The organism is Methylobacterium sp. NPDC097929 (genome assembly GCF_049543375.1).
Lineage (GTDB): Bacteria > Pseudomonadota > Alphaproteobacteria > Rhizobiales > Beijerinckiaceae > Methylobacterium.
On the sequence record NZ_JBMVEP010000002.1, the window covers coordinates 1 to 112527 of the forward strand.

Consider the following 112527-nt stretch of genomic DNA (forward strand, 5'->3'; position numbering starts at 1 on the left):
CCCGCATCCGACATCGCGATCACCCACGTCTATCGCCGTGGCATGCAAAGCCGCGAACACCCGCTGCGTTCCCTCAACCTGCCAAAGTAGTGCTAGGCGCGCTGCTGCAGGTGCGCTCGACCCCGGGCGGTGTGGTGCAGCTCGGGCACGGCCCGCACGGCGAGCGGGTCGCGCTCACGCACGACGCCTGCGGTCGGGTGATCGAGCGGCGGGTCGAGCGCAAGGGCTTCCGGCCCAGGACCTGGCGCTACGGCTGGGACGTGCAGGACCGCCTCGTGCGGTGCGTGACGCCGGAGGGTTCGGTCTGGCACTACCGCTACGACGCGTTCGGTCGGCGCCTGAGCAAGGTGCGGGAGTTCTCGCAGGCCGAGCGGGCTTGGGTGCGGGCAAAGCATCCGGGGCTGCTGCCGGCCTCGCAGCGGGACGGGACGGTTCTGTGGACGTGGCCGCAGGCGCCGGGGGGGCATGCGGCGCACGATCCGCGTGCTCCGGTGGTGGGGGTGCACTTCCTGTGGGACGGGGACGTGGTGGCGGAGGAGGCGCCGCTTCGCCTGGACGGGACGGTGGAATGGGAAGCGGCGACGCGCTGGCACTACGAGCCGGAGAGCTTCGTGCCGGTGGCCAAGCAGGAGCCGGACGGTCGGCTCGCCTGGATCGTGACGGACCATCTGGGCACGCCGCGGGAGATGTTCGACGAGGCGGGCGGCCTGCGCTGGGCGGTGTCGCTGACGACCTGGGGCGTGGTGCGGCGGGTGATCGTGCCGCCGGAGCCGGCCAACGACGAGGGGCGGCCAGCGCTATATCCACGGCCTCGCACGAGCGGTAACCTCGCGCTCAGATCGGAACCGGATGCGGCGGCTTACGACTGACTGATCCGGTTTCAGGGACAGTGGTCTGATGGAGAGACGGAACTATATTACAATCGGCGTCGGCATTATGAGTCATTTTCGGGACAGTAATTGTCCCCTGACCCTATTGGATTGGAGGGGGGGAACGGCCACAAGGTTATGTGCAAAATCCAACGGTGTGGACCGACCCGCTTGGCTGGGCCCAGCGGCAAATCAAGTTGTTCGTGAAATCAATGCAAATCCGAACCTCGCTAAAGATTTTATGACAGAAGGAAGCTATAGGCATCTTGTGGTCCGCAGTCGTTTGGCTCAAGCAAGTTATGGCAAGGCGATCGAGAGGCGAGCTGCTCAAATATTAAGAGACGATCAAGGTCTAGAGGCTGTTATGGACCTGTCGGCTGTGAGGCTCAGATGATAGGCGATGACCCTGTCCCGGAAAGCCTACCCGTCCGATGTATCCGACGACGAATGGGCGTTGGTCGCCCTGTATCTGACGCTGGTGCGCGAGGATGCCGGTCAGCGCTCGCACCCGTTGCGGGAGGTGTTCAACGGGTTGCGCTACGTGGTGAAGACCGGCGCCCCGTGGCGCTGGATGCCCCACGACCTGCCGCCGTGGGCAGCCGTCTACCAGCAGGCGCAACGCTGGCTGTCGGCGGGTTGCTTCGAGCAACTAGCCGAGGATCTTCGCGCCGTGCTGCGTCTGGCGGCCGGGCGCAAGGCCGAGCCGTCGGCTGCCATCCTCGACAGCCGGACGCTGCGGGCGACGCCCGAGAGCGGCGCGCGGGCCGGCTACGACGGAGCCAAGCGAAAGCAGGGCTCGAAGCTGCACATGGTGGTCGACACGCTCGGCCATCTTCTGGCCCTGCACGTCACGCCGGCCAACGCCGATGACCGTGCCCAGGTCGAGCGTCTGGCCAAGGCCGTGCAGGCAGCCACTGACGACAGCGTCGAAGTCGCCTTCGTCGATCAGGGCTACACCGGCGAGAAGCCAGCCACGGCCGCGCGCCGGCACGGCATCGAACTGGAGGTGGTGAAGCTGCCTGAGGTCAAGCGCGGCTTCGTGCTGCTGCCCCGGCGCTGGGTCGTCGAGCGCTCCTTCGCCTGGGCCACCCGCTTCCGCCGGCTCATTAAAGACTACGAGCGCTACGCCAGCACGCTGGCAGACCTGCACATCGTCGCCTTCGTCTGCCTCATGCTCAAAAAGGCCACTCTACTCGCGGCCGGTTCATAACAGCCTTAAGGCGCCCGGCGGCGAATCCCCCCTCTCCGCCAAGTCTCGCCGACACCCCGAAAGACCGAGTTTGACCGATCGGCCATTACCGCCGAGCGTGTCACCGCGCCGTTGTGAACGGCGTCGGGAAACTCGCGAAAAGCATCGTTCGTGGCGTGCTGTGTCTGGCCGGCGCAGGGTAGGGCAGGGCAGGGCAGGGCAGACATCTACTCTCCGATACAGTGCAAATCAAAATCAAAGCGGATCATCACGCGGCTTGAGCCTTTCGCTACAACGCACCTTGTCTGCACTGAAAAATCGATTATTGCCCGCCTATTTTTTAAATAAATAATCATCTTATATTAATGCCGATGCATAGCAAAGCCAAAAAATAACATAAGCTGTTGCGTGAGTACAACGTATAATCAACATCTCAGAATCAGTATTGAAAGGAGCAAGAAAACAGTTTTCCCTCCGATTTCTGTCCGAAGAAGTTTTCAGACAGTTTCGCTTGGGGGAGCACATGACTTACGCGCAATTTCCGGCCGGATTCAGCTACCAGCTGCAAAACTCGGGACAGTTTGCGAATGGATCCGACGTTCGCGTTGGCGACACGCAATCTTTCGCGGTTCAGATTACCGGCACCCAGCTCGCCAACTCCCTCAATGTTTCTCCCACCTCCACGGTGTTTGTGAGCTCACCCGATCCTGCGGCCGATGCCAGACCGGGCGCGGTCATTCTTGCCAGCGGCTTCGGCCCACCGTTGACCGGCGTGCAAACCGGCTACCAGACCGGCGACGCGATCACGATCGCGCTCGATCCGAACCAGTCTCTGAGCGGAACTCTCGTGATTTCAACGAGTGCCGTAACGCCGGGACAACAGTTTTCGCTGCCGAACAACTCACCACAAACCTTCTCCAATCTGCAGCAGGCGCCCTGCTTCGTGACGGGCACCCTGATCCGCACGACCCGCGGCGACGTGGCGGTCGAGGATCTGCAGGTCGGTGACCGCGCCGTCACGGCATCCGGCGCCCTGCGGCCTATCACCTGGATCGGGCATCGCGAGATATCTGCCGGCGATGCCTCCCTGCCTTTCAGCCAGCAGCCGGTCCGTGTTCGCGCCGGTGCCTTCGGCCACGACCTGCCGGCCCGCGACCTCTTCCTCTCACCGGGTCACCCGGTGCTGGTCGGAGCCGATGCCGACAACGAGGGCGGCGCGCTGGTGCCCGTGATGTGCCTCATCAACGGCACCACGATCACCCGCGAGCCGGTCGCCAGCGTCACCTACTGGCACATCGAACTCGACGCCCACGATATCTTGCTCGCCGAAGGCCTTCCGGCGGAGAGTTACATCGACGGCGGCGACCGGACCTTCTTCTCGGATGCCTCCGACCACGCCCTGCACAACCCGGACTTCGTCGCGCCGGGCTGGGACGGCCGCTGCCGCCCGGTGGCGGTGGACGGTCCGCTCGTCGAGGCCGAGCGCCTGCGGCTGGATGCCGTGTTCGCTGGTTCGCTGAGCGCACAGTGCGGATGGGATTCGGCCGCCTGGACCGCGTCCTGAAAGCGAGGAACGCGAGACATCGAAGCGCCCCGCTCGAATGCCGGGGCCCAAAAACTCCGGAGGGACCACTCCCAGGCTTCAGGCGTTTCTGAAGGAGCATAACTGGGGGAAGCGGAACGATGCTCGATCCCGACATCTATGCCAGCCTGTTGCGGCAGGCCGGGACGGTGGCGGACCCCCTACGGGCGGTGATCGCCGGTCTTGGACGGATCGAGATCGCCCCGCCGATCAATGCCAGCGTGGCCGAGCGCCTGTTCGTCGAGGTCGTCAACCAGCAGCTCTCGACCAAAGCGGCCCTCGCGATCTGGACCCGGATTGAGGCCGCGGCCGCGTCCCAGGGCGTCGCGACGCCTGAGCTGTTCGTGCCGGGTTTCGAGACGCTGCTGCGGGGCTGCGGCGTCTCGGGGAACAAGGTGCGGGCCCTTTGCGCGATTCGCGAGGCGGAGCGCGCCGGCCTGCTCGGCGCGGAACTGGCCGAGTTGCCGCAGGCGGAGCGCGCCGAGCGGCTCTGCCGGATTCGCGGCGTCGGACCGTGGACGGCCGACATGGTCGGCATTTTTCACTTCCTCGATCCGGATATCTGGCCGGCGGGCGACGTCGCCGCGGTCGGCGTGCTGCGCCGGCTCACCGGCATCGCGGACACCGCCGCGGTCGCCGCAGGCTTCGCGCCTCACCGCTCGATCCTCGCACGCTACATGTGGCGCAGCCGGGACGCCGTCGCCGCGGCCGCATGAGGCCGTCAGCGGCCCGCCTCGAAGAAGGGGCGGAAATTCTCGAGCCAGCCACGCAGCCAGACCTCCGCGGCCTGCTTGGCGCCGTCGGCATCCTGAGCGTGGCCCCAGATGTCCTCGGCGAGCGGGCTCCACCAGGTCCAGAGCCGGTTCGAACCATCGTACTCGATGGTCGCGACCGCCACGGCACCGACTTGGCCGGTGTAGCGCGCCAGGGGCACCTCTGAGATCCCGCCCTGGGTCCAGATGATCGTATCCGTCGACATGCCATCCCAACGCGTATGCCGTCGCCCGCGTTCGCGCACACGCTCGATTCGATGCCCCGAGGAGCGAAATCGCCGCGTTCCTGCACAGCGGCACGTGCGGTCCGGACTTGACGAGATCGAACGCATCCGTCATGCGCGCGTTGTCCGTCCATCGCCGCCGTGCGTCCGATGTCCGGCTCCACAGGATCTTTCTACCCCCATGCCCGACGACAGTAGTCGATCGACCACGCCGCCTTCGGCCTCCCGCGTGCTCTGCGCCTGATCGTCTGATCCGGCTCACCCGCGACCGGCCTTCGGCGGCTGGTCCGACAAGAGGTGAGCCATGACTGACTCCAACGTCATTTCCCGGCGTGCCCGCGCCCGTGCGGCGAAGTCCGGCCGCAACGGCAGCGTGGTGCTCGTCGTCGCCCTGATGATGGCACTGGTCTTCGTCCCCGTGCTGGCCCTCCACGCGGCGGCGCTTGCCGGTGCCGTGACCGGCGACGAGGTACGGCCCGACGAGGTCGCCACCGTGAGCCACAAGAAGGTGCCGGGTTAAAGCGCCATCCCGGAGCGATGGCGAATGCTTTCGCGGCTGGACTGCGACCGACGAAGAAAAGGGGGCGCCGCCGGACGCTCCCTTTTCGTTTCTCCCCTGGGTGGCTCAGGCCGCCCGCACGGTGGCGAGGAAGCGCGCGACCTCGGCCCGCAATTGCTCGGATTGCCGCGACAGCTCGGATGCGGACGCCAGCACCTGCGTTGCGGCGGCACCGGTCTCCTCGGAGGCTTGCGCGACCCCGGCGATGTTGCCGGTGACCTCGCCCGCGCCCAGGGCCGCCTGCGCCACGTTGCGCACGATCTCCTGGGTGGCCGCGCCCTGCTCCTCCACCGCGGCGGCGATCGTCGTCGTCACCGCGTTGATGTCGCGGATGCGCCCCGTGATGCCGCCGATGGCCGTCACCGTTTGATCGGTGGCGTCCTGGATCTGGGCGATCTGCCCGGAGATCTCTCCCGTGGCCCGCGCGGTCTGCGCCGCGAGTTCCTTCACCTCGCTCGCCACGACGGCAAAGCCGCGGCCGGCCTCGCCGGCCCGTGCAGCCTCGATGGTCGCGTTCAGGGCGAGCAGGTTGGTCTGGCTCGCGATGTTGGCGATGAGGTTCACCACGTCGCCGATCCGGGCGGCGGCCTGGGCCAGCTCATGGACGAGGACGGCGCTGCGATCCGCCTCGCCGACCGCGACCTGAGCCATGTTCGCCGAGGTGCCGACCTGACGGCCGATTTCGTGGACCGAGGCGCCGAGTTCCTCCGCGGCGGCAGCGACGGTGTTGACGTTGGAGGCGGCCTCCTCCGCCGCCGCGGCGACGGTGGTGGACTGGCTCGCGGTCTGCGTGGCGGTCACCGTCATGGTCTGCGCGGTGGCCTGCAGCTCGGTTGCGGACGAAGAGACCATCCCGACGACGCCGCCGACCGCGCGCTCGAAGCCGTCGGCGAGTTCCAGCATGGTGCGGCGGCGCTCGACGGCAGCGGCTTCGTCGGCCACCCGATTGAGTTCCGCCTGCTCGGCCGTCTTGCGGGCCACCAGCACCTTGATGCCCTCCACCGCGCGGGCGACGGCGCCGATCTCGTCGCCGCGGCGCGCCTCGGCGATGTCCGTCTCGGTCTCGCCCTGCGCCATCCGCTCGAGGACCCGCACGAGCCGGCCCATGGGACGCGCGACCCCGGCGACGGCGATCAGCCCGAGCAGGCCGAAGGCGACGAGCAGGCCGGCCGCGGCGATACCGGTGAGCGCCATGGCAGCGGACTTGCCGACCTCGCTGGCCTGCTGCTTGGCCTGATCGAGTTCGCGCATGTTGGACGCGATCCGCGCCTGGATCGCCTCGATGGCCTTGATCCGGACCGGCCTGACCTCGTCGTAGGAGACCTTGACCGCCTGCTCCTTCAGCCCCTTCATTCCCAGGGCGATCGAGCGCTCCAGCGTCGTGACGAAGAGCGAGATCGACGCTTTGACTCCCTCCAGCTCCGTCCGGCGCGCGTCCGCCTCCGCCAGGGCGATCAGCCTGTCGATGCCGGCCAAGGCCCGCCCGCGCGCATCCTCGAAACGCCCGTGCTGGGTCGAGAGGATCGATGCGTCGCTTTCCAGAATGATGTTCTTCTCGCTGATGACGGCCTCGTCGATCGCGAGCGCGGTCTGCAGGGCGGTGATGACGCGGGCGGCCCGCACGTCCACGACCTGCTGCGTCGTCCGCTCCAGCTGATCGAGCTTGTCGCGGGCCAAGACGATGATGCCGGCCGAGACCCCTGCAATCAGCACCGCCGGGATGGCGAGTTTACCGAGGAGCTTGAGATGAGTGCACCAGCGCATCTACCGCGTCACGGGGACTGTATCGAAGCATCCGCGAGCCGCCCCGGCCACATCGGATCACGATCTTGTGAGTTCATGACCGTTAACAAGACCCAACCCTGAGCAACGATTTTGATCCAGATCAAAATATATCATTTGACATTATTATCGATAGGACAGACTTCTTGAAAATCCAGACAAATTTCATCGTCCGTGACACTGACTTATTTCAATATTACCGCAATCAAAGTTCGGCTGCGCGCGGGGGGACGGGCACTGCCCACCCGAAGCGGGTCTGCCGTGAGGCCGCTCCGCTTTCACTCGTGGCGCCCTTGGCGTAAGGCCGCGTACATCCTTTCGCCCCCCCCTCTCAGACCATCATCCAGGCATCGCGGACGCATGATTCGCCTCGACAAGATCGGCAAGCAGAACGGCCGGCAGATCGTCTTCATCGAGGCGTCCGCCGCTCTGCAGAAGGGCGAGAAGGCCGGCCTCGTCGGGCCGAACGGCGCCGGCAAGACCACCTTGTTCCGCATGATGACCGGCCAGGAGCAGCCGGACGAGGGGCAGGTCTCGGCTGAGCGCGGCATCACCATCGGCTATTTCAGCCAGGATGTCGGCGAGATGCGCGGGCGCTCCGTCGTGGCGGAAGTCATGGACGGTGCCGGTCCGGTCAGCGCCGTGGCCGCGGAATTGAAGGAACTCGAAGGCGCGCTCGCCGACCCCGAGCGGGCCGACGAGATGGAGGCGCTGGTCGAGCGCTACGGCGAGGTGCAGGCCCGCTTCGAGGAGCTCGACGGCTACGCGCTCGAGGGCCGGGCCTACGAGGTGCTGGCCGGGCTCGGCTTCTCCCAGGAGATGATGGAGAACGATGTCGGCCGGCTCTCCGGCGGCTGGAAGATGCGTGTCGCACTCGCGCGCATCCTGCTCATGCGCCCCGACGTGATGCTGCTGGACGAGCCGAGCAACCACCTCGACCTGGAGAGCCTGATCTGGCTCGAATCCTTCCTCAAGGGCTATGACGGCGCGCTGCTGATGACCTCGCACGACCGCGAGTTCATGAACCGCATCGTCTCCAAGGTCATCGAGATCGACGGCGGCACGCTCACCACCTATTCGGGCGATTACGGCTTCTACGAGCAGCAGCGGGCGCTCAACGAGCAGCAGCAGCAGGCGCAGTTCGAGCGCCAGCAGGCGATGCTCGCCAAGGAGATCAAGTTCATCGAGCGCTTCAAGGCGCGCGCCAGCCACGCCGCGCAGGTGCAGAGCCGGGTGAAGAAGCTCGACAAGATCGAGCGGGTCGAGCCGCCCCGCCGCCGCCAGACCGTCGCCTTCGAGTTCCAGCCCGCGCCGCGCTCGGGCGACGACGTCGCGATGCTCAAGGGCGTCCACAAGAGCTACGGCAGCCGCATCATCTACGAGGGGTTCGACTTCTCGATCCGCCGCAAGGAGCGCTGGTGCGTCATGGGCGTGAACGGCGCCGGCAAGTCGACGCTCCTGAAGCTCGTCACCGGCACCGCGCAGCCCGATTCCGGCTCGGTGACCGTCGGGGGCAGCGTCAAGCTCGGCTACTTCGCCCAGCACGCGATGGACCTGCTCGACGGCGACCTGACGATCTTCGAGGATCTGGAGAGCACCTTCCCGCAGGCGGGGCAGGGCTCGCTGCGGGCGCTGGCCGGCTGCTTCGGCTTCTCCGGCGACGACGTGGAGAAGCCCTGCCGCGTGCTGTCGGGCGGCGAGAAGGCACGCCTCGTCATGGCCAAGATGCTCTACGACCCGCCGAACTTCCTCGTGCTCGACGAGCCCACCAACCACCTCGACATCGCCACCAAGGAGATGCTGATCGCCGCGCTCGCCTCCTACGAGGGCACGATGCTGTTCGTCTCCCACGACCGGCACTTCCTCGCGGCCTTGTCGAACCGGCTGCTCGAACTGACCGGGGACGGCGTGCGCCTCTACGGCGGCGGCTACTCGGAATACGTGGCGAGCACCGGCCAGGAAGCGCCGGGCCTGCGGGCTTGAGCGGAACTCAAGGGTCGAGAGCGAGATCGTCGTAGCGGGCGACGAGGTCTGCGGGCGCCACGGTCCGCCACGCCGTCAGCAGGGCGAGGCGCAAAACCGCCTCGTCCGCCGCGTCGAGTTCGAGGCTGGTCCAGCCCCGCTTGCCCCAGGCGCCCGGCACCGGCTCGAAGGCATCCGGTTCGTCCTCCAGGAAGCGCGCCTGATCGTCGGGCGTCAGCTTGACGACGACGCGCGCCTCGTCGGTCCAGAGCGTGGCGTAGATCCGCCCGCCGACCCGGAAGTCGGGGTGGCCCTGATGGGCCCCCTCGACCGTCTCCGGCAGCAGGAGCGCGAGGGCGCGCACGTCCTCGGGTCGGCACGTCACGGCTTTCGGTCTCAGGCCCGGCTCGTCGGCGGCTGCCACGCGCTGCCGGGATGCTCGCGCACGTCCCCGGTGCGGGTGCCGGTATCGGCGTCGCTGACCCATTCGCCGGGCTCGGCGATCTCGACCACCTCGTCTTCCGGGTAGGCCGCCTCGACGAACAGGCGCGCCTCGCCCTCGGCCGCCGCCCGCACGGTCACGAGCGGACGCGCGCCGGCTGGCCCGCGCACATGGGCGATGAAGAGCTTCGTCATGTCCTGTTCCTCCGTCACGATCGCAGCCGGGACAACGCGCTCGGAGGAAAGGGGATCACCGGCACCGGTGACCGGGGTTGCGGACCGGATCGTCAGAAGCGGTAGCCGAGACCAGCCCCGATCATCAACATGTCGAGCCGCACCGTCGCGCCGACCGGTCCGACGCGGGAGACCTGCGTCGGCAGGAAGACCTGCTTGACGTCCATGTTGGCGTACCAGCGGCCGCCGAGATGGTAGTCGAACCCGGCCTGGATCATCGGCCCGAGCTGCGGGTCGGCCTTCATGGCGGTGACGAAGGGCTTGGCCGGTTCGTAGGCCAGCGGGTGGGTGTAGCCGACCCCCGCACCGAGATACGGGTTGAAGGCGTGGTGCGGCAGGAAGTGGAACTGGATCGCCCCCGTCGCGGACGCGCTCCAGGTCGTGCCGATCGGCAGGTTGCCGACGATCGAGCCGCGGATCGAGGTGCGAGTCGGGACGACCCCGCCCTGCACGGCGAGCGCGAAGTGATCGCTGAGAAAGTAGGTGACGTCGAGATCCGGCAGTGCTCGCGCCGGCGTCGAGACCCGACCGCCGACCAGCTCGATCCGGGAGAACTGATTGACGGGGATCGAACCGATGACGCGGGCCCGCACGAGGAGGCTCCCCGCCGTCAGCCCCCCCTCGGGCGCCGGCGTCGCGGGCAGATCCGCCGCCCGGCCGGGCGAGGATAGCGCCAGGGCCGCGAGCGCAAGCCCGGTCCGGCGGCCGCGTGACATCGCGCCGGCGCGCGAACGATCGCAGACATGATTTCTTTGCGTCGATCTTCTGGGCACGGCTCGGTCACGCTTCTCGGATGGCAATTGCAGTCGCGATCGGTTGGGACGGCTCGATGGGCGAGACCGGGATCCGGGTCGCCCCGGCGGCGGCCGGCGGTGGGGCCGGCGGCGGTTCCAGGCGCACCTGATTCCGGCCGCCGTTCTTGGCCGCGTAGAGCGCCGCGTCGGCGCGGGCCACGGCGGCATCGATCTGCACCTCGCTGGCCGTCCCGACCGACGCGCCGACGCTCGCCGTCACCGCGATGGAGGTGCCCCCGAGCAGGATCGGCTGCCCGGCGACCGCCGCGCGCAGGCGTTCGGCGACGAGGACCGCCTGCGCGTCGTCGGTTCGATCCAACACCACGAGAAACTCCTCGCCGCCCCAGCGGGCGATGAGATCGTCCTTGCGCATCACGCTGCGCAGCCGCTCGGCGACGCCGACGAGGACGGCATCGCCTCCCTCGTGGCCGTGGGTGTCGTTGATCGACTTGAAGCGATCGATGTCGGCCAGAAGCACCGCGCAGCCCGCGGTTCCGGCCCTGCCCGCCGCGCGTCGGCTCATCGCCGCGCGGAGGCCGCGACGGTTCGCCAGACCGGTGAGCGGGTCGGTCTCGGCCAAGAGGCTGAGCCGCAGATGCGCGCGCTCGCCCACCATGGCGAGGTAGCCGACCTGGATGAAGACACCGCACCATTGGTCGAACAGCAGGGAGTAGACCCCGCTTTCCGGCGAAGCGAGGTGCTCGCTCGCGAAGTGGATGACGGCGATCGACAGGATGAAGGCCGAGAAGTAACCGAGAAATCCCAGGAGGACGATGTATTGCGTCCACAAGCGCGACTGCGCCGGCGTCTTCAGGATTTCGAGGATGCACAGGCCCGTGCTCACGGCGATCAGAACGAACACCGTGGTGAGACTCCACGGCGTCGCGATGCCGGCCTGCAACGAGAGCCCGTAGAGGATGCCCGGGCCGAGGGCCAGGGCGATGGCCGGCGGAACCGAGGCTGGCCGTTCGTAGAACAGCCGCAAACCGATCCACGACGCCGAGAGGCTGGCTCCGTAAAGGGCGTAGACGACGGCCCCCTTGAGCGGATGGAGCGGGATCGTCGAGGGATCGCCCAGCATGATGAAGGAGGCGATCAGCGAGCAACCGAGCGCGCTGGCCCAAATGCCGAAATAGAGCTCGCTCGGATGCCGTGAGAGCGTCACCAGAAAGACGACGATGAAGGCAAGGCGGCTACTGATGCTCGCCACCTGCAGCGTGCTGAAATCCAACATGAATGGTCAGGCCCCCCGGTCGAGGCGTGCGGAATGAGCGTGTGGCATCGTCAATACGGACGACCGAGGCCGGAGAAGATCAGCGCCAGCCGCCCCGGTCGCGCAGCCGTCGCAGCCGGATCAAGCCTTTCTGGTGTGAGTCCAGCACGGGGTTCGGCCGAGAGTTCCTTTGGTCGCGCGTGTCTTCCAAGTCTGCGGCCGGGCCGAAGAGACCGATCCGAACGGGTTCGGACGACCGCCATTCATTTTTGCAAGGGAGGTGAAAGCCGGAGATTGATTGGCTTAGTATTTATCTCTTCGAACGACGATTGAACAACGATCGTCCCTCACCGTCACGATGGACGCTATTCCAGGCGATCTAACAAAAAGTTATCATTTGAAATAAACCTGAACCGGTCGCATCCCGATTCCGTGTCCGGCAGGCTCGCCCGCGAGGAAGCCCCATGCCGCACAGCCAGCGCACGTGGCCGGCCGTCGATCGGCCGACGTTGAGATGAAAAAATGGAAACGATGCGTTTTGCTCGTTTCCATTCCAAAACAGATCGAGCCGACGCATCCTGTTGCCCGTCGACCCGAGTCTCCGGGTCGCGCTAAACCGACGAGCGCAGAACCGACCATCGCGGTCGGTCCCGCTCAAGCGAGGGAGCAGAAGCATGAGCTGGCACGGTGCCGACGACCCGATTGCGGGCGATACGTTCAGCTGCGATGCGATCAAGACCCTGATCGTGCCCCGCTCGCGGGATCTCGGCTCCTTTGCCGTGCGCCGGGCCCTTCCCTCGGCCGAGTGCCGGATGGTCGGGCCGTTCATCTTCTTCGATCAGATGGGTCCGTCCGAATTCCTGCTCGGGCAGGGCATGGACGTGCGACCCCACCCGCATATCGGGCTGGCGACGGTGACCTACCTCTTCGACGGCGAGATCATGCACCAGGACAGCCTCGGCACAGAGCTGCCGATCCGCCCGGGCGAACTCAACTGGATGACGGCGGGCCGCGGCATCACCCATTCCGAACGCACCGGCACCGACCTGCGCCAGACCGGCTCCCGGCTGTTCGGCATCCAGAGTTGGGTCGCGCTGAATGCGCGGGACGAGGAGAACGCGCCGGCCTTCGAGCATTACGATGCCGCGGCCCTGCCGGTGCTGACGGGGGAGGGCAAGACCGTCCGTCTGATCGCGGGCGAGGCCTTCGGAGCCCGCTCGCCCGTGCGCACCTCGAGCCCGATGGTCTACGCGGACGTGGCGCTGGAGGCGGGCGCCGTCCTGCCTCTCGATCCGACCTACGACGAGCGGGCGATCTACACCGTCTCCGGCGCGATCGAGATCGCGGGCGACGGCTTCGGCCCCGGCCAGTTGCTGGTCTTCCGGCCCGGCGACCGGATCAGCGTGCGCGCGACGGAAGGCGCGCGCTTCATGGTGCTGGGGGGCGAGCCGATGGATGGACCGCGCCACCTCTGGTGGAACTTCGTCTCGTCGCGGCCGGAGCGGATCGAGCAGGCCAAGGAGGATTGGCGCCAGGGCCGGTTCGACACCGTGCCGAACGACGCGGAGTTCATTCCGCTGCCCGAAGCCCCGCCGCCTGTGCGCTACCCCTGAGCCCCAGCGCGGGGCGCCCCCGCCGCCCGCAAAGCCCTCTCGCCGCCCACGGGCGGCGCTCTTCCGAAAGATCGAGGCTTGAAGACGCCATGGCTGCCGAAGCATCCGGAGCGGCGAGCGAGCTCGTCCAGGTCGTATCGTTGCTCGCCGCGGGCGTGATCGCGGTTCCGCTGTTCAAGCGGCTCGGACTCGGCTCGGTGCTCGGTTACCTCCTGGCGGGTCTGGTGATCGGTCCCTTCGGCCTCGGCCTGTTCACCGACGCGCACGCGATCCTGCACGTCGCCGAACTCGGCGTCGTGATGTTCCTCTTCATCATCGGGCTGGAGATGGAGCCGTCCCGGCTCTGGGGGATGCGCCGCGAGATCTTCGGCCTCGGCCTCGCGCAGGTCGGCGCCTGCATCGCCGCGCTCACCCTGGTCGGCGTCGGCCTCGGCTTCTCGGTGACCGTGGCCTTCGTGGCCGGCACCGGCTTCGTGCTGACCTCGACGGCGATCGTGATGCAGCTGCTGGAGGAGCGCGGCTCGCTCTCCCGGCCGAAGGGCCAGAGGATCGTCGCGATCCTGCTTCTGGAGGATCTCGCGATCGTGCCGCTGCTGGCGGTGGTCACGCTGCTCGCGCCGGGCGGGGCGGGGGCCAGCGGCATGGAGCGCGTCTACGCCATCGGCATCGCGCTCGGCTCCGTCGCGGCACTGGTGGCGGCCGGGCGCTGGCTCCTCAACCCGCTGTTCCGCCTGCTCGCCGCCGCGAAGGCCCGCGAGGTGATGACGGCCGCCGCCCTGCTGGTCGTGCTCGGCTCCGCGCTCGCGATGCAGCTCGGCGGCCTCTCCATGGCGATGGGCGCCTTCCTGGCCGGCGTGCTGCTCTCTGAATCGAGCTTCCGGCATCAGCTCGAAGCGGATGTCGAGCCCTTCCGCGGCATCCTGCTCGGCCTGTTCTTCCTCGGCGTCGGCATGTCGCTCGACCTCGCGGTCATCGCCGCGAATTGGGGCCTGATCCTCCTCTCCGTGGCCGCCTACATGGTGGTGAAGAGTGTCGTGATCTACGGGATCGCCCGGATCCTGCGGGCCACCCATGCGGAGTCCCTGGAGCGCGCCGCGCTGATGGCGCAGGGCGGCGAATTCGCCTTCGTGCTCTACGCCGCCGCGGCAAGCGTCGGCATCATCGACGGCACCACCAATGCCGTCCTGACGGCGACGGTGATCCTGTCCATGGCGGTGACGCCGCTCGCCGTGATCCTGTTCGACCGGCTCGGCCCGAAGGCAACGGTCTCGATGGACGGCGTCGAGCTGGCCGAGAACCTTGCCGGCAGCGCCCTGATCGTCGGCTTCGGCCGGTTCGGGCAGATCGTCAGCCAGCCGCTGATCTCGCGCGGCTGCTCCGTCTCCATCATCGACACCAACGCCGAGAACATCCGTCTCGCCGAATCCTTCGGCTTCAAGGTCTATTACGGGGATGGCACCCGGCTCGACATCCTGCGCTCGGCCGGCGCCGAGACCGCCCGCGCGATCCTGATCTGCGTCGACGAGCCGGAGACGGCCAAGCGCATCGCCGAGATCGCCCGCGCGGAATTCCCGCTCGTCCCCGTCCTCGCTCGCGCCCGCGACCGCGAACACGCCGTCGAGCTGATCCATGCTGGCGTCGCCTACCAGATCCGCGAGACCGTCGAGTCGGCCTTCGCCTTCGGCGAACAGGCGCTCCTCACGATCGGGGACGATCCGGAGGCCGCCAGCGACGTCATGGCCGAAGTGCGCCGCCGCGACGCCGAGCGCCTCGAACTGGAGACCGCGGGCGGCATCTATGCCGGGCGCGACCTGATCCGGGGCAATCTCTCGCTTCCGGCCCGCGAGGTCGGCTGAGGGCGAGCCGTTCGCCGGGTCGGGCGGGCCGTTGCCGCGCTCGACGGACCGAGGCGTTGGCGGGCGCGCCTCAGCCCCGCTCCGTCCTCGCGAGGCGGAGCCGAAGCGACCCAGAGCGCGACGTGTCCGGATGGTACCGAGCCCTGGATTGCCTTCGCTGAGCCTCGCAAGGACGAGGGAAGAGACCGAAGCGATCAACCGGAAATCGTATCAGGCCGCGGCCTCGGCTCTGCGGCGCACCGTCTTGCGCCTCGCATGATCCGTCGATCGCGCGCCGAAACTTCGATCGGTGAAGCGGCAGGATGGCGACGGTAACCTTTCAGTAAACAAGCATCCTTAACAAAGTCCGAGCGTGCCCGGCGAAGCTTTCCCGAGCCGAGGCGACCGCCTTCCGAGGCGGCCCGCTTTCGGATGTCGGCGAGATGGACCTGCTCGGGCCGCCGGTGCGACCGGCGGAAAGCGGCCCGTGCCGCCGCGCCGTCGAACCGCTCAACATTCGAGGTCTCACGGCCTCATCACCGGGAAGCCTGACCATGTCGGACACGGTCGAAACGGGCAAGGATGCGGCCTCGAAGGCCGCCGAGATGTTGAGGCAGGTCGTCGGTGGCGCCGCGCCGTCCAAGCCTGCCGCCGCGCCTGCCTCGTCTGCGACCCTTCCGGCGAAGGCCGCGAGCCGGAGGATTCCCTTCGGCGCGACGACGCGGCTGGTCGGTACGAGCGCTGCGGCCCTCGCCTTCGGTCTCGCCCTCGGCCTGATGGCGGCACCGGGGCAACGGTCGGATGGCACGGCGGACGCGCTTCGCGCCGGTCTGGAAGCCGGGCGGACCGAGACCGCGCGTCTGGCCCAAGAGATCGACCGCCTGACCCGCACGGTGGCGGGCCTGCGCGAGGCCGGCGAGGCCGCCCGCAGCGAGGTCAAAACGCTCCATGTCGGCCTGTCGGATCGGATCGCCCGCACGGAGCAGACCGTTGAGCGTCGCCTGACGACGGTCACCGAGACCGTGAGCCGGGCCGAGCGCGACCACGGCGAGCGCATCGCCGCCCTGATCGGACAAGTGGAGAAGAAGGTACAGACGGTGGCCGCCGCGGCTCCGACGAAGGTGGAGCCCAAGCCGGAAGTCCGTGCGCCCGAGCCGACCCAGACCGGAAGCCTGCCGGACAAGCCGAAGACGGAAACGCTCGAAGGCTGGGCGCTGCGGGATGTCTATGACGGCGTGGCGATCCTCGAGGACCGTCGCCGCCGCCTCGTCGAGGTCGGGCGCGGGGACGCGGTTCCGGGCGTCGGGCGGGTCGAGGCGATCGAGCGTCGGGGCCGTCAGTGGGTCGTCGTGACGCGACAGGGCGTCATCACGCCCCAGGCTTGGTGAGACGGAGCAGGGTCTTGTCAGGCGCGGCTCAATTGACCGAGGTGATCTCGGTGGGCTTGAGCGAGCGAGGCTTGTTGGGAAATGCCGGCGCAGCCGCTTCCGGCAGCATCGTCGCCCGCTCGATCCGCAAACGGCCGCGCTCGCGCGCCGCGTCACGGGCGGAGGGGGTTGCGTGGAGGATCACGGCGAGCAGCGCGTCGCCGTCGTCCTGCACCGGAAGATTCTTCCCATCGAAGACTGGCATGACCCGCTCCGGCCCGTTCGCAGGGACTTGCGGTTTCTGAGCGAAAGCTCGACCGTTCCAAGAAAATCGGCATAGCGGGGATAAGTTCCGCCGTCCACACGATTTTAACCGCCCATTTATCTTTGCATTGCGGCAGCTTTCGCCGCGGTGCGAAGACGCACTTCAATGCGTTAATAGTTACCTTCATGAAAAAGAGGTAGATCCAGCCTCCTTGTGGGCAGTCCGCGAAACTCCGTCTCAACTTGGTAGAGATGGCCGGCCATCGGGTCGATCGTAGGGTTGCGACCGCGCAGACAGGTCGTGATGTAGAGGGTCGAGAGGTCGGGACCGCCGAAGGCGCATTTGGTCACGAGGGCGGTCGGCATCGGCAGGATGTGTTCGGGCTCTCCGTCGGGCGTGAACCGGGTGACGCGCCCGGCCCCGTAATGGCAGATCCAAAGATGGCCCTCGGCGTCGAGGGTGAGGCCGTCGGGCTTGCCCCACCCCTCCTCGAACCGGATGAGGGGCTGCGGCTCACCGATCCGGTCGCCATCGAGATCGTGGACCCGCACGATGCTCTGCGCCGTATCGATCGTGTAGAGACGCGCGCCATCCGGACTGAGGACCGGACCGTTGGTGACCGCCGCGCGCCCCCCGAAGCGCTCGAGCCGCGTCCCGTCCCAGCGGAAGAAGCTTCCGGTCGCCTCCTCTTCCGCATCGTCCATGCTGCCGAAGTAAAGCCGGCCGTCCGGCCCGGCATTGCCGCTGTTGAGGCGGTCGCCGGCCCGGTGGTCGTCCGGACGGACGAGGGGCGTGCGCACACCGTCCGACAGCAGGAGCAGCGCGACGCCGGTCTGGAAGCCCGCGACCACCCGGTCGGGATCGGGCGTCGGCACGGCGAAGCCGATCTTCTCGTCGAGCGGCAGGCGGACGGTTTCGTTGCGGTCAGGCCAGTGGCGCCAGACCGCCGGATTCTCGATGTCGACCCAGAGCAGCGAGCCGTCGCGCTCGTCCCACACGACCTCTTCGCCGAGAGCGCAGCCGCAGGCGACGGTGACGCGCGGCGTGTGCGGATGGACGGTCGGGGTCATCGGGTCTCCGGATCGGTGGGAGGGCTAGAGCCGTATCCGACCTGATTGCATCAGGCCGGCGGCTCTAACTCTTTGTGTTTCGGCGCATTCTCACGACGAACCGGTTTCCACTTCGTCGGAATGCGCTCTAACGCCGTGGTCTTCAACCGCGTGACCCGAGGCGTGGGTCCCGCTCGCGGGCGCGTCGGACCGGTGGGCGCGGCGCGCTCTATCGCGTGGCTTCGGCGACGAATTCGGCGTTGATGGCGAAGGCCGCCATCGCGCCCTCGGCGGCGGCGACCACGGCGAACTGCACCCGCCGCGAGGCATCGCCCGCCACGTAGAGACCCGGTACGTTGGTCTTCTCGTACTCGCGCGTCGGCACGACGCTGCGCGTCTCGTCGAGTTCGCAGCCGAGCTGCCCGATGAGCGGGGAGGGGGCGCAGGCGAACGGCATCAGGAACAGAGCCGTGCAGGGCGTGTCGGTGCCGTCGCGAAAGCGCAGCCGGGTCGGGCGGGCGCCGTCCCCATCGAGCCGGTCGACCTTCGCCTCGATCACGCGCACGCCGTTGCGGACGAGGCGGTCGCGGTCCTTGTCCGAGAGACCCTCGTCCTCGCCATCCGTGCAGAGGACGACGTCGCGGCTCCAGCCGGTCAGTTCGAGGGCCAATCCGCAGCCGCCATGCCCGCGTCCGTAGACGACGAGCGAACGGTCGCAGACCTCGAAGCCGTCGCAATAGGGGCAGGAATGCACGCCCGTGCCCCAGTAGGTGTCGAAGCCCTCGATCCGGGGGATTTCCTGGGACAGCCCGGTGGCGAGGATCAGGCGGCGCGCGCGCTCCTCGCGCCCGTCGTCGAGCCGCACCGCGAAGCCGTCATCGAGCCGGCGCGCCTGCGTGACCGCGATCTCGCGGCACTCCACGGTCTCGTAGCGGGCGAGGTCGGCATGGCCCTGGGCGCGCAGATCGAAGGGCGGCGTGCCGTCGCGGGTGAATAGGCCCCAGGTGCGCGGGGTGGCCGCGTTGCGGGGCCGGCCCGCGTCGCAGAGCAGGACGCTGCGTCGGGCGCGGCCGAGGATCAGGGCGGCGTTGAGCCCGGCCGGGCCGCCGCCCACGATGATGACGTCGTGCATATCAAAGTCCCGACCGCATTGCCGGGACAAGCACGATGAGGCGGAAAGGGTTTCCGCGAAAAGGGCCGAGGCGCCTCAGGCTGCGCTTTTGACCGGGATGCCCTTCTCGGAGAGGAACTGTTGCAGCTCACCCGACTGGAACATCTCGCGGGCAATATCGCAACCGCCGACGAACTCGCCCTTCACGTAGATCTGCGGGATGGTCGGCCAGTTGGAGAAGGCCTTGATGCCATCACGCACCGCCATGTCGTCGAGCACGTTCACGCCCTTGAACGGCACGCCGAGGTAGTTGAGGATCTGGACGACCTGACCCGAGAAACCGCACATCGGAAATTGCGGCGTTCCCTTCATGAAGACGACCACGTCCTGCGAGTCGATCTGGTTCTTGATGGTGGTGTTGACGTCGGTCATCGTGAGGGTCCTCGGCTTTCGTTCGTGGATGTTGGAAAAGTCAGGGATGTCCGGCGGATTTCAAGGCCGCCGCCTTGGCGATCCGCAGGACGGCCGCGTCGGCATCGAAAGAAACCGCCAGCAGTTCGTCGGGCGTCAGGGGACAATCGGGGGGTAGATTCGGCAGCAGCGTATCATCGTAGAGTTTGAGGTCGCTTCCTGCGAGCTCGAGGCCGAGCCGCCAGACCCTCTGCCCATCGATCCGTTGGCGCATGGAGCGTACGTAACGGGCCTGCGCAGCGACTTGGAAGGCTGCGATCTCGCGCCGCCACTGCAGGTTCGGGGGCGCGTCGGGTGCGGAGGCGCGCTTGAGGAGATGTGCCAGCAGCTGGATCAGGAGCCTCTCGACCGCGTGGATCTGCGACCGGCCCACGCTCTCGATCTCCTCGGCGACGTTCTCCCAATCGACCGCGTTCGACAGGTCGCTCCGGGCCGCGAGCGCGCGCAGCGCCGCCGGCTCCTCGGCCCAGGTCACGATGTCGTCGTCGTAGAGGCTCGGCCGGTCCATCGGCGACCTGCTTGGCGCGGGTTGAAGACGACTAATCCTGCGGGACGCCCGTGGTCAGCGCAAGGGCGTGGAGCACGCCCCCCATCCGCCCCTGGAGCGCGCCGTAGACCATCTGGTGCTGGGCGACGCGCGTCTTCCCCTTGAAGGCGGAGGAAATCACGGTGGCGGCGTAGTGGTCGCCGTCGCCGGCCAGATCCTTGATCTCGACCGTGGCGTCGGGCAGCGCCTCGCGGATCATCGACTCGATCTCGCGTGCATCCATCGGCATGGGAAAACTCCGCTCGTCCTTGAAGGGTCAGGCCGCCGGAGCGGCGGGCTGGCTCGCCATGTAGGCCGGGAACCACGCCTCGTGGGCCGCCTTGAGCTCGGCCACGGCAATGGTCTCCTCGCCGGGCAGCACGAGGCTGTCGCCGCCGACGATGCCGACGGTGGCGGCGTCGATCCCTTGCGCCGAGGCGCTGTAGAGGAGGTCGGAGGCGGCCTCCGCCGGGATCGCGATGAGGTAGCGGCCCTGGTCCTCGCCGAACAGGTAGGCGTGGGCCGGCAGGTCGCCCACCACCGCGGGCAGGGCCGCGCCGAGGCCGCCGGCCATGGCCATCTCGGCGAGCGCCACGGCGAGTCCGCCGTCGGAGAGGTCGTGCACCGTGTCGGCGATGCCGGCCACGATCAGGCTGCGCACGAAATCGCCGTTGCGCCGCTCGGTGGCGAGATCGACCGGCGGCGGCGCGCCCTCCTCGCGGCCGGCGATCTCGGCCAGATAGAGCGACTGGCCGAGCCAGCCCTCGCTGCGCCCGATCAGCACCAGCACGTCACCCTCGCGCTTGAGCGAGAGGGTCGCGTGGCGCTCGACATCGTCGAGCACGCCGACGCCGCCGATGGTCGGGGTCGGCAGGATGCCGATGCCGTTGGTCTCGTTGTAGAGCGAGACGTTGCCGGAGACGACGGGGAAGTCGAGGGCGAGGCAGGCCTCGCCGATGCCCTTCAGGCAGCCCACGAGTTGGCCCATCACCTCGGGCTTCTCGGGATTGCCGAAATTGAGGTTGTCGGTGATGGCGAGTGGCCGTCCGCCGACGGCGGTGATGTTGCGCCACGCCTCGGCTACCGCCTGCCGCCCGCCCTCGACCGGATCGGCCTCGCAGTAGCGCGGGGTCACGTCGGTGGAGATGGCAAGGCCCTTCGGTCCATCCTCGATCCGCACGATGGCGGCATCGCCGCCGGGCTTTTGCACGGTGTTGCCGAGAATGAAGTGGTCGTACTGCTCGTAGACCCAGCGCTTGGAGGCGAGTTCGGGCGAGCCGATCAGGCGCTTGAGCGCCTCCGCGTTGGGTACGCCCGCCTCGACGCTCGCGGCGGCGATCACGGGCTGATGCGTGTTGGCGATGTGCGGCCGGTCGTAGAGCGGCGCCTCGTCGCCGAGTTCCTTGATCGGCAGGTCGGCGACGGTCTCGCCATTGTGCTTGATGACGAAGCGAAGCGTGTCGGTGGTGTGGCCGATGACGGCGAAGTCGAGGCCCCACTTCACGAAGATGGCCTGCGCCTCGGCCTCCATGCCGGGCTTGAGCACCATGAGCATGCGCTCCTGGCTCTCCGAGAGCATCATCTCGTAGGGGGTCATGCCCTCTTCGCGGGTCGGCACCTTTTCCAGATGCAGCTCCACGCCGAGATCGCCCTTGGCGCCCATCTCCACCGCCGAACAGGTCAGCCCGGCCGCGCCCATGTCCTGGATCGCGATGACGGCGCCGGACGCCATTAGCTCCAGGCAGGCCTCCAGCAGCAGCTTCTCGGCGAAGGGATCGCCGACCTGCACGGTCGGGCGCTTGGACTCGCTGGCCTCGTCGAACTCGGCGGACGCCATGGTGGCGCCGTGGATGCCGTCGCGGCCGGTCTTCGAGCCGAGATAGACGATCGGATTCCCGACGCCCGTGGCCGCTGCGTAGAAGATCGCGTCGGCGCGGGCGAGGCCCACCGCCATGGCGTTGACGAGGATGTTGCCGTCGTAGCGCCGATGGAAGCCGACGAGGCCGCCGACGGTGGGCACGCCGAAGGAATTGCCGTAGCCGCCCACGCCCGCGACCACGCCCGAGACGAGGTGGCGGGTGCGGGGATGATCGGGCGAGCCGAAGCGCAGCGCATTCAGGGCGGCGATGGGCCGGGCGCCCATCGTGAAGACATCCCGAAGAATGCCGCCGACGCCGGTCGCCGCGCCCTGATAGGGCTCGATGAAGCTCGGGTGGTTGTGGCTCTCCATCTTGAAGACGCAGGCCAGCCCGTCGCCGATATCGATGACGCCCGCATTCTCGCCCGGCCCCTGGATCACCCACGGCGCCGAGGTCGGCAGGCCGCGCAGGTGCTTGCGCGAGGACTTGTAGGAGCAGTGCTCGTTCCACATCGCCGAGACGATGCCGAGCTCGGTCAGCGTCGGTTCGCGGCCGACCAGAGCGCGGAAGCGCTCGTACTCGTCCGGCGTCAAGCCGTGCTGGCGCACCAGCTCGGGTGTGATCGGAACATCGTTGCGAAACATCCGAAGCCCTGTCCCAAACCTTCGCCGCAACGCCCTCACGCCGGAATCCGGCCCGAGAACCGCGGGTCATGCCGCCCGCCGCGACGCATACAGACTTTGCGCTCCGCTCTAGTGCGGATCAGCACCGGCTGCAAAGGGTCAGCGCGGCACCGCCTCCGACAGCGCCGCGTCCGGATCGGGTTTTCCCTCGCCAATCGTGCCGGCGGCCGGACGCGCGGCCCGGCAGCGTTCCACCGCGGCGTGGACGGGTTCGGGCCCGGCAACGAAGGCCGCGTAATCGAAGGCTCGTGCGTCCCGGCTCGACATCAGGAGCTGGAAGTGCATGCGGAACAGGTTCCACTGGCGCCGCGCGACGAGGGCCGGTTCGATCAGGTCCTCGATCACCACGCGCATCACGGCGAAGCGCCCGGGGGGCGGGGCCGGCAGGCCCGAGGCGCTGACGGGATCGCGCAGGTGGATCGAGAGCCAGTCCCAGGGCGCGCGGATATCGAGCCAGCCGATGGCGGTCTCGCGGCCGATCCGGGCGAGCGCTTCCCGCGCGGCCTTCGCCCGCGGATCGAGGGTGATCCAGGGAATGACGCTGCCCAGGGTCACCAGGGTCACGGGCGTATCCCGGCGCCCGAAGTCCGGATCGGTCTCGAGGATGCGGTCGAGCGCTTCGAGGGCGAGGAAGCTCGACGAGGAATGGCCGATCACCACGATCTCGGAGGCGGTCGCTTCCGCGGCGCGGATGCGCTCGGTCCAGGGGCCGAGGCGCGCGCGCATCGCGGTCTCGCGGCCCGAGGCGTGGTCGTGGGTGAAGGCGGTGTCGTCGACGAGATGGGCGACGTAGAGCGGCTTTCCGCGCGTCACGCGCGTCAGCAGGCTCAGGATGCCGTAGCCGAGGACCGGGACCAGTGCCGCGCCGACCAGGGCGGGGAGGCCAGCGAGCGGCGTCAGCACGACGAGCGCCGTAGCCGCGGCGAGGCTGAGGAGGACGAAGGCGAGGTAGAACTGATGGACGCTGACGATGACCCGGTAGAAGCGCCGCGCCTCGCGCCGGAAGGCCTTGAGGTAGCCCGAGCGCCAGAGCCGCCACCAGAGCGGCGGCAATTCCGCGAGCCGTCGCAGGTTCGAGCGGGGGAAGCGGGCGCGGACGATGTCGTCCCAGCGCAGCAGGCTGTAGCGCACGTGGGTGGTGCGGCCGTCGGCCTCGCTCCGCACGTCCCAGTCGAGGCTGATGCCGTCGGCGGAGCGGACCGGTTCCGAGACCTCGATGGCCATCCCGCGGCGCCCCGACGTGATGCGGCTCTCGCGGCGGAACAGGCCCCAATAGGTTTCCGGCTCACGGGGATCGAAGCCCGGCAGGTAGAAGACCTGCCGCACCTTTCGGCTGTGATCGGGCTCGGAAATGGCGGACCGCCCTGCTCGCTCTCGGGTCGGGCGAGCGTGACGGCGCGCCCGTTCACCCGCTGCCTACACGATGGCGCGGGCCCGCGGCGAGGGCAAACGCGTGACACTCGTCGGCTTCAACCCGCTTCGAGCCATTCCTTGAGCTTGGTCCAGCGCCGGCGCGAGGCGCCTTCGCGGATCGCCATGCCGATCGCCCGACGCTGGCCGACCAGCACCACGAGGCGTCGCCCGCGGGTGACGCCGGTATAGAGCAGGTTGCGCGCGAGCATGGTCCGGTGCTGCGTCACCACCGGGATGACCACGGCCGGGTATTCCGAGCCCTGCGCCTTGTGGATCGTCGTGGCGAAGGCCGGCACCAGCGTGTCGAGTTCGTTGAAGGGGTAGACCACGGCGCGCCCGTCGAAATCGACCACCAGCGCTTCCTCCTCCGCGTCGATGGCGCTCACGGTGCCGAGATCGCCGTTGAACACGTCGCGGTCGTAGTCGTTGCGGGTCTCCATCACCCGATCTCCCGGGGCGAAACGCCAGCCGAAGCGCTCGACCTCGGCGGGCGGGGCCGGGTTCAGCACCCGCTGCAGGGCGTGGTTGAGGTTGCGGCTGCCGAGGGAGCCGCGGATCATCGGCGTCAGCACCTGGATGTCGCGGGCGGGATCGAGGCCGAAGCGACGGGGTATCCGGCGGGTGACGAGTTCGATCAGACATGCGACGCCCTCTTCGGGATCGTCGATCTCGACGAGGTAGAAGTCGCTGGCCTCGCCCTTGGCGGGCGAGAGCGGCATCCGCCCGGTGTTGATGCTGTGGGCGTTGACGACGATCCGGCTCTGCGCCGCCTGCCGAAAGATCTCGGTGAGGCGCGCCACGGGGATGCGGCCCGACGCGATCGCGTCGGCGAGAACCTGTCCGGGTCCGACGGAGGGGAGCTGATCGACATCGCCGACGAGGATCAGGCCGGCGCGCTCCGGCACCGCCTTCAGGAGGGCGTGCATCAGCGGCACGTCGACCATCGAGGTCTCGTCGATGACGAGGAGATCGCAATCGAGCGGGTTGTCCTCGCCGCGTTGGAAGCCATTGGTGCGCGGGTCGATCTCCAAGAGGCGGTGGATGGTGCGCGCCTCCAATCCCGTCTGCTCGGCCATGCGCTTGGCCGCCCGCCCCGTGGGAGCCGCGAGCAGAACCCGCACGCCCTTGGCGGTGAGGATGCGCAGGATCGCGTCGAGCGTGCTCGTTTTGCCGACGCCCGGCCCGCCGGTCAGCACGCAGAGTTTGGCGGACAGGGCCAGCCGCACGGCCTCGGCCTGGGACTCGGACAGGGCCTTGCCGGTCCTCGCCTCGACCCAGGGGCGGGCGAGGGCGAAGTCGATCGCCGGCCAGGGCGGCGCCCCGGCGGCGCGCTCCGACAGCCGCATCGCGATGGCCCGCTCGGACCCGTGCAGCCCCTTGAGGAACAGGCAGGGCTCGCCGCGCAGGCTGTCAGCGACCACCTCTCGGCCCTCACGCAGAACCAGCGCCGCAGCGACCCGGACGAGATCGGAACCGACCTCGAGAAGATCGGCGGCGAGGCTGACCAACCGCTCGACGGGAAGCCCGCAATGGCCCTCGTCCATCGCTGTCTGGAGGGCGTAGGAGATGCCTGCGGCGAGACGCTGCGGCGCGTCGCGGGTAAGCCCGAGGCGCAGCGCGATGGCGTCGGCCGTGCGGAAGCCGATGCCGCGGATGTCGCGGGCGAGCCGGTAGGGGTCCTCGGCCATGACCTTGAGCGCGTCCGCGCCGTAGGTGCGGAAGATCCGGGTCGCGCGAGCCGTGCCGACGCCGTGCGCGTGCAGGAAGATCATGATCTCCCGCACCGCCTTCTGCTCGGCCCAGCCCTTGACGATGCGGGCCGCACGCGTCCGGCCGATGCCTTCCACCTCGGTCAGGCGGGCAGGCTCGGCCTCGATGATCTCGAACACCGCCTCGCCGAAGGCCGCGACGATGCGTTTGGCCATCATCGGGCCGATGCCGCGCATCTGGCCGGAGGCGAGGTAGCGCTCGATACCCTCCACACCGGTCGGCGGCGTGACCTGAAGGGTCTCGGCCCGGAACTGCAGCCCGTGCTCGCGATCCGTGGTCCAGCGGCCGGAGGCCGTCAGCCACTCGCCCGCCGCGATGGCGGGGGCGTGGCCCACCACCGGCACGAGGTCGCGGCGACCGCGGGCATGGACCTTGAGCACGCAGAAGCCGGTCTCGGCGCTGTGGAACGTCACCCGCTCGACCGAGCCGGCCAGCACGTCGAGGCCGGGAGGCCGGACCGGCGCGTTCATGGGCTCATCCCGTCATGGTTTCGAAAGGTCGAGACCTTTCGCGGGACCAGGGCGGAGCCCTGGAGAACGCCGGGCCTCGGCCGAAGGGTTCCCCCTCCGGATCCCGTTACGCGGCCCGGCTGCCGCGGCCGGCCTTCTTGGCTGGGGGCCAGCCCAGGGCCCGCAGGCGGGCCTTGGCGTAGTCGCGGACCTCCTCGCGGGTGCCGTTCGGCATTGCGTTGAGGATGCCCTGCGTGCGCTCGTCGAGCATCAGGTCGGTGACCGCGTTGATCGATTCCGCCTCGTCGATCAAGCGCTTGAGGTCGGCTTCCTGCTCCGTCACCTCGTCGAAGGCCGGCGGCGCATCGAAATCCTCGTCCACGGCGCGGATCGCCATGGACTGGTTCTGGCGGAACTCGTCCGCCTCCTCCTCGGAATAGACGAGGCCATGCAGCTCGATCAACTTGAGGATGACCCGGTCCTTGGCCCGCTTCTCGGCCATGGCGTAGACATAGGCGGCCTGACGGCCGGAGACGCGGTAGTTCACGTTCACCAGCGCCTCGCCGATCGACCACTCGACCCGTTCCTCACCGGCCTTCTCGCCGGGCATGCGGCCGGTGACGAGGAGCACGGCCTCGTCCCGCTCGCTGCGTAGGAGAGTCGGGGTATCGAAGCGGATCTTGGTGTGGGCGGCGATCCGCTCCAGGGTCTTGTGGTAGATCACGGCCGTGCCCTGCACGCGCCAGACGTTGCCCGCGAAGGGCTCGCCGTAGCGCACGAGGATGTCGGCGATCTGCTTGTCGGCGGTTCTCATGGTGCGTCCCTGGTTGGGGCGAGGCCCGTGAGCGATGGGCGCTGCGGCAGCGCTTGTTCCTGTTATGTTCTGCTGTGGATAATATGTGGATAACTTCAGCCTGCACACCGCGCTGAGCTGCGGCAAGCGGTCGCTGGCGTCTCTCCCCGCAGCCGCGAGGAAAGCATCGAATCCGCGGAGCCGGTTTCACCCTCAAGGAACCATTCGCCGGCCGGAAGAGCCCTTCCGTGTCGGGCCGACGGCCCACGCGCTGTTAGGATCAGCTACTCACGCTTCACGCCAAGCTCTACGCGGCGGATTACTGACCCTCGTTCCGCAACGTCTTCGAAACGGCGACGGCGTCCCTAACCCGGGGCGCCGCGCCCGCCGACGGTATCACTCAGAAACTCGCGGATCGCGTCGGTGAAGCGCTCACCGTAGGCCTCGCGCTTGCGCTCGCCGACGCCGTGGACCGTGCGCAGGGCCCAGAGATCGACGGGCTTGGCCCGCGCCATCTCGATGAGCGTCCGGTCGGGGAAGACCATGAAGGCGGCGATGCCCTCGCCCCGGGCGATGGTGGCGCGCAGGCCGCGCAGGTGCTGGAACAGCGCCTCGTCGGCCTCGCTGAGCGCGGTCTCGTCGTCGCGGGCCGCCGTGCGGCGGCTCTTCGGTTCGGCCTTCTTCGGCTCCGGGTCGGGGCGCACCTGCACCGTCTCGCGGCCGAACAGGATCGCCTCGCCCTTCTCGGTCATGACGAGGCCGCCATAGCCGTCGGTGTTCTCGGCCACCGCCCCGGCGGCGAAGAGCTGGCGCAACAGGGCGCGCCAGGCGGCCACCGGCTTGTCGGCGCCGACGCCGAAGGTCTTGAGCGCGGCATGCCCGTTGCGGCGGATCGGCTCGCTCTCCTTGCCGTGCACCACGTCGCAGACATAGGCGGCGCCGAAGCGCTGGCCCGTGCGCACGATCGCCGAGAGCAGCTTCTGCGCCGCGACCGTGCCGTCGATGAGGGAGACGCCGCCGCGGCAAAGATCGCAGCGGCCGCAGGGCGCGCTGGTCTCGCCGAAATAGCTCAGCAGCGACTGGCGGCGGCAGGCCGCGCCCTCGCAGAGCGCGATCATCGCCTCGAGCTTGCGCCGCTCGACCCGGCGGCGCTCTTCCGAGATCTCCTTCTCGTCGATCTGGCGGCGGCGGAGCGCCATGTCGTCGAGGCCGTATAGCGTCAGCGTGTCCGAGGGCAGCCCGTCGCGGCCGGCGCGACCGATCTCCTGGTAGTAGCCCTCGATGTTGGTCGGCATGTCGGCGTGGCAGACGTAGCGCACGTCGGGCTTGTTGATGCCCATGCCGAAGGCGATGGTTGCGGTCATCACCACGCCGTCCTCCTGCAGGAAGGTGTCCTGGTTCCGCGCCCGCGTGCCCTGGTCGAGCCCGGCATGGTAGGGCAGGGCGTTGAAGCCGTCCCCCTTCAGCGTGTCGGCGAGCTGCTCCACGCGCTTCCTCGACGAGCAGTAGATGATGCCGCTCTCCGAGCGCCGGTTGCGCAGGAAGCGCTCCAGCTGGCGCGTCGGGTTGTCCTTGGGCTGGAAGGTCAGCCGGATGTTGGGCCGGTCGAAGGAGTGGACGAAGGTTTTCGGAGAGCGCACGGCGGGAAACAGCCGCTCGGCGATCTCGGCGCGGGTCGCGGCATCCGCCGTCGCCGTCAGCGCCAGCGTCTGCACGTTGCCGAGCGCCTCGCGGGCGCGGGCGATCTCGCGGTATTCCGGCCGGAAATCGTGCCCCCATTGCGAGACGCAATGCGCCTCGTCCACGGCGAGCCGGCGCACGCCCGCCCCGCGCAGGGCTTCCATGCAGCCGTCCATGAGCAGGCGCTCGGGCGAGACGAAGAGCAGGCGCAGCTCGCCCGAGCGGATCTTGCGCCACGTCTCGCGCGAGGCCGTCTCCGCCACCGTCGAGTTGAGGGTCGCGGCCTCAATGCCGAAGGCGTGCATCTGCTGCACCTGATCGTGCATCAAGGCGATGAGCGGCGAGACCACCACGGTCAGCCCGGCATCGACCAGGGCGGGCAGCTGGTAGGTCATCGACTTGCCCGAGCCCGTCGGCATCACCGCGAACACGTCCGCCCCGTCGAGGACGGCGCCGATCACCTCGTCCTGCCCGGGGCGGAAATCGTCGTAGCCGAAGGTTTTTTTCAGCGCGGCACGGGCCTCGTCGAGGCGAGAGGACATGAGAACTCGGATAGGCTCGTAGAAGTTGCAGAAGCGGGTCGCTTGAAGCCAAGCGGGGCAGCGCCTACCCTAGCGCAGTGAAGCGAGGCATGCAGCTATGTCCCTGACGATCGAGAGCGACGAAGTCGATCGGCTTGCCGAACGGCTGGCCGCGGCGGCTCGTGTCGATAAGGTGGAGGCGGTGCGTATGGCACTAACCAACGAACTGCAACGGCGCGAAGCGTCGCTGACGCTGGCGGAGCGTATCAAGCCACTTCAGGATCGCATCGACCGCTATCCGTCGACGGGTCTCGCGGCCGACAAGGCATTCTACGACAGCTTGAACGACGAGTGATGTTCGTCGATGCATCAGCCCTTGTCGCCATCCTGACGAGTGAGCGCGAGTACGCAGCCCTTACCGAGCGGGTCGAAGGCTCCGATCGGGCGATCACATCCGCGCTCGCGATCTTCGAGACGGTTGCGGCCGTGTGCCGAAAGCGGTCCGTCGCCGTCGAGATTGCGGAGCGGGATGTTCTTGAATTTCTGCGAGCAGCATCGATCGAGATCGTGCCGATCGGCTCCGACGAAGGACGTGCGGCGCTGACCGCCTTCGCGCGCTTCGGAAAAGGGCAAGGCCATCCGGCGCAGCTGAACATGGGCGATTGCTTCGCCTATGCCTGCGCCCGGACGCACGCGGTTCCGCTCCTCTTCGTCGGCAACGACTTCCCGCAGACCGACATCGCCGCCGCGCTGGCCTGATCCTCAGGTCCCGGCCGGTACGATCCGGCCCTCGGCCACCTGCACGATGTCCGCACGACCCTCAAGCTCCAAGAACAGGGCCGGGTCCGCACCCGTCATCCAGACCTGGCCCTCCAACGCTTCGAGCGCGTCGAACAGCCCGCCGCGCCGCCGCGGATCGAGATGGGCCGCGACCTCGTCGAGAAGGATGAGGGGCGTCAGCCCGCTCATCGCCCGCACGAGGCGGGCATGGGCGAGGACGAGGCCGATCAGCAGAGCCTTCTGCTCGCCGGTGGAAGCAGTCGCCGCCGGCACGTCCTTGGGGCCGTGGCGCACGACGAGGTCGGTGGTCTGCGGCCCGATCAGGGTGCGCCCCGCCGCACGGTCGCGGTGGCGGCCCTGCGCCAGGGCCCGGCGGAAGCGGTCCTCCGCCTCGAGCGCCGGCCAGACCGCGACGAGATCGTCGAGGTCGCCCTCCAGCTGCAGCGAAGCCCAGGGGAAGGGCGCCGCGTCGTCCCGCCCCTCCGCGATCAGCCGGTCGAGCCGCTCCACCGTCTCGCGCCGGGCCAGAGCCACGGCAACCCCGAGCTCGGCCACCTCGTGCTCCACCGCATCGAGCCAGCGGGCATCGTCCGGGCGCTCGTCGAGAAGCCGGTTGCGCGAGCGCAAGGCCCGCTCCATGGCCGAGACGCGGGCACCGTGCGCGGCATCGACGGCGAGCACGAGCCGGTCGAGGAAGCGGCGGCGGTCGCCGGCCGCGCCGCGGAACAGCCCGTCGAGATCCGGCGTCAGCCAGACGATCCGCAGGAATTCCGCAAAGGCGACGGGGGAGGGGGCGCTCGCCCCATCGATGCGGCAGACCCGCGTGCCGCGCCCGTCATAACCGGGCGGTTCGTACCCGGTCCCTAGCCGGTGCTCGGCCTCGGCCGCCTCCAGCGTCGCCGAGACGGCGAAACCGCCGGGACCATTCACGCGCGCCATCGTCGCCAGATCGGCCCGCCGCAGGCCGCGGCCCGGGCAGAACAGCGAGATCGCCTCCAGAAGGTTGGTCTTGCCCGCGCCGTTCTCGCCGACCAGGGCCACGAAGCGGCGCGTCGTGGCGAGATCGAGGTCGAGGTGGTTGCGAAAGTCGCGCGCGATCAGGCGGGTGAGGCGGGCGCCGCCCGGCAGCGTGTCCATCCGGGCGGTATATCCGATCCGACCGACATCGGAAGCGGCCTCATCCGCCGCGCCGGGGCCGCAGGCTCGGATTCACCGTCGACGCGGCGCTGGCCTTACACGCGCATCGGCATCAGCACGTAGAGCGCGGGCGCTCCGTCCCGGTCCTGGATCAGCGTGGGCGAGCCGGGATCGGCGAGCTTGAACAGGGCGGTGTCGCCCTGAAGCTGGGCGGTGATGTCGAGGAGGTAACGGGCGTTGAAGCCGATATCGAGGGCGGAGGCCTCGTAATCGACATCGAGTTCCTCGGTCGCCGAACCGGCATCCGGGTTGGTGACGGAAAGGGCAAGCCGCCCCTCGCTCACGGCGAGCTTCACGGCCCGGCCGCGCTCCGACGAGATGGTCGAGACGCGGTCCACGGCCCGGGCGAAGGCGTCGCGCTCCACCGTCAGGCGCTTGTCGTTGCCGGTCGGAATCACGCGCTGGTAATCGGGGAAGGTGCCGTCGATGAGCTTCGAGATCAGGGTCACGCCGCCCGCGAAGGTGAGGCGGATCTTGGCCGGCGAGATCTCGACCTGCACGCTCTCGCCGCCGTCATCGACGAGCTTCTGAATCTCGGCCACGGCCTTGCGGGGCACGATGATGCCGGGCATGCCGCGGCTGCCCTCCGGCGCCGTCGTCTCGACCCGGGCGAGCCGGTGCCCATCGGTGGCCACGGCCCGCAGCTTCAGCTCGCCTTCCGCCTCGACGGTGTGGAGATAGATGCCGTTGAGGTAGTAGCGCGTCTCTTCCGTCGAGATGGCGAACTGCGTCTTCTCGATGAGCTGCTTCAGTTCGGCGGCGGGGATCGCGAAGGCGTGCGGCAGTTCGCCCGCGGCCAAGTCGGGGAAATCCCCCTCGGGCAGGGCACCGAGGGCGAAGCGCGAGCGCCCGGAGCGGATCGTCATCTGCCCGGTCTCGCCCGAGGTCTCCAGCGAGACCTGCGCCCCGTCCGGCAACTTGCGCACGATGTCGTAGATGACGTGGGCGGGCACGGTGGTGGCGCCGGCATCGATCACGTCCGCCGGCACCGTCTCGGTGACCTCGATGTCGAGATCGGTCGCCTTGAGCTGGAGTCCGTTCTCGCCCGTGCGCAGCAGGACGTTCGAGAGGATCGGAATCGTGTTGCGCCGCTCCACGACCCGGTGCACGTGGCCGAGCGATCTCAGGAGGGCCGCACGCTCGACTGTGACTCTCATCGAAAAACCCGCCGTCTCTTCAAACACTGGCCCGCCCTCGGCCCGGCCCGAGGCTTCAAGCGGTGAGGGGCTGCACAGCTTGGCGAAGCGCCCCGGCGAAGGCAAGGGTCCTGGGGACGCCGTCCCGCCTCCACACAGCCGCACATCCTCCGATTGCACCCGTGCGAACGGATTGGAGGCATGATGGTCCGACCGGCCCCGGCGTGTCGCCGGGGCCGGAACCCGTCGCGATCCCGGCGCGCCGTTCCGGTCAATCCTGGAGCATGCGCTTCAGCAGCTCGACCTCGTCGCCGAGCACCGCATCCTCGCCGATCTGCTTCTCGATCTTGCGCACCGCGTGCAGCACGGTGGTGTGATCGCGTCCGCCGAAGCGGCGGCCGATCTCGGGAAGGGAGCGCAGGGTCAACACCTTCGACAGATACATCGCGATCTGGCGGGGCTTCACCACGGCGGCGGTGCGGCGCTCGGAGAGGATGTCCGAGCGGGAGACGTTGTAGCGGGAGGCCACCAGCTTCTGGATGTCCTCGATCTTCACCCGCTTGGGCTCGCGGTTCTTCACGAGATCGCGGATGGCGGTCTCGGCGGTCTCCACCGTCACCGGTGCGCCGGTCAGCGTGGCATGCGCCAGCAGCCGGTTCACCGCGCCTTCGAGATCGCGTCCGTTGGCGGTGATCGCCCGGGCGACGTAGGCGGAGACCGCGGGCGAAACCTCGAAGTTCGGGTGGCTCTGGCGCACGGCATCGAGCCGGGCGGAGAGGATCGAGGCGCGCAGGCCCTCGTCGAGGCCGCCGATCTCCACGACGAGTCCGCCGGCCAGCCGCGAGCGCACCCGCTCGTCGAGGGTTTCGAGTTCCGCCGGGGGCCGGTCCGAGGCGACGACCACCTGACGGCCCGAATCGATCAGCGCGTTGAGGGTGTGGCCGAACTCCGTCTGGATCGACTTGCCCTGGATGAACTGCACGTCGTCGAGGATCAGCAGGTCGATCGCGCGCAGGCGCTCCTTGAAGGCCAGCGCGCTCTGCGTCTTCAGCGCGTTGACGAAGCCGTACATGAAGCGGTCGGCGGTGAGGTAGATCACCCGGCGGCCGGCCTCGCGGGCGGCGTGGCCCGCGGCGTGGAGCAGGTGCGTCTTGCCCAGGCCGACGCCGGCATGAACGTAGAGCGGGTTGTAGAGCGAGCCCTCGCCATCGTTGCGGGCAATGCGCTCGGCCGCCGCGTGGGCCAGGGCGTTCGAGCGGCCGACGACGAAGCTCGTGAAGGTGAGCCGGGCATCGAGCGGCGCACCGTTGAGATCGACCGCGGCCGAGTCGCCGCGCACCGCGGCGATCTCGGTCTCGACCATCGGGCCGGGCCCCTGCAGGGCCGCGGCCGTCGCCGTGGCGTGGAGACGGGTGAGCGGGCCGCTGGTCGGATTTGCCTTGGCCGGTGAGCCGGCGGCGGGCCGGACCGGGGCGGAGGGGCCGCGCACGCCGACTTCGATGCGGCTCACGCTCTCGGCCTCGGCGCGGAACGTCGTCAGCACCCGGTCGAGATAGTGCGACTCGATCCAGCTCTTGAGGAATCGCGTCGGCACGGTAAGCCGGGCGACGCCGCTGGTCACGTCCTCCAGTTCCAGGCGGGCGAACCAGCTCGCGAACACGTCTTCGCCGAGCTCCGCCCGCAGTCGCCGCTTCACCCGCGTCCAAGCAGCGGGAAAGTCGTTGCCCCCCCTGCCGTTTCCGCCATCGCCGTCCGCCATGCTGCCGTCGAGGTGCATCACCGTGTCTCCTCGCATCCCGGACCGGCGGACCGGAGGGGATGCGTACGCATACGCCACACGAGTGGAGGTGCCGCCCGACGTGAGGTGCCTCACAGAGCCCCGGCTTGCCCGGAGCCCTCCCGGGGACCGCGACGGTCCGGCGGGAGGCTTGTGAGAGACGCTCGGGACGGTTCCCCCGAAATGGACTCGACGCTGTCAAGGGCAGCGCCGCCGGCCATCGCTAAAGATGGCTGTGTATCAACAATCCTCTATCGTTCTCCTAACAGCGGGACGATCGGGGAAAACATCTTCGTGCGGTGCGCGTCGCGCCTGTGGGAGGAGAGAGTCGAGGCCGGGCCCGCAACTTGGGGAAGACTCGTGCTGTCTCGCCGTTCAACTTGCGGCACCGCGAGAGCCGCAAGGTTTTGTTAAGCTACACGCTGGGCTCAGGCGCGCGCAACGCTGAACACTCGGCGGATGGTTAACGAAGCGTTCGTGGGGGCGGTGCAAGCCGCGATTCGGGATAACCGATCGGGATCTGTGGAGAAGCGCGCGAGGCCGGTGCACAACGTCGGCTCGAGAAGGCGACCGGCCCGGCATCACCCAGGACGCCGACGAGGCAGCGTCGGGGCGAGGGCGGTCCGTGGCCGGGGGTCGAGCGGGAGACGTGGAGCCGGACAGGCCAACCGATCCCGGACGCAAGCGCCTCGCTGGCGCTGTCGACGGACGGGGCCGGCGCATGAAAAAAGCCCGGCCTGCGTGAGGCCGGGCTTGATTCGAACTCTTTGATGAAGGCGCCTCTCGGCTGATGCCGTGTCCGGGTGTCGAGACGCGCCTCGTCGGATCAGGCGGCGATGGCCTTCACGCGGGCAGCGAGGCGGGAGACTTTCCGCGAGGCATTGTTCTTGTGAACGATGCCGTGCTGGGCAGCGCGCATGATCTCCGGCTCGGCAGCGCGGAGCGCCGAGAGAGCCACGCCCTGATCGCCGGAGGCGATGGCCTCCTCGACCTTGCGGACGAAGGTGCGCATCCGCGAACGGCGCGAGCGGTTGATCGCCGTGCGCTTGGCGATCTTACGGGTCATCTTCTTGGCCGACACGGTGTTGGCCATGGGGCATCCTCGTCTGGTCGTGGCGGCAACGAACCCAGCCCGGGACGATCCGGTGTCGGTCAGCGCAGCCTGATGATAAGCAAAGGCGAAACGGCCGGGCGCAGATCTGCGGCCCGACGTGGAGGCCGCTCTATAGCCGCGCCCCCCTGATCCGTCAACAAAACGTCACGGCGGCCCGCCAGCTCGGCCTTCCTGCATTTTGTTCGCCCCTGCGCCGTTGCCAAGCCGAAAGCGATCCGCTAATGCCCCCTCCAGTCCGGCGGCGGCACTGCCCCCCGACCCCGCGCTGCGGTAGCTCAGTGGTAGAGCACCTCATTGGTAATGAGGAGGTCGAGAGTTCAATCCTCTCTCGCAGCACCATTCTTCTTCCGTCTCCATACTGTCGTTCGTAGAGTGCTTTGAGGTTCATCTGAACCTGAGCGCGCTGATGCGTTCGCACCTTGACCCGTCTGCATCGCGACAAGACCTTTTCGCCCGCGGCGCGCGAGTTCGGCAGCTCCAGCGTGCCGAGAAAGGCCGATGGCGCGCGCGGACCGGGTACGTTAACCTATGAGGAACCGGGCGTTCTGCTGGCGTCCGTTTCGCGCTTCCTCGGAGCGCGGAGGACGCGGCGCGTGAGAAGCCTTCGCCGCCGCGCTTGAGACGTGACCAGCCCCGGGCCGCCCAACGACGATGGTTCACACCGGCTACGATCCGGCCCTGGTGGCGCTCTCCCTCGCCATCGCGATCCTCGCCTCCTACACCGCGCTCGATCTCGGCGCGCGGGTGCGGACGGCGCCGGGACGCTTTCGGCCGGCCTGGCTGCTCGGCGCCGCGGTGGCGATGGGCGGCGGCATCTGGTCGATGCACTTCGTCGGCATGCTGGCCTTCGAGATGGGGCTGCCGGCCGCCTACGATCTCGGCGTCACCCTGCTCTCTCTCCTTATTGCGGTGGGCGTCACCGGAGCGGCCCTGGCCTGGGTCGGCCGCCGCCGGGCGGGACGCCGGGACGTGCTCGTCGCGGGCCCGATCATGGGGATCGGCGTCGCGGCGATGCATTATACCGGCATGGCCGCGATGCGGGTGCCCGGCAGCCTCGCCTACAGCCTTCCGGTGGTGGCGCTCTCCGTCGCGATCGCCATCAGCGCGGCCACCGTGGCCCTCTGGCTCACCTTCCGGCCGACCAGCGTGTCGCAGAAGCTCGTCGCGGCGCTCGTCATGGGCGCGGCCGTGGCGGGCATGCACTATACCGGCATGGCCGCGGCCACCTTCACGGCGGAGGCGGCGGGCGCCCACGCCGCCCACATCGCGGCGGCGGGCGCCGACCAGAAGAACATTGCCCTCTCGGTGACCGGCGCGACCTTCGTCATCCTGTTCCTGGCGATGCTCGCCTCCGCGGTCGATCAGCAGCGCATCCAAGGCGATCTGCGCGCGAGCGAGGAGCGCTTCCGGGCCGCCGTTCGGGCGGTGCGTGGCGTGCTGTGGACCAACGATCCCGAGGGCCGCATGACTGGCGAGCAGCCGGGCTGGGCCGCCCTGACCGGGCAGAGCCGGGCGGAGTACGAGGGGTTCGGCTGGGCCGAGGCCGTGCACCCGGACGACCGAGAGGCGAGCGTCGCGGCCTGGAACGCGACGGTCGCGAGCCGGGGCACCTTCCTCCACGAGCACCGGGTGCGCGCGCGGGACGGCCTCTGGCGCCACTTCGCGATCCGCGCGGTTCCCGTGCTCGATGCCCACGGCGCCATCCGCGAATGGGTCGGCGTGCATACCGACATCACCGAGCAGCGCGAGGCCGAGGCCGAGCTGCGCGAATCGAACGAGGAGATCCAGCGCTACGCCTACATCGTCAGCCACGACCTGCGCGCGCCGCTCGTCAACGTGATGGGCTTCACCAGCGAGTTGGAGGCGGTACGGGAGGAGTTGCGCACCGTCCTGCGCGACCATCCGCAGGGCGCGCGCATCGACGGCGACATGGCGGAAGCCCTGGGCTTCATCCAGGCGGCCATCGCGAAGATGGAGCGGCTGATCGCGGCCATCCTGAAGCTGTCGCGCGAGGGGCGCCGCCGCTTCGCGCCCGAGCCTCTCGAGATGACGGGGCTGCTCCGGGGCATCGCCAACGCGCAGCGCCACCAGGCCGCCAGCCGGGGCGCGACGGTGACGGTGGCCGACGACCTGCCTGTGATCGTGACCGACCGACTCGCCGTCGAACAGGTCTTCGGCAACCTGATCGACAACGCCTTGAAGTATCTCGATCCCGACCGGCCCGGGCGCATCGAGGTCACGGCCCGGCCGGCTCCGGGCGATCGCATCCGGTTCGCGGTCTCGGACAACGGGCGCGGGATTGCGGCCCAGGATCACGGCCGCATCTTCGAGCTGTTCCGTCGCTCGGGCGTGCAGGACCGGCCGGGCGAGGGCATCGGCCTGGCCCACGTGAAAGCGCTGACGCGCGCGCTGGGCGGGCGGATCGAGGTGACCTCGCAGATCGGGGTCGGCACCACCTTTGTCGTGACGCTGCCCCGTGAGGCGGCTACAGGCGGCGGGACGGCCGAAGCGCCCCAGCCCGAACCGATGACCCTGGCCGCGGAGTGACCATGCAGCCGCCCATCCAAGCCGTCACCATCGTGATGATCGAGGACGACGAGGGTCATGCCCGCCTCATCGAGCGCAACATCCGCCGCGCCGGGGTGAGCAACGAGATCGTACCGTTCCGCGACGGCACCACGGCGCTGGACTTCCTGCTGGGTCCCGACGGCTCGGGCGAGGCCAGCGCCCGGCGCCACCTCCTGATCCTGCTCGATCTCAACCTGCCGGACATGACCGGCATCGACATCCTGGAGCGGATCAAGGCCAACCCGCACACCAAGCGCTCCCCCGTCGTGGTGCTCACCACCACCGACGACGCCCGCGAGATCCAGCGCTGCTACGATCTCGGGGCGAACGTCTACATCACCAAGCCGGTCAACTACGAGGGCTTCTCCAACGCCATCCGCCAGCTGGGGCTGTTCTTCTCGGTGATCCAGGTTCCCGAGAACTCATGAGCGACGCCCCTCCGGCCCCCTGCCGCATCCTCTACATCGACGACGATCCGGGCCTCGGGCGGCTGGTGCAGCGCGGGCTCCAGGCCCGAGGCCATTCCGTCGAGCTGGCCCCGAACGGGGAGGCGGGACTGGCGCGGGCGCGGGCCGGCGGGATCGACCTGATCGCCCTCGACCATCACATGCCGGACCAGACCGGCCTCGACCTGCTGCCGGCCCTGCGCGCGCTGCCGGAGCCGCCGCCGATCATCTACGTGACGGGCTCGGAGGACAGCCGCGTGGCGGTGGCCGCCCTGAAGGCGGGCGCGGTCGATTACGTCTGGAAGGACGTGCAGGGCCAGTTCCGCGAACTGCTCGGCGAGGCCGTGGACACCGCGCTCCGGCAGGAAGCGTTGCGGCGCGACAAGGAGCGGGCGGAGGCCGCCGTGCGCGAGGCGCGCGACCGGGCCGAATTGCTCTTGCGCGAGGTCAACCACCGGGTCGCCAACTCGCTGACCCTGGTGGCGGCGCTGGCGCGCCTGCAGACCAATGCCGTGACCGATCCGGCGGCCAAGGAGGCTTTGGAGGAAATGCAGGCGCGCATCTCGGCCATCGCCGGCATCCACCGGCGGCTCTACACCTCGCAGGACGTCGAGGCCGTCGAGCTCGACGCCTATCTGAGCGGGCTCGTAGAGGAATTGCAGCTCGCCATGAAGGCGTCGGGCCGCGACCACGCGATCCGCCTCCAGGCCGAGCCGATCCGGCTCGCCACCGACAAGGCCGTCTCGCTCGGCGTCGTCGTGACCGAACTCGTCACCAACGCCTACAAATACGCCTATCCCGGCGGCACCCAGGGCGAGATCCGGGTGCAGGTGATGCGCGAGGGGCCCGATACGCTCTCGCTGGCGGTCGAGGATGACGGCGTCGGCTGGACGGGGGAGGGCGAGGCGAAGGGGACCGGTCTCGGCTCGCGCATCATCCGCGCCATGGCCTCCAATCTGCGCTCGGTCCTGACCTACGCGCCGGGCCGGACCGGCACGCGGGCGGTGCTGTCGTTCCAGACCTGACGGCGGCGACGATCGAAACCCCGTGTTGACGCTGGCCGCGAGGGGGCCGTCTCGGTTCGAATTTCGATGAACCGGACCGCGGACGGCAGGTTAGACCCCGTACAGGTCTGCTTCCTGTTTTCTCCCTGGACTTCGACCCGCCCGGCCTCGGCCGGCGCGGGTTTCTTTTCGTGCCCGCACAGCCGTCAGAAGCGGCGGCAGCGGGGCGGACCGTCGCCCGCGAGCGAGCCCGGCACCACGCGGCCGCCGGCCGCCTCGCAGACGGAGCGGAACGGCTTCTCGGGCCGGTGAAACCCCCAGATCGCGATCATCGGCGCGACCATGATGAACACCGTCATGCCCATGATGAAGGCCGGAAACCATTCCGGCATGCGTCGCGGCGGCTCGGGCCGGATCGGGGGGAGGGGAGCCAAGAAGGCCAGGAGCGGAAGCCAGTCCGGAACGCTCATGGATCGGCCTCTCTTTACGTCGGCGCGGACCCGACCGGGGCCCTCACCGGACAACCTCCGGTGCCCTGCATTGGATCACAGGATGCCGCCCGGAAGTAGGCGGGCGCGGGGTCGCACCATCTACCCCGCTCAGGGCACCGGCACCGCCTCGGTCAGCCGGACGACGGAGAGCAGGTAGGCAACGAGGGCGGCTTGGTCCTCAGGCAGGATACCGGCCTCCGCATCCGCCCAGTAGGCGTGGCCCTCGCCGGTGACGCGGGCGGTCTTCGCCTTGCCGGACGCCCTGTTCGCCGCCACGACCTGGGCCCGCAGGCTCCGGTCCACCAGCGCCCGCAGGCTGTTGGCGGGATCGGGCAGGACGCCGGCATCGAGGGTGCCCGGCACGCCGAGCTGCCGCTCGGCGTCGGGTCCGACCGAGACGCCGGAATCGTGCAGGTAGGGCGCGCTCCAGGCCAGCCCGACGAGATTGGGCACCTTGTAGCCGCCCTTCGTTCCCGCATGCGCCCAGGCGAGCCGAAGCTGCGTCAACGCCTCGCCCTCGACGGGAATCGGGACCGTCTTCGCGTCCGGCGGCAGCGGAAAGGGCGTGTCCGTGGCAAAGATGGCGGGCGGCGCCAGATGGGCCTCCATCCGGACCGTCGCGCGCGCGCGGCTCGGCTCGGTGCCGATTTCCTCGATCGGGACCACCCGGTTGTTGGTGAGCGCAGGTCCCGAGTGGCAACCGGCGCATCCGGCCCGCTCGAACACCGCGCGCCCCCGCGCCCGTTGCGCGGCGTCGGCGGAGACCGCGTCGGGTGCCCGCAGGAGGTTCTGGAAGGCCGACATGGCGTTGTTGGCGTAGTTGGCCGGCTCCCCCGCGACGGAGGCGAGCAGGCTGTTGTCGGTCATGTAGTTGGTGGCGGGAAAGTTCGGCAGCACGGCGTAGCTGTTGAGGCCGGGCGTGCCCGGTGTCGGGTCGGCGGCGGCCAGCACCTGCGTCGGCTGCCTGCCCGAGGCCGGATCGAAGCGCAGCGCCCCGGCGGCCGCCCCCTGCAGGACCGTGCCGAGATAGAGTTCGGGATCGAGGCCGAACAGCACCTTGGCCGCCCGCGTCTGCTGCGTGGTGTCGGAATTGGCGGCGTGGACGTTGTTGTTGAGCGCCGAGAGTCCCTTGAACGGCCCGATGCCGGCGCGCCCGCTCCAGCTGTAGGGCTCGCCATAGGCGGAGAAGCTCGACGGGATCGAGGTCGGGTTGGTCTCGCGGTCGGCCGAGGAATCGAAGCTGCCGGCCGGCCAGCTCGCGACCTGCACCTTCGCGGCGGCCTCGAAGGCCTCGCGGTCCGGCAGGGTCACCCTGCCCCCGTCCTCACCGGTCACGGCGCGGGCGGGATCGCCGGGATGCGTGGCCGGGTCGGCGCTGCCGTGCATGAAGTAGGCCGTCGAATTGATCGCCAGCGCCATCAGCAGCCCGGCATTGAGGTCGGTGTTGGGCGCGCCCTCCACCACCTTGCCGGAGGCCGGGTCGACCGCCGCGTGACAGAGGGCGCAGGTGATGCCCATGCGCAGGTGGCCGCGATCGTAGAAGGCGCGGATGCCGAGGATGAAGGCGGAGCCGCGCGGCACGTCGAGCCCCGTCGGCACCAATTCCCCCTTCTTCCAGGTGCGTTCGCCGACGGTGACATCGCGCGCCATGCGGACCTGAAGGTTCGACGTGCCTTGCCCGGCGAGCAGGGCGATGGCGCGAGCGACCTCGTAGGGCGTGATGCCGCCGTCGAGCATGCCCATCACGTCGGTGAGAAACACCTCGTTGCCGAAGGTCTCGCGGTAGAAGGCGTCGCGTCCGCGCTCGATCAGGGCCGCGTCGATCGCCACGGCGCCGCGGTCAGGCGAGAGCTGTTCGCGGCCCTCCGCCGTCGCCGTCAGCCGCTCGGCTTCGTCCCGCCCGACGCGCCGGCCGAGGATGTCGAAGGCGGTCTCGGGGTGATAGCGCCCGGGATTGAGCAGGTCGCCCTCGCCGGGCATCGGTGCGTGGCTGAAGCGGGCCAGGGCGCCGATAGCGACGCCTCCGGCCACGATCCCGGAAGCGACGAGAAGACGAAGCGGCCAGCCCATGCGCAGTCGTTGACCCTCGAACCCTGCGGCGGTCGTCCGCGGTTCGACAACCGCGTCACGGCGAAGTTGTTCGTGCCAGGACGCATGAACTCAAGCTGTCGCATCGTACAGCCATCGGTACGGAGGCAGACAGAAGCTCGGCGGTCGAAGCAGCGCGACCGGGATAACGATCCGCTGCACTGGTACTAATAATCTATGTAGGCGCAGGCGCAGGGAATTCGCGGGACAAATCGGCAGCCGGGGCATGACCCCGGCCCAAGTCCGTGACCTACCACAGGACCTGATGCCAAAGACTGCCTTCGAAATGTCCGCCCCGCCGCTCGGCGAGGCCCCCATGCTCCCTGCCGGTATCCAGCAGCGTCTCGGAGCCCTTCTCGCCGAAGCCTATGCCCAGATGCCGGGCACCCCGAGTGCCGGGGCCGGCCGGTTCGACGCCCTGCTCGCGCGGTTGGAAACCGTCCTCGTCGCCCAGGAGGGCAAGGACGAAGAGTCGTTCCGCTCCGCCATCATCGAGATGACGCCGCGCCTCTACAACTTCGCGATGTCGCTGACGAAGAACCCCTCGGCCGCCGACGACCTCGTTCAGGACACCTTCCTGCGGGCGTGGCGGAGCCGGTCGCGCTTCACCGTCGGCACCAATCTCGGCGCGTGGCTGTTCACGATCATGCGCAACGCCTTCTACTCGCGCCACCGCAAGGAGGTGCGCGAGGTGGCCGACAGCGACGGCGACTACGCCGAGCGCCTCGCCGCCGCCCCGGAGCAATCCGGCCATGTCGATCTCATGGACGCGCAGACGGCCCTCGCCAAGTTGCCGCTGCCGATGCGGCAGGCGCTGATCCTCGTGGCGATCGAGAACCTCAGCTACGAGGAGGCCGCGACGGTGATGAATTGCCGGATCGGCACGGTGAAGAGCCGCGTCTGGCGCGCCCGCGAACAGCTCGCCCAGATCCTCGGCTACAGCGCCGCCGATGTCGGCTCCGACGGCATGACGCTCTCGGCCGTCGGCGGCACCACCTGGGTGACCTGAAAACGGAATCCGGCCCCGGATCACCCGGGGTCGTGGCCGCTTCATATCGTCTCCGGTTGATTGCTTCGGCCTTTGCCCCACCCCGTCATCGCGAGGCGGAGCCGAAGCGACCCAGAGCGAGACCTGTCCGGGCGACCTGTCCGGACGCTGCGGAACCCTGGATTGCCACGGCTTCGCCTCGCAAAGACGACGGAAGAGATTAAAGCGATCAAACGCAAACCTTATCAGGCGCTCAGCTGCAATTGCAGGTGCGGCAGGCCGGAGCGGCGTGCCAGCCCGAATTCCTTGAGAGACAGAACCTCGACCGGCTCGTCCTTGCGGGCGATCACGACGCTGTTGTCGGGCACCGGCGTCCAGGTCGCATGCTCCTTGTCCAGCGGCTCCGAGACGACGACGACGCCGTCGGCGGACTGGCGGTAATACATGCTGTTGGCCGCGTCGTTGGCCGCGTAGCGGAAGGCGTAGAGGTCGCGCCCGTCGGCCAGAGCCGCCGTGAAGCGGAAGGGATGGCCGTCCTCGATGCCGCCGACCAGCTCCGTCACGGCGGCCAGCGCCCGCGCCGTCGCGGTGATCGGGTCGTGCTTCGTCTCGCAGGCCATCAGGCCCTGACCCAGGATCGCCAGGAACAGCGCCTCCGAATCCGTCGTGCCGTTGCGCGAGGGGTAGAGTTCGTCGGGGATCAGCGCCTCGACCGGCCGGCGCAGGCGCGCCCAGTCGCCGATATAGCCGTTATGCATGAACAGCCACGGGCCGCAGGCGAAGGGGTGGCAGTTCGGCCGCGTGATCGGCGTACCCGTGGCCGCCCGCACATGGGCGAAGAACAGGTGCGAGTGCAGGTGCCGGCAGATGTAGCGCAGGTTCTCGTCGGACCAGGCGGGCTGCACCTCGCGGAAGCGGCCCGGCTCCGGGTGATCGCCGTACCATCCCAGCCCGAACCCGTCGCCGTTGGTGCTCGCGGTCGATTCGAGCGCCTTGATGCTCTGCGAGACCAGCGAATGCGCCGGCTCCGTCACGTAGTGCTCGAGCGGTATCGTGCGGCCCCGATAGGCGATCCAGCGGCACATGCTCTCGGGCCTCCCCCAAACGGTGCGTTCTTGCCCGCCGCGCTTCGTGGATGATCGTGGAGAATCCGCGTCACCTTGAGCGCAATTCTCCGCGCCGCACGACGATCTGCACGGCGCCTCATGCGCCCAACGCGGGGCCAGCCGATCAGATGCCGTGCGATTGCAGCCACGCTTCGAGTAGCGATACCTGCCAGAGCTTGGAATTGCCCTTCGGCGTCAGCGTCCCGTCCGGATCGGCGAGGAGGCGGTCGACGTAGGCGCGATTGAAGATCCCGCGTTCGCGCGCCGCCGGCCGGTCGAGCACATCGCGCACGAAATCCATGAACGGCCCGCGGATGTGCTTCAGGGCGGGAACCGGAAAATAGCCCTTCGGCCGGTCGATCACCTCCGCCGGAACGACGGCGCGAGCCGCCTCCTTGAGGATGTATTTTCCCCCGTCGCGCACCTTCAGCTCCGCCGGGATACGGGCGGCGAGTTCCACGAGTTCGTGATCGAGGAACGGGACGCGCGCCTCCAGCCCGCAGGCCATGGTCATGTTGTCGACCCGCTTGACCGGATCGTCCACGAGCATGATCCGCTGGTCGAGGTCGAGGGTCTTGTCGATGGCGCTCGCGCTCCGCGACTCCGCGAAGAAGCGGGCGATGTAGTCGCGGCTGTGATCCTCGCCGAGGTAATCGGGGGTGAGCGCCTCGCGCATCTCCGCGTGGTCGCGGTCGAAATAGGCCCTGGCGTAATCGGCGGTCGGGTCGGTCGAGCCCATCAGCTTCGGGTACCAGTGGTAGCCGCCGAACACCTCGTCGGCGCCCTGGCCGCTCTGGATCACCTTCACATGGCGGGCGACCTCTTGCGAGAGCAGCAGGAAGGCCACCGCGTCGTGGCTCATCTGCGGCTCGGCCATGGCCTGGATCGCCGCAGGCAGCGCCTCCAGGGTGCGCGAGCCGTCGACGACGAGCTTGGCGTGATCGGTCTCGAAGCGCTCGGCGATGATGTCGGAATACTTGAACTCGTCGCCCTCGACGCCGTTCACTGCGTCGAAGCCGACCGAGAAGGTCTTGAGCCCGCTCTGGCCGTTCCTGGCCAGCAGCGCCACGATGACCGACGAGTCGAGGCCGCCCGAGAGCAGCACTCCGGTCGGCACGTCGGCGATCTGGCGGCGGGCCACGGCGACGCCGAGGGAATCGAGCACGGCCGCGCGCCAATCCGCCTCGGTCATGGCGCGGTCCTCGTCCCGCGGGCCTATCCTGAGCGACCAGTAGGTCTCCTCCCGGCGCGCGCCGTCGGGCTCGAAGGTGAGCGTCGTGGCGGGATGGAGCTTCCGCACGCCCTTGAGGATCGTCAGCGGGGCCGGCACGCCGGCATGCCAGCTCATGTAGTGGTGCAACGCGACCGGATCGATCGACGTATCGACATCCCCGGCGGCGAGCAGGGCCGGCAGCGCGGAGGCGAAGCGGAAGCGCCCGGCCGTCTCGGCGTAGTAGAGCGGCTTGATGCCGAGCCGGTCGCGGGCGAGCATCACCCGGCCGGTCTCGCGCTCATGCACGGCAAAGGCGAACATGCCGAGGAAGCGCTTCACGCAGTCCCGGCCCCAGGCGTGATAGGCCTTGAGCACCACCTCGGTGTCGCTCGTGGAGAAGAAGCGGTAGCCCCTGCCCGTCAGCTCCTCGCGCAGTTCCCTGTAGTTGTAGATGCAGCCGTTGAAGACGAGGCTGAGGCCGAGTTCCGGATCGACCATCGGTTGCCGCCCGGTCTCCGACAGGTCGATAATCTTCAGCCGGCAATGGCCGAAGGCCACGCGGCCCTCCTCGCGGAGGCCGCTCGCATCGGGTCCGCGCGGGCGGAGGACCGTCATCATCGCTTCGACGGCCCCCCGATCGGCCCGTCCTCCGAAGCTGATCTCCCCGCAGATTCCGCACATCGCCGCCGGCTGTCCTCGTGCTTCAGTGGCCCGACCTGAGCGGCAGAACCGTGGATCGTCCCGTCCGTTCCCCGCCGCCCGTCCTTTCGACCGCCCGCGACGATGCTTCCGGTGTCGGCCGCGAAGCGATTTCCGGACCAGCCGCGTATCCTCCGCTGCAGGGAAGAGCCCGGCACCCTGAGAGTCGTAGGCCGGCCGGCGGCGGCTGCCGGATCGAACACGGACGGAAACTGGGCCGTCCGTCGGCGACTTGCTCCCCTGCGAGGCAGTCCGGCGACGGTCGCGGACCGGCTCGGCGCAGAGGGGACGTTCGCAAAGATGGTTCTTCGCTCCGAAACTCCGCCGCCGCCGGCCGACCGCGTTCCGGAGGCGCCCCCGCCCTCGCGCGATCCGACCCTTCCGCAGCTGAAGGCGGAGATCGATTCGGGCCGGACCGGAGACAAGAATCCGGCCCAGGACCCGGGGCTCTCGCCGCTCGGCACCGACGACGAGGCCGCCGGGCGCCCGGCGGAGGCTTCCCGCATCGCCCTGGCCCGGGATGCGGAGACGACGCCGCGGCGGGGCCGGGCCTCGCGGATGCACACGAGCCACGGCGCCAACCGCTGGGTCATGCCGACTTATATCGGCATCGTCCTCGCGGTCGCCGTCGTGATCGCGCTGGCGGTGTGGTTCCTGCGGTAGAACCCGACGATGCCTCAGGCCGGAAGCGTCAGCCCCTCGCGGGCGAACACCGTCCGAACGGCAGGGCGCTCGGCCAGGCGCCGAGCATGGGCGGTCCAGGCCGGGAAGCGGGCCGGCATGTCGAAGCCGATGGTCGCGCCGCGCGCCCAGTTCCAGAACACCATCAGGTAGGGATCGACAATGCAGTAGCGCTCGCCCAGCGCCCAGCCGCCGTTCGAGAGTCGCACCTCGGTCATGGTGCAGAGGTCGCCGAAGGTGTCGGCACCCTTGGCGCGGATCTCAGGGTACGCCGCCTCGTCGGCGCTGTAGCGCTCGGGCCGGCGGACATGGGCATAGGCGATGTGGTGGCCGGTCGAAAGCCAGGCGAGCCACTCGTCGACGACGGCCTGTTCGCGGGGATCGTCGGGCAGGAGCCCGGCTTCGGGATGCGAGCGGGCGAGGTGGCGCAGGATCGCCGCGCTCTCGGTGAGCACCCAGCCGTCCTCGTAGAGGGCCGGGACGCGCCCGCGCTCGTTCACCGCGAGGTATTCCGGCGCCCGCTGGTCGCCCTTGGCGAGATCGAGGCGGATCGTCTCGTAGGGTACACCGATCTCCTCCAGCACGATGTGCGAGGCGAGCGAGCAGGCGCCGGGGGCGTAATAGAAGGTGCGGGCGGTCATGGAATCCCTCGTCGCTGCGGACGGCGCCCAGGAAGGATAGCGCCGTCCACGAGCAGGCCCAGCTACAGCGGCTCCGCGCCGCGGCCCATGGCGGCGATGCCCGTGCGGGAAATCTCCACGAGGCCGATCACCGTGAGGAGGCGGATGAAGCGGTCGATCTCCTCGGTCGAGCCGGTCAGCTCGAACACGAAGGAATTCAGCGTGGCGTCGAGCGTGCGGGCGCCGAAGGCGGAGGCCAGCCGCAGGGCCTCGCTGCGGTGCTCGCCGGTGCCCGCCACCTTCACGAGGCAGAGTTCCCGCTCCAGCGCCTGCCCCTGGAGCGTCAGGTCGACGACCCGATGCACCGGCACCAGCCGGTCGAGCTGCGCCTTGATCTGGTCGATCACCGCGTTGGTGCCGGTTGTGACAATGGTGATGCGCGAGAGGTGGCGCGCCTCCTCCGTCTCGGAGACGGTCAGGCTCTCGATGTTGTAGCCGCGGCCGGAGAACAGGCCGGCGATCCGGGCGAGGGCGCCGGGCTCGTTGTCCACGATCACCGCGAGCGTGTGGCGGTTGACGGTCTCGACCCGGGTGGGCTCGGGGTAGTGGGTGTTCATCGCGTTCATCTTGCAGCGTCCCTCGTCTTGAACTGTTGCACCCCGGCCGCGGCCCGCGCCGAGGCGCTGGACCCGCCCGCCGACGGCGTGATACCGGCCGCGCCATGGATCGGCGCCAGCGTGTCTTGAATCTCGTCGTGCCGCAGGGCCGAACCGGCGTCGAGATCGGTCCCCTCACGCATCCGATCGTCCTGAAGAGCGACGGCGACGTGCTCTACGCGGACCACCTGCCGACGGAGGAACTCCGCCGCCAGTACCGGGGCCACCCGACGCTCGGCCCCGCCGGCATCGACGGCATCCTGCCCGTGGACGTGGTGCTCGGGCCCGGCGGCCTTGCCGAGGCGCTCGGCGCGCGCGGACCGGTCGATTACATCGTCGCGTCCCACGTCGTCGAGCACGTCCCCGATCCGATCCGCTGGCTGCGCGAGGCGGGCGACGCCCTGCGGGAGGGCGGCGTGTTCTGCCTCATCGTGCCCGACAAGCGCTTCACCTTCGACCATTTCCGCACGCCCACCAGCGTCGGCGCGCTCGTCGCCGCGCATCTCGCGGGTCTCGACCGGCCGACGATCGCCACGGTCTACGAGCATTTCGCCCGGGCCTGCCCGGTCGATGCGGGGCGCATCTGGAAGGGTGAAGCCGTGCCGGTGAGGCCGATCAGCGGCGGCCCCGGACAGGCCCTGTCGATCGCCGCCGGCATCGCCGAGACCGGCGCATCCGTTGACGTGCATTGCACGGTCTTCACGCCCTACAGCTTCGCCCGCGCGCTCTCGGAAGTGATCGGCCTCGATCTGCTGCCGTTCGAATGCGCGGCCCTGGAGCCGACGCGCGTGCGGGAGGACGAATTCTTCGTCCTCCTGCGCAAGCGCAGCGACCGGACGGCAGCGCAGCGTGCGGCGAGCGTCCCGCATCTCGACCCGCGCCGCCACGACGCCCTTCCGCAGCCGGACTGGCGACAACGGCTCGCCGGACGCTGGCGCCGGGGGCTCTCGCGATGAGAGCCCCGACGCCGGTGCTGTGATCGGGCCGCGCATGGCCGGGCCGTCGAGGTTAAGAGCCGGTCAGACCAGCATCTTGCCCTCGGCCGAGATGACATCGCCGAGTTCCACCCCGGTCTCGCCGAGATAGTCGGAGAGCAGCATCTCGTTATGCGCCTTGCCCGAGGGGATCATCGGGAAGCAGTTCTCGGTCTTGTCGACGATGCAGTCGAAGATCACCGGACCGTCATAGTCCAGCATCTCCTGGATCGCCGCGTCGAGCTCACCAGGCTTCTCGCAGCGGATGCCCTTGGCGCCGTAGGCCTCGGCCAGCTTGACGAAATCCGGCAGGCTTTCCGAGTAGCTCTGGGAGTAGCGCGAGCCGTGCAGCAGTTCCTGCCACTGGCGCACCATGCCCATGTACTCGTTGTTCAGGATGAAGATCTTGACCGGCAGCCGGTACTGCACTGCCGTCGACATCTCCTGGATGTTCATCAGGATCGAGGCCTCGCCCGCGATGTCGATGACGAGACCGTCGGGGTTGGCGAGCTGCGTGCCGATCGCCGCCGGCAGGCCGTAGCCCATGGTGCCGAGACCTCCGCTCGTCATCCAGCGGTTCGGCTCATCGAACTTGAAGTACTGCGCCGCCCACATCTGGTGCTGGCCGACCTCCGTCGTGACGAAGGTCTTGCGGTCCTTGCAGGCCTCGTAGAGCCGCTGCACCGCGTATTGCGGCTTGATGATCGTGCCCGAGGGCCAGTAGGCGAGGCAGTCGCGCGACTTCCAGCGGCTGATCTTGTTGAACCAGTCCTCCATCCGTGCCTTGTCGGGCTGGCGCAGCAGGGCGCGCCACTGGGCCAGCATCTCCTCCAGCACCGCGGCGCAGTCGCCGAGGATGCCGACATCGACCTTGACGACCTTGTTGATGGACGAAGCGTCGACATCGACGTGGATCTTCTTCGAGAACGGCGCGAAGGCGTCGAGACGGCCGGTGATGCGGTCGTCGAAGCGCGCGCCGATGCAGATCATCACGTCGCAATCGTGCATCGCGAGGTTGGCCTCGTAGGTGCCGTGCATGCCCAGCATCCCGAGGAACCGGTCGTCGGAGGCCGGGAAGGCGCCCAGACCCATCAGCGTGGAGGTGACGGGAAAGCCCGTCTCGGCCACGAGTTCGCGCAGGAGCCGCGAGGCCTCCGGCCCCGAGTTGATGACGCCGCCGCCGGTGTAGAAGATCGGCCGGCGGGCGCCCGCCATCAGCTCGACCGCGGCGCGGATCTTCTCCGCGTCGCCCTTGACCGGCGGCTTGTAGGTCTTGTGGCCGTCCTGCTCCGGGCGGCTGTAGACGCCGGACGCGAACTGGATGTCCTTGGGCAGGTCGATGACGACCGGGCCCGGGCGTCCGTGGCTCGCGACGTAGAACGCCTCGTGCAGGATGCGCGGCAGGTCCTCGATCGATTTGACGAGGTAGTTGTGCTTCGTGCAGTGGCGCGTGATGCCGACCGTGTCGCATTCCTGGAAGGCGTCCGAGCCGATCAGGTGCGTCGGAACCTGGCCCGTGACGGCGACGAGCGGGATCGAATCCAGCATCGCGTCGGTCAGGCCCGTGACGATGTTGGTGGCACCCGGGCCGGAGGTGACGAGGACGACGCCGACCTTGCCCGAGGAGCGGGCATAGCCCTCGGCGGCGTGCACCGCGCCCTGCTCGTGGCGGACCAGAACGTGGTTGATCGTGGTCTCGTCGAAGAGCGCGTCGTAGATCGGAAGCACGGCGCCGCCCGGATAGCCGAACAGGGTGTCCACGCCCTGATCCTGGAACGCCCGGATGACCATCTGGGCACCGGTCATGACCTCGCCGCTCATCGACTCCTCCATCAATCCGTTCTTCGTGGTCCGGTCCGCATGTCGGCCCGCTGGATTTCGCGCAACAAAAAAGGGCCCCGAGGGACCCTGCATGCGCCACCGACCGGGTCTGCCGGGCTTGTTCTCAAGCCCGCCCCGTCCGTGGCGCTTCCGTTACGATAAGACCCGTGCGCATCGTGGATCCGTCTGCCGACCACCCGCCGATCATCGACGGAGTGAGGGGCGCGGAGTAAGCGATCCCCGCTGTCCCGTCAATCCGTACGATTCTTTTTCATAACCATGACGGCGGCAGAGCTTGAACGCACTGCCGCCTGCGCGGCGGCGCGGCTTCAGGCGGCGCGGATCGTGCCGAGGAAGCGGCCCACCTCCATCGTCAGATGCTCGGATTGCCGCGATAGCTCGGAGGCCGAGGCGAGCACCTGCGCAGCGGCCGCTCCGGTCTCTTCCGAGGCCCGCGCGACGTCGGCGATGGTCGCGGTCACCGCGCCGGTTCCGCTCGCCGCCTGGGCGACGTTGCGAACGATCTCCTGGGTGGCCGCACCCTGCTGCTCCACGGCCGCGGCGATGCCGGTGGCGACGCCGCTGATCTCGCGGATGCGCGCCGTGAAGTCGCCGATGGCGGCCACCGCCTCGCCGGTCGCACCCTGCACCCGGCCGATCTGGCTCGAGATCTCCTCGGTGGCCCGCGCGGTCTGGCTGGCGAGGTCCTTGACCTCGGCGGCCACCACGGCGAAGCCGCGGCCGGCCTCGCCCGCCCGCGCCGCCTCGATGGTGGCGTTGAGCGCCAGAAGGTTCGTCTGCCCGGCAATGGTCGAGATCAGCCCGACCACGTCGCCGATCCGGCTCACGACCGCGTCGAGTTCGTGAACGAGGGCGCCGGTCCGATCGGCCTGCGCCACCGCGCTCTGCGCCAGCGCGGAGGAGTTCGACACCTGCCGGGCGATCTCCTGCACCGAGGCGCCGAGTTCCTCCGCTGCCGCCGCGACGGTGCCGACGTTGGAAGCCGCCTCCTCGGCCGCACCTGCGACGATGCCGGAACGGCTCGCCGTCTGCGCGGCGGTGGCGGACATGGTGTCGGCCGTGATCGTCAATTCGGAGGCCGAGGTCGAGACCGTGCCGAGGACGCCGCCGATGGCCCGCTCGAAGTTCTCGGCAACCGTGCGCAGGGCGTGCCGCCGCTGCTCCTCGGCCGAGGCCCGGGCAAGCGCCGCCGCCTCTTCGAGGGCGCGCGTGCGGATCAGGCTCTCCTTGAAGACCTGCACGGCCGCGGCCATGCCGCCGATCTCGTCGCGCCGGCCGAGGCCCGGCACCTCGGCCGCGACGTCCCCTTCGGCGAGGCGGGTCATCGTGCCGCCGATTCCGGCGAGCGGGCGAAGGACGCGGCGGACGCTGAGCCAGAGCAGGCCCATGGCGACGAGGATCATGAGTCCGCCGACGAGGGCCGCCTGTTGCATCATCCGATCGAGGCCGGCCAGCACGTCGGTCCGCTTCAGGCCGACATAGAGGATACCCGAGACCTGCCCGTCGGCGCCGCGCAAAGGCTCGTAGACCGTCAGGTAGGGCGCGCCGAGGATGTCGGCCTCGCCGCGATAGGTCTCGCCGCGGCCCAGCACGGCCTCGTGGACGGGCCCGGCCGCGAGCCGGGTTCCGACGGCGCGGCTGCCATCCGGCTGACGCAAGGTGGTCGCGACGCGACGATCTCCCGCGAAGACGGTGGCCGTACCGCCGGTGACGCTGGCGACCCGATCGACCGCGGCCTCGGCAGCCGAGCGATCCTGCTGACCCGATCCAAGGCCGGCCCGCAGCAGACGCAGGCTGCTGTCCAGGGCCTCGGCCGCCCGGGCATGCATGACGGCGCGCGCCTCGCTCACGAGGTAGCCGCCCACGGCCAGCGTCGCGACCAGTACGATCAGGCTTCCGAGAACGGCGACGCGGCTGGCGAGGGACAATCGAACCGTCCGTCGCGCGCGGTGAACTTCATTCATGACAACTCCTTCGGCAGCGGCCTTCCGCCCGCGCCCCAGAAGCCGTCAACTATCGCCGCATCCTTACCAGAAACTTGAAATATTCCATTCTCTCCGAAGTCTCATCATAGCATATGTTAATCGAACCTTTTGTCACGGGATCTTGCGGCACGCTCCTCACAGAGGGAATTATTCTTCCTCAAGTCCCGCAGAAAGTGCGATATTCACGCCCGCCACCCTCGGGAGCCTCGGCATAGCGCGCGCATTCGGGCTGATCGTCGTAGGGCCGCGCCAGGACCGTCAGCAGGGTCTCGAAGGGTCCGAAATCCTGCCGCTCGACGGCGGCCTCGATCATCTCCTCGACGCGGTGGTTGCGCGGAATGAAGGCGGGATTGACCGCGCGCATCGCCCGGCTGCGCGCCGCCGCATCCCCCGGCTCCTCGGCGAGCCGCCGGTGCCAGCCCTCCGCCCAACGGTCATAGGCGGTGGGGTCGATGAACAGGCCGCGCACGGCCTCGACCGCCGCCGGCCCACCCGCGGCGCCCGGCACGGCCTCGCAGAGGCGGCGGAAGGTGAGGGTGAAGTCGGCGCCGTTCTCGGCCATCGCCTTGAGCAGGTCGCTGGCCAGTTCCGCGTCCCCGTCGCACGCGGTCGTCAGCCCGAGCTTGCCCCGCAACCCGCCGAAATACGCGGCCTCGAACAGGCCCGCGAAGCCGCCGAGCGCCGCCTCGGCCTGCGCGACGGCGGCCGCCTCGTCCTCGGCAAGCAGCGGAATCAGCGCCTCGGCGAGGCGCGTGAGGTTCCACAGAGCGATGCGGGGCTGGTTGCCGTAGGCGTAGCGCCCGTGCCGGTCGATGGAAGAGAAGGCGGTCGCCGGATCGTAGGCGTCGAGGAAGGCGCAAGGCCCGTAATCGATCGTCTCGCCGGCGATCGACATGTTGTCGGTGTTCATCACGCCGTGGATGAAGCCGACATGGAGCCAGCGCGCGACGAGCTCGGCCTGACGGCGGACGACGCCTTCGAGCAGCGCGCGATAGGGCTGCTCGGCCGCCGCCGTCTCGGGATCGTGACGGACGAGGACGTGGTCGGCCAGCGTCCGCAGGCCCTCCACGTCGCCGCGGGCGGCGAAGAACTGGAAGGTGCCGACCCGGATGTGGCTCGAGGCGACCCGGGTCAGGATCGCGCCGGGCAGGACCGTCTCGCGGATCACGCGCTCGCCCGTGGTGACAGCGGCCAGGGCCCGCGTGGTCGGGATGCCGAGGGCGTGCATCGACTCGCTGAGGAGATATTCCCGCAGGACCGGCCCCAGGGCGGCTCGGCCGTCGCCGCGGCGGGAGAAGGGAGTCGGACCCGATCCCTTGAGCTGGATGTCCCGGCGGAGCCCATCGCGACCGACGACCTCGCCCAGCAGGATTGCGCGCCCGTCCCCGAGTTGCGGAACGAACTGCCCGAACTGGTGACCCGCATAGGCGGCCGCCAGCGGTTCCGCGCCCTCGGGCACTCGCCGCCCGGCCAGCACCTCGACCCCTCCCGGGGCTTCGAGCGCATCGGGATCGAGGCCGAGTTCGCGCGCGAGGGGCCGGTTCAATCGCACCAACCGGGGCGCCTCCACGGCCGTCGGCGCGACCCGCGCGTAGAAGCGGTCCGGCAGGCGCGCGTAGCTGTTGTCGAAGGGCAGGGGCAGTGTCATGGGCGAGCACCCGGTTCGAGGCGAGGTCGGCCGGAGCCGTGCGAGCGGTACAAGCCTCGGACGCGCCGAGCGGTTCGCGAGACGGGAACCGCCGTATTCGTCCGAAGGCCAAGCGGAGCCGTGCGTAACATCGACGCTTCCACCCTGACGTGAGCACGATCGCACGCCCTGACAACCATCCCGGCGCACCGTTGATGTCGAACCGATCGATCGGAGCGGTATCGAAGGATTTGGTGGACTAGAGCAACCAAATCGCTCACTTCTAAGTTGCTAGCCCCCACCCCTATCATCGGCGGCAAACGCGCAGCCGATTGCCAAAGCCGGAATATCGAATCATGAGCCTCCCCAGCGCGATGCCAAAGCGGGCAACAGAGCAGGATCGTATCGTCGGCGAGCGTATCGTGGCGCTGCGCAAGGCGAGGGGCCTGAGCCAGACCGCACTCGGGACCGCGGTCGGCGTGACCTTCCAGCAGGTGCAGAAATACGAGAAGGGCACGAACCGGGTCGGCGCCGGGCGCCTTCAGGAGATCGCCCGGCTGCTCGAAGTGCCGGTTTCCGCCTTCTTCGACGAGGGTGACGGAGCCGCCGGCGACGTGCAGACGGAAGTGTTCGGCTTCCTGCGCACGCCCGGCGCCATCGATCTGCTCCGCGCCTTCGACGCGATCGAGGACGACCAGAAGCGCCGTGAAGTCCTGGCGATCGTCCGCAGCGCCGCGCGTCTCGCTGCCGCCGCGACGGAGAACGGTCCTGCGCCCACGTCCGTGAGCTGACGCGCCAAGGATCGCGCCCTCCCTTGCGAAGCGCCATCGCGACGGTCCGGCGAGAGAGGAGGCGTGCGCAACCCTCCGAGGCTCCCGGACCCGGCTGCCCGACGGCTGGAAGGATCGCCCTGGGAACGATAATCTCCCGGGATGTCTCACCTTCGCCGGCTCGTCGATCCCGCCATTCTCGTGCTGATCCTGTCGCTGGTGGCCGGCAGCCTGTGGCTGGGCACGCACGAGCATGACAGCGATTTCGGCGCCGGCTTCGTCCTGGGGTTGATCGCGGGCGGATCGCTGGCCTTCATGGCCCTCGGATCTCGACGCCGGGGCGCCGATTAGCGGGCATCCGGGCGGCGCCGGAAACCGCTCAGGAATCGCGTGAGGCCGGCGACGATACCCGCGGCTTCGTTCTCCCGCTCCGGCTCTGGCGGCTCCGCATCCGCACGGCTGAAACGTTTGCCGGCCTCGAACAGAACCTGTTCGACCAGCGGCGGCCACGGCACGTCGTGCTCCTCGAGCAACCGAGCGGCGCTCACGAAAGCGACGAACAGTTCCCGCGAGGGCGGTCGTTCCGTCATCTGTGCTTCCAGGATGCGCTCGGCCGCCAGGGTCGCCAGGCGCGACACCTCGCCGATCTTCTCGGGTTGTGTGCCGGCACTCGCCATGTCGGCTCGCTCCTCAGCCCGCAATCACCCCCGATGCGCCAGCTGCTTGCCGCACGCCGGTCGCGACATCATCCACCGCCCCGTCGGCGCGTTCGAAGACGGCGGCGCGGGGACCGCGCATCTCGCCGCCCTGCCACTTTCATCTCTCCGAAACGACATCGGTTGCATCGATCACGAGCGCATCACCCCGAAAGGTGATGGCCGCGTGCCGAAAAAGAGGATGGGAAACGAATGCGGCCTGTCTCCCCCTGATCCCATCTCCAGGGCGACGCTTCGGCGAGCGCGCTGATCCCGCACGAACGCGGCAAGCACATCGATGGCTCGCAGACGGCACGCAGCAATCGACCTGCGCTCGAACGCGCGAAAAGTCTGTGAGCGATAGAGGCTGGCCGAGACACCACAGTCGCGCATCGATCTCAGCCGGATCGATCGAGTAGACTGCGAGGTATCTGAGATATTTGGTGGGCGCACTAGGGTTCGAACCTAGGACCCGCTGATTAAGAGTCAGCTGCTCTACCAACTGAGCTATGCGCCCGTAGCCTCTTTTGGGGAGGCTGCGTCGCCGGGCCACCAGTCCCGTGCGATGGCGGCGAAGTAGCAACGGCCGATCGGTCTGTCCACCCCCCTCGAACCATTTTTCCGGCGAAAGAGGTGGTTCGGTCCGAACTCTCGGGAGCGGGACCCTTTCGCCGCGGCGTGACGAGCGCCGGTGACTCGGCTACAGCGCAGGGTATGAACGACGCGCGCCCCCTGAGAATCGGCACCCGCGGCAGCCCGATGGCGCTCGCGCAGACCGGCATGGTCCGGGATCGGATCGTCGCGGCCAATCCGGGGCTGGAGACGGAGATCGTCGTCGTCTCCACGGTCGCCGACCGGGTTCTCGACCGGCCGCTCTCCGAGATCGGCGGCAAGGGCCTGTTCACGAAGGAATTGGAGCAGGCGCTCTTCGACGACGCCATCGACGTCGCCGTACATTCCATGAAGGACGTGGAGACCTGGCTTCCCGACGGCCTGGTCATCGCCTGCATCCTGGAGCGGGACGACCCGCGCGACGCCTTCCTGAGTGCGGGGGCGGCCGACGGCCTCGCGGCTCTGCCTGCGGGCGCGCGTGTCGGCACCTCGTCGCTGCGCCGGGGGGCGCAGGTGCTGATGCACCGGCCGGATCTCCGGATCGTGCCCCTGCGCGGCAACGCCAACACTCGCATGCGCAAGCTGGAGGCCGGCGAGTGCGACGCCACGCTGCTGGCCCTGGCCGGCTTGCAGCGGCTCGGCATGGAGGACGTGGCGCGCAGCGTGCTGTCGGTCGAAGAGATGCTGCCCGCGGTCGCGCAGGGCGCGCTCGGCATCGAGTGCCGGGCGGGCGACGAGGCGATCCAGGCGCTGCTGGCGCCGGTCGCCTGCGCCACCACGACCACGGCTCTGGACGCGGAGCGGGGCCTCCTGGCCGAGCTCGATGGCTCCTGCCGCACGCCGATCGCCGCGCTCGCGCGGATCGAAGGCGAGCGCCTGACCCTCGACGGCCTGCTGTTCCTGCCCGACGGAAGCCGCCACTGGGCCGTTCACCGCGAGGGAGCGGCCTCCGACGCCGCTGCGATCGGCCGGGATGCGGGAGCCGAATTGAAGCGGGCGGCCGGCGACATCTACTTCGCTCATCTGAAGTAGGGCCGCCTTTAGAGTGCCTGAAAAAACTCCTGGCCGCCGACGCCGCGCGCTCTGGCGAAGGAAGAGCGGCGGGAGTTTTTTGAGAGACGCTCAGGCGACGCTGCGCTCGATCGCCTCCTCGTCGCAGATGACGCCGGCCGTGCCGGCGAACTCCGCCTCGCTCGCCGCCGGCGCGGGACGCGGTGCCGTGCCAGCGCCGGAAGCGGGCACGAAGCTCGCCATGAACGCGCGCATCACGTGGGCGACGCCCGCCTCGGCGATGCCGCGCTGGTCCTCCTCGTAGTAGCGGCCCCCGTTGGTCTGACTCGTGATGATCTCGTAGGAGGGGAAGTAGACGAGGCGCGGATCGCCCCGGTCGCAGACTTCGCCGGCGGCCGCGCGCAGCACCGCCTTCGAATGCGCGTTCGCGACGAGCACGTGCCGGTCGAGATAGGTCGCGATCAGCGGGACCGGCGACACCGTCACGATCACCCGCGCGCCCGCATTGACGCTCCAGAGCCGGTCGAGGAAGCCGGTGAGGTCGGCGATGACCTCCGCCGTGCCCGCATTGACGAAGGCCGTCTCGGCCGGATCGAACTGGCCGCCCGCCACGCCCGGCGCGAGCGAGAGGGCTGCTCCGTCCGCGCGGCAGCGCCAGCCTTCGGTGAGGCCGAGCGTCAACACGAGCACGTCGAGGCTCTCGCAAAGCTGGCGCACGCGGGCGAGATGCTCCTCGCGCGCCGCGATCACCGCCGCCTCGTCAGGAAAGCCCTCCGGCTCGATGGTCGGGCGGAACGGATCGACGAAGCGTCCGTCCTCGCGTTGCCACGCCTTGAGCTGCGGATCGAAGGCGCCGAAGGCCCGGTCGAACAGCTGCACGAATTGGCGCGGGCCGTAGAGGTTGCCGTAGCGGGCCGAGAAGGTGCCGTACTGGCGTGCCTGCGCCTCTGCTTCGCTCATGCCGGCCGGGGCCGGTTCGGTAACGTGGTAGCGGAAGCCGCCGCGGGCGAGCGCCTGCGAGACCCGCTGGGCAAAACAAGAGCCCGCCGTCGCGACCCGGTCGGTGCGCGCGATGGGAAACACGCCCCGCGGCCCGGGATCGAGGGCGAAGGGTGCGACGCCGGCTACCGCCTTGCGCCAGAATTGCTCGGCCGGTAGATCGCGGTAAGGGTTCATCGCCTGATCCGATCCTGGACGCCCGCGAGAGGCCGCGCCACGCTTGGCCCCGCTCCAACGCCTTTTCAAGCCGGCCGCCGAAGCCCTGGGAGCGACGTCCTTCTCGGGGCGATCCTGGGCGAGACCGTGGCGGCAGCCCGCCGGCAGGCCGCGCATCGCGGTGATCGGGAACTGTCAGGCGACCGGCGTGGCGCAATCGCTGCGCCTGCTGCTGCCCGCGGCCGAAGTGGAGACGATTCTGCTCGCGGGAGCCGGCCGTCGCTTCGGCACCGTCGACCGGCTCGCACCCCACCTGCAAGAGCACGATTTCGTCTTCTCGCACTTCTTCCCGGTCGGGTTCTTGGCGGGCGGCAACGTTCACGCACTGGCGGCGCGCGTGCCGGCGCTGCGGCTCTTCCCGACGATCCTGTTCTCCGGCTTCCACCCCGATCTCGTGCATGTGGGCGACGAGGCGAGCCTGCGATTGTCGCGCCTCGTGCCCTCTCCGATCGGGGCCTATCACTCGGCCATCGCCCTCCAGGCGTTCCGGCGGGGCCTGAGCGTCGATGCGGCCCTGCGGATGTTCGACGGACCCGTATTCGAGCGGCTCGGCTATTTCGATCATTGGGAGGCGAGCGCCGCCTATCTCCTTCGCACCGCCCGCGACGTGGGCTTCGGCCTCGAACGGGAATTCGCGCGCTGGAGCCGCGGCGGCATCTTCATGCACGTGATCAACCATCCGCGCCTGACCGTGCTCGCCGACATCGCCCGCCGCCTCGCTCGTGAGGCGGGCTGCGACCCGCTCGACATCCCGGTCGAGGCCTACGCGCCCGATGCGCTGGCGGCCGAGCCGGTCTGGCCGGTCCTGCCGGCGATCGCGGAACGCTACGGCGTGGCGGCCTCGACGCTGTTCAAGGGCGACGGTCGACGCGGCCCGCCGCGCCTGCTCGACCTGCCCGACTTCGTCGCGGAGAGCTTCGCGCTCTACGCCCGGCACCGGCCGGACGATCTCGGCTGCAGCCGCGTCACGGCCTGGGAGGCCGATGCCGGAATCGGCGCGCTCTTCGACGAGGCGGCCTGACCGTCCGATCGAACACGGCTCAGCCGGCGACCTGCAAGGCGTCCTCGGCGCCATTCGAGGCGGCCATCATGGTGGCGAGCGCCAGGATCTCCCGCGGCTCGAAGGGCTTGCGGACGTAGATGCTCCCCGAAACCGTGCGGCGCTCGGTCCGGGCCGAGGTCGAGGCGTAGATGATCGGACGGTGCGGGTGCCGCTCGCGATAGGCCGCGGCCACCGTCCAGCCGTCGATCAGGCCCGGCAGGTGGATATCGGTGAAGAGCCAGTCGATGGCCTCGCTTCCGGCGCGCAGCGTCGTCAGCGCCGCCTCGCCGCTGGAGGCCGCGAGCACCCGCATGCCTTCCTGCTCACACAGCCGGGTGAGCAGTTCCAGCAACAGGAAATTGTCCTCGACGATGAGGACGGTGGGCGCCACGCGCATGGCCCTTGTCCGAGTGTGTGTCCCGCCATCACACGCCGGAACGGTTAACACATCGTTAACGAGCTTGGGGTAGGACAAACTCCGGTGGTGCCGGATGATGGAATGAACGTGCACGACGAGCGGATGCCCGCCTCTCCCCAGCCGATCGCCTTCGATGCGCAGGCGCTCTCGGAACTCGAAGACCTGTTCGGCCGCGCGCGCCTGCTGGATCTGCTGACCATGCTCGACCGCGAGATCGAGAACCGGCTCGACACGGCGGTGGACGAGCCCAGGCAACTCGCCCGCGACGCCCACAGCCTCGTCTCGTCCAGCGGTGCACTGGCCTTCCAGGAGCTTTCGGGCGCCTGCGCCGCGCTGGAGCGCGCCTGCCTCACCGGCAGCGGCATCGCGGAGGCGCTCGGCACGGCGCGCCACGCCGCCCAGGACGCCCGCGACGCGATCGCGACGCTTCGGGCCGACTGATCACGCGCACTGTCGCCGAAAACGGCAGGACGAACCGCTTGTTGCCGCGCCGCAACATCGGACGCCAAAGCGCAGCTTTCGCCGCGGGCGCCCCCCGTGTGCCGCAATTCTCGCCAGAACGCTGAAGCAGCCGAACGCGAGCGGCGCCGGTCCGGTGACGGACCGCACCGCGAACGGTCAAGCTTCGGCGCATGACGATACGGCGGGTGTGCCGTGACAGACACTTAACCATCCGCGGTTACACACACCCGCAACTGGAACGACAACCGGCACGGCCCGGCCGTGGCGAGGAGAGAGACGATGGCGATACCCGCGCGTTACCGTGGGCTTTCCCTGACGCTGGCCCTTTGCGCGGTGCTCGGACTCGGCGCCTGCAGCAAGGACAACGACCTGGCCGACGCCTCCGGCTTCGGCGCGGGCGGGGCCGGCGGCCCGGCCCGGCCCGGAAGCGCCCAGGACTTCGTCGTGAATGTCGGCGACCGCGTCTTCTTCGAGTCCGACTCCACCGACCTCACGCCGACCGCGACCGCGACCCTCGACAAGCAGGCCTCCTGGCTGCAGCGCTATTCGCGCTACTCCTTCCTGATCGAGGGCCACGCCGACGAGCGCGGCACGCGCGAGTACAACTACTCCCTCGGCGCCCGCCGCGCGCAGACCGTGCAGGACTACCTCGCCTCGCGCGGCATCGCGTCCTCGCGGATGCGGACCGTGTCCTACGGCAAGGAACGCCCGGTGGCGGTGTGCAACGACATCTCCTGCTGGTCGCAGAACCGCCGCGCCGTCTCCGTCCTCGACGGCGGCGCCGGCTCCTGAGGCCCGAGCAACCGAGATCGGCGCGTCCAGTCCGGTTTTGCGGCCGGCCGGGCATCTGCTAGGGGAAGAGACGGCCGCGAACGAGAAGTCTGACCGGTGCCCGTCGCCATGCTCCGCCGCCTCCTCCTGACCCTCGGCCTCGGCCTCGCCCTCGTAGGGCCCGCGCGGGCGCAGGACGCGTCGGAACTCATCGTGCGCCTGACCCGGCTGGAGAACATGTCCCGGCAGATGTCGGGGCAGATCGAGACGCTCCAGTACGAGAACCGGCAGCTCAAGGAGCAGTTGCGGAAGTTCCAGGAGGACGTCGAGTTCCGCTTCCAGGAAGGGAAGGGAAGCGCGGCCGCGCCTGCCGCCCGTCGTGCGCCTGCCCCGGCCGCTTCGCCACCTTCCGCCGCGCCCTACGGCACCAATCCGGGGGAGGGGAAGCCCGGCAAGCGCGGGGACGCCTTCGACCCCGAGCAGAACCCGAACGCGCCCGGCGCGCCGCGTCAGCTGGGCACCACCCAACCCTCAATGCCCCTGCCGACCGGCGCCATCGCCGAGGCCGAAACGCCCCTGCGCCGCGCCGTCCCCCCGACGGTCGCCGAGGGTCCCGACAGCGAGGGCGACGACATGAACCTGCCGCCGCCCGGCCTCGGCGGCCCGGTCGACCTCTCGCCCCCGCCGGCCCGCACGGGCTCGATCGGCGCGGTCGAGGCTCCGGGTGCGAGCATCGCCGCCACGGGCAGCGGTGACGCGCAGGCCGATTTCGAGGCGGCCTACGGGCTGATCCGCGAGCGGCAGTACGAGCAGGCCGAGATGAGCCTGCGCCAGTTCATCCAGTCGCATCCCCGCGACCGGCTGGTGCCCAAGGCGACCTACTGGCTCGGCGAGAGCTACCTCCAGCGCAACCGCTCCCGCGAGGCCGCCGAGCAGTTCCTCAAAGTCTCGACCGACTACGCCAACTCGCCCGTCGCCCCTGAGGCGATGCTGAAGCTCGGTGCCTCGCTGCACGCGCTCGGTGCCAAGGCCCAGGCCTGTGCCACGCTGGCCGAGGTGGAGCGCAAGTTCCCGGGCGCGGGAGCACAGGTGCGCCAGAGCGTCGAGCGGGAGCAGAAGCGCGCCCGCTGCGCGGCTTGAGCGGCACGAACCCGACCGCCTCCCTCGACGAGCGGCTCGCCCGCGCGCTTCGCCCCGCCCTCGCCAGCGCCGACGGCCCCGCGCTTCTCGCCGTCTCGGGCGGCCCGGATTCGATCGCGCTGATGCACGCGGCGTCCCGCATCGGGCCGGCCGACCGGCTCTTCGTCGCCACCGTCGATCACGGTCTTCGCCCGGAGGCCGCCGGGGAAGCCGCGGGCGTCGGGCAGCTCGCCGCCGCACTCGGGCTGGCGCACGCCGTCCTGCCCTGGGCGTCGCCGCGGCGTGGCAGCCGGGTCCAGGCGGAGGCGCGCTCCGCCCGCTACCGGCTGCTGGCGGAGCATGCCGCTCGGCTCGGCGCCCGCCTCGTCCTGACCGGCCACACCCTCGACGATCAGGCCGAGACGGTGCTGATGCGGCTGATCGCCGGCAGCGCACCGGCCGGTCTCGCCGGCATGCCGCACCTGCGCCCGCTCACCCCCGACATCCGGCTCGCGCGCCCCTTCCTGAGTGTCGCGAAGGCTGAGCTGGTGGCCTATTGCGAGGCGCAGGGCCTACCTTTTTTGCGCGACCCCTCGAACACCGACGCGCGCTTCGCCCGCGCGCGGCTGCGCCGCCTCATGCCCGAGCTTCAGGCCGAGGGTCTGAGCGCCACGCGTCTCGCGCGTCTCGCGGAGCGGACGGCCCGGGACGAATCGGCTCTGGCCGAGAGGGCGGACGCCGTGTTCGCGCAGCTCGCTTGTGCCGAGGCGGGGGGCACCCTGCTCGATGGCGCCCGCCTGCGCGAAGAGCCCGAGGCGATTTGCCTGCGCGTGTTGGACCGGGCTCTGGAAGCCGTCGCATCCAGTCTGCCCGATCCCGTGCCGAAGCGGCTGGAACGGCTGGAAAGCCTTCTCTTCGACGCCCTGCTGCCGGCGCTCAGGGAGGGCAGGGCGCTGCGCCGAACGCTTCGCGGAGTGCTGATCGAGGCCGATCGGAAGGGCCTCATGCGCCTCGCCGCCGCGCCGCCGCGCGGAAGCCGAAACCCCGCACGCTAACGCTTCCACGGCACCCTCGCCGCAGGGGCAGCCGATTTACTTGGCAAGGGGAGGGGCGCCGCCTACATTGGCTGCGAGTGCGTGGGGCATGCCGCGACATTGCGGGACGAAACCCGAACGCCTCCCAGGACCGATCGATGAACCCGAATTTCCGCAACTTCGCCCTGTGGGTCGTCATCTTCCTGCTGGTGCTCGCCCTCGTGACCCTGTTCCAGAACCCGGGTCACCGCGGCGGCGGCAGCGAGATCGCCTACAGCCAGCTCCTGAACGACGCCGATGCCGGCAAGATCCAGTCCGTGACGATCTCCGGTCAGGATGTCAGCGGCACCTATGTGGGCGGCGGCAATTTCTCGAGCTACCTGCCGAACGATCCGAGCCTCGTCTCGAAGCTGCAGGCCAAGGGCGTGCAGATCACCGCGCGCCCGCCCTCCGACAACACCCCCTGGTTCATCCAGCTCCTCGTGAGCTGGCTGCCGATCCTCGTGTTCATCGGAGCCTGGATCTTCCTCTCGCGCCAGATGCAGTCCGGAGCCGGGCGGGCGATGGGGTTCGGGAAGAGCAAGGCCAAGCTCTTGAACGAGGCCCATGGGCGCGTCTCCTTCGATGACGTGGCGGGCGTCGAGGAGGCGAAGGAGGATCTCCAGGAGATCGTCGAGTTCCTGCGCGATCCTCAGAAGTTCCAGCGCCTCGGCGGGCGCATCCCCCGCGGCGTGCTGCTCGTCGGCCCCCCCGGCACCGGTAAGACCCTGATCGCCCGGGCGGTCGCGGGCGAGGCCAACGTCCCGTTCTTCACGATCTCCGGCTCCGACTTCGTCGAGATGTTCGTCGGCGTCGGCGCGAGCCGCGTGCGCGACATGTTCGAGCAGGCCAAGAAGAACGCGCCCTGCATCATCTTCATCGACGAGATCGACGCGGTGGGTCGTCACCGCGGCGCCGGTCTCGGCGGCGGCAACGACGAGCGCGAGCAGACCCTGAACCAGCTCCTCGTGGAGATGGACGGCTTCGAGGCCAACGAGGGCGTCATCATCATCGCGGCGACGAACCGTCCCGACGTGCTCGATCCGGCCCTGCTGCGTCCCGGCCGCTTCGACCGCCAGATCATGGTGCCGAACCCGGATGTGACCGGTCGCGAGCGCATCTTGCGCGTCCACGTCCGCAAGGTGCCGCTGGCGCCCGACGTCGATCTCAAGACCATCGCCCGCGGCACCCCCGGCTTCTCGGGCGCCGACCTGATGAACCTCGTCAACGAATCCGCTCTTCTCGCCGCGCGGCGCGGAAAACGCATCGTGACGATGCACGAGTTCGAGGATGCCAAGGACAAGGTGATGATGGGCGCCGAGCGGCGCACCCTGGTCATGACCGAGGACGAGAAGCGCCTGACCGCCTATCACGAGGGCGGCCACGCCATCGTCGCCCTCAACGTGCCGGCCACCGATCCGGTCCACAAGGCGACGATCATTCCGCGCGGTCGGGCGCTCGGCATGGTCATGCAGCTGCCCGAGCGCGACAAGCTGTCGATGTCGTTCGAGCAGATGACCTCGCGGTTGGCGATCATGATGGGCGGTCGCATCGCCGAGGAGATGATCTTCGGCAAGGACAAGGTGACCTCGGGCGCCCAGTCCGACATCGAGCAGGCGACGCGGCTGGCCAAGATGATGGTCACCCGCTGGGGCTTTTCGCCGGAACTCGGCACCGTGGCCTACGGCGACAACAACGACGAGGTCTTCCTCGGCATGTCGATGGGCCGTCAGCAGACGGTCTCGGAGGCCACCGCGCAGAAGATCGATGCCGAGGTGCGTCGCCTCGTCGAGGCCGGCCTCGAGGAAGCGCGCCGCATCCTCTCGGAGCACAAGGAGGATCTCGAGGCGCTGGCCCAGGGTCTGCTCGAATACGAGACTCTGTCGGGCGACGAGATCCGCAAGCTGCTTCAGGGCGAGCCGCCGGTGCGCGACTCCGGCGACGTGCCGCCGACCCCGGCCCGCGGTTCGCCGGTGCCCTCGACGGGCCGCGGCCGTCCCCGCGGCACCGATGGCGGGCTGGAGCCGAGCCCGCAGCCCCAGGGCTGAGGAAACACGGCCGAGACGGGAGAAAGGGGCGCCGCGAGGCGCCTCTTTTTTCTTGGATTTCGGTCTGCGGTGCGGGGCGCTGCACCCGGCCGCAGTCCGATGACGGAGCGAGAAACGTCGGGACGAGGAACGTGGCGACTTCGACCTATCTCATCGTCGGCCTCGGGGCGGCGCTCGCCGGCTTCGTTCAGGGCCTGTCGGGCTTCGCCTTCGGTCTCGTCGCGATGTCGATCTGGGCCTGGGTGATCGATCCGCAACTCGCGGCGGTGCTGGCGGTGATCGGCGGTCTGGCCGGGCAGGTGGTTGCTGCCGTCTCGGTCCGCCGCGGCGTCGATCTGCGCCGGCTGGCGCCCTTCCTGCTCGGCGGTCTCGCCGGCATCCCCCTGGGGGTCGCCCTGCTGCCGCATCTCGACATCAACTGGTTCAAGACGATCCTGGGAGGCTTCCTCGTCCTGTGGTGTCCGGCGATGCTCCTGTCGAAGGACTTGCCGCGCATCACGGGGGGCGGGCGGTTCGCGGATGCCCTCGCCGGGCTCGGCGGCGGCGTGGGGGGAGGGCTCGGCGGCTTCTCCGGCACGCTGCCCACGCTCTGGTGCACGCTTCGCGGCTACGAGCGGGACGTCCAGCGCGGCGTCATCCAGAACTTCAACCTCTCGATGCTGGCGGTCACCCTGGCCGTCTACCTGCCCTCCGGGCTCGTCACGCGCAGCATGCTGCCGATGATCGCCGTGGTGCTACCCGCCATGCTGATCCCGACGCTCCTGGGCACCCGCGTCTATGTGGGCTTGAGCGAGGCCGGCTTCCGCAGGCTGGTCCTCGGCCTGCTCACCGTGTCGGGCGTCGTCCTGCTGTCATCGGGTCTGCCCGGGCTTCTGGCGTAGCGCTCGCCGTCTTCGCTTCCCCGGGTTCCCCGGTCGACCACGCGCGACCGCCGCATTTCGACCGCCTTTAGCCCTGAGCAACCGGTTCACCAAGCCTGACATCCGCGCGGCGGATCGGGCCCCGATCTGATATCGTGGTCGCCTGCGAACCACGCCGAGCGCGGAGAAGCGACGTTGCGCAAGTACTTCGGAACCGACGGTGTGCGCGGCCGGGCCAACGGCGTCATCACGCCGGAACTCGCCCTCAAGGTCGGCCAGGCCGCGGGCGTCGTCTTCCAGCGCGGCGACCACCGCCACCGCGTGGTGATCGGAAAGGATACGCGTCTTTCCGGATACATGATCGAGACGGCGCTGGTCGCCGGCTTCACCTCCGTCGGCATGGACGTGCTGCTGCTCGGCCCGATGCCCACCCCCGCGGTGGCGATGCTGACCCGCTCCATGCGCGCCGATCTCGGCGTGATGATCTCGGCCTCGCACAACCCCTTCGAGGATAACGGCATCAAGCTGTTCGGTCCCGACGGGTTCAAGCTCAACGACGATGTGGAACTGGAGATCGAGGGGCTGATCGACGGCGACATGCGCCGACGCCTCGCCGGATCGCGCGATCTGGGCCGCGCCAAGCGCATCGAGAGCGTCCACGCCCGCTACATCGAGTTCGCGAAGCGCACCCTGCCGCGCCACGTCACCCTGGACGGCCTGCGGGTCGTCGTCGATTGCGCCAACGGCGCCGCCTACCGCGTCGCGCCGGAGACGCTGTGGGAACTCGGCGCCGAGGTGATCGCGATCGGCGTCGAGCCGGACGGCTTCAACATCAACCAGGATGTCGGCTCGACCGCGCCGGCCCACCTCGTCCAGAAGGTGCGCGAGCTGCGCGCCGATGTCGGCATCGCCCTCGACGGCGACGCCGACCGCGTGCTGATCGTCGACGAGAAGGGCCAGAAGGTCGACGGCGATCAGCTCATGGCCGCCGTCGCCCGCTCGTGGATGGAGGACGAGCGCCTCACCCAGCCGGGCCTCGTCGCCACCATCATGTCGAATCTCGGCTTGGAGCGCTTCATCAACGGCCTCGGCCTGACGCTCGCCCGGACGGCGGTGGGCGACCGCTACGTGCTGGAGCATATGCGCGAGCACGGCTACAACCTCGGCGGCGAGCAATCGGGCCACATCATCATGTCCGATTACGCCACCACCGGCGACGGGCTGGTGGCCGCCCTCCAGCTCCTCAGCGTCGTGAAGCGCCGCGACCTGCCGGTGAGCGAGGTCTGCCACTGCTTCGAGCCGCTGCCGCAGATCCTCAAGAACGTGCGCTTCCGCTCCGGCGAACCCCTGCGGGCCGATTCCGTGATCACGGCCATCGCTCACGCCAAGGACCGCCTCGGCGCGTCGGGCCGCCTCGTGATCCGTCCCTCGGGCACGGAGCCCGTCATCCGCGTCATGGCCGAGGGCGACGACCGCGATCTCGTGGCGGAGGTGGTGGACGAGGTCGTCGATGCGGTCACCCGTGCGGCCGCCTGAGGCGCTGACCCGCAGGGCCGCGCTCCGTGCAACCACGGGGCTCGATCATCCAAAGATTGCACCGGCCGCGACAATCTGAAGTCCGGCCGAGCTTTGGGACTGATCGGCCCTGGATGGAACTCGACAAACAAGACTAATTTTTTACGTTAAGTACGACTTAACCTTCATCAAGCATCCTTCACCTCGCATCTCGGGCCGGCCTGTGTTTCGGCGCTCGAAGGGTGAAGGATATCGTCATGCGCCGCCGCTCCGATTTTCCCGCATTGGTGCGCTCCCTCACGCTCGTTGCGGGCGTCGGGACGCCCTGCCTCGCGCAGGCCGCCGACCTGTTGCCGCCGCCCCCGCCGCCCGTTCCGATGGCCGAGCCCGCCGAGTTCGCGGGCGGCTGGTACCTGCGCGGCGATGTCGGCTACGGCACGCTCGATCTGCGCAAGACCATTGCCGAGGACGTTTCGCACCCGTCCAAGCCGTACGACTACGTCGCCCTGCAGGACAAGCTGCAGAATCAGTACTTCATCGGCGGCGGTATCGGCTACCAGATCAATCCCTGGCTGCGCGTCGACGCAACCGGAGAGTACCGCTTCCGCACCAAGTGGAAGCTGTTTGCCGAGGACAAGACCGGCGGCGATACCGGCGGATACAACCTCACCGAGGGCCGGTTCGACTCCATCGTCGGCCTCGTCAACGGCTACGTCGATCTCGGCACGTGGTACGGCGTCACGCCCTTCATCGGTGCCGGCGTCGGTGTCGCCCATCACAGCTTCGGCGGCGTGACCGACAAGGGTTACGGCAACTATTTCGGCGGTTACGGCATCGGCCCGCGCAACGAGCGGACCAACTTCGCCTGGGCGCTGCATGCCGGTCTCGGCTACGACATTGCGCCGAACCTCAAGTTCGAAGCGGCCTACCGCTACCTGAACATGGGCGAAGCGACGACCGGCGTCGTCACCTGTTCGCTCGACTGCCCGAAGACGGTCTACCGCGTGAAGGAAATCGAGTCCCACGACGTGAAACTCGGCTTCCGCTACCTCCTCGCCGCGCCGGTGGCCGTGGCGGCCGTCGATTACGCGCCGCCGCCACCTCTGGTACGCAAGTACTGATCCATTACAATCAATCCCACAATATAACGGCGCGGATCACGTCCGCGCCGTTCGTGTTTTCGGATCATCATTGATGCGCCGGCATTAAGGTTAAGTCGATCATAACCATTGTCGGCCTAAAGATGAGCCGATCGCGGCGCGACTGCGCCGGCCGGCGTTCCCCGATGAGGCTCTTCATGATCGTTCCGCACCGTCTCGTGCTCGCGGCCACGCTCGCGACCGGCCTGCTCGCCGCCGGCCCCCTCGCCACGCCGGCCGCGGCGGCGGACCTGCTGCCCCCGATGCCGCCTCCGCCGATGCCGGTCGCAGCACCCGTCGCGATCGGCAGCGGCTGGTACCTGCGCGGCGACTTCACCCAGAGCTGGTACGAGCATCCCCGCGACGCCGTGCTGCCCGATCCCAACGATCCCGGCATGCCTCCGCTGGTCGGCCTGCGCCTGAGCCCGGAACCCGGCTACGGCGGCGGCGTCGGCTATCAGATCAATCCGTGGCTGCGCATCGACGCCACCATCGACCAGCGCGTCGCCTCGTCCTTCCGCGGCTTCTCCTCGCGCTCGGTCTTCCAGACCGGCTACAACCTCGAAGCCGGCAAGCTCGACGTCCTGACCGGCCTCGTCAACGTCTACGCCGATCTCGGCACGTGGTACGGCTTCACGCCCTATGTCGGCGCCGGCATCGGCTTCGCCGACAAGCGCATGAGCCGCAACTACAGCCAGACCACCTGCCTCATCGACGGCTGCGACGGGTCCCCCGGCACCGGCCCGCGCGACCCGGCCCTGCGCGCCAGCCACTCCGTCACGACCTTCGCCTGGGCTCTCACGGCCGGCATGTCCTACGAGATCGGTGCGGGCCTCAGCCTCGACGCGGCCTACCGCTACATCGATCTCGGACGGGCCAAGAGCGGCCTGGACGCCTATGGCGGCAGCACCCGCCTGAAGGATCTCACCGCGAACGAATTCCGGGTCGGCCTGCGCTACCGCTTCGCCGACACGCTGCTGCCGACCATCCCCACCAACGCCTACGGCCATTGAGCCGAAATCCGATACCGCAAACCCCTTCGCGGCGTCCGGCTTCGTGCCGGACGCCGTTTTCGTTTCAGGCACGAAGCGCGTCCGCAGACAGCTCGGCCAGCGAACGAACCAAAAATTAAGGTTACCGAAGTAAGACATTTAGGTCAGCCCGGCTCTCATCCGTCCCGGTGCTTGAGGACGACGACGATGCGTTTCGCGACCTTGGGTCTTGTTGCTGCTGTCCTGGCGTCGCCCGCCTTCGCCGCCGATCTCGATTACGGCGTCCTGCGCGGCTCCGACGACGATTACGCGGCGCCAGCTCCGATCATCGATTGGAGCGGCTTCTACGTCGGCGGGCATGGCGGCTATTCCTCGACCGCCATGGGCTTCAAGAACGCCTTGCAGCCCAGCTTCGCCGAACGGCTTCGAGCTCGGGACATCGAATCCGAATTCGGCGTGTCGTCGCTGCTCTCGCTGCCGTCACGGCGTGAACATGGTGGCACCTACGGCGCATACGCCGGCTACAATGTTCAATTCGATGAATTCGTCGCGGGCGTCGAAGTCGACTACACGCGCTTCAACCAAACGGGCAGATCATCCGCTTTCATCGGACGTGACTATACGACCGCGGCCGGAAATTACGATACGGCTATTCTGTCAGGCGTCGCAAGCACCAAGATCGAAGATTATGGGACAATCCGCGGTCGCGCAGGCTACGCCTTTGGCGACTTCCTGCCGTTCGTGACGGCGGGCCTCGCGATCGGGCGAGCCACGATTACGCAAGAGGGCTACATTCAAAATTTCGGCTACGACCGAAACGCCTACACCGCCAACCAGGCACAGACGACCGGCGCCCAGGTCGCGGTGGCGAACCACGGCTACGCACGGTTCAACCCCAACTATCCGCAGCCCTTCTCGACGCCCGCTGGCGGTGGCGTCCAGACCGTGCCCGCGCCCGCAGCAGTGGTCGTTGCGCGCTCGAAGAGCCGGACGATTGCCGGCCTCGCGCTCGGTGCCGGTCTCGAATACGCCCTCACACCGAACATTATGCTGCGCGGCGAATATCAATACGTGCTGTTCGACGACTTCGACGGTCACAAGGCCAACATCAACACCGTCCGCGGCGGCGCGGCCATCAAGTTCTGAACGCATCCCGGCCGAGGATCACCATGCGCTGCTTCCTGACCCTCTCGGCTGCAATTCTTGCCGGTTTGGCGGCTTCGCTCGTGCCGGCCGAGGCCGGCAGCCAGGGCCGGCGGCTCGCGCGCCAGCCGCTTCCGCCCGAAACCGTCTACCGCGATCCGGCGCCGCGCTTCAGGGTCGGGCCGCCCACGACGTTCGCCGTCCGGGCCTACGTGCCGCGGCCGACCTACCAGCCGATGTTCAATGCCCCGCCCGAGCGGTTGTGTGGCGCACCCCATAAGGGTGCGCTGACCGCCTGCTAAGTCTTTGATGTTCGCTTGCCGCGCACCCCATAAGGGCGAGCCGTTCCACCCCATAAGCACGTCAAGCTCGGTGGGCCTGACCCCATAAGAGTGAGACGGTACGGATCGTGGCATTCCAGCCGGCACAGCTGCACTCGCAGGCCGCCGCCCGGATCGAGGGCGGCGGCCTGCGATCGATTTCAGTCGTCGTATGCTCCGAGCAGGCGCCAAGGCCCGTCCTGTTCGATCCGCTCCTCGGCTGCGGTCAGCTGGTTCGGGAAGAGTTCCGCGAGGTCGGGATACTGCTCGACGAGCCAGTCGCGCACGTCCATCGTGAACGCGAAGCTCAGATCTCCAGCGTAGTCCTGGTTGTCTAACTCAAGTCCGATCTGACCCTCGGCCACGGCCTCGTAAAAGCTGCTGCGGAGGAAGGACTCGACCCCTCGCCGGTTAAGGCCGCAGAGGTCCGCCAGCGGCCCTATGGCGAGGCCTTCGCCGGCCTCCAGGTGTCTCTTGAGGGCGGGCCAGTTCGGCAGCCCGTGCTCGATGGCCAGGACGTCCTGTGCCCGGGCCAGCGGGATGCCTTGTTCACTGCGCAGCCGCTTGGCGCGCATGCGAAGGAGTTCGAGCAGAAGCGTGTTGTCGAGGGGCATGGCCGTCTCCGACGAGAACAGGCGTGCCGAGTGCCCACGGTCGACCTCGCCTGCTCCGAAATGGAGAGGGCGTGGGGAATCTAGCTTCAGGGGGCTGCGTTGCGCTTCGCCTGGGTGGGCACACGGGCCTGCCCCGAGAGGCCCGCGAGATAAATGGCACCGCCTGTGCGGTGATCAAGACCGGAACTGACGATACACGTGAAACCCTAGCTCTCGACCCTCAACAGGTATTGAAGGGCGGGCAGCCCGGTAAGACCATCGGTCACTGCGATCGGATCCGCACAGATCGCACGCTCGGAGGCACGGCGGGACGCAATGTTGTCCACGTGGACGATGCCCTCTACATAAAATGTCTTTAGGCCCGCACGTCCGAAACCATGCCGCAACTCCGCAATGGCCGACTTGAGGGTGGAGGTGGCGAGACCCTGACGCCGGAAACGCTCGGGAACGGCGCAGCCGAGTTGGAAGCAGGGGCTTCCTTCGAACGGCTCAGCGAGCGCAGCATTGACGAAAGCTGTGACGGTCGCCCCATCGAGGCGCACGTAAGCCCAGCGCCGCATACCGTGCATGTTGTCGGTGTAGACGTAGAGATCGCGGTCCAAGTCGCAACGCTGGGGTCGGACCTCACCGACTCGCAAGGCCTGCTCGAACGACACCATCGCGGGTGTTGGGTCAGTCATCTGGGCCACAGTGGTCTCCCCGCTTGCCACTCATGATCACGCGAGGTCTACGGGCTCACACCCCATAAGGACGTCACGTGGCTGATCGTGCCCCGCATAATTAGGTCAAGTTTTCGCCCCCGCACCCCATATCGACGTCACCATCGTCAATGACAGGCGGCGCCGATGACACCCGAAAAGTTCAAGAACGACGTTCAGATCGCCTACAAGAAGGCCATCTCCAAGACGAACTCCTGGACCCATCACGACGACCACACGCACCGGATCTTCGACGGCGTCACGGTGTTCGGCAGGGAGGCTGGCATCGACCTCGTCCAGACGGTCATCGGCTCGATCCTGCAGGAGGCCGTCCATGCGGCTGAGGCCAAGAAACGCTCCATGACGCTCCGGCCCGGCAGGATCGGCAAGGCGGCGCTCGCCGGCATGGTGGAGACCCTGCGGGCGATGACCGGCCTGCCGGTCTCAGAAGGGAACGGGGTGATCACCATCGCCTGGGCGAAGGACGAGCCGGACCTGTACTGACCGGCGTTGGCAGCGGTGATACCGGGAGCGTTCCGGTCGCAATGCCGCTAACGGAAGCCGCGCGCTAAACGACTCAGAGAGCGGAACAAAACGAGCCCAGGGGACTTGAACCTCGAATTTGCCAGCCACGCTTCGGGGGCTGCGGTGACGATGAAACCAAGGGCCAGGGTCGACAAGGCGGCGACGCTCGCAAAGAGGGCATCGCCACACACCCGCGCCACCATGGCCACCAAGACGCCGGCACAGCCCGCGAAGCCGAAGAAGGCTACGGTGCGGATCTTCGTCTCCTACTGCCACGCCAATGCGGCGGCCCAGGAGAAGCTCCAGATCCACCTGGCGCACCTGAAGCGTGACGAGGTTGAGACTTGGTTCGACGGCGACATGCATGCCGGCGACAAGCTAAACACCGAGATTTCCCGCAAGCTGCGCGAGGCGCATGTCTTCGTCGCGCTGATGAGCCCGGAATACATCGCCAGTCACTGGTGCCAGCTCGAATACAGGCGAGCGATGGGCCGGCGGGCCCGCGGCTCGATGCGGGTCGTGGTGGTGGTGCTTCGACACTGCGACTGGAAGGCGACCGGCGCCTCCGAACTCAAAGTGCTGCCCCGGGACGGCCGCCAAGTCAGCAGTTGGCGGACGATGGACGAGGCTTTCTACGACGTTACGCAGGGCCTCCGCGGCGCGGTCAGAGCTGTACGGGCGACAATGGCTGAGGCGGCGAAGGCCAAGCCCAAGGCGGCCAGGCAAGCGCGCACGGCCGCGGTCAAAGCGACGAGGGCAACGGCGAAGACCCAGGGGCGGACGAAGCGCCAGCCCGACACCAAGGGACCTAAGCAGAAGCGGCCGACACGGAATCGTGCAGCCCGGTGACATTGGATCGGGGAGCCGGCCCACGGGGTCGGATGGGGCATGCCGAAGAACATCGTCATCTTCTCGGACGGCACGGGCCAGGAGGGCGGGCTCCGGGAGGAGCAGCGGCTCAGCAACGTGTACAAGCTCTACCGGGTTTGCCGGGTCGGGCCGGACAGCGACATCGACCCCAGCCAGCAGGTCGCCTTCTACGACCCGGGTCTCGGCACAGATGGATCGGCCACCGGCTTCGTCGGCGCGTACCGGCGGCTGCAGAAGCTGCTGTCCTCGGTGACTGGCCTCGGCATCACGAAGAACGTCGCCGACTGCTACGAATTCATTATCAACCACTACGAGCCGGGGGACCGGATCTACTTGATTGGCTTCAGCCGGGGCGCCTACACGGCCCGCTGCGTGGCCAACGTCCTCTTCCTCTGCGGCGTGCCGACCACTGCGCCAGGCGGTCTCTGCCAATCGCCGAGCCTGTTTGGTGCAGTCGGTCAATGGCTGAGGACCAAGATCCCCGGTCTCAAGCCTGCCCCGCGCCCAGTCGGCGCCCCCCCACCAGCAGGGAGCTACCTTCCACGCTTCCGCAAGGTGACCCGGGACATCGCCGAGGAGGCGGTGATGCGCGTCTACGAGTACGGCGCCGGCTTCGCGCGAGCCCGCTACGAGCCGGAACGCTTCGAGCTCGCCCAGCGCTTCCGGCGCAAGTATGGGTCCGGCACTGACGAGCGGGCGAACGTCGCTCCGCACTTCATCGGCGTGTTCGACACCGTGGCTTCGCTCGGCTCGGTGGGGCCGCTGCGGTGGGGCATCGCGGCCGGCTTGACCGCGTTGGCGGCCCTGCTCGTGTCCATCCCGTCCGCCCTGCTAGATCTCGCCTTCGGCACCGGGTTCTGGGGTCCGTTCGTTGCCATCTCGGTTCTCGCCGTGGCCTTCGTCCTCTTCCGCTGGTTGCCGACGGCGGTGAAGTTCATCACCCACTCGCCCGTCGACGGCGGGACGCACTTCCACATCGCTCAGTGGCGTTCGGCCAATTACGACCGGCTCCTGTCCGGCCAGGTGGGGTTCGCCCGGCACGCCATCTCCATCGACGAGAACCGCAAGGATTTTCCTCGGGTCGGATGGGGCAGCAAGGACGGCATCCGCCAGAAGGTCGTCGGCGAGCCAGACCCTCTGATCCAAATGTGGTTCGCCGGCAACCACTCCGACATCGGCGGAAGTTATCCCGAGACCGAAAGCCGACTCTCGGACATCGCCCTGGGTTGGATGGTCGAGCAGGCCACCAGCATCCCGTATCCGCTGATCGTCGATGGAATGGCCCCCGGCAAGGACGGCTTCGGTCGACTGCGCGTGCACCCGGCCTCCGACGGCATGCAGCATTGCGAGGTTGCCGGCATGCACGACACCGTTGCAGGCATCTTCCCGGGCTGGCTGGCGCGGCGCCTGGGCTGGCTCGGCTGGCCTGTCCAGGTCCGCGATGTGCCGGATGGTGCGCTGGTCCATTCAAGCGTCCGAGAACGCTTCGCCCTGACCGAGGTCACGCAGTGCACCGGCAGAGGTGCATACCGGCCCGAGGCGTTGAAGGGGCACGCCGACTTCAAGATGAGTTACCCCGACGGGGCGAAGATCATGCCCGATGCGGCAGCCCCCTGACCGCTGCCCACACCGCGCGGCAGGTTGGACCTATGTTCAGAAGGTCAAGGTTGTTCAGGGGGTATGCCCGGGCACCGCGCGTGGCTGCCATCGGGTGTCGGCGTAGATGTCCCCGACCGTGCACGATAGGCCCATGGAGGGGATCGCGATGGGATCGTCCAGATCTTTCAGGTCCTGGCGGATCCAGCCTTCCTCCTCCCGCGTCAGGACCGTGAGGTGCACGCGATCCTGCTCGATGAGAACGACGGCCTCGCAGGGCGCGTGCGACTGGTAGAGCCTGACCTTGACGTCGACCCAGCGCTCTCCACCGACACGGGCGGTCTCCTCGTCCGTGCTCGAAACGACCTCGGCGAGCAGGAAGCCCGCGGCGGTGAAGCGCTTGCCGGCGACGACGTCATCGTAGCTCACGACCGCGACGTCCGGCTCGGGCCGATAGTCCCCTCGCTTGCCCAACTGCGTGACGACCGCGTCGGGCCACTCGCACTCGATCCCCGGCCGCTGAACGGCCATGCGCGTGGCATCGTGCTCGCGCAAGGCGGCGTTCAGCAGGTTCTCCAAGTTCGAGGCAATCCTGTTGTGCTCCATGAAGGGCGGGGTCATCATGACCGGCAAGCCCCCGATGAGCTCCCAGCGTTCATGATCCGGGCGCTTCTCCTGGAACGACCGGAATTCAGCCCCGGACATAGGCCGGGCCTGGCTCCTGACAGCGGCGAGAGGCATGGCACGCTCCTCCTCACAGGGATCGTAAGGTAATCCATATCGGGTCCGGGGGACATCTCGCGAAGGCCTTCGCCCACATTATGCGCGCCGCTCGCAAGCGACGAAGTGGGCCGGGGTACGGCCGTGGGCCGAACGCAGCCTGCGCCGAACCGCCAGCACCTCGACGCGCCGGACGACCAGGCCCTGCAGGCCGCCATCCGTCTCCAGCTGGCCGTGAAGGCCGAGCTGACCGACCAGCGCCTCGCGGATGAGGACTGCCAGCGGCACCGCGTAGGCGTGTGCGGCGCCCGTGAGCGTGGCTTCGTCCACCTCCACGCACAAGCGTTCCGATAGGCCCACAGATAGGCGGTCCAGCACCCCCTTCACGTCGGCCCGCGGGAACACGTAGGCGTGCTTCGTCGCCCGCCCGCCGGTGATCCAGGGCTTGAGGATCCCGAGGGCGGTGAGGTCCTTCACCACCTTCCAGGTCGTGCCGAGCAGGGCCGCGGCGCCGTCGACGTCGACCGAATCCCGCATGACCGCCTCGATCGCGCGGACCTCGGCCTCGGGGATCCTGAAAGCCATGCCCCGCACCTTGGCGCGCGACAGCAGTCCGCGCTGCTCCAGGATATCCCGCATCACGAGGATCGTGACGCCGCACTGCGCCGTGGCTTCCTTGAGCGTGCAGGTCGAGGTCGGGGGCAGCACCTTCGCCCGCGCCCGCTTGTCGACCACGAACCGCGTCTCGGCATGCTCAAGGACCATCCGGAACAGGTCGGGCGAGAACCGCTTGCCGCCCTTGCCGTTGAGCCAGTGGTAAAACCAGCCGTAGGCCGTGGTCAGCCCGGGCGACCCACCACCCGCGACGCGGAACCCCTCGAAGACGCGATCCAGCACGCCAGCCAAGCCGCCGCCTGCGAGCGCCGCGTAGCCCTCGGCTAGAAGGCAGTGCCGCCCGACACCGAGGTCATCCGCGCCCGGCCAGCGCGACCGATATCCCCCGAGGGACAGGGCGCCCACACGTTCCAGCACGTCGATCGCGTCGGCCATCCCCAGGGGGTCGAGGACCGAGTCGGGCTTCCGTGGCACCACTCCGAGCCGACCCAGGAAATAGCTGTCGACGGCCAAGGCGGCCGGCTCGGCAGGTTCCGGCAGTTGCGCTGCGACGTCGCCGTCCTCGCACGCCCGGCAGCCGCCGACGCGCCCATCCCGCCATGAGAGGTCGCGCCCCGCCGGGCACGGGCACCGGCCGACGAGGCGGCAGCCGTGCTCGGGGCAGGTCTCGATGAACGCTAGGTCGAACCAGAACCGCTGATGCCGGGAGGCGGTGACGCAGGCCGGGCACACGCGCCGGAGCTTGCGGTGGAGGTCGCGCCTCCGCCCGATCCGTTCGCCGCGCACGAGGACGCCGTCGCCCCGTGCGAACGCGAACCCGTCCCGCGTGAGGCGCCCCTCGTCACTGCAGACGATGGCGGCGAGGCGACGGACGCCGCGGCCGAGGCGGAGACCCTGTAGGGTCAGGCGGGTCTCGCGGGCCACGTCGTCGGTCGAGGGGTAGCCGTTGATCTCGGCAAGCCTGAGGAACAGCCCGGGGGCGTGCTCGCCGTCGAAGGGCTGGTCCCACAGCGGGACGCCGAGGGGTGCGATGCCGTCGCCCTTCATTTCGTGAAGTCCATGTCGGACCAGCGCGGAGAGCGGTCCCCTGGCGGGGGCTTCCCGTCGCGCCCCTCCTCACGCTCCAGCCTCGCCTTGCGACGCTTAGCCATGGCCGTGAAGCGCATCGGGTCGGGGTCCTCGGCGAGGAACGGGTTCTCGCCGTCCTCGGCGCCGAATTGGCTGCGGTAGGTGTCCGCGAACACCTTCGTCGTGATGCTGTCGAGGTCGAGCTTGATCGCGTTCCCCGCGGCGTTCTTGAGGAAGGGGACGTAGACGCCGGGGTACCCGCCGCACGCGATGTGCATCCTGAGCGCCGTCAACGGGCTGTCGAGGCCGGTCGGGCGGTCGAACGGCAGGATGCTCTCGGCGTCCCGGCTGAACGCCATGAAGGGGCTCGCCTGGTCGTCCGGGGTGCAATCGAACGGTCGTATGACGTGTCGGGCCGTCGTCCGGCGGCGGACCGCACCGTTCACCTCGGGTATGTTCAGGGCGTCGAGCTCGCCCATCAGCACGATCTGCACCCGCGCGAGGTTCAGCAGATGACGGAACAGCTTCGCCCCGTTCTCGCTGCCCGCCTGCCAGAGGATCTCCTGGCTCTCGTCGGCAACTAGCACCCGCACCTTCTGCTTGAGGCTGTGCCTGACCGCGAGCGAGATCAGCTGGCCGAATGTCGCCTTCGCCCGCGCCCTGTAGCCGAGCAGGAGCAGGTAGTCGCTGAGCAGCGAGTTGAAGCTCGGTCGCGGCCCGATCTCCAGCTTGACCGCCGGCCGCTCAAAGCCCTTGTCCGTCTGCACGAGGACGCACCAGCTCCTCGGCAGCTCCTCACCGTCCGGGCCCTCGACGGCCTCGCCGCGATAGAACGTGCCGCCGGTCTCGGCCGCGACATCGCTCATGTAGTCGTCGGCGACGGTGGACTTGCCCGCGCCGTTCTCGCCGACGACGAACACCACCGACCCCTCCGCGCCGGTGCGCCAGTCGCCGTGGAGGGTCGTCAGCAGCTCCTTGGCCTCCAGGAAGGCCGGGGTGTCGGAATGAAAGCGACCGATTTCCAGCAGCCGATCGCGGCGCGACATGTCCCTGAACGCCATCACGGTACCTCGTGTCGGAAGAAGCCAAGGTCGCGGTCAGATCTCCCGACGGCGTAGGGTGGTGGGCGGCCTGTTCGGAGGCGGATCCGGGGGCGGAGTCGACGGCGGTGTGGGGGTAGCTCCGGACGTGTCCGTTGGCGCCAGGGCCGGCGGCTCCAACGGAGGGGGCGGATCGGACCGCCCCTCGGGTTCTGACGGTGCCGCCGGAGCCGACCGCTCGGCGGGATGGGTATCGGGGTCCTGAACCCTCACCGGCACGCTCGAAGGCCCAGGATCGGCCGTCGGCTCGATCGGGGGCGGATCGACGACCGGATCGGGGGACGGCTTGGCGCGCCGATAGGGTCCCGCGGCCGTGTGGCGCGCGCGTGGAGGCCTGTCCAGGTCATGCAGGTGCCCGGGCCTGCGTCCGTCGCTCTCGGCCGGCGACGCGCGCTCGGGTGCCAGATGCTCCATGGGCTTGCGACCGTCCGCCCTGAAGCGGGCGAACTTTTTCGGGGCCTTGCTGCGCGTGTTGCCCTCGACGATCGTGCGGACGAACTCGAAGATCTCGCTGCGGGCGCGGGCGACGGACGCCCTCTTCGATTCGGTGGGTTCCCGCGTCTCCCGCGCGCGCTTCGTGATCACCTCGTACTGGTGCAGAGTCTCGCCGACCTCGACGTCCTCCGTCATCAGGTCGCCCGCGAGCCATGTCCTGCTCTTCGGGTCGTGGGCCCAGGCCCGCGTCAGGTCGAGCGGATCGATCCGGATGTCGACCTCGGCGTCGAGGCCGATCCTGTTGCGCAGCCTGGAGAACGCGTTCGAGTTCCAGCGCAGCCCCTTGTAGCGGATGCCCTCGCGGGTGAGCACGCGGCGGTCCGCGATGCCCGTCAGGGGGGCGAGCAGTTCCCGGGGCGGAGGCAGCTTCTGTCCACATAGGGACAGGCCGCGCCGCCAGCGTTCCGCCGGGGCCCCGCCCGTCGCCGAGTGGTTCTCCTGGTGGTAGACGTCGATGATCCATTTCGCGACGACCCACCGGAGCTGGGCCAGCGTCAGCACCGCGAGCCCTTCAGCGTCGTATTCCTTCCTCAAGAGCACGTTCGACAGCGTCGTGCCGGCGATGACGTGGATCACCTGCTCTTCGAGCGTGCGGAACCACCGCTCGATCTTGCCCTTGAGGTCGCCCCGCCTGCGGGGCAAGGGCACGACCTTCATGTTCAACGCCGCTTCGAGGGCCCGCATCGAAGAGCCCAGCAGTTCCCGGCCGCCGTCGGTGAACAGCCTGTCAGGACAGCCGTGGCAGGGATGCTCCTCGTGGATGCCGCCGAGGGCCGCCACGAAGTCGTCCTTAGGCATGACGGCGTGCTGGAGCGCCTCCATGACGCTCGTCCACGAGGGCGGGTGAAACCCGATGGCCCAGCCGATGATGCATCGGCTAAATCTGTCGATGAGCGCCGTCAGCCACGGCCGTCCGAGACTCTTCTTCGTGACCGGATCGATCACGATGATGTCGAGCAGCGTGTGGTCGGCCTCGACCTCGGCCAGGGGCCAATCGCCCTGGGGACCGGTGCCCACGGCCGCGAGCAGGCGATCGGCCTCGCGCTTGCCGCATCGCTTCTCGATGAGGTCGTACTGTTCGCGGTGCTTGAGGGCGCGCGCGATGACGTTCTTGCCGATGACGTCCTTCTGCCCGAGGTCGGGGATGGTGAGCCCCTCGCGAAGGGCACGCTCGCGGATGCGCGTCTGGGCGCGCCGGCGTGCGTCGGCCTCGGAGCCCGAGGGCTGGGTCGCGTAGGTCTCGTCGATGGCCCGGTCGATCTCCTCGACCATCCACTTCTGCAACCGAGCCCTTCGGTTGCCCTTCTTCCACGTGAACGGCACGAGGGCGCGGATGTCGCGCCCGCTGCAGAGCCAGAGGCGATCCCAGTGCCTCACCATGCGCGGGGACGGGCGCAGGCCGACGTCGATGCCGTGCTCCTCCCCGACGGCGTCGATGACCGCCTGGATTGCCGCCTTCCTGTGCCGGTCCCGGGCAGGCAGCTTGTCGACGCCGGCACAGTACAGCTGCTTCTGCTCGGCGGTCGTCCGCTCGGCGACGGTGAAGCTGCCCCAGTCGGTTTGGAGCGCTTCCTTGACGTTGTCGTCGAGGGCCTGGAAGTCGCCCTCGCTGGTCAACCGGAAGGCGCGCGCCATCCGCAGCTGGTTCGCGTTCGTCAGCGGGATCTCGTGGCCGGTGGCCTTCTCGGTGAACACGCGCCCGTCTTCGCCGACGGGGCCGGCCGTGAACGCACGCCCGTCGATCCGGACGGGCATGTTGGCGTGGATGCGCAGGGCGACGTCGGGCATTCCCATGGCAACGCCTCAGAGCCGACGCATGCGGGCAGAGGCGGAGAACCGCTCCGTCCGGTCGATCTCGACATGGCCGAGCCAATCGAGGCGGATGGCGAGCGGGAATGCCTCGACCCCGCTGCCGACGGCCTCCTGCAGGTCGGCCACTGTCGTCTCCTCCGGCAGCGCGAGCAACGCTTCGCGCCCGGCGCGCACCAGGCGATCGGGGAACAGGTCATCGGCGTATCGCCCGAGGAGCTTGGCGTTCCAGAGCAGCGGCTGGATGCGGATCTCGTGCTCGGTCTGCAGGCTGAAGTCGAAGCCCTTCCGCCGGGCGGCCTCCTCGACCGCGCACCACCAGCCCTCGACCCGGGCCGCATCGGCATCGTCCTCGGGATAGAGGGCCTCAAGCGTCTTCACCTCGACGAGCTCCGGGCGCTTCCCCCTCAGGCGCAGCAGGAAGTCCGGCGTCCATGTGCGGAAGCGGCCCTCGAAGAAGATCCGGAGCGCGAGCGGCTGCTCCTGGATCTCGACGAGATCCCGGTCGTAGGCCTCGACGATCGTGACGAAGTCGCCTTCGAGCAGGCTCTCGCAATCGACGACCTGCCCGCCCACTCGATAAACCGGGATCTCGACCCGGTAGCCATCGCGTCCTCCGTACGGGACGACGGTACGCGTGGCCTTCCGCCGGCCGACCTGATGTCCTCTGCGCGCCATGCACGACCTCTCCGACGCGGCGCGCCGGGCGCGCCTCGGGGTTTCGGGATCGGAGGTGAAGACGAACTCGCCGTGCGCGGCCCGCAGCCGAGTCATTGACCCGCTTGCGCTCGGCACATCCTTGATTCAGAATGGCTTCACCGGCGACGCCCTCGCGGACGTCGCCTCGGCGCTGAAGGTTTGGGGAGCGGCATCCGGGATCTTTTCCGGGATGCACCGGTCGCCGCTCGGTCCTTCTGCACTGGCGAGCCCACGGCCTCCGGCCGTGGGCTTCGTCGTTTCGGGGGATCCCCCTTTAGGTTCACGTCATGTCATCCTCCGCTGCCCGTCCGAGCGCGCTTGCTTGATAAGGATGCCGCGCCCAGGCATCAGGGCAAGCGGGAAATCGTCAGCGTCTCGAAGCCGTTGCGAGTCCCGGTCGAGTCCCGGGGTCACCTCTACGAGGAGAATCGCGACAGACTGTCGCATCCTGATCGAGCCTCGCCCGGCCTTCAGGCTAAAACCTCTGTCAAGACGTAAAATGCGGTGTTCGAATGCGTAGGCGCAGCTGCCTATAAAAGGCACCTGCTCCAATGTAACTGAAACTCACCAAGCGTGAGTTGGCCACGGAAAGCTAGGGCCTTGGCAAATGCCGCGGCCCCGAGCCGGCTCGATAAATTTCAGGATGCTACAGCTTAACAGAAAACGCTCGGGACATCCAGCAGCCGAGGTCATGATCATTAACGCCGAGGCCGTCGAACGCTCAGACACGCTACGGACGGACAGTAGAGACACCGGCAGGATGACGAAGTTGGTCAAGGACGGCTCGCTGACCCAGGCTCTAGCGGAACTCAGAGGCACGACGATTCCAGATCCCGTCGAGGAGGAGCGGAAGCGCAAGCGCGAGCGATATCTGCGCGGCAAGGCGGTGAAGCGGTGGCCTGCGTTCCAGGTGGATTGGGACCCGGAGCCGGGGAATTTCTACAGGAGCCGGGATGCGACCTCGGCCAGCGATTTCCGCGCCCAGCACCCGAATGGCGTCACGCTGGGGGACGTACCGCTGAGCGAACTCGATGCTGCCCTGCATGTCGGCAGCCGGCGCTCCGCTCAGGAGGTCTGGAGCATCGGCGAACGCGGCAAGGTCGCTCGGGCCATCCGCCACTGGGAAGACGGCTACGCGATGACACCGCCAATGCTGGATCAGGCGTCGGACGGCACGATTACAATCGCTGGGGGCCACAATCGGCTCGCCGTCGCCCGAGCCAAGGGCGAGACCTCCGTTCCGATCCTGTTCGACCCGGCGAGGCTCGCCTTCATGCAGGGCAAGCTGCCGAGCCTCGTGATCCGGGGCACCTTCCCCGTCTGAAGCTGCGAAGAGGCCGCCCGAACAAAGGGCCCGGGATCACTCCCGGGCCTTCGTCTCGAACCTAGCTCACCTAGGGACGTTGCAGTCTTATGGGATGTAACGCGACGTCCTTATGGGGTGTTTGACGCGCTTATGGGGTGCACGACAGGTTGCGCTGAGACGGCGTCCGCTCAGATGTCCAGCTCGCTGTCCCAGTAGAGGTAGTCGAGCCAGGTGTGATGATACTGGCGGTGGTCGAATTCCGGCTGGCGGCGGTGCAGCTCGTGCCGGGTCGGCCGGTGCGGCTCGTTGAGGAGCGGCATCTCCGCCTCGTCCGGCGTCCGATTGGCCTTGCGCAGGTTGCAGGGTGAGCAGGCGGCCACGACGTTCTCCCAGGTCGAAAGGCCGCCGCGGGAGCGCGGCACGACGTGGTCGAAGGTGAGGCCGCCCGAGGGCAGGCGCAGACCGCAATACTGGCAGGTGAAGGTGTCGCGCAGGTAGATGTTGTAGCGCGTGAAGGCGGGGCTTCGGGCCAGGGCCACGTAGCTCTTGAGGGCGACCACGCTCGGCACCTTGAGGGAGCGGCTCGGGCTGTGCGCCTCGACGTCGTAATTGGCGACCAGGGTGACGCGGTCGAGGAACAGGGCGGTGAACGCGTCCTTCCAGGACCACAACGAGAGCGGATTGTAGGATAGCGGCCGGTAATCCGCGTTGAGCACCAGGGTCTGCAGATCGATCATCGACGCCACTCACTCACTGCTCGTGACGGCGCCCCTCGGGCGCCTCGGCCTCGGACGACTCAGGTCCGAAGGGCCATGCCGTGCCCGCGACGGCCGGAAGACCGACGGCGCTTGCCCGCGATGCCGAGGCAAAGGTCGTCGTTCCGTCGCGCGCCTCCGCACCGCACCGGCCCCGGCGCGTACGAAGGACGCTGCAGCGGGAGCGGGGCGGTCGAAGCCTGTGATGTCGGGAGAGGACTGGCGACAACAGTTCCGGCCGGCGAATCGTGCCGGTTCGAACCGAGGCGTGGCAGCGCGGACGATCAGCGCCGCCTCCTCGCACCGTGAGGATATGGCCAAGTCCATCGCGGCTTAGTGTAATATCAGCGTGACAAGCTTGTGAAGGCAGGAGGCTCGGCCGCGACGTCGCGGCCCACGTTTTTCCGCGAAAACGGATCCCGGCCCTGCGCCTCCGCACGCTTTCGCCCCATTACGGGAGCAGACAGGCCGCAATCCGAAGCGCTCTTGTGCGTTGCGGCAAAATTCGGGATGGGCCCCTCGGCGGGCGGGCGATCGGCCCTAGCTGACGGGGCAGCGTCGCCGGCCCGGCTCTCGCGCCCGGATCATCCGCGGAGCGTCGCGGACCGTGCGATCCGCCTCCCGCCGCCGCAGCCCGACGCGATCCGCTTCCCCCGCGAAGGATGACGATGCTCCGACGTTTCCTCTCCTCCCGTTTTCGCACCGTGGCCCGCGCGACGGCCCTGATCGCGACGCTGACCGCGACGGCGACGCTGCCGAACCCTGCGGCGGGGCAGGGGAGTCCGCCGGCGACGCAGGCTCCGGCACCGCAGCAGGCTCCCCCCCCGGCGGCCCCGGCCAACGGCCAGCCCGCTCCGGCGAATGGCGCTTCACCGGCCGCCAAGCCGGCAGCACCCAAGCCCGTCTCCGAGGCGCTGCAGACGCTTCGCGATCGGCTCGACACCATCAAGACAGATCTGGAGTCGCGCGAGAAGGCGATCACGGGGCAGAATGTCGGCGCCGGCGATCTGACCCGCGCCCGCGATGGGCTGGACGGGCTGGCCGACCGGCTGCGCGCGATCATCGACTTGCTGGGGCCGCGGCTCGAAGCCGCCCGGGAACGCCTCGATCAGATCGGGGCGAAGCCCAAGGAGGGCGCGGAGGGCGAGGAGGTCGCCCGCGAGCGCGCCGAGCGCGAGCAGGCGGTCAACGACATCGACGGGACGCAGCGGCTCGCCAAGTCGCTGCTGGTACAGAGCGATCAGATCGTCGATCAGATCTCGAACCGCCGCCGGGCCGCCTTCACCCGCGGCCTGCTCGAGCGCAGTTCCTCGCTGTTCAGCCCCGACCTCTGGATGCGGGTCGCCGCCGACATCCCACGCGACGTGTCGTCTCTGCAAACCGGCTTCGAGGACACCGTCTCCCTGTTCCGCCGAAACGGCAGCCTGTGGAACCTGCTGGTCCTCGGCCTCGCCTTCGGCCTGTCCTTCGCCCTGTATTTCGGCCGCCGCAACATCGCGCCGGCCCTCGGACGCCGGGACATCAGCGTCACGAATCCGTCCCGGCGCGCCAAGCTGCTGGGTGCGTGGCGCGTGCTGCTGCTCGGGACCCTGCCGGCGGTGGCGGGCAGCTACGCCATCTACTACGCCCTGGACGCCACCGAACTGCTGCCGGCCCGCTACCTTCCGGTGGCGAGCGCCATCCTGGGCGGCATCGCCTTCATCGCCTTCGTCGAGGCGACCGCGGATGCGCTGCTCGCCGTGAACAAGCCCGCTTGGCGCCCGGCACCGGTCTCCGACGCCGCCGCGTGGCGGATCAACGCACTCGCGGTCAGCATCGCCGTCGTCATCACCGTCTCGAAATCGACCGAGGCGCTGAACTCGGCGATCTACGCCGCGCTGCCGATCTCGATCGCCACCCGCGGTATCGGCGCCGTCACGGCCGCCCTCCTGCTCGCCATCGGCCTGCACCGCTTCGCCGACACGGCGGAGAAGGAGGAGGAGTGCTTCGGCCCCTATGTCGGCACCGAGACCTCCTCCAACATCGGCGGTCCCTTGCGCCTGCTCGGATGGGTCGCGGTCGCGGTCATCGCGGCCGCACCGCTCGTCGGCTACGTCGCGCTTTCGGCCTTCCTGGTCGATCAGTTGATCTGGACCGCGAGCATCCTCGTCCTGCTCTGGCTGCTCATCGTAAGCGCCGACGTGCTGATCGGCGGCTCGCTGTGCGAGGAGACCCGCATCGCCACGACGCTCCAGGCCAATACCGGCCTGCGCAAGCGCTCGCTCAATCAGATCGCCGTGATCGTGACGGGCTTTGCCCGGGTGCTGCTGATCGCCGTGGCCGCACTCCTGGCGCTCGCACCCTGGGGCCTCGATTCGACGGACGTGTTCTCCTCGGTTCGCACGGCCTTCTTCGGCTTCAAGGTCGGCGACGTCACCATCTCGCTCTCGGCCATCGCCTTCGGCGTTGGCATCCTCGTGCTCGGCGTGTTCATCACCCGCGGCGTGCAGCGCTGGCTGGAGAACACCTACCTGCCGGCCACCGACCTCGATGCCGGCCTGCGCAATTCAATCTCGACGGTGGCCGGCTATGTCGGCTTCCTGCTCGCCCTGGCCCTGTCGTTCTCCTATCTCGGCCTGAGCCTGGAGAAGCTGACCATCGTGGCCGGCGCCCTCTCCGTCGGTATCGGTTTCGGCCTCCAGTCGATCGTCAACAACTTCGTCTCGGGCCTGCTGCTGCTCTGGGAGCGCCCGATCCGCGTCGGCGATCAGGTGCTCATCGGCGACAGCGAGGGCATCGTGAAGCGCATCTCCGTGCGCTCCACCGAGATCCAGACCTTCGACCGCTCGGCCGTGATCGTGCCGAACTCCAACCTGATCTCGGGCATCGTGAAAAACCGCGTGCGCGGCGATCGCACGGGCCGCGTCATCATCTCCGTCAACGTACTGCGCAATCAGGACCCGGTGCGCGCGGCCGAGATGATGGTGGAGTGCGCGCGTGCGCATCCCGACGTGCTCAAGGAGCCGCCGCCGCGGGTGGTCTTCAAGAAGATCGGCGATCCCTTCCTCGAGTTCGAGCTGATCGCGCTCGTCAGCGACGTGAACTTCGGCCAGAAGGTGCAGAGCGACCTGAACTTCTCGGTCTTCAAGACCCTGGCGGACGCGGAGTTCATCCCGCCGATGGGTCCGGCCTCGAGCTTCATCACCGTGCAGGGGCTGGAGCCGGTCCGCGACGCTCTCGGCCAGATCGCGAGCGCAGTCGGGAGCTCGGCCACGCACGTCATCGCGGCCCCGGCGAAGTCCGCGGCAGGCTCGGCGACGAGCGAGGAGCAGGCGGACGAGTCGGGTGTGCCCCGCGAGGATTCACCCCGCCTCGCGAGCCAGGGACAGGATACCGGACGCCGCCGACACGGCTGACGGCCTTCCTCGCCGGGGCGGACGGTCTCGAAGCCGAGAATTACGGGGACGCTTCAGCCGCTTGACCTTGAGTTTCCCGCGGGCGGGCCCCACCTCCACCGCTCGCTCGCGGGGAAATCAGCTTTCGTGTCCGGACGTCGAATGGTTCTTGCCGCTCCGGCGGCTATCGCCCTCGCAGCCCTCGTGTCGGGCTGCGCCCGGGACACGGCGCCCGATGCAGGCGGACTTCCGAGCATGTACCTGCCGCTGACCACCGGCAGCACCTCGGTCGATACGACGGCGGCGCGGGACATGATCTCGGCCTATCGCCGCAACAACGGCGCGGCGCCGCTCGCCGTCGATCCCGCGCTCCAGCGTCTGGCCGAGACGGAGGCCGCGGCCATGGCGGCTGCCGATCGGCCGAGCAAGAGCCAGACGGTGCGGGCGGCGGTGTCGCGACTCGGCTACGAAGGCGCCGACGCCAACCTCTCCGCGGGCTACCACACCCTGGCCGAGGCCTTCTCGGGCTGGCGCGACAGCCCGCCCCACCGCGCCGTGATGCTCGCTCCCGAGGCGAGCCGGATGGGCATCGCCACGGCATACGCACCGGGCTCCAAGTACAAGGTCTACTGGGCGCTGCTGGTCGCCAAGTAGGGGCTCAGGGCACGATCCTGCCGTTCGGCGTCGGCGGCGCCTCGGACAGGAGCGTCACGGTCACCCGGCGGTTGGCGGCCAGATAGGGATTGTCGGGGAACATCGGCTCGGTGTCGGCCTTGCCGGCGACGGAGGCGAAGCGGTTATCCGGAAGCCCGGCATTGGCCAGGATCTCGCGTACGCTGATGGCGCGGTTGGCCGAGAGTTCCCAGGGCGGAGCGGTATCGCGGGTGCCGGGGCGGGCGGTCGCGGTGAAGCCCGTGACCGCGATGCGGTTGGGCAGCTTCATCAAGGTCGGAGCGAGGCGCTCCAGCAGGCGCCGGGTTCGGTCGTTGGGCCGGCTCGATCCTTCCGGGAACATCGAGCGTCCGTCCTGATCCACGATCGAGACATCGAGCCCCTTGCGGCTCGGCGCGATGATGACGTTCTTGGACAGTTCCGCCACCTCCGGCATGTCCTGCATCGCCTGCCGCAGCGAGGCGGCGGCCTGTCCGTAGGCGTCCGGGTAGCCGCGATCGGGAATGCCGTCGTCGAGGCCGCTGTCAATCTGCGGCGGGGTGGTGCGGTCGGTGGCGCGGTCGGGCGAGACGTCGCGCAGGTGCTTGAGCTTGTCGGCGGTCGGTATCCCCTCGCTTTCGAGGATGCCGGCGAATTTCGATTCCTTGTTGACGCCGAAGGCGTCGCGCATCGAGCCGGCGACGACCTGAAGCTTCTTCTGGTCCTGCGTGGAATAGGCGGCGATCATCACGAAGAAGCTCATGAGGAGCGCCATCAGATCGGCGAAGGTCACGAACCAGCCGTGACCGCCATGGGCGCCGCCGCGCTTCTTCTTGGCCACCGACTAATCTCCCGTCACGCCGCTTCCGCGGCGAGATCCTCGCGGTGGTGGGCGGGCAGATAGGCGATCAGCATCTCGCGCACCAGCGAGGCGCTCTTCTGGTCGCGGATCAACAGGATGCCGTCGATAATGAGGGAGCGCGACACGTCTTCCTCCTCCAGCTTCACGTGCAGCTTGTCGGCGATCGGCAGGGCGGCGAGGTTGGCGATCAGCGCGCCGTAGAGGGTCGCCAGCAGCGCCGTCGCCATGGCGGGGCCGAGCTTCGAGGGATCGGACATGTTGGCGAACATCGTCACCATGCCGAGGATGGTGCCGATCATGCCCCAGGCCGGGGCGCAGTCGCCGAAGGCGCGGTAGATCTTCGAGCCTTCGTCGAGATGCATCAGGAAGTTGTCTCGGTCGCGCTCCATCGTGTCGCGGATGAAGTCGCGGTCGTAGCCGTCGGCGATGTAGCGTGCGCCCTGGGCCAGGAACGGATCGGAGATCTCCATGTTCTCCAGCGCGATCGGGCCGGACTTGCGCACGACTTCGGCGATCTTGGTAATCTCCTCGATCAGGTCGTGCGGCTTCACCGAGCGCATGGTGAAGGCGTAGCGCAGGCCCATCGGCAGGCCGTGCAGCATGGTCGAGAAGGGGAAGCGGATCATGGTGGCGGCGATGGCGCCGCCGAAGATCACGATCACCGCGTGCTTGTCGAAATAGGCGGCGAAGTTGCCGCCATCGATCATGATCAGCGTGAACACCACGCCGATGCCGGAGAGCAGCCCGATACCGGTTGCGAGATCCATGGAAGAGACGCCCGATCCCGGCCGATGAAGCGGGCCGTGACACATCTCTAAAAAAACAGGCTGAAAGAACGGTAAAGGGCTTGGCCCGATCGGCCCCGGGCCGTCATGTGCCGTTCAGGGGAAGCGCAGCATAAGTTCCCATACCGATTGCCGGAGTGGTTGCACGCAGGTCGTGGCGGCTGCGAGGGCGAGCGGTGCCGGGAGGGCCCGGCCAATCTCAAAGATTCCCTCGGCCAGGGCCGAACGGGGCGGGGAGCGGAAGCAGGATGTCGATAATTCGCCTCTATGCGCGGGTGCTCGGCTTGCTCGGAGCCGAGAAGCGGCTGGCGGTCGGCCTGATCGTGGCCAACGTCGCCCTCTCGGTCGCGGCTTTCGCCGAGCCGTTGATCATGGGCCGCATCATCGACGGCCTGACCCATCTCTCGAAGGATACCCCCGCGACCGCGCTCGCCCCGTGGATCGTGGCCTGGGTGGTGTTCGGCCTGTTCACCATCGGCGCGGGCGTGGCCATCGCCCTGCACTCCGACCGCCTCGCCCACCGCAACCGGCTCGCCACCATGGCGAATTTCTTCGAGCACGTGCTCGAACTGCCGCTGGCCTTCCACTCCTCCAACCATTCCGGCCGCGTGCTGAAGGCGATGCTGGAGGGCACCAACGGCATGGCGTGGCTGTGGCTCGGCTTCTTCCGCGAGCACTTTGCTGCCCTGCTCTCCGTGGGCGTGCTGCTGCCGCTCACCCTGCTCGTGAACTGGCGTCTCGGCGCGATCCTCGTCGTGCTGGTGCTCGTCTTCACCGCGCTCGCAAGCTACGTGCTGCGCCGGACCGAGACCCTTCAGGGCGAGGTCGAGCAGTTCCAGTCGGGTCTGGCCGCGCACGCCTCGGACGCGCTGGGCAACGTCGCCGTGATCCAGTCCTTCACCCGGGCCCGGGCCGAGAAGGAGGCGATGCGCACCATCATCCACGACCTGCTGCGGGTTCAGATCCCCGTCCTGTCGTGGTGGGCGATGGCCAACGTCGCCACCCGCGCCTCCGGCACCCTGACCATGACGGCCATCTTCATCACCGGCATCGCCCTGCACCAGAAGGGGGCCGCGACGGTGGGCGAGATCGTCGCCTTCATGAGCCTTGCCACCATGCTGGTGACGAAGCTCGACCACGTCGTCACCTTCGTCAACGGCGTGTTCATGCAGGCGCCGAAGATGCGCGAGTTCTTCGAAGTGATCGACACCGTGCCGACCGTGCGCGACCGGCCGCAGGCCAAGCAGGTCGCCCGCTTCGACGGCGCCGTCGAGTTCGACGAGGTCGCCTTCACCTACGACGGCCGCCGCAAGGCCCTGGACGGCGTGTCCTTCGCGGCCTTGCCCGGCGAGACCGTGGCCCTCGTCGGCACCACCGGCTCGGGCAAGTCGACCACGCTCGGCCTGCTGCACCGGACCTTCGATCCCGAGAGCGGCGCCATCCGCATCGACGGCACCGACATCCGCGACATCGGCCTTTCGTCCCTGCGCCACAACATCGGCGTGGTGTTCCAGGAGCCGATGCTGTTCAACCGCTCGATCCGCGAGAATCTTCAGGTCGGCCGTCCCGACGCGACCGACGAGGAGATGCTCGACGCGCTGGAGCGCGCCCAGGCCGGTGAGTTCATGGCCCGGCAGCTCGACGGACTCGACACGGTCATCGGCGAGCGCGGCCGGTCGCTCTCGGGCGGCGAGCGTCAGCGCCTGTCGATCGCCCGGGCGCTCCTGAAGAACCCGCCCGTGCTGATCCTCGACGAGGCCACCAGCGCGCTCGATGCCGCCACCGAGCGCAAGCTGCAGCAGGCGCTGGAGACGGTGATGGAGGGGCGGACCACCTTCGTGATCGCCCACCGCCTCGCGACGATCCGCAACGCCGACCGCATCCTGGTCTTCGAGGAGGGCCGGATCGTGGAAGCCGGCACCTTCGACGAACTGGTCGCCCTCGACCAGCGCTTCGCCGAACTCGCCAAGGCGCAGTTCATGGCGGCCGAGACGGACGAGGACATGCCGCTGGCGGCCTGAGGCAGCCGACAGGTCGCCCTCGCGCGGGACCGGAGCGCGGCCCGGCCGCTCTCGTCAGCCCCATCCGATCAGGTCGATCGGGTGGGGCTTTTCGTTTGATCCCGTTCCCGGCTGATCGCTTGGGGTCCGGCCCACCTGCCGTCATCGCGCGCGTGAGCGAAGCGATCCGGAAGGCGTCATGTCCGAGCGGGGCTGCGACTTGGATGGCCTCGGCTTCGCCTCGCGAGGACGAAGGCACGTCCCGAAGCCTTCAGGCGGATGCCGTCTGATATCGGCTCCGTTTGATCGCCTCAGCCTTCACCTCGCTCCGTCCTCGCGAGGCGGAGCCGAAGCGACCCGGAGCGCGACGTGTCCGGAAGATACCGAGCCCTGGATTGCAATCGCTGAGCCTCGCAAGGACGAGGGCAGAGACCGAAGCGATCAAACGAAAGCCGTCTGAGATGTGACGCGGTCCCGGCTCAGGGGCGGCGGGCTCCGCGCGGCGCCGGGCGCGGCGTCTCGTCGGCGGCCGGCGCCTGCATCGCGTCGAAGGCCGTCGGGTCGAGTTCCAGCACCGGCAGCGGGCCGAGATCGACCGCGGGTGCCGCCGCCTGCCTCACGGGCTCGGGCACAGGGGCGACAGACGGCAAAACGGACGGCAAGACGGACGGCAAGACGGACGGCAAGACGGACGGTACAGGCTCGGCCGGCTCCGTAGTCACGGTCTCGGCCCGCGTTGCGGGTACCGCCGCACCGACCACACGAACGGGCTCGGACACCTCGCGGGGCAAATCGGCGACGGGAGCCGGCTCCGGGGCGACCGTCGCCGTCTCGCGGAGAGAGGGCGCGACGATCAGGGTCACCGCGAGCGACAGCCCCACGAGACCGCCATAGACGGCCAAGCCCGGCCGCCGCGCCTGCCGCCGCACCGGCGACAAAGGTCCTGGCAGGATACGGCTGCGGCGCAGGTGAAAGCGCGGCTGGCGGCTCAGCGGCGGCAGGTCCCGCACGGTGGCTGTCTCAGCTCCGACCATGAGCTGACTCCCGGTGTCGTTGACGAATCTCCGTCGACACACCGGCAAGATCCGGGGCGAAATTGAGGCGGCGGAGCCTCCGCCCGATCAGGCGCCCGCAGCCTCCCGGTCGATGTACCAGCGGACCGTGCCGACGCTCTCGACATGCCGGGCCGGCAGATCCTCGCCGTCGGCGAGGCGTTGCAGGGGTTCGCGCTTGCCAGCGCCGTTGACGAGGAACAGCACCGAGCGCGACGAGGCGAGCGCCGGGAAGGTGAGGGTGATCCGCGGCACGAACGGCTCCATGCCCGCCTCGGGCACCGGGGCGGCCCAGGCCTGCCGCTCGGCCAGCGCCGGCTTGCCGGGAAAGAGCGAGGCGGTGTGCCCGTCGCTGCCGAGGCCGAGCAGGACGAGATCGAACAACGGCCTGTCCGGATCGAACCGTCCGGCCCCGTAGAAATCCTGGAGCGTGGCCGCGTAGGCACGGGCGCCGGCCTCGGGCCCCTCGTCGGAGGGGATGAAGTGGAGATGCGTCGCCGGGACGGGTGACTCGTGGCCGAAGGCTTCGCGCACCATGCGCACGTTGCTCAAGGGTTCGTCCCACGGCACCACCCGGTCGTCGCCGAAGAACCAGTGGATGCGCGACCACGGCACCCGCTCGACGAAGCCGGGCGAGGCCAGCAGAGCGTAGAGGCGCTTGGGTGTCGAGCCGCCGGAGAGGCAGATCGCGACCCGCTCGCCCGCGGCGCTCGACGCTATGTCCAGCAGATGTTCGGCGGCCGCGCGGGCCGTCGCCTCGGCATCGGCCATCAATTCGGTGTTGGGAGGAAGCGGGATCATGGTGCCGGTCCGCGGCGCGGGGGTTCCTTGTGGCCGCCGAAGCCCTTTCGCATGGCCGAAAGAACCTTGTCCGCGTAACTCTCGTCCTCGCGGGAGCGGAAGCGGCGATAGAGGGCGGCGGAGAGCACCGTGGCCGGCACGGCCTCCTCGATGGCCGCGTTGATGGTCCAGCGCCCCTCGCCCGAATCCTCGACATAGCCCGAGAACCCTTCGAGCCGCTCGTCGCTCGCCAGCGCCGATGCGGTGAGATCGAGGAGCCAGGAGGAGACGACGCTGCCGCGCCGCCAGACCTCGGCGATGTCGCCGAGATTGAGATCGAAGCGACGCTCCTCCGGCAGTTCGGGCGAGTTGGCGTGGCGCAGGATGTCGAAGCCCTCGGCATAGGCCTGCATCAGCCCGTACTCGATGCCGTTGTGGATCATCTTCACGAAGTGACCGGCGCCGCTCGGACCCGCATGGATGTAGCCCTGCTCGGCCCGCGGGTCGCGGCCGTCGCGTCCGGGGGTGCGGGGAATCTCGCCGAGGCCCGGCGCCAGGGTGCGGAAGATCGGGTCGAGGCGGTCGACGGCCTCCTTGTGGCCGCCGATCATCATGCAGTAGCCGCGCTCGAGCCCCCAGACTCCCCCCGAGGTGCCGACATCGACGTAGTGGATGCCGCGCTTGTTCAGTTCGAGGGCGCGGCGCACGTCGTCCTGATAGAAAGAATTGCCGCCGTCGATGATGCAATCGTCGGCGCTCATCAGGCCGCCGAGCGCCGTCACCGTCTCCTCGGTGATGGGGCCGGCGGGCAGCATGACCCAGGCGGTGCGGGGAAGCTCCAGCTTCCCGACGAAGTCTTCGAGGCCGGACGCGGCGGTCGCCCCATCCGCCACCAGGGCCTCCACCGCCGCCGGATCGCGGTCGTAGACCACCGCGGTGTGCCCGTCGCGCAGGAGGCGGCGGACGATGTTGCCCCCCATCCGGCCGAGGCCGATCATGCCGAGTTGCATTCGCTCGAACTCCCATCGGCGTCGGGTGCGTGCCCGAGCGCAGCCATTCACGGGTTCGCCGTTCGAACGTTTCGGCACAGCGCCCGTTCCCGCTGGGGCGGGCGGCGCCGGGATCAGGGCTTGGGCGGCGTGGTCGGAGAGGTCGGGACCTGACCCGTGCCGGCCTCCGCCCGCTTCTCCGGGTTCTTGACCTGGCTGTAGGCGACGTTGCCGAAAGAGCCGATGGTGGCCGACCAGGGCAGCGGCTCGGCGTCCTTGTCGCTGCGGTTGGCCGTGCAGAAGGCCGAGAGCAGACCGTTCACGACCGCATCGTCGCCGGCCTCCGGCACCGCGGCCTTCACCTGGGGCGCGATGCGGGCGAGTACGGGGACGAAGTCGTTCGGCTTGAGGCCCTTGAGCGTGTCGCCGCCAACGGCCTGCGCGACGCCCGCCTTCAGCTTCTCGTCGTCGATGGTCGAGCAGGGCGCGTTGCCGGCCATCATGGTCTTGATCTTGCCCCGCGCGTTGGCGACGACGCCGGTCTCGGACACGACCGGGGCCTTGTTGCCCCAGGAATTGCGGATGTAGTCGGTCACGTCCTTGATCTGCTGGTCGGTCATCTCCTGGCCGATGGCGGGCATCGGCGCGTAGCCGCTCTGCGCCGCGAGGCCGCCGACGATCACGTTGATGACCGTCTCCGGCCCAGCCGACTGGACCGACGTGTTGCCGGCGAGCGCCGGCACCGCGCCCTCGATGCCCTTGCCGTCCGGCTTGTGGCAGGAGGAGCAGTAGGTCAGGTAGGTGTCGGCCCCCGGCGCGCCCGGCTGGTTGAAGGCCTGGAGATCCTTCTCCTTGTAGGTCTGCTTGGCGGGGATGGTGCGCAGGTAGGCCACCATCGCCTTGAGGTCGGCCTCCGTCATCTTGGAGAGCGATTCCTCGATGGTCTGCCGCATCGGTCCGGCCGCGACGCCGGGCCGATTGCCGGGGGCCGTGCCGGTCTTGAGGTAGGTCACGACCTCGTCGTCGCTCCAGGCGCCGATGCCCTGGTGCCCGTCCGGGGTGATGTTGGGCGCGTACCAGCCGTCGATGACGCCGCCGCCGAACTTGCCCGCGAGACTCGTATTGCCGACGAGCTTGCGCTCGTTGTGGCACATCCCGCAATGGCCGAGGCCTTCCACGAGGTAGCCGCCGCGATTGACCTCCGCGCTGGCCTTGGGATCGGGCTGGAAGCGGCCCTCCGTGAAGAAGGCGGTGCGCCAGGTGATCAGGGCGGTGCGGATGTTGAAGGGGAAGGGGATGCTGCTCTCTTCCCGCTTCTCCTTCACGGCCGGCAGGGATTTGAGGTAGGCGAAGATCGCCCGCGTGTCCTCGTCGCTGACCTTGGTGTACCAGCCGAAGGGGAAGGCCGGGTAGAGGTACTCGCCCTCGTCGCCGATGCCCTGGCGGAACGCCTTCTCGAAGGTCTCGTAGGACCACTTGCCGATGCCGGTCTCGTCGTCCGGCGTGAGATTGGGCGTCTTGATCGCGCCGATCGGCGTGTCGAGGGTGTAGTTGCCGGCCAGGAACTTGCCGCCCGGCTTGGTGTGGCAGGCCACGCAATCGCCCGCCGTCACGAGATATTCGCCGCGCTTGATCAGGTCGGCCTCCGCCTCCTGGGCGCCGGCCGGCACGGTGGGGAAGAGCAAGGCCAGCGCCAGCCATCCGGAGCCGAGAGCGGTGAGGCGTGTCATGGGCCCGTTCTCCAGATGTGCGGGGAGGATCAGCGCAGAATCATTCCAGGGTGTTCGCCGGAGCGCACGCAACGCTACTCATCTACGGTTGTTCCGGCCGGCACGATCACAGCGGCGCGAGGATGTTCGGCGGCGCGGCGGAAGCGCAGCGTCATCTCGGCGAGATGCGCGACGAGGGAAACCGTCAGCCAGCCGGCCACGGCGGGCCAGGCCGCCCCGGTCAGCGCCGCGCGCAGGCTCAGCATCAGGGCGGCGCCGGAGGCGAGATTGGCCAGGAGCGATGCGGGCGCCGGCCCGCCGCCCCGTCGTGCCCGCAGGGCGAGGAGCAGCAGCGCCTCCAGCCCCACCAGCACGAGGATCGCGTCGACGATCAGCCCGGACGCGAAGAGTTCGGCCACGCCTCAAGCCTCCCCGAAACGCGGGTTGAGACGCACGATCGTGAGATTGAGGCAGGCGGCCACGCTCACCCAGGCGAGGTAGGGCAGGTTGAGTGCGGCAGCGAGCGACGAGACGCGCCCCACGGTGATCAGAACCGCGACGATCGAGAGCCAGAGAAGCAGCACCTCGACGAAGGCCCAGTCCGGCCGGCGCAGGCGGAAGAAGATCACGCTCCAGGCGATGTTGAGCGCGCCATTGACGGCGAAGACCGCGACGAGGAGCGCGCGGGCGGCGGGATCCGGATCGGCGTTCCAGGTCAGGACGGCGGAGGCGGTGGTCAGGGCGAAGATCATGGTCCAGACCGGGCCGAAGGCCCAGTCCGGCGGCTTCCAGGCCGGCACGCGCAGGCGGCGGTACCACGTGTCGGTGCGCGTCGCGACACCCCCTGCCACGGCGATCGCGAGTGCGATCAGGCCGGCGACGACCGGCGGCCCCCAGCCGCCCGCGAGCGCCGCCGTCACGGCGAGACCCAGCGGAACAGATGCGCCAGATCCTTGAAGAAGATCCGCGCATGGGCGGCGGGCTTGGCCCGCACCAGCTCCTTGTTCATGTAGGCGTCCCAGGTGAGCTGCTGGACGTCCTTGTCCTTGCAGATCGCGACGAAGCGCTCGCGCAGCCCGTCGCTGCGGTACCAGACCCACTGCATCATCCCGAGAATCCAGAAGACGCGCCCGTGCAGCCGCATGAAGCGCTTGCGCGCGAGCGCCAGGGACCGTGCGTCTCCGGTGGCGAGGAAAGCCTCCGCGGTCTGCGCCGCGAGACGACCGCCGAGCATCGCGTAGTAGATGCCTTCGCCCGAGGCCGGCGCGACCACGCCCGCCGCGTCGCCCGCGAGCAGCACGTCGCGGCCGTTGTCCCAGCGCTTCAACGGCTTGAGGGGGAGCGGCGCCCCCTCCCGGCGGACCGTCTCGCAGGCGTCGAGCCCGGTGCCGGCCCGCAGGTCGCGGATCGCGCCGCGCAGGGAGAAGCCCTTGCGGGCGCTGCCGGTGCCGACGCTGACCGTCTCGCCATGCGGGAAGATCCAGGCGTAGAAGTCCGGCGAGAGACGGCCCTGGTAATAAACGTCGCAGCGCGCCCCGTCGTGCTCCGCGCCCGCCGGGCGCCGGACGATCTCGTGATAGGCGAAGACCTGCCGCATCCGGGCATGACCCGGGATTTCGGACCGGCCGACATTCGAGGTCGCCCCATCGGCGCCGATGACGAGGCGGGCCTGCGCCCGCCGCGCCTCGCCACCCTTGCCGAGCCGATAGTGGATCGTGGCGAGCCCGGGCGTCTCGCGGGTGATGCGTTCGAACAGGCCGTTACGAACCTCGGCCCCGGCGAGCCCGGCGCGCTCGCGCAGGAAGGGGTCGAAATGCTCGCGGTCGACCATGCCGACGAACCCGTCGCCGACCGGCATGTCGACGTGGCGCGCGCTCGGCGCGACCATCCGGGCGCTGCAAATGCGGGCGACGAGGAGCGCGTCGGGGATGGCAAAGTCGCGGATCAGCCGGGGTGGAATGGCGCCGCCGCAGGGCTTGATGCGGCCCGCCCTATCAAGAAGCAGCACCCGGCGGCCGCCGGCCGCAAGATCCGCCGCCGCGGTCGCTCCGGCGGGGCCGCCGCCCACCACCACGACGTCGAAGGTTTCGAGAGCGTCGTGGGGTGCCATGCCGCTACCTCGCGTCGAAGCCGGGATTGAACTGGAAGGCGGCCGCCTGAGTCAGCGGATTCCGCCGGGCGAGCGTGACGTGCTCGACGCGCAGGCCGATCAGCAGGGCGACGAGGAAAAGGACCGCCTCGGCCGCGAAGACCGACGCGTAGGCGGTGACCGGCTCGGAGGCGAAGAGGCGGGCGAGATCGACGGCGAGTGTGCCGAGAAAGCCGCCGGCGCCGAAGGCGACGCCCTGCGCCGCGCCCCAGACGCCCATGCGGGTCCCGCGCTCGGCCTCGCCGCCGCGCCCGGCCAAGGCCATCATCGAGCCGATGGCGGCCACCGCGTAGACACCGTTGCCGAAACCGAGCGCGGCCACCGCAGCGCGCAAGGGGAAGCCGGGGCCGACGGGTCCGCCCGCGGCGATGGCCGCCAGAGCCAGCGCCGAGAGCGCGCAGCCCACGGCCGTCCAGACCTTCAGCGATCCGAAGACGGGTCCGCCGACGAAGACGGTGATGCCGGCCACGAACAGCATGCCGGCGAGCACCCCGCCGTGCTGCAGGCCCGCGAGCTTGGTGGTCGCGCCCGGCGTCATGGCGAAGACGAGGCCGGCATAGGGTTCGAGGATCAGTTCCTGCGCGCTGTAGGCGAGCATGGAAACGAAGATGAACAGGGTGAAGCGCCGCGCGGCCGGCTCGGCCAGCACCTGGGACAGCACCGCGCGGAAGGGCGGCTTCTCGTCGGTCCGGCTCGGCCTCGCGCCGGCTCGGTCCGGCTCGATGCCGGTCACGGCGAGCAAGGCGACGACGAAGGCGATCAGCGAGACGGTGCCCGAGACGGCGACGAGCCGCGCGCCGGAGAACGGGTCGAGGAAGTGGCCGGCCAGCGGCGCCGTGACGGCGAAGCCCCCGATCATCATCACCCAGACGATGGTCGCCGCCGCGCCCCGGCGGCCCGCCTCGACCCCGGTCGCGAGCAGCACGAGGAGCGAGGTGCCCGCCGCGCCCGCGCCCATGCCGACGAGCAGGAAGGAGAGGACCGCGAGCGCGAGGCCCGCGGCCGTGTGATGCGCCGCCAGCGCGGTGGCCACGGCTGCCCCGAAGCCGCCGAGGCAGAGCGCGGCCATGCCGCCGACGATCCAGGGCGTGCGCCGCCCGCCGACATCGGAGCCGTAGCCCCAGCGGGGCCGCAGGATCTGCGTCGCGTAGTGCAGGGCCACCAGCGCGCCCGGAACGACGGCGGGCAGCGCCAGCTCCACCACCATCACGCGGTTGATGGTCGAGGTCATCAGCACCACGACCGCACCGAGCGCCGTCTGGACGAGGCCGAGCCGGACGATCTGGAGCCAGGAGAAGGAGGAGAGCGCAGCGGCGGGGGGAGCGTTCGTCATGGCGCCAGCCCTTGCACGAGGGGGCGAAGGGCGAAAGCGGCGGCAAGCATCCCGAGGACGTAGAGCGTGGTGCCGGTGCCGTTGTACCAAGCGGCGCGGGCGCGCGGCTCGTCGAGGAAGCGCACCATCAGGGCGAGTTGCCCGGCGAGCAGCGCGCCGACCAGGGCCGCGTGCCAGGGCCGGTCCCAGGCGGCGAGCAGGGCGACGACGACGACCTGCGGTGCGGCCATGACGAGGCAGGCGAAGCGCGCCGCGCGCGGGCAGCCGAGCTGCACCGGCAGCGAGCACAGGCCCATGGCGCGGTCACCCTCGACCGACTTGAAGTCGTTAAGGGTCATGATGCCGTGCGCCCCGACCGAGTAGAGCAGGGCAATGAGCAGCACGCGCCGGTCGGGCATCGCTGCGGCCATCACCGCCGCGCCGGTGAACCAGGGCAGGCCCTCGTAGCAGAGCGCCACCGCGGAATTGCCCCACCAGCCGTTGCGCTTCAGCCGCAGCGGCGGAGCCGAGTAGATCCAGGCCAGGACGAGGCCGAACAGGGCGGCCCCGAGGATCCAGGGTCCGAGCATCGCGGCGACGACGAGCGACAGGAGGGTCCAGGCGGCGGCGAGGTAGAGCCCCCAGCGGCCCGGAATGCGGCCGGAGGGAATCGGCCGGTTCGGTTCGTTGATGGCGTCGACGTGCCGGTCGAACCAGTCGTTGGTAGCTTGGCTGGTGGCGCAGACGAGGGGGCCGGCCAGCAGCACGCCCGCCGCGATGACGAGCCATTGTCCCGAAGGAGACTGGCCGGAGGAAACCACGCCGCAGCCGAAAGCCCACATCGGTGCGAACCAAGTGATGGGCTTCAGGAGTTCGACGACGGCGCTCGGAGCGGGCGTTGTCATGCCCCGGAGGCTACGAGCCCGTCCTGCCATGTGTCAAGCAAGATTGACACTCGGCTCACCGGCTTGACCACTTGCCGGTCAAGGAACCCAAAATGCATTATTATGCAGGAAGTCCCTTCGCCGAGTCAGGACGACAACTCAGGGTCGCTCGCATCGAGATCGCCGATCCCGTAGCGCCGCATCTTGGCGTAGAGACCCTGCCGGCTCAGCCCGAGCATCTCGGCGGCCGAAGCGCGGTTGTCGCGGGTGATCCGCAGGGCGGCCTCGATGCACAGCTTTTCGATCAGATCCGTGGTCTCGCGCACCAGCGCCTTCATCGAGACGCGCCCGACGAGTTCGGTCATCTGCTCGACGGAGCGGGGCAGGTCGTGCCCGCCGGCATGGGCCGGCGCCGCACGGCGCGGCGCGGCCCGCACGGTGAAGCCGAAGCAGGGCTGATCGGCCTGGGCGGCGGAGACGGCCGCGATCTCGACCTCCTCCACGGAGCCGAAATCGCCCCGCATCACCGTCGTGAAGTGGCGCACGGAGCCGTGGTCGCGCAGCATCGCGAACAGCGCCAGCGCCTCGGTCTCCTCGCGGCCGAGCCAGCGATCCAGCATCTGCCCGCGCACCTGCTCCTCGGTCGCCAACTGCGTGAGATCGAGGAAGGCGGCGTTGGCGGTGAGAACCCGGCGCGAGGCATCGGCGACGACGAAGCCTTCCGGCATCCGCTGGATCACCTCGAGGACGCCCCCCTCGCGCCCCGACCGTTCGGAATCCGCCGAGGCGAGGGGCGAGAGGCGCAGCAGCACCGAGGTCGCGCTCTCGCCGCGGAAGAGGGAGGCGGAGATCCGCGCCTCGCCGCGCCCACCCGCGAGCCGCGCCACGAGATCGGCGGCCTGCCCGGTGACGCGCAGGCCCGCGAACAGACTCTGCAATTCGCGCAGGCTCGCCGGATCGAACAGGTCGGCGACATCCTGGCCGACGACGCGCTTCTGCGCCCGGCCCAGGAGCCGCATCGCCGCCGGGTTGATGTCGGTCACGCGCCGCGTGCCCGCATCGATCACCAGAACGGCCTCTCCCGAGAGCTGGAACAGCAGCTTGTAGCGGGTCTCGGCGGCGCGCAGGCGGTCGTAATCCCGCTCCAGCGCCTGCTGCGTCTCGGCCAGGCGCCGCTGGAGCGCGGCGACCGCGCGGAGATCCTGCCCGACCACGATGATCGGGCCGTCCTTGCGCGTGCGCAGGCTGGCATAGCGGATCGGCAGATCCGTGCCGTTGGGGGAGGGGTGGTTCACCTGCCGCCAGCGCGTCATCGCTCCGGGGGCGGCGTCGCGCAGCAGGGCATCGATCTTGGGACGGCTCTCGACGGTGACGGTGTCGATCCAGGGCCGGCCGAGCCACGCCTCGATTCCCTCACCGTCGAGGTCGGATCGGTTCGACAGGGTGTCGCGGACGATGCCCTGATCGTCGATGACCAGCGAGAGATCGGACGTCGCCGCAATCAGGACCCCGGCCGATTCCCTGTCCAGGAGATCGGCCGCCTGTTGCAGCGCCGGAGAAGGGCGCCGGGGAGAGGGGCTCGCCAAGCTGCTCAAGGTCAACACTTCGTGATGGCGACGGAAGCGCCCTTTCAACAGGCCCGCGTTCGCATTTCAAGCAAGCTTTCCGCGATCAGCGGCGCGAGACGCCCATCATCCGCCGTGGCGTCGGCCCCAACGGCGCGTACTTGATTCGGGTTCCTGGTGAAATACGGGCCGCCCACCAGAACCTTGACCGCCGGATTGCACGAGAGCGCGCGCAGCGCGCGGATCGTCTCCGGAAGGGTGGGAAGCAGGACATCGCAGGAGAGGGTCACCCCGACCACGTCGTACCAGTCGGACTGGATCAGCTCCGCGGCATCGAGGGCACCGCCCTGACCGGCGATCGTCACGTCCCAGCCCGATTCGCGAAAGATGGCCGCCACGATCGAGAGGCAGAAGACGTGAGTCTCCCCGGGGCAGGCCATCAGGAGCAGGCTTCGCCCCGAGGCTTCCGGGGCCTCGTCCTCGAACTGGCCGCAGAGTTCACGTCCGGCGGCCTGGAGGCGCGCCAGGGCCACCGTCACATCGACGAAGTCGCAGGCATCCTCCTCCCAGAGCCGGCCCAGATGCCGCGCCACGGGCGTGAGCAGATCGACCAGCACGCTCTCCAGCGTCAGGCCCTCGTCGAGGAAGCGCAGAAGATGGGGGGCGAGATCGGCGTTCGAGCGACCGAGCAGGAGGCTACACAGCCGCTCCACCTCCTCCGGGGCGGGCCTGCGACCGGGCGGTGGAACGGTCGGCCGGGCGTGGCCGCGATGGGCGAGCATGAGGCGGGGGAGGATCTCGGCCTCGACGACGCTCGCTAGGCGGCGCCGCATCCCGTCGCCGTCGGGACCGTGCGCGAAGGCGGACGCCTCCAGCGACTCCCCGGCGACCGTGCATTCCGGCGCGATCGCCTGGCGACCGCCGTCCTGCCTCCAGCCTCCCATGGGCCTCTCCCCAGGATGCAGCTCGGCACGGCATGCAATTTAATTCGCATGGCGACGCCCCGGGCAACGGATGCGTGTAGCGTGACGATACGCCTCCTCCGAGAATTGGCAATCCCTTGCGTTCCATTTGGTTGTCACCGGCTGTAAATTTCCATTTGTGTCAACTTGGATTGACACTGAGTGGAGGCTGAGCCTAGGCTTCGGTCACTTCGAGGCTCGGCCCGATCGGGGCTGACAGCGAGCGGGGGCGGAGGCCATGCGGCAACGCCAGGACCGACAGAGACCGCTCTACACGCGCGCCGAGCGGCAGCGCCGCGACGCCTCGCCCTGGACGCTGGTGCAGGGCGTGCTGGCGCCGCTCCAATTCCTCGTTTTCCTCGTCAGCCTCGTTCTCGTGCTGCGCACGCTCGCCACCGGCGAGGGAGCCGAGGCCGCCAACGCTTCGGTCGTCGTCAAGACGCTGGTGCTCTACGCGATCATGGTCACGGGCTCGATCTGGGAGAAGGTCGTGTTCGGCCGCTACCTGTTCGCGCCGGCCTTCTTCTGGGAGGACGTGTTCAGCATGCTCGTGCTGGCGCTGCACACGGCCTATCTCGCCGCGCTGGCCCTGGGCGCCCTCGACACGCGCGCCCTGCTCGGCTTGGCGCTCGCCGCCTACGCCACCTACGTGATCAATGCCGGGCAGTTCCTGCTGAAGCTGCGGGCCGCGCGCCTCGAGGCTGCGTCGCCGCTCGGCCTCACCGCGGAGGGCGCCCGGTGAACGCCCAGGCGCCTCTTCCGAATGCGGGCTGCGGTGTCGCGATCCGCTCCGAGCACGGCCAGCGGGCGGTGTTCTGCGGCCTGACCGGCATCGTCTGGCTGCACCGGAAGATCCAGGATGCCTTCTTCCTCGTGGTCGGCTCGCGCACCTGCGCGCACCTGATCCAGTCGGCCGCGGGCGTGATGATCTTCGCCGAGCCGCGCTTTGCCACCGCGATCATCGACGAGCGCGATCTGGCCGGCCTCGCCGACATGAACGAGGAACTCGACCGCGTGGTCGGGCGGCTGATCGAGCGGCGCCCGGAGATCCGCCTGCTGTTTCTTGTCGGCTCCTGCCCCTCCGAGGTGATCAAGCTCGACCTGTCCCGGGCAGCTCTCCGGCTCTCGCAGCGCCTCGCGCCGGAGGTGCGGGTGCTGAACTATTCCGGCTCCGGCATCGAGACGACCTTCACCCAGGGCGAGGATGCCTGCCTCGCCGCCCTCGTGCCGGGGCTGCCCGAGGCGACGGCCGCCGAGGCGGACCTCCTCGTCGTCGGCGCCCTGGCCGACGTGGTCGAGGATCAGTTCGCCCGGCTCTTCGACGAACTCGGCATCACGGCCCGCTTCCTGCCGGCCCGCAGGGCCGGGCAGATGCCGCCGGTCGGACGCGGCACGCGCTTCCTGCTGGCGCAGCCCTTCCTGGCGGAGACCGCCCGCTCGCTGGAAGAGCGGGGCGCCCGGCGCATCCCGGCCCCGTTCCCCCTCGGAGCCGAGGGCACCACGGGCTGGCTCCGGGCCGCCGCCGAGCGTTTCGGCGTCGATCCCGCCCGCTTCGACGCGGCGACGGCGCCGGGCCTGCGGCGCGCCCGCCAGGTGCTGGCCGCGCAGCGGGCCAAGCTCGCGGGACGGCGCGTGTTCTTCTTCCCCGATTCGCAGCTCGAAGTGCCGCTCGCCCGCTTCCTGTCGCAGGAGATGGGGGCCGAGCTGATCGAGGTCGGCACGCCCTACCTGCATCGGGCCCACCTCGCCGCCGAGATCGAGTCTCTTCCCGCCGGCACCCTCGTGGTCGAGGGCCAGAGTCTCGACGAGCAGCTCGACCGCTGCCGCGCGGCACGGCCGGACCTCACGATCTGCGGCCTCGGGCTGGCCAATCCGCTGGAGGCGGAGGGGCTCACCACAAAGTGGTCGATCGAACTCCTGTTCACGCCGATCCAGGGCTACGAGCAGGCGGGCGACCTCGCCGAACTGTTCGCGCGCCCGCTCGACCGGCGCGCCCGGTTGGAGGTGTAGCCGCCATGCAGCTCACCGTCTGGACCTACGAGGGACCGCCCCATATCGGCGCCATGCGGGTCGCCACCGCGATGCGGGGCCTGCACTACGTGCTGCACGCCCCCCAGGGCGACACCTATGCCGACCTGCTCTTCACGATGATCGAGCGGCGGCCCGAGCGCCCGCCCGTCACCTACACCACGTTCCAGGCGCGCGACCTCGGCCGCGACACCGCCGAGATCTTCAAGGACGCCGTCGCCTCGGCCTACGAGCGCTTCAGGCCCCAGGCCATGATCGTGGGCGCCTCCTGCACCGCGGAGCTGATCCAGGACGATCCCGGCGGCCTCGCCAAGGCGCTCGCCCTCGACATTCCGGTGATTCCGCTGGAGTTGCCGGCCTACCAGAAGAAAGAGAACTGGGGCGCCTCCGAGACCTTCTACCGGCTGGTGCGGGCGCTCGCCGGCACCCCGACGGAACGGCCGGCCCGCGAAGGGCGGCGTCCCGCCTGCAACGTCCTCGGGCCGACCGCCCTGGGCTTTCGCCACCGCGACGACCTCATCGAGATCCGCCGGCTCCTCGACGCGCTGGGCATCGACGTCAACGTGATCGCGCCGCTGGGCGCCGCGCCCGCCGATCTCGGACGGCTCGGCGAGGCCGACTTCAACGTCGTGCTCTATCCCGAGATCGCCCGCAGTGCCGCGCAATACCTCGAAAAGACCTTCCGCCAGCCCTTCGTCGACATCGTGCCGATCGGCGTCGGCGCGACGACGCGCTTCGTGGAAGCCGTCGCGGGGCTCGCGGGCATCGACCCGACCCCCGTGCTGGCCGGTGCCCCCTCGCGGCTGCCCTGGTACGCGCGCTCGGTCGATTCGACCTATCTCACCGGCAAGCGCGTCTTCGTGTTCGGGGACGCCAGCCATGCGCTGGCCATCGCCCGCGTCGCCGCCCACGAGATCGGCTTCAAGCTCGTCGGGCTCGGAACCTACACCCGGGAATTCGCCCGCGAGGTCCGCGCGGAAGCCGCGCTCCACGGGATCGAGGCGACGATCAGCGACGATTATCTCGACGTGGAGGCCGCGATCCGACAGGCGGCGCCGGAGCTGGTGCTCGGCACGCAGATGGAGCGCCACATCGCCAAGCGGCTCGGGATTCCCTGCGCGGTGATCTCGGCCCCGGTCCACGTCCAGGATTTCCCCGCCCGCCACTCGCCGCAGATGGGCTTCGAGGGCGCCAACGTCCTGTTCGACACCCTGGTCCATCCCCTGATGATGGGCCTGGAGGAGCATCTCCTGGGGATGTTCCGCGAAGATCCCGAGTTCCACGACGGCGCCGCCCCCTCGCATCTCGGCGCCAAGCCGAGCGGGGGTGCGGCGATCGTGGAACGGGCGCCGGCGGCTGCCCCCCTCGCCCCGGCGCCCGTACCCATTCCCGAACCCATTCACGTCCAGGGCGCGGCGGCGATCCGCCCGGCGCCCTGGGCGCCCGATGCCGAGAAGGAGCTGAAGAAAATCCCGTTCTTCGTGCGCGGCAAGGCCCGCGCCAACACCGAGCGTTTCGCCCGCGAGCGGCAGCTCCCGCTCATCACCCTCGAGACCCTGTACGATGCCAAGGCGCATTTCGGCCGATAGGCCCCCCCTCCGCGTCGCCATCGTCACGCTCGACAATCACCTGGCGAGCGCGGTGGAGCGGGCGCGCCTGCGGCTCGCGGCCGAGATGCCCGGCCTCTCGCTGAGCTTCCACGCCGCCGCGGAATGGGAGACCGATCCGAGCGCGCTGCGCGACTGCGAGGCGGAGATCGCGCGGGCCGACATCGTCGTCTCGGCCATGCTGTTCCTCGACGAGCACGTGCGGGCGATCCTGCCGGCGCTGCAGCGCCGCCGCCCGGATTGCGACGCGATGATCGGCTGCCTCTCGGCGGCCGAGGTCGTGCGCACCACCCGGCTCAACCGCTTCGACATGAGCGGCACCAAGCGCTCGGCCCTCGATTTCCTGAAGCGGCTGCGCGGCAAGCCCGGTGCCGAGGGCAATGCCGCCCGGCAGATGGCCCTGGTGCGCAAGCTGCCCAAGATCCTGCGCTTCATCCCCGGCTCGGCGCAGGACGTGCGAGCCTATTTCCTCACGCTGCAATACTGGCTCGCGGGCTCCGACGAGAACGTGGCGAGCCTCGTGCGCTTCCTGGTGCAGCGCTACGCCGCCGGCCCCCGCGCCGGCTGGCGCGCGATCGCCGCCGCGCCCGCGCCCCAGCACTACCCCGAGACCGGCCTCTATCATCCGCGCATGCGGGGCCGGGTCGGCGAGGACCCGTCCGCCATGCCCACCGTGCCCGGAGCCCAGGGCCGCGTCGGCCTGCTGCTGATGCGCTCCTACGTCCTGGCCGGCAACACCGCCCACTACGACGGCGTCATCGCCGCGCTCGAAGCCCGGGGCCTCTCGGTGGTCCCCGCCTTCGCCAGCGGGCTCGACAACCGCCCGGCGGTCGAGGCCTACTTCATGGCGGGCGGCCGGCCCACGGTCGATGCCCTGGTCTCGCTCACCGGTTTCTCGCTGGTCGGCGGCCCGGCCTACAACGACGCGGCGGCGGCCCAGGCGCTGCTGGCGCGGCTCGACGTGCCCTACATCGCCGCCCACGCCCTCGAATTCCAGACGATCGAGCAGTGGGAGGCGGGCAGCCGCGGCCTCTCGCCGGTCGAGGCGACCATGATGGTCGCGATCCCCGAACTCGACGGCGCCAGCGCGCCGATGGTCTTCGGCGGACGGTCCTCGGCCTCCGGCGCGGACAACGCCCGCGACATGCGCGTGCATCCCGAGCGGGCCGCGCGGCTCGCCGCCCGCGTCGCGCGGCTGGTCTCGCTGCGGGCCCGGCCGAAGGCCGAGCGGCGGGTCGCCGTCGTGCTGTTCAATTTCCCGCCCAATGCCGGCGCGACCGGCACCGCCGCCTTCCTCTCGGTCTACGCCTCGCTGCTGAACACCCTGCGCGGGCTGCGCGACGACGGCTACGACGTCGCGGTGCCCGAGAGCGTCGATGCCCTGCGCGAGGCGATCCTCGGCGGCAACGCGGCCCGGCTCGGCACGCCGGCCAACGTCCATGCCCGGGTCAGCGCGGTGAGCCATGTCCGCCGCGAGACCGACCTGCGAGAGATCGAGGCGCAATGGGGGCCCGCGCCCGGCCGTCATCTCAGCAACGGCAGCGACATCTTCGTGCTCGGCGCCCAGTTCGGCTCCGTCTTCGTCGGGGTGCAGCCCGCCTTCGGCTACGAGGGCGACCCGATGCGGCTGCTGTTCGAGAGCGGTTTCGCGCCGACCCACGCCTTCTGCGCCTTCTACCGCTGGCTTCGCGAGGATTTCGGAGCCGATGCGGTGCTGCATTTCGGCACCCACGGCGCGCTCGAGTTCATGCCGGGCAAGCAGACGGGCCTCTCGGCCTCCTGCTGGCCGGAGCGGCTGATCGGCGACGTGCCCAACGTCTATCTCTACGCCGCCAACAACCCGTCCGAGGGTGCGCTCGCCAAGCGGCGCTCGGCCGCGACGCTCGTGAGCTACCTGACGCCGAGCCTGGCCGCGGCCGGCCTCTACCGCGGGCTTCTCGACCTCAAGGCCTCGATCGAGCGCTGGCGGGGACTGGAGCCGGAGGCGACGGGCGAGCGGGTCGCTCTCGCCTCCCTCATCCAGACGCAGGGCGCGGCCGTCGATCTCGTTCCCGCCGAACCGGTCTGGGAGGGCGATTGGGCCGCGCGGGTCGGCGCGCTGGCGGAAGCGCTCGCCGAGCTGGAGCAGACGCTGATCCCTCACGGCCTGCACGTTGCGGGGGAGGGAATGGGACGCGAGGAGCGCATCGACCTGCTGCTCGCTCTGGCCGACGCCTCGCACGGCCTGAAGCCCGCGCGGGCCGGGATCGAAGGGCTGGTCGAGGGCGTCGCCCTCAACGCGGCGCTGGACGCCGCGGGCCTGCCGACGACGGAAGCGAACCGCGGCGCCTTCGCGGATCTGGCCCGCATCGACCGCGACCTCGCCCGCGACCACGAGATTCCCGCCCTCCTGCGGGCGCTCGACGGCCGCTTCATTCCGCCGGTGGCCGGCGGCGATCTCCTGCGCAATCCGGGCATCCTGCCCACCGGGCGCAACCTGCACGGCTTCGATCCCTACCGCCTGCCCTCGGCCTTCGCCCTGGCCGACGGCGCCCAGCAGGTGGCCCGGGTGCTCGCGCGCCATGCCTCGGAAGGCCGGCCGATGCCCGAGAGCGTCGCCCTGGTGCTGTGGGGAACGGACAACCTCAAGAGCGAAGGCGGCCCCATCGCTCAGGCGCTGGCGCTGATCGGCGCGGCCCCGCGCTTCGACGGCTACGGCCGGCTGGCCGGCGCCGAGCTGATCCCGCTGGAACGCCTCGGCCGTCCGCGCATCGACGCCGTGGTCACCCTTTCGGGCATCTTCCGCGATCTCCTGCCGCTCCAGACCAAGCTTCTGGCCGAGGCGAGCTTCCTCGCGGCGAGCGCCGACGAGCCGGTCGAGCGCAACTTCGTGCGCAAGCACGCGCTGGCGATCCAGGCCGAGCAGAGCTGCGACTTCGAGACGGCGGCCCTGCGCGTCTTCTCGAACGCGGAAGGGGCCTACGGCGCCAACGTCAACCACCTCGTCGAATCCGGCCGCTGGGACGACGAGGACGAGCTGTGCGAGGCCTTCTCCCGGCGCAAGAGCTTCGCCTACGGCCGCAACGGCCGGCCGGCGCCGCAGCGCGACCTGATGAAGGCGGTGCTCGCCCGGGTCGATCTCGCCTACCAGAATCTCGACTCGGTCGAACTCGGCGTCACCTCCGTCGACCACTATTTCGACGGGCTCGGCGGCATGGGCCGGGCGGTGGCCCGCGCCCGCGGCGCGAGCGTGCCGATCTACATCAGCGACCAGACCCGCGGGGAGGGCCGCGTCCGCTCCCTCGACGAGCAGGTGGCGCTGGAAACCCGTACCCGGATGCTCAATCCGAAATGGTACGAGGGTCTGCTCGGCCACGGCTACGAGGGCGTGCGCCAGATCGAGGCGACGCTGACCAACACCGTCGGCTGGTCCGCCACGAGCAACGCGGTCCAGCCCTGGATCTACGAGCGCATCACCGAGACCTTCGTGCTCGACGAGGCCATGCGCGACCGCATGGCGACGCTCAACCCGACCGCCTGCGCGCGGGTGGCCAGCCGCCTGATCGAGGCCCATCGCCGGGGCTTCTGGACGCCCGACGCGGCGACGCGCGACGCGCTCGACCGCGCCGAGGAGGAGCTGGAGGACCGGCTCGAAGGCGTCACGCCAGGATCTCTGGCGCCAGGATCCTCGCCCGGCATCACCGCAGGAGTCGCGGCATGAACATCGCCATCCGAAACCCCGTCCCCGTCCGCCGCGAGGAGGGCAGCCTGCAGGTCGGACTCGATCCGAACGACCGGATCGACACCGCTAAGGTCTTCGCCGTCTACGGCAAGGGCGGCATCGGCAAGTCGACCACCTCCTCGAACCTCTCGGTGGCCTTCTCCAAGCTGGGCAAGCGGGTCCTCCAGATCGGCTGCGATCCGAAGCACGATTCGACCTTCACCCTCACCAAGCGCCTCGCGCCGACCGTCATCGACGCCCTCGAAGCCGTGAACTTCCACTCCGAGGAGCTGCGGCCCGAGGATTTCGTGGTCGAGGGCTTCAACGGCGTGAAATGCGTCGAGGCCGGCGGACCGCCCGCCGGGACCGGCTGCGGCGGCTACGTCGTCGGGCAGACGGTCAAGCTCCTCAAGGAGCACCACCTCCTGGAGGACACCGACGTCGTCGTGTTCGACGTGCTCGGCGACGTGGTCTGCGGCGGCTTCGCCTCGCCGCTCCAGCACGCGGACCGGGCCCTGATCGTCACCGCCAACGACTTCGACTCGATCTTCGCGATGAACCGGATCGTGGCAGCGATCCACACCAAGTCGAAGAATTACGGCGTCCGGCTCGGCGGCGTCATCGCCAACCGCTCGGCCAAGACCGACGAGATCGACCGCTTCAACGCGGCGGTGGGCCTGCGCCGGCTCGCGCACTTCCCCGATCTCGACGTGGTGCGCCGCTCGCGCCTGAAGAAATCGACGCTGTTCGAGATGGAGCCGACGCCAGAGCTGAAGGCCGTCACCGACGAGTACATGCAGCTCGCCGAGACGCTCTGGGCCGGCGCCGACCCTTGCGAGGCGGTGCCGATGAAGGACCGCGACCTGTTCGAATTCCTCGGCTTCGACTGATCTCGGGACGCGATCGATGAGCACGCCCTACCTCACCCGCCGCTCCCAGCTCGAAACCTACTTCGACCGCACCGCGGTCGAGGCGTGGTCGCGCCTCACCTCCGACGCCCCGGTCTCGAAGATCCGCGCCACGGTCCGGGCCGGGCGCGACGCGATGCGGGCGAACCTGCTCGGCTGGCTGCCCGACGACCTGACCGGCCGGCGCCTGCTGGACGCCGGCTGCGGCACCGGCGCGCTCGCCGTGGAAGCCGCCCGCCGGGGTGCCTCGGTGGTGGCGATCGACGTCTCGCCCACCTTGATCGGGCTTGCCCGCGAGCGGCTTCCCGTCATCGACGGAGCCGGCTCAGCCGAATTCCGGGTCGGCGACATGCTCGACCCCTGGCTCGGCCGCTTCGACCACGTCGTCGCGATGGATTCGCTGATCCACTATCAGGCACCGGACATCGTCCGGGCGCTGGCCGAACTCTCCCTGCGCACGGACGGCAGCCTGCTCTTCACGGTGGCCCCGCGCACGGCGCTGCTGACCCTGATGCACGCGGCCGGCAAGCTCTTCCCGAAGGCCGACCGCGCTCCGGCGATCGTGCCGATCACGGAGAGCGGCCTGCGGCGGCGCATCGCCGGGGAGCAGGCGCTGGCCCGTTTCGCCGTGGAACGGACGCACCGGGTGAACAGCGGATTCTACCTCTCGAACGCGATCGAGCTGCGCAAGACCTCGTCTCCCGCGGGCGAGAGCGGGGGCGCTCGATGAAATCCGGTCTCGCCCTCACCCAGGCGTTCCTGCGCCTCGGTCCGGCGATCCTTCCCTTCGCCGATGCCGCGACGAAGGAGCTGCCGCTCGGGCGGCTGATGCGGCTGTCGCTGTTCCAGGTCACCGTCGGCATGGCGGCCGTGCTGCTGATCGGCACGCTCAACCGGGTGATGATCGTCGAACTCGCGGTCCCCGCCTGGATCGTCGCGGTGATGCTGTCGCTGCCGCTGCTGTTCGCACCCTTGCGGGCGCTGGTCGGCTTCCGCTCGGACACGCACCGCTCCGTGCTCGGCTGGCGCCGGGTGCCCTACATCTGGTTCGGCACGCTGCTGCAATTCGGCGGGCTCGCCATCATGCCCTTCGCCCTGCTGATCCTGTCGGGCGAC

At 69.2% G+C, this 112527-nt stretch carries 100 protein-coding genes and 2 tRNA genes (1 of these 102 only partly in view); 47 read left to right on the plus strand and 55 right to left on the minus strand.

Going from position 1 to position 112527, the window contains the following annotated elements; genetic code table 11:
• Window positions 1-110: 110 nt before the first annotated feature.
• From ACPCJR_RS08070 to ACPCJR_RS08085, 4 genes are all read left to right on the plus strand, one after another.
• Window positions 111-869 (plus strand): RHS domain-containing protein, encoded by a 759-nt coding sequence (locus tag ACPCJR_RS08070; RefSeq protein WP_391511663.1) that lies wholly within the window; start codon window positions 111-113, stop codon window positions 867-869.
• A 400-nt stretch (window positions 870-1269) separates the two neighbouring features.
• Window positions 1270-2079 carry an IS5 family transposase gene (locus ACPCJR_RS08075; RefSeq protein WP_391511664.1) on the plus strand — a complete coding sequence of 270 codons (810 nt, stop codon included), beginning with the start codon at window positions 1270-1272 and terminating at the stop codon, window positions 2077-2079.
• A 502-nt stretch (window positions 2080-2581) separates the two neighbouring features.
• Window positions 2582-3622: a Hint domain-containing protein gene (locus ACPCJR_RS08080; protein WP_391511665.1), complete on the plus strand. Its 1041-nt coding sequence runs from the start codon at window positions 2582-2584 to the stop codon at window positions 3620-3622.
• A 119-nt stretch (window positions 3623-3741) separates the two neighbouring features.
• Complete coding sequence (locus ACPCJR_RS08085; RefSeq protein ID WP_391511666.1) at window positions 3742-4356, plus strand: DNA-3-methyladenine glycosylase family protein; 615 nt, start codon at window positions 3742-3744, stop codon at window positions 4354-4356.
• 5 nt (window positions 4357-4361) lie between these two features.
• Here the strand turns inward: ACPCJR_RS08085 and ACPCJR_RS08090 are convergent, their stop codons facing one another.
• Window positions 4362-4619 carry a hypothetical protein gene (locus ACPCJR_RS08090; protein WP_391511667.1) on the minus strand — a complete coding sequence of 86 codons (258 nt, stop codon included), beginning with the start codon at window positions 4617-4619 and terminating at the stop codon, window positions 4362-4364.
• Between the two features lie 322 nt (window positions 4620-4941).
• On the opposite strand from ACPCJR_RS08090, the gene ACPCJR_RS08095 reads away from it, so the two are divergent.
• On the plus strand, window positions 4942-5157 hold the full coding sequence (locus ACPCJR_RS08095; RefSeq protein ID WP_391511668.1) for a hypothetical protein: 216 nt from the start codon (window positions 4942-4944) through the stop codon (window positions 5155-5157).
• A 105-nt stretch (window positions 5158-5262) separates the two neighbouring features.
• Here the strand turns inward: ACPCJR_RS08095 and ACPCJR_RS08100 are convergent, their stop codons facing one another.
• The gene (locus tag ACPCJR_RS08100) at window positions 5263-6960 is read right to left on the minus strand and encodes a methyl-accepting chemotaxis protein (protein WP_391511669.1); all 1698 of its coding nucleotides are present in this window, start codon (window positions 6958-6960) and stop codon (window positions 5263-5265) included.
• Between the two features lie 378 nt (window positions 6961-7338).
• On the opposite strand from ACPCJR_RS08100, the gene ACPCJR_RS08105 reads away from it, so the two are divergent.
• Entirely contained in the window at window positions 7339-8961 is a 1623-nt protein-coding gene (locus tag ACPCJR_RS08105) for an ABC-F family ATP-binding cassette domain-containing protein (RefSeq protein WP_391511670.1), read from the plus strand.
• Window positions 8962-8968: 7 nt separating this feature from the next.
• Here ACPCJR_RS08105 and ACPCJR_RS08110 read toward each other — a convergent pair whose 3' ends face one another.
• From ACPCJR_RS08110 to ACPCJR_RS08125, 4 genes are all read right to left on the minus strand, one after another.
• Window positions 8969-9325, minus strand: a complete 357-nt coding sequence (locus ACPCJR_RS08110) for an MmcQ/YjbR family DNA-binding protein (RefSeq protein WP_391511671.1) — start codon at window positions 9323-9325, stop codon at window positions 8969-8971.
• Window positions 9326-9336: 11 nt separating this feature from the next.
• Window positions 9337-9576, minus strand: coding sequence for a hypothetical protein (locus tag ACPCJR_RS08115; RefSeq protein WP_391511672.1), 240 nt, complete (start codon window positions 9574-9576; stop codon window positions 9337-9339).
• 92 nt (window positions 9577-9668) lie between these two features.
• The gene (locus tag ACPCJR_RS08120; protein WP_391511673.1) at window positions 9669-10331 is read right to left on the minus strand and encodes an OmpW/AlkL family protein; all 663 of its coding nucleotides are present in this window, start codon (window positions 10329-10331) and stop codon (window positions 9669-9671) included.
• Window positions 10332-10395: 64 nt separating this feature from the next.
• Window positions 10396-11643, minus strand: a complete 1248-nt coding sequence (locus ACPCJR_RS08125; RefSeq protein WP_391511674.1) for a GGDEF domain-containing protein — start codon at window positions 11641-11643, stop codon at window positions 10396-10398.
• A gap of 653 nt (window positions 11644-12296) precedes the next feature.
• Between ACPCJR_RS08125 and ACPCJR_RS08130 the strand changes: the two genes are divergently transcribed.
• The 3 genes from ACPCJR_RS08130 (at window position 12297) to ACPCJR_RS08140 (ending at window position 16458) form a co-directional block, all read left to right on the plus strand.
• Complete coding sequence (locus tag ACPCJR_RS08130; protein WP_391511675.1) at window positions 12297-13235, plus strand: pirin family protein; 939 nt, start codon at window positions 12297-12299, stop codon at window positions 13233-13235.
• 89 nt (window positions 13236-13324) lie between these two features.
• Window positions 13325-15091, plus strand: a complete 1767-nt coding sequence (locus ACPCJR_RS08135) for a monovalent cation:proton antiporter-2 (CPA2) family protein (protein WP_391511676.1) — start codon at window positions 13325-13327, stop codon at window positions 15089-15091.
• 533 nt (window positions 15092-15624) lie between these two features.
• On the plus strand, window positions 15625-16458 hold the full coding sequence (locus ACPCJR_RS08140; RefSeq protein WP_391511677.1) for a hypothetical protein: 834 nt from the start codon (window positions 15625-15627) through the stop codon (window positions 16456-16458).
• 28 nt (window positions 16459-16486) lie between these two features.
• Here ACPCJR_RS08140 and ACPCJR_RS08145 read toward each other — a convergent pair whose 3' ends face one another.
• The 11 genes from ACPCJR_RS08145 to recQ all read right to left on the minus strand — a co-directional run bounded on the left by ACPCJR_RS08145 (window position 16487) and on the right by recQ (window position 29048).
• Entirely contained in the window at window positions 16487-16672 is a 186-nt protein-coding gene (locus tag ACPCJR_RS08145; protein ID WP_391511678.1) for a hypothetical protein, read from the minus strand.
• Between the two features lie 200 nt (window positions 16673-16872).
• Window positions 16873-17772, minus strand: coding sequence for an SMP-30/gluconolactonase/LRE family protein (locus tag ACPCJR_RS08150; RefSeq protein WP_391511679.1), 900 nt, complete (start codon window positions 17770-17772; stop codon window positions 16873-16875).
• Window positions 17773-17980: 208 nt separating this feature from the next.
• Window positions 17981-18883 (minus strand): NAD(P)/FAD-dependent oxidoreductase, encoded by a 903-nt coding sequence (locus tag ACPCJR_RS08155; protein ID WP_391511680.1) that lies wholly within the window; start codon window positions 18881-18883, stop codon window positions 17981-17983.
• A 75-nt stretch (window positions 18884-18958) separates the two neighbouring features.
• On the minus strand, window positions 18959-19294 hold the full coding sequence (grxD, locus tag ACPCJR_RS08160) for a Grx4 family monothiol glutaredoxin (protein WP_391511681.1): 336 nt from the start codon (window positions 19292-19294) through the stop codon (window positions 18959-18961).
• Between the two features lie 40 nt (window positions 19295-19334).
• Window positions 19335-19841 carry a DUF29 family protein gene (locus ACPCJR_RS08165; RefSeq protein WP_391511682.1) on the minus strand — a complete coding sequence of 169 codons (507 nt, stop codon included), beginning with the start codon at window positions 19839-19841 and terminating at the stop codon, window positions 19335-19337.
• 31 nt (window positions 19842-19872) lie between these two features.
• Window positions 19873-20109 (minus strand): BolA family protein, encoded by a 237-nt coding sequence (locus tag ACPCJR_RS08170; RefSeq protein WP_110353517.1) that lies wholly within the window; start codon window positions 20107-20109, stop codon window positions 19873-19875.
• Between the two features lie 27 nt (window positions 20110-20136).
• The gene (gene purL, locus ACPCJR_RS08175) at window positions 20137-22362 is read right to left on the minus strand and encodes a phosphoribosylformylglycinamidine synthase subunit PurL (protein ID WP_391511683.1); all 2226 of its coding nucleotides are present in this window, start codon (window positions 22360-22362) and stop codon (window positions 20137-20139) included.
• A gap of 138 nt (window positions 22363-22500) precedes the next feature.
• Window positions 22501-23727: a hydrolase gene (locus tag ACPCJR_RS08180; RefSeq protein ID WP_391511684.1), complete on the minus strand. Its 1227-nt coding sequence runs from the start codon at window positions 23725-23727 to the stop codon at window positions 22501-22503.
• A 143-nt stretch (window positions 23728-23870) separates the two neighbouring features.
• Window positions 23871-26054, minus strand: a complete 2184-nt coding sequence (locus ACPCJR_RS08185) for an ATP-dependent RecD-like DNA helicase (RefSeq protein ID WP_391511685.1) — start codon at window positions 26052-26054, stop codon at window positions 23871-23873.
• Window positions 26055-26160: 106 nt separating this feature from the next.
• Window positions 26161-26847, minus strand: a complete 687-nt coding sequence (locus tag ACPCJR_RS08190) for a trna delta -isopentenylpyrophosphate transferase (protein WP_391511686.1) — start codon at window positions 26845-26847, stop codon at window positions 26161-26163.
• Window positions 26848-27191: 344 nt separating this feature from the next.
• Entirely contained in the window at window positions 27192-29048 is a 1857-nt protein-coding gene (recQ, locus tag ACPCJR_RS08195; protein WP_391511687.1) for a DNA helicase RecQ, read from the minus strand.
• A 97-nt stretch (window positions 29049-29145) separates the two neighbouring features.
• On the opposite strand from recQ, the gene ACPCJR_RS08200 reads away from it, so the two are divergent.
• Both ACPCJR_RS08200 and ACPCJR_RS08205 read left to right on the plus strand, forming a co-directional pair.
• Window positions 29146-29382 carry a type II toxin-antitoxin system VapB family antitoxin gene (locus tag ACPCJR_RS08200; protein WP_391511688.1) on the plus strand — a complete coding sequence of 79 codons (237 nt, stop codon included), beginning with the start codon at window positions 29146-29148 and terminating at the stop codon, window positions 29380-29382.
• Entirely contained in the window at window positions 29382-29786 is a 405-nt protein-coding gene (locus ACPCJR_RS08205) for a type II toxin-antitoxin system VapC family toxin (RefSeq protein WP_391511689.1), read from the plus strand. Before ACPCJR_RS08200 ends, ACPCJR_RS08205 begins: the two co-directional genes overlap by 1 nt.
• Before the next feature lie 3 nt (window positions 29787-29789).
• Here ACPCJR_RS08205 and recF read toward each other — a convergent pair whose 3' ends face one another.
• The 4 genes from recF to rpsT all read right to left on the minus strand — a co-directional run bounded on the left by recF (window position 29790) and on the right by rpsT (window position 35010).
• On the minus strand, window positions 29790-30944 hold the full coding sequence (gene recF / locus ACPCJR_RS08210; RefSeq protein ID WP_391511690.1) for a DNA replication/repair protein RecF: 1155 nt from the start codon (window positions 30942-30944) through the stop codon (window positions 29790-29792).
• Between the two features lie 95 nt (window positions 30945-31039).
• The gene (gene dnaN, locus ACPCJR_RS08215; protein WP_110353509.1) at window positions 31040-32161 is read right to left on the minus strand and encodes a DNA polymerase III subunit beta; all 1122 of its coding nucleotides are present in this window, start codon (window positions 32159-32161) and stop codon (window positions 31040-31042) included.
• A 250-nt stretch (window positions 32162-32411) separates the two neighbouring features.
• A complete protein-coding gene (gene dnaA / locus ACPCJR_RS08220) occupies window positions 32412-33917 on the minus strand; it encodes a chromosomal replication initiator protein DnaA (protein WP_391511691.1) in 1506 nt (501 codons plus the stop codon).
• 826 nt (window positions 33918-34743) lie between these two features.
• Window positions 34744-35010 (minus strand): 30S ribosomal protein S20, encoded by a 267-nt coding sequence (gene rpsT / locus ACPCJR_RS08225; protein ID WP_110353507.1) that lies wholly within the window; start codon window positions 35008-35010, stop codon window positions 34744-34746.
• 285 nt (window positions 35011-35295) lie between these two features.
• On the opposite strand from rpsT, the gene ACPCJR_RS08230 reads away from it, so the two are divergent.
• The 4 genes from ACPCJR_RS08230 (at window position 35296) to ACPCJR_RS08245 (ending at window position 39070) form a co-directional block, all read left to right on the plus strand.
• Window positions 35296-35370 (plus strand) — tRNA-Thr (locus tag ACPCJR_RS08230).
• A 312-nt stretch (window positions 35371-35682) separates the two neighbouring features.
• Window positions 35683-37578 (plus strand): MHYT domain-containing protein, encoded by a 1896-nt coding sequence (locus tag ACPCJR_RS08235; protein WP_391511692.1) that lies wholly within the window; start codon window positions 35683-35685, stop codon window positions 37576-37578.
• 2 nt (window positions 37579-37580) lie between these two features.
• Window positions 37581-38027, plus strand: coding sequence for a response regulator (locus ACPCJR_RS08240; protein ID WP_391511693.1), 447 nt, complete (start codon window positions 37581-37583; stop codon window positions 38025-38027).
• Window positions 38024-39070, plus strand: a complete 1047-nt coding sequence (locus tag ACPCJR_RS08245) for a sensor histidine kinase (protein WP_391511694.1) — start codon at window positions 38024-38026, stop codon at window positions 39068-39070. Before ACPCJR_RS08240 ends, ACPCJR_RS08245 begins: the two co-directional genes overlap by 4 nt.
• A gap of 185 nt (window positions 39071-39255) precedes the next feature.
• Here ACPCJR_RS08245 and ACPCJR_RS08250 read toward each other — a convergent pair whose 3' ends face one another.
• Entirely contained in the window at window positions 39256-39519 is a 264-nt protein-coding gene (locus ACPCJR_RS08250; protein WP_331285358.1) for a hypothetical protein, read from the minus strand.
• Window positions 39520-39648: 129 nt separating this feature from the next.
• Entirely contained in the window at window positions 39649-41610 is a 1962-nt protein-coding gene (locus tag ACPCJR_RS08255; protein ID WP_391511695.1) for a cytochrome C oxidase Cbb3, read from the minus strand.
• Between the two features lie 283 nt (window positions 41611-41893).
• Here ACPCJR_RS08255 and ACPCJR_RS08260 point away from each other — a divergent pair, with 283 nt between their 5' ends.
• Entirely contained in the window at window positions 41894-42637 is a 744-nt protein-coding gene (locus ACPCJR_RS08260) for a sigma-70 family RNA polymerase sigma factor (RefSeq protein WP_110353501.1), read from the plus strand.
• Window positions 42638-42861: 224 nt separating this feature from the next.
• On the opposite strand, the gene ACPCJR_RS08265 is transcribed toward ACPCJR_RS08260, so the two are convergent.
• Complete coding sequence (locus ACPCJR_RS08265; protein ID WP_391511696.1) at window positions 42862-43701, minus strand: class II glutamine amidotransferase; 840 nt, start codon at window positions 43699-43701, stop codon at window positions 42862-42864.
• 145 nt (window positions 43702-43846) lie between these two features.
• Window positions 43847-45616, minus strand: coding sequence for an N-acetylglutaminylglutamine amidotransferase (locus ACPCJR_RS08270; protein WP_391511698.1), 1770 nt, complete (start codon window positions 45614-45616; stop codon window positions 43847-43849).
• Window positions 45617-45934: 318 nt separating this feature from the next.
• On the opposite strand from ACPCJR_RS08270, the gene ACPCJR_RS08275 reads away from it, so the two are divergent.
• On the plus strand, window positions 45935-46297 hold the full coding sequence (locus ACPCJR_RS08275; RefSeq protein WP_391511699.1) for a hypothetical protein: 363 nt from the start codon (window positions 45935-45937) through the stop codon (window positions 46295-46297).
• A gap of 14 nt (window positions 46298-46311) precedes the next feature.
• On the opposite strand, the gene ACPCJR_RS08280 is transcribed toward ACPCJR_RS08275, so the two are convergent.
• Window positions 46312-46956 carry a glutathione S-transferase family protein gene (locus ACPCJR_RS08280; RefSeq protein ID WP_391511700.1) on the minus strand — a complete coding sequence of 215 codons (645 nt, stop codon included), beginning with the start codon at window positions 46954-46956 and terminating at the stop codon, window positions 46312-46314.
• A 62-nt stretch (window positions 46957-47018) separates the two neighbouring features.
• Window positions 47019-47561, minus strand: a complete 543-nt coding sequence (ilvN, locus tag ACPCJR_RS08285; RefSeq protein ID WP_391511701.1) for an acetolactate synthase small subunit — start codon at window positions 47559-47561, stop codon at window positions 47019-47021.
• 95 nt (window positions 47562-47656) lie between these two features.
• Between ilvN and ACPCJR_RS08290 the strand changes: the two genes are divergently transcribed.
• Window positions 47657-48547 (plus strand): class I SAM-dependent methyltransferase, encoded by an 891-nt coding sequence (locus ACPCJR_RS08290; protein ID WP_391511702.1) that lies wholly within the window; start codon window positions 47657-47659, stop codon window positions 48545-48547.
• 63 nt (window positions 48548-48610) lie between these two features.
• Here the strand turns inward: ACPCJR_RS08290 and ACPCJR_RS08295 are convergent, their stop codons facing one another.
• From ACPCJR_RS08295 to ACPCJR_RS08305, 3 genes are all read right to left on the minus strand, one after another.
• On the minus strand, window positions 48611-50386 hold the full coding sequence (locus tag ACPCJR_RS08295; RefSeq protein WP_391511703.1) for an acetolactate synthase 3 large subunit: 1776 nt from the start codon (window positions 50384-50386) through the stop codon (window positions 48611-48613).
• A 329-nt stretch (window positions 50387-50715) separates the two neighbouring features.
• A complete protein-coding gene (locus ACPCJR_RS08300) occupies window positions 50716-52371 on the minus strand; it encodes a methyl-accepting chemotaxis protein (protein WP_391511704.1) in 1656 nt (551 codons plus the stop codon).
• Between the two features lie 178 nt (window positions 52372-52549).
• Window positions 52550-54040, minus strand: a complete 1491-nt coding sequence (locus tag ACPCJR_RS08305) for a protein adenylyltransferase SelO (protein ID WP_391511705.1) — start codon at window positions 54038-54040, stop codon at window positions 52550-52552.
• A 335-nt stretch (window positions 54041-54375) separates the two neighbouring features.
• Here ACPCJR_RS08305 and ACPCJR_RS08310 point away from each other — a divergent pair, with 335 nt between their 5' ends.
• The gene (locus tag ACPCJR_RS08310; protein ID WP_391511706.1) at window positions 54376-54810 is read left to right on the plus strand and encodes a helix-turn-helix domain-containing protein; all 435 of its coding nucleotides are present in this window, start codon (window positions 54376-54378) and stop codon (window positions 54808-54810) included.
• Between the two features lie 141 nt (window positions 54811-54951).
• Window positions 54952-55140: a hypothetical protein gene (locus ACPCJR_RS08315; RefSeq protein WP_331285369.1), complete on the plus strand. Its 189-nt coding sequence runs from the start codon at window positions 54952-54954 to the stop codon at window positions 55138-55140.
• Here the strand turns inward: ACPCJR_RS08315 and ACPCJR_RS08320 are convergent.
• Both ACPCJR_RS08320 and ACPCJR_RS08325 read right to left on the minus strand, forming a co-directional pair.
• Window positions 55137-55466: a hypothetical protein gene (locus ACPCJR_RS08320; RefSeq protein WP_391511707.1), complete on the minus strand. Its 330-nt coding sequence runs from the start codon at window positions 55464-55466 to the stop codon at window positions 55137-55139. The genes ACPCJR_RS08315 and ACPCJR_RS08320 overlap by 4 nt on opposite strands.
• Before the next feature lie 459 nt (window positions 55467-55925).
• Window positions 55926-56001 (minus strand) — tRNA-Lys (locus tag ACPCJR_RS08325).
• Between the two features lie 197 nt (window positions 56002-56198).
• Between ACPCJR_RS08325 and hemC the strand changes: the two genes are divergently transcribed.
• Complete coding sequence (hemC, locus tag ACPCJR_RS08330; protein WP_391511708.1) at window positions 56199-57128, plus strand: hydroxymethylbilane synthase; 930 nt, start codon at window positions 56199-56201, stop codon at window positions 57126-57128.
• A gap of 90 nt (window positions 57129-57218) precedes the next feature.
• Here hemC and ACPCJR_RS08335 read toward each other — a convergent pair whose 3' ends face one another.
• The gene (locus ACPCJR_RS08335; RefSeq protein ID WP_391511709.1) at window positions 57219-58283 is read right to left on the minus strand and encodes a GSCFA domain-containing protein; all 1065 of its coding nucleotides are present in this window, start codon (window positions 58281-58283) and stop codon (window positions 57219-57221) included.
• A gap of 43 nt (window positions 58284-58326) precedes the next feature.
• On the opposite strand from ACPCJR_RS08335, the gene ACPCJR_RS08340 reads away from it, so the two are divergent.
• Window positions 58327-59343 (plus strand): WcbI family polysaccharide biosynthesis putative acetyltransferase, encoded by a 1017-nt coding sequence (locus ACPCJR_RS08340; RefSeq protein ID WP_391511710.1) that lies wholly within the window; start codon window positions 58327-58329, stop codon window positions 59341-59343.
• A gap of 19 nt (window positions 59344-59362) precedes the next feature.
• Here the strand turns inward: ACPCJR_RS08340 and ACPCJR_RS08345 are convergent, their stop codons facing one another.
• Complete coding sequence (locus tag ACPCJR_RS08345) at window positions 59363-59761, minus strand: response regulator (protein ID WP_391511711.1); 399 nt, start codon at window positions 59759-59761, stop codon at window positions 59363-59365.
• 102 nt (window positions 59762-59863) lie between these two features.
• Here ACPCJR_RS08345 and ACPCJR_RS08350 point away from each other — a divergent pair, with 102 nt between their 5' ends.
• The 11 genes from ACPCJR_RS08350 (at window position 59864) to ACPCJR_RS08400 (ending at window position 71206) form a co-directional block, all read left to right on the plus strand.
• Window positions 59864-60223: an Hpt domain-containing protein gene (locus tag ACPCJR_RS08350; RefSeq protein ID WP_391511712.1), complete on the plus strand. Its 360-nt coding sequence runs from the start codon at window positions 59864-59866 to the stop codon at window positions 60221-60223.
• A gap of 300 nt (window positions 60224-60523) precedes the next feature.
• Window positions 60524-61036 carry a peptidoglycan-associated lipoprotein Pal gene (gene pal / locus ACPCJR_RS08355; RefSeq protein ID WP_391511713.1) on the plus strand — a complete coding sequence of 171 codons (513 nt, stop codon included), beginning with the start codon at window positions 60524-60526 and terminating at the stop codon, window positions 61034-61036.
• Between the two features lie 108 nt (window positions 61037-61144).
• Window positions 61145-62155 carry a tol-pal system protein YbgF gene (gene ybgF, locus ACPCJR_RS08360; protein WP_391511714.1) on the plus strand — a complete coding sequence of 337 codons (1011 nt, stop codon included), beginning with the start codon at window positions 61145-61147 and terminating at the stop codon, window positions 62153-62155.
• A complete protein-coding gene (tilS, locus tag ACPCJR_RS08365) occupies window positions 62152-63189 on the plus strand; it encodes a tRNA lysidine(34) synthetase TilS (RefSeq protein WP_391511715.1) in 1038 nt (345 codons plus the stop codon). The genes ybgF and tilS overlap by 4 nt, the downstream gene beginning before the upstream one ends.
• A gap of 137 nt (window positions 63190-63326) precedes the next feature.
• Window positions 63327-65255, plus strand: coding sequence for an ATP-dependent zinc metalloprotease FtsH (gene ftsH, locus ACPCJR_RS08370; protein WP_110353113.1), 1929 nt, complete (start codon window positions 63327-63329; stop codon window positions 65253-65255).
• Between the two features lie 131 nt (window positions 65256-65386).
• Window positions 65387-66136 (plus strand): sulfite exporter TauE/SafE family protein, encoded by a 750-nt coding sequence (locus ACPCJR_RS08375; protein ID WP_391511716.1) that lies wholly within the window; start codon window positions 65387-65389, stop codon window positions 66134-66136.
• A 174-nt stretch (window positions 66137-66310) separates the two neighbouring features.
• Window positions 66311-67651, plus strand: coding sequence for a phosphoglucosamine mutase (gene glmM, locus ACPCJR_RS08380; RefSeq protein WP_110353115.1), 1341 nt, complete (start codon window positions 66311-66313; stop codon window positions 67649-67651).
• Between the two features lie 236 nt (window positions 67652-67887).
• On the plus strand, window positions 67888-68751 hold the full coding sequence (locus ACPCJR_RS08385; RefSeq protein WP_391511717.1) for an outer membrane protein: 864 nt from the start codon (window positions 67888-67890) through the stop codon (window positions 68749-68751).
• 176 nt (window positions 68752-68927) lie between these two features.
• The gene (locus tag ACPCJR_RS08390) at window positions 68928-69782 is read left to right on the plus strand and encodes an outer membrane protein (RefSeq protein ID WP_391511718.1); all 855 of its coding nucleotides are present in this window, start codon (window positions 68928-68930) and stop codon (window positions 69780-69782) included.
• A gap of 186 nt (window positions 69783-69968) precedes the next feature.
• The gene (locus ACPCJR_RS08395; RefSeq protein ID WP_391511719.1) at window positions 69969-70907 is read left to right on the plus strand and encodes an outer membrane protein; all 939 of its coding nucleotides are present in this window, start codon (window positions 69969-69971) and stop codon (window positions 70905-70907) included.
• A 23-nt stretch (window positions 70908-70930) separates the two neighbouring features.
• Window positions 70931-71206 carry a hypothetical protein gene (locus ACPCJR_RS08400; RefSeq protein WP_391511720.1) on the plus strand — a complete coding sequence of 92 codons (276 nt, stop codon included), beginning with the start codon at window positions 70931-70933 and terminating at the stop codon, window positions 71204-71206.
• A 179-nt stretch (window positions 71207-71385) separates the two neighbouring features.
• Here ACPCJR_RS08400 and ACPCJR_RS08405 read toward each other — a convergent pair whose 3' ends face one another.
• Together ACPCJR_RS08405 and ACPCJR_RS08410 are read right to left on the minus strand one after the other, a co-directional pair.
• Complete coding sequence (locus ACPCJR_RS08405) at window positions 71386-71838, minus strand: hypothetical protein (protein ID WP_391511721.1); 453 nt, start codon at window positions 71836-71838, stop codon at window positions 71386-71388.
• Between the two features lie 206 nt (window positions 71839-72044).
• Entirely contained in the window at window positions 72045-72518 is a 474-nt protein-coding gene (locus ACPCJR_RS08410; protein WP_391512092.1) for a GNAT family N-acetyltransferase, read from the minus strand.
• 165 nt (window positions 72519-72683) lie between these two features.
• On the opposite strand from ACPCJR_RS08410, the gene ACPCJR_RS08415 reads away from it, so the two are divergent.
• From ACPCJR_RS08415 to ACPCJR_RS08425, 3 genes are all read left to right on the plus strand, one after another.
• Window positions 72684-73040, plus strand: a complete 357-nt coding sequence (locus tag ACPCJR_RS08415) for a hypothetical protein (RefSeq protein WP_391511722.1) — start codon at window positions 72684-72686, stop codon at window positions 73038-73040.
• Between the two features lie 105 nt (window positions 73041-73145).
• On the plus strand, window positions 73146-73910 hold the full coding sequence (locus ACPCJR_RS08420) for a toll/interleukin-1 receptor domain-containing protein (protein WP_391511723.1): 765 nt from the start codon (window positions 73146-73148) through the stop codon (window positions 73908-73910).
• A gap of 39 nt (window positions 73911-73949) precedes the next feature.
• Window positions 73950-75548 (plus strand): DUF2235 domain-containing protein, encoded by a 1599-nt coding sequence (locus tag ACPCJR_RS08425; protein ID WP_391511724.1) that lies wholly within the window; start codon window positions 73950-73952, stop codon window positions 75546-75548.
• Between the two features lie 54 nt (window positions 75549-75602).
• Here the strand turns inward: ACPCJR_RS08425 and ACPCJR_RS08430 are convergent, their stop codons facing one another.
• The 5 genes from ACPCJR_RS08430 to ACPCJR_RS08450 all read right to left on the minus strand — a co-directional run bounded on the left by ACPCJR_RS08430 (window position 75603) and on the right by ACPCJR_RS08450 (window position 82012).
• Entirely contained in the window at window positions 75603-76268 is a 666-nt protein-coding gene (locus ACPCJR_RS08430; RefSeq protein ID WP_350634373.1) for a Uma2 family endonuclease, read from the minus strand.
• Between the two features lie 78 nt (window positions 76269-76346).
• On the minus strand, window positions 76347-77909 hold the full coding sequence (locus ACPCJR_RS08435; protein ID WP_391511725.1) for a TniQ family protein: 1563 nt from the start codon (window positions 77907-77909) through the stop codon (window positions 76347-76349).
• Window positions 77906-78991, minus strand: coding sequence for an AAA family ATPase (locus tag ACPCJR_RS08440; protein WP_391511726.1), 1086 nt, complete (start codon window positions 78989-78991; stop codon window positions 77906-77908). The genes ACPCJR_RS08435 and ACPCJR_RS08440 overlap by 4 nt, the downstream gene beginning before the upstream one ends.
• A gap of 36 nt (window positions 78992-79027) precedes the next feature.
• Window positions 79028-81319 (minus strand): Mu transposase C-terminal domain-containing protein, encoded by a 2292-nt coding sequence (locus tag ACPCJR_RS08445; protein ID WP_391511727.1) that lies wholly within the window; start codon window positions 81317-81319, stop codon window positions 79028-79030.
• Between the two features lie 9 nt (window positions 81320-81328).
• A complete protein-coding gene (locus ACPCJR_RS08450; protein WP_391511728.1) occupies window positions 81329-82012 on the minus strand; it encodes a TnsA endonuclease N-terminal domain-containing protein in 684 nt (227 codons plus the stop codon).
• A 712-nt stretch (window positions 82013-82724) separates the two neighbouring features.
• On the opposite strand from ACPCJR_RS08450, the gene ACPCJR_RS08455 reads away from it, so the two are divergent.
• Window positions 82725-83357, plus strand: a complete 633-nt coding sequence (locus tag ACPCJR_RS08455) for a hypothetical protein (protein WP_391511729.1) — start codon at window positions 82725-82727, stop codon at window positions 83355-83357.
• Between the two features lie 170 nt (window positions 83358-83527).
• Here the strand turns inward: ACPCJR_RS08455 and ACPCJR_RS08460 are convergent, their stop codons facing one another.
• The gene (locus ACPCJR_RS08460; RefSeq protein ID WP_110353120.1) at window positions 83528-84076 is read right to left on the minus strand and encodes an HNH endonuclease; all 549 of its coding nucleotides are present in this window, start codon (window positions 84074-84076) and stop codon (window positions 83528-83530) included.
• Between the two features lie 686 nt (window positions 84077-84762).
• On the opposite strand from ACPCJR_RS08460, the gene ACPCJR_RS08465 reads away from it, so the two are divergent.
• The gene (locus ACPCJR_RS08465; protein WP_391511730.1) at window positions 84763-87489 is read left to right on the plus strand and encodes a DUF3772 domain-containing protein; all 2727 of its coding nucleotides are present in this window, start codon (window positions 84763-84765) and stop codon (window positions 87487-87489) included.
• A 141-nt stretch (window positions 87490-87630) separates the two neighbouring features.
• Window positions 87631-88122, plus strand: a complete 492-nt coding sequence (locus tag ACPCJR_RS08470; RefSeq protein ID WP_391512093.1) for a CAP domain-containing protein — start codon at window positions 87631-87633, stop codon at window positions 88120-88122.
• Window positions 88123-88126: 4 nt separating this feature from the next.
• On the opposite strand, the gene ACPCJR_RS08475 is transcribed toward ACPCJR_RS08470, so the two are convergent.
• Window positions 88127-88960 carry an OmpA/MotB family protein gene (locus tag ACPCJR_RS08475; RefSeq protein WP_391511731.1) on the minus strand — a complete coding sequence of 278 codons (834 nt, stop codon included), beginning with the start codon at window positions 88958-88960 and terminating at the stop codon, window positions 88127-88129.
• 14 nt (window positions 88961-88974) lie between these two features.
• Window positions 88975-89748, minus strand: a complete 774-nt coding sequence (locus ACPCJR_RS08480) for a motility protein A (protein ID WP_391511732.1) — start codon at window positions 89746-89748, stop codon at window positions 88975-88977.
• Window positions 89749-90014: 266 nt separating this feature from the next.
• Between ACPCJR_RS08480 and ACPCJR_RS08485 the strand changes: the two genes are divergently transcribed.
• On the plus strand, window positions 90015-91787 hold the full coding sequence (locus ACPCJR_RS08485; RefSeq protein WP_391511733.1) for a glucan ABC transporter ATP-binding protein/ permease: 1773 nt from the start codon (window positions 90015-90017) through the stop codon (window positions 91785-91787).
• Window positions 91788-92245: 458 nt separating this feature from the next.
• Here ACPCJR_RS08485 and ACPCJR_RS08490 read toward each other — a convergent pair whose 3' ends face one another.
• The 11 genes from ACPCJR_RS08490 to ACPCJR_RS08540 all read right to left on the minus strand — a co-directional run bounded on the left by ACPCJR_RS08490 (window position 92246) and on the right by ACPCJR_RS08540 (window position 103150).
• On the minus strand, window positions 92246-92386 hold the full coding sequence (locus ACPCJR_RS08490) for a hypothetical protein (RefSeq protein ID WP_391511734.1): 141 nt from the start codon (window positions 92384-92386) through the stop codon (window positions 92246-92248).
• Window positions 92387-92887: 501 nt separating this feature from the next.
• Window positions 92888-93619 carry a 6-phosphogluconolactonase gene (gene pgl, locus ACPCJR_RS08495; protein ID WP_391511735.1) on the minus strand — a complete coding sequence of 244 codons (732 nt, stop codon included), beginning with the start codon at window positions 93617-93619 and terminating at the stop codon, window positions 92888-92890.
• On the minus strand, window positions 93616-94608 hold the full coding sequence (gene gnd / locus ACPCJR_RS08500; protein WP_391511736.1) for a phosphogluconate dehydrogenase (NAD(+)-dependent, decarboxylating): 993 nt from the start codon (window positions 94606-94608) through the stop codon (window positions 93616-93618). Before gnd ends, pgl begins: the two co-directional genes overlap by 4 nt.
• Before the next feature lie 113 nt (window positions 94609-94721).
• Window positions 94722-96317: a c-type cytochrome gene (locus tag ACPCJR_RS08505; RefSeq protein ID WP_391511737.1), complete on the minus strand. Its 1596-nt coding sequence runs from the start codon at window positions 96315-96317 to the stop codon at window positions 94722-94724.
• A 74-nt stretch (window positions 96318-96391) separates the two neighbouring features.
• Complete coding sequence (locus ACPCJR_RS08510; protein WP_391511738.1) at window positions 96392-96715, minus strand: hypothetical protein; 324 nt, start codon at window positions 96713-96715, stop codon at window positions 96392-96394.
• A 3-nt stretch (window positions 96716-96718) separates the two neighbouring features.
• Window positions 96719-97216: a TspO/MBR family protein gene (locus ACPCJR_RS08515; protein WP_391511739.1), complete on the minus strand. Its 498-nt coding sequence runs from the start codon at window positions 97214-97216 to the stop codon at window positions 96719-96721.
• Window positions 97213-98406, minus strand: coding sequence for a geranylgeranyl diphosphate reductase (locus ACPCJR_RS08520; protein WP_391511740.1), 1194 nt, complete (start codon window positions 98404-98406; stop codon window positions 97213-97215). Before ACPCJR_RS08520 ends, ACPCJR_RS08515 begins: the two co-directional genes overlap by 4 nt.
• A 4-nt stretch (window positions 98407-98410) precedes the next feature.
• Window positions 98411-99778, minus strand: coding sequence for a BCD family MFS transporter (locus tag ACPCJR_RS08525; RefSeq protein ID WP_391511741.1), 1368 nt, complete (start codon window positions 99776-99778; stop codon window positions 98411-98413).
• Window positions 99775-100662: a chlorophyll synthase ChlG gene (gene chlG / locus ACPCJR_RS08530; RefSeq protein ID WP_391511743.1), complete on the minus strand. Its 888-nt coding sequence runs from the start codon at window positions 100660-100662 to the stop codon at window positions 99775-99777. The genes ACPCJR_RS08525 and chlG overlap by 4 nt, the downstream gene beginning before the upstream one ends.
• A gap of 125 nt (window positions 100663-100787) precedes the next feature.
• On the minus strand, window positions 100788-102245 hold the full coding sequence (gene ppsR, locus ACPCJR_RS08535) for a transcriptional regulator PpsR (protein ID WP_391511744.1): 1458 nt from the start codon (window positions 102243-102245) through the stop codon (window positions 100788-100790).
• 26 nt (window positions 102246-102271) lie between these two features.
• Window positions 102272-103150 (minus strand): cobalamin B12-binding domain-containing protein, encoded by an 879-nt coding sequence (locus tag ACPCJR_RS08540; RefSeq protein ID WP_391511745.1) that lies wholly within the window; start codon window positions 103148-103150, stop codon window positions 102272-102274.
• 256 nt (window positions 103151-103406) lie between these two features.
• Here ACPCJR_RS08540 and bchF point away from each other — a divergent pair, with 256 nt between their 5' ends.
• The 7 genes in view from bchF to ACPCJR_RS08575 are tightly spaced (at most 16 nt apart) and all read left to right on the plus strand, a layout consistent with a single transcriptional unit that may run on beyond the window.
• Window positions 103407-103910 (plus strand): 2-vinyl bacteriochlorophyllide hydratase, encoded by a 504-nt coding sequence (gene bchF, locus ACPCJR_RS08545; RefSeq protein WP_391511746.1) that lies wholly within the window; start codon window positions 103407-103409, stop codon window positions 103908-103910.
• Window positions 103907-105178 carry a ferredoxin:protochlorophyllide reductase (ATP-dependent) subunit N gene (locus tag ACPCJR_RS08550; RefSeq protein WP_391511747.1) on the plus strand — a complete coding sequence of 424 codons (1272 nt, stop codon included), beginning with the start codon at window positions 103907-103909 and terminating at the stop codon, window positions 105176-105178. Before bchF ends, ACPCJR_RS08550 begins: the two co-directional genes overlap by 4 nt.
• Window positions 105179-105183: 5 nt before the next feature.
• Window positions 105184-106785: a ferredoxin:protochlorophyllide reductase (ATP-dependent) subunit B gene (bchB, locus tag ACPCJR_RS08555; RefSeq protein WP_391511748.1), complete on the plus strand. Its 1602-nt coding sequence runs from the start codon at window positions 105184-105186 to the stop codon at window positions 106783-106785.
• The gene (locus ACPCJR_RS08560; protein ID WP_391511750.1) at window positions 106760-110503 is read left to right on the plus strand and encodes a magnesium chelatase subunit H; all 3744 of its coding nucleotides are present in this window, start codon (window positions 106760-106762) and stop codon (window positions 110501-110503) included. The genes bchB and ACPCJR_RS08560 overlap by 26 nt, the downstream gene beginning before the upstream one ends.
• On the plus strand, window positions 110500-111393 hold the full coding sequence (gene bchL, locus ACPCJR_RS08565; protein WP_110353149.1) for a ferredoxin:protochlorophyllide reductase (ATP-dependent) iron-sulfur ATP-binding protein: 894 nt from the start codon (window positions 110500-110502) through the stop codon (window positions 111391-111393). Before ACPCJR_RS08560 ends, bchL begins: the two co-directional genes overlap by 4 nt.
• 16 nt (window positions 111394-111409) lie before the next feature.
• Window positions 111410-112141, plus strand: coding sequence for a magnesium protoporphyrin IX methyltransferase (gene bchM / locus ACPCJR_RS08570; protein WP_391511751.1), 732 nt, complete (start codon window positions 111410-111412; stop codon window positions 112139-112141).
• On the plus strand, window positions 112138-112527 hold the 5' end (the start) of the coding sequence (locus ACPCJR_RS08575; protein WP_391511752.1) for a BCD family MFS transporter. 1056 nt of this gene lie beyond the right edge of the window; 390 of the gene's 1446 nt are visible here — the first part of the coding sequence; the start codon lies at window positions 112138-112140; the stop codon falls past the right edge of the window. Before bchM ends, ACPCJR_RS08575 begins: the two co-directional genes overlap by 4 nt.

Excerpts from the sequence above, each read along its gene's own strand:
- ACPCJR_RS08275 (WP_391511699.1), top strand. The coding sequence starts at position 45,935 with ATGGTTCTTCGCTCCGAAACTCCGCCGCCGCCGGCCGACCGCGTTCCG.
- ACPCJR_RS08120 (WP_391511673.1), bottom strand. The coding sequence starts at position 10,331 with ATGTCACGCGGCCGCCGGACCGGGCTTGCGCTCGCGGCCCTGGCGCTA.
- ACPCJR_RS08240 (WP_391511693.1), top strand. The coding sequence starts at position 37,581 with ATGCAGCCGCCCATCCAAGCCGTCACCATCGTGATGATCGAGGACGAC.
- ACPCJR_RS08315 (WP_331285369.1), top strand. The coding sequence starts at position 54,952 with ATGTCTCACCTTCGCCGGCTCGTCGATCCCGCCATTCTCGTGCTGATC.
- ACPCJR_RS08460 (WP_110353120.1), bottom strand. The coding sequence starts at position 84,076 with ATGATCGATCTGCAGACCCTGGTGCTCAACGCGGATTACCGGCCGCTA.
- recF (WP_391511690.1), bottom strand. The coding sequence starts at position 30,944 with ATGGACACGCTGCCGGGCGGCGCCCGCCTCACCCGCCTGATCGCGCGC.
- ACPCJR_RS08390 (WP_391511718.1), top strand. The coding sequence starts at position 68,928 with ATGATCGTTCCGCACCGTCTCGTGCTCGCGGCCACGCTCGCGACCGGC.
- ACPCJR_RS08560 (WP_391511750.1), top strand. The coding sequence starts at position 106,760 with ATGCCAAGGCGCATTTCGGCCGATAGGCCCCCCCTCCGCGTCGCCATC.
- pal (WP_391511713.1), top strand. The coding sequence starts at position 60,524 with ATGGCGATACCCGCGCGTTACCGTGGGCTTTCCCTGACGCTGGCCCTT.
- dnaN (WP_110353509.1), bottom strand. The coding sequence starts at position 32,161 with ATGAGAGTCACAGTCGAGCGTGCGGCCCTCCTGAGATCGCTCGGCCAC.
- ACPCJR_RS08465 (WP_391511730.1), top strand. The coding sequence starts at position 84,763 with ATGCTCCGACGTTTCCTCTCCTCCCGTTTTCGCACCGTGGCCCGCGCG.
- ACPCJR_RS08200 (WP_391511688.1), top strand. The coding sequence starts at position 29,146 with ATGTCCCTGACGATCGAGAGCGACGAAGTCGATCGGCTTGCCGAACGG.
- ACPCJR_RS08440 (WP_391511726.1), bottom strand. The coding sequence starts at position 78,991 with ATGGCGTTCAGGGACATGTCGCGCCGCGATCGGCTGCTGGAAATCGGT.
- ACPCJR_RS08245 (WP_391511694.1), top strand. The coding sequence starts at position 38,024 with ATGAGCGACGCCCCTCCGGCCCCCTGCCGCATCCTCTACATCGACGAC.
- dnaA (WP_391511691.1), bottom strand. The coding sequence starts at position 33,917 with ATGCACCTCGACGGCAGCATGGCGGACGGCGATGGCGGAAACGGCAGG.
- ACPCJR_RS08410 (WP_391512092.1), bottom strand. The coding sequence starts at position 72,518 with ATGACTGACCCAACACCCGCGATGGTGTCGTTCGAGCAGGCCTTGCGA.
- chlG (WP_391511743.1), bottom strand. The coding sequence starts at position 100,662 with ATGACAACGCCCGCTCCGAGCGCCGTCGTCGAACTCCTGAAGCCCATC.
- bchF (WP_391511746.1), top strand. The coding sequence starts at position 103,407 with ATGCGGCAACGCCAGGACCGACAGAGACCGCTCTACACGCGCGCCGAG.
- ACPCJR_RS08415 (WP_391511722.1), top strand. The coding sequence starts at position 72,684 with ATGACACCCGAAAAGTTCAAGAACGACGTTCAGATCGCCTACAAGAAG.
- grxD (WP_391511681.1), bottom strand. The coding sequence starts at position 19,294 with ATGACCGACGTCAACACCACCATCAAGAACCAGATCGACTCGCAGGAC.
- ACPCJR_RS08520 (WP_391511740.1), bottom strand. The coding sequence starts at position 98,406 with ATGGCACCCCACGACGCTCTCGAAACCTTCGACGTCGTGGTGGTGGGC.
- ACPCJR_RS08125 (WP_391511674.1), bottom strand. The coding sequence starts at position 11,643 with ATGTTGGATTTCAGCACGCTGCAGGTGGCGAGCATCAGTAGCCGCCTT.
- ACPCJR_RS08385 (WP_391511717.1), top strand. The coding sequence starts at position 67,888 with ATGCGCCGCCGCTCCGATTTTCCCGCATTGGTGCGCTCCCTCACGCTC.
- ACPCJR_RS08115 (WP_391511672.1), bottom strand. The coding sequence starts at position 9,576 with ATGACGAAGCTCTTCATCGCCCATGTGCGCGGGCCAGCCGGCGCGCGT.
- ACPCJR_RS08105 (WP_391511670.1), top strand. The coding sequence starts at position 7,339 with ATGATTCGCCTCGACAAGATCGGCAAGCAGAACGGCCGGCAGATCGTC.
- bchL (WP_110353149.1), top strand. The coding sequence starts at position 110,500 with ATGAACATCGCCATCCGAAACCCCGTCCCCGTCCGCCGCGAGGAGGGC.
- ACPCJR_RS08150 (WP_391511679.1), bottom strand. The coding sequence starts at position 17,772 with ATGACCCCGACCGTCCATCCGCACACGCCGCGCGTCACCGTCGCCTGC.
- ACPCJR_RS08080 (WP_391511665.1), top strand. The coding sequence starts at position 2,582 with ATGACTTACGCGCAATTTCCGGCCGGATTCAGCTACCAGCTGCAAAAC.
- ACPCJR_RS08405 (WP_391511721.1), bottom strand. The coding sequence starts at position 71,838 with ATGCCCCTCGACAACACGCTTCTGCTCGAACTCCTTCGCATGCGCGCC.
- ACPCJR_RS08260 (WP_110353501.1), top strand. The coding sequence starts at position 41,894 with ATGCCAAAGACTGCCTTCGAAATGTCCGCCCCGCCGCTCGGCGAGGCC.
- ACPCJR_RS08540 (WP_391511745.1), bottom strand. The coding sequence starts at position 103,150 with ATGGGAGGCTGGAGGCAGGACGGCGGTCGCCAGGCGATCGCGCCGGAA.
- ACPCJR_RS08190 (WP_391511686.1), bottom strand. The coding sequence starts at position 26,847 with ATGAGAACCGCCGACAAGCAGATCGCCGACATCCTCGTGCGCTACGGC.
- ACPCJR_RS08280 (WP_391511700.1), bottom strand. The coding sequence starts at position 46,956 with ATGACCGCCCGCACCTTCTATTACGCCCCCGGCGCCTGCTCGCTCGCC.
- ACPCJR_RS08335 (WP_391511709.1), bottom strand. The coding sequence starts at position 58,283 with ATGAACCCTTACCGCGATCTACCGGCCGAGCAATTCTGGCGCAAGGCG.
- recQ (WP_391511687.1), bottom strand. The coding sequence starts at position 29,048 with ATGTCCTCTCGCCTCGACGAGGCCCGTGCCGCGCTGAAAAAAACCTTC.
- ACPCJR_RS08155 (WP_391511680.1), bottom strand. The coding sequence starts at position 18,883 with ATGCACGACGTCATCATCGTGGGCGGCGGCCCGGCCGGGCTCAACGCC.
- ACPCJR_RS08345 (WP_391511711.1), bottom strand. The coding sequence starts at position 59,761 with ATGCGCGTGGCGCCCACCGTCCTCATCGTCGAGGACAATTTCCTGTTG.
- ACPCJR_RS08265 (WP_391511696.1), bottom strand. The coding sequence starts at position 43,701 with ATGTGCCGCTGGATCGCCTATCGGGGCCGCACGATACCGCTCGAGCAC.
- gnd (WP_391511736.1), bottom strand. The coding sequence starts at position 94,608 with ATGCAACTCGGCATGATCGGCCTCGGCCGGATGGGGGGCAACATCGTC.
- ACPCJR_RS08505 (WP_391511737.1), bottom strand. The coding sequence starts at position 96,317 with ATGACACGCCTCACCGCTCTCGGCTCCGGATGGCTGGCGCTGGCCTTG.
- ACPCJR_RS08445 (WP_391511727.1), bottom strand. The coding sequence starts at position 81,319 with ATGGGAATGCCCGACGTCGCCCTGCGCATCCACGCCAACATGCCCGTC.
- ACPCJR_RS08075 (WP_391511664.1), top strand. The coding sequence starts at position 1,270 with ATGACCCTGTCCCGGAAAGCCTACCCGTCCGATGTATCCGACGACGAA.
- hemC (WP_391511708.1), top strand. The coding sequence starts at position 56,199 with ATGAACGACGCGCGCCCCCTGAGAATCGGCACCCGCGGCAGCCCGATG.
- ACPCJR_RS08470 (WP_391512093.1), top strand. The coding sequence starts at position 87,631 with ATGGTTCTTGCCGCTCCGGCGGCTATCGCCCTCGCAGCCCTCGTGTCG.
- ACPCJR_RS08310 (WP_391511706.1), top strand. The coding sequence starts at position 54,376 with ATGAGCCTCCCCAGCGCGATGCCAAAGCGGGCAACAGAGCAGGATCGT.
- ACPCJR_RS08350 (WP_391511712.1), top strand. The coding sequence starts at position 59,864 with ATGAACGTGCACGACGAGCGGATGCCCGCCTCTCCCCAGCCGATCGCC.
- ACPCJR_RS08450 (WP_391511728.1), bottom strand. The coding sequence starts at position 82,012 with ATGGCGCGCAGAGGACATCAGGTCGGCCGGCGGAAGGCCACGCGTACC.
- ACPCJR_RS08320 (WP_391511707.1), bottom strand. The coding sequence starts at position 55,466 with ATGGCGAGTGCCGGCACACAACCCGAGAAGATCGGCGAGGTGTCGCGC.
- ACPCJR_RS08235 (WP_391511692.1), top strand. The coding sequence starts at position 35,683 with ATGGTTCACACCGGCTACGATCCGGCCCTGGTGGCGCTCTCCCTCGCC.
- ACPCJR_RS08205 (WP_391511689.1), top strand. The coding sequence starts at position 29,382 with ATGTTCGTCGATGCATCAGCCCTTGTCGCCATCCTGACGAGTGAGCGC.
- ACPCJR_RS08395 (WP_391511719.1), top strand. The coding sequence starts at position 69,969 with ATGCGTTTCGCGACCTTGGGTCTTGTTGCTGCTGTCCTGGCGTCGCCC.
- ACPCJR_RS08135 (WP_391511676.1), top strand. The coding sequence starts at position 13,325 with ATGGCTGCCGAAGCATCCGGAGCGGCGAGCGAGCTCGTCCAGGTCGTA.
- ACPCJR_RS08270 (WP_391511698.1), bottom strand. The coding sequence starts at position 45,616 with ATGTGCGGAATCTGCGGGGAGATCAGCTTCGGAGGACGGGCCGATCGG.
- ACPCJR_RS08455 (WP_391511729.1), top strand. The coding sequence starts at position 82,725 with ATGATCATTAACGCCGAGGCCGTCGAACGCTCAGACACGCTACGGACG.
- ACPCJR_RS08295 (WP_391511703.1), bottom strand. The coding sequence starts at position 50,386 with ATGAGCGGCGAGGTCATGACCGGTGCCCAGATGGTCATCCGGGCGTTC.
- ACPCJR_RS08085 (WP_391511666.1), top strand. The coding sequence starts at position 3,742 with ATGCTCGATCCCGACATCTATGCCAGCCTGTTGCGGCAGGCCGGGACG.
- ACPCJR_RS08130 (WP_391511675.1), top strand. The coding sequence starts at position 12,297 with ATGAGCTGGCACGGTGCCGACGACCCGATTGCGGGCGATACGTTCAGC.
- ACPCJR_RS08140 (WP_391511677.1), top strand. The coding sequence starts at position 15,625 with ATGTCGGACACGGTCGAAACGGGCAAGGATGCGGCCTCGAAGGCCGCC.
- ACPCJR_RS08300 (WP_391511704.1), bottom strand. The coding sequence starts at position 52,371 with ATGAATGAAGTTCACCGCGCGCGACGGACGGTTCGATTGTCCCTCGCC.
- ACPCJR_RS08425 (WP_391511724.1), top strand. The coding sequence starts at position 73,950 with ATGCCGAAGAACATCGTCATCTTCTCGGACGGCACGGGCCAGGAGGGC.
- ACPCJR_RS08400 (WP_391511720.1), top strand. The coding sequence starts at position 70,931 with ATGCGCTGCTTCCTGACCCTCTCGGCTGCAATTCTTGCCGGTTTGGCG.
- ACPCJR_RS08480 (WP_391511732.1), bottom strand. The coding sequence starts at position 89,748 with ATGGATCTCGCAACCGGTATCGGGCTGCTCTCCGGCATCGGCGTGGTG.
- ACPCJR_RS08170 (WP_110353517.1), bottom strand. The coding sequence starts at position 20,109 with ATGCCGATGGATGCACGCGAGATCGAGTCGATGATCCGCGAGGCGCTG.
- ybgF (WP_391511714.1), top strand. The coding sequence starts at position 61,145 with ATGCTCCGCCGCCTCCTCCTGACCCTCGGCCTCGGCCTCGCCCTCGTA.
- ACPCJR_RS08100 (WP_391511669.1), bottom strand. The coding sequence starts at position 6,960 with ATGCGCTGGTGCACTCATCTCAAGCTCCTCGGTAAACTCGCCATCCCG.
- purL (WP_391511683.1), bottom strand. The coding sequence starts at position 22,362 with ATGTTTCGCAACGATGTTCCGATCACACCCGAGCTGGTGCGCCAGCAC.
- pgl (WP_391511735.1), bottom strand. The coding sequence starts at position 93,619 with ATGATCCCGCTTCCTCCCAACACCGAATTGATGGCCGATGCCGAGGCG.
- ACPCJR_RS08165 (WP_391511682.1), bottom strand. The coding sequence starts at position 19,841 with ATGGACCGGCCGAGCCTCTACGACGACGACATCGTGACCTGGGCCGAG.
- rpsT (WP_110353507.1), bottom strand. The coding sequence starts at position 35,010 with ATGGCCAACACCGTGTCGGCCAAGAAGATGACCCGTAAGATCGCCAAG.
- ACPCJR_RS08185 (WP_391511685.1), bottom strand. The coding sequence starts at position 26,054 with ATGAACGCGCCGGTCCGGCCTCCCGGCCTCGACGTGCTGGCCGGCTCG.
- ACPCJR_RS08250 (WP_331285358.1), bottom strand. The coding sequence starts at position 39,519 with ATGAGCGTTCCGGACTGGCTTCCGCTCCTGGCCTTCTTGGCTCCCCTC.
- ACPCJR_RS08290 (WP_391511702.1), top strand. The coding sequence starts at position 47,657 with ATGGATCGGCGCCAGCGTGTCTTGAATCTCGTCGTGCCGCAGGGCCGA.
- bchM (WP_391511751.1), top strand. The coding sequence starts at position 111,410 with ATGAGCACGCCCTACCTCACCCGCCGCTCCCAGCTCGAAACCTACTTC.
- ACPCJR_RS08305 (WP_391511705.1), bottom strand. The coding sequence starts at position 54,040 with ATGACACTGCCCCTGCCCTTCGACAACAGCTACGCGCGCCTGCCGGAC.
- ACPCJR_RS08435 (WP_391511725.1), bottom strand. The coding sequence starts at position 77,909 with ATGAAGGGCGACGGCATCGCACCCCTCGGCGTCCCGCTGTGGGACCAG.
- ACPCJR_RS08095 (WP_391511668.1), top strand. The coding sequence starts at position 4,942 with ATGACTGACTCCAACGTCATTTCCCGGCGTGCCCGCGCCCGTGCGGCG.
- ACPCJR_RS08485 (WP_391511733.1), top strand. The coding sequence starts at position 90,015 with ATGTCGATAATTCGCCTCTATGCGCGGGTGCTCGGCTTGCTCGGAGCC.
- ACPCJR_RS08090 (WP_391511667.1), bottom strand. The coding sequence starts at position 4,619 with ATGTCGACGGATACGATCATCTGGACCCAGGGCGGGATCTCAGAGGTG.
- ftsH (WP_110353113.1), top strand. The coding sequence starts at position 63,327 with ATGAACCCGAATTTCCGCAACTTCGCCCTGTGGGTCGTCATCTTCCTG.
- ACPCJR_RS08255 (WP_391511695.1), bottom strand. The coding sequence starts at position 41,610 with ATGGGCTGGCCGCTTCGTCTTCTCGTCGCTTCCGGGATCGTGGCCGGA.
- ilvN (WP_391511701.1), bottom strand. The coding sequence starts at position 47,561 with ATGAACGCGATGAACACCCACTACCCCGAGCCCACCCGGGTCGAGACC.
- ACPCJR_RS08430 (WP_350634373.1), bottom strand. The coding sequence starts at position 76,268 with ATGCCTCTCGCCGCTGTCAGGAGCCAGGCCCGGCCTATGTCCGGGGCT.
- ACPCJR_RS08525 (WP_391511741.1), bottom strand. The coding sequence starts at position 99,778 with ATGACGAACGCTCCCCCCGCCGCTGCGCTCTCCTCCTTCTCCTGGCTC.
- bchB (WP_391511748.1), top strand. The coding sequence starts at position 105,184 with ATGCAGCTCACCGTCTGGACCTACGAGGGACCGCCCCATATCGGCGCC.